The sequence below is a fragment of the Kurthia sp. FSL E2-0154 genome, assembly GCF_038003625.1.
GTDB lineage: Bacteria > Bacillota > Bacilli > Bacillales_A > Planococcaceae > Kurthia > Kurthia gibsonii.
On record NZ_JBBOPO010000001.1, the window covers coordinates 1,557,122 to 1,672,464 of the forward strand.

The window sequence follows — 115,343 nt, forward strand, 5'->3', positions numbered from 1 at the left end:
TTATGCGTAGCTGATATGACTTGAAGTGGATAAACCTTTCCATCTGCATCATAATATTTTTGTGCATTTTCACGGTAAGCTTGTTCCACTGCACGACGCTCCATTTTTCGTTCAAAGCGTGTCTCAGGTTCAATTGTTGGAATTGCAGATAATAAACGATTCGTGTAGACATGTTTTGAATGTTTATAAATATCTTCTTTCGTTCCCTGTTCAACAAAACGTCCTTTATACATGATAGAGATATGATCACACATATGGCGAACAACACCTAAATCATGCGAGATGAATAGATAACTTAGTCCATATTCAGTTTGAATATCTTTCATAAAGTTCAGAACCTGTGCTTGTACTGATAAGTCAAGCGCTGATACAGGTTCATCGGCAATAATCATCTTTGGCTTACACGCTACTGCACGCGCAATTCCTAGACGCTGTTTTTGACCACCTGAGAATTCATGTGGATATTTTAATAAAGCTTCTTCTGACATCCCAACGATTTCAAGCAGTTCAATCATATGGCGCTTCTCTTCTGTTGGTGATAGATTCATAAAGTTACGAATTGGTTCTGCTAACACATCTTGTACGCGTTTTCTCGGATTCATCGCTGACGTTGAATCTTGAAAAATCATTTGGATATCACGTGTGAATGCACTATTACGTGTACGACGTTTATTGGTTACATCTTCACCTTCGTAGATCACTTGACCTGATGTAATTTTTTCGAGTCCGATAATTGCTTTTCCTGTTGTCGACTTCCCTGAACCTGATTCTCCGACTAAACCATATGTTTTGCCTTTTTCAAATTCCATCGATACACCATCTACTGCATAGACATGGTCTACTACTGTATTAAAGAAGCCGCCTCGAATTGGATAATGTACATGTAAATCTTTAATTTGTATGAAGCTCATGATTTAGTCCTCCTTCCTCATGTTCAAAATGGAAGTCTTTCCAGCACGTACAACGCACAAAATGTTCTGGACTGATTTCGTGTAGTGATGGATTGTCTTCATGTTTAGAAGGATCAATCCAAGGAATACGTGGTGCAAAACGACAACCTGTTCTTGGCATTTTCGTTAATGTTGGAACCATTCCATGGATAATTTCTAATCGATCTTGGTCGTGATCCACTTGTGGAATTGAATTTAATAATGAACGTGTATATGGGTGCTTTGGATGGCTGAACAGCTCTTCAACAGATGCGAGTTCAATAATTTGTCCAGCATACATAACTGCTACACGATCAGCCACTTCAGCTACTACACCTAAATCATGTGTAATCAAAATAATTCCCGAATTCGTTTCTTCTTGTAAGTCATTTAATAAGTCTAAAATCTGTGCTTGAATCGTTACATCTAAAGCAGTTGTTGGTTCATCCGCAATCATAATTTTCGGTTTGCATGCAATCGCAATCGCAATGACAACACGCTGTCTCATCCCACCTGACAATTGATGTGGATATTGTCTTGCAACACGTTCTGGATGGCTAATTCCTACTTGATCTAATAATTCTAAAACACGTTTTTGACGTTCTTGTTCACTTAATTTTGTATGGTATTTTAATGTTTCGGTAATCTGATCGCCAATACGCATGAGTGGATTAAGGGCTGCAAGTGGGTCTTGGAAAATGAAGCCAATGTCATTTCCTCGAATTTTATTCAATTGGTCTTCTTTTAATGTCGCTAAGTTTTGATCGTTGTATAAAATCTGACCATCTACTTTTGTATTGTTTGCCACATGTAAACCAACAATAGAAGTGGCTAACGTACTTTTACCACAACCTGACTCCCCTACAATTGCTAACACTTCATTCTCACGTAGTGTTAAATTGATATCTTCAATTGCTGCGTAATACTGATCTTTGATTCGGAAACTTGTATGTAAGTTTTCAATTTTAAGTAATTCTTTTGATGTATTCAAAATATTTCCCCTTTCCAATCTAGCTCGAATATTCCAACTATTCAAAGCGTATGATTTTTATACATTAGATGTATAAATTTCGAATACCGAAACAATTAGACTTTTAAAATAAAATCCCTTATGCAATTCATGCATAAATTCCGATTATCGGAATTTTCTTAAAGGGAAATATATTTTATTTGTCTTAATATAACACAATTTTTAATTTTTTGTCTATTCTTTGTAAAAAGTTTTTAAAATATTCTTAAAAACAAGAAAATTGAGTTTACTTTTATGTAAATCTATTTCCTATATTTTGCATTATAGCATAGCAATAACATATAACATATACTTTTTTTCAAAAAAAGAAGAAGAAAGAGGATGGGACATAAGTGTAAAAACACCATCCTACATGAGCATAAGAAAAACTGGAATCGCGCTATTGTGCGGTTCCAGTTTTTCGTTGTGAACTCTAAAAAAGGAAAATGAGATGTTCTGTCCCATCCTCTTAACGAGCATTTTAAATTATCGAACTTCTACATTCGCTTGTTCTTTTAATGCTGCCATTACTTGATCATGCACTGCTACGACTTCTTCATCCGTTAACGTTTTCTCTGGATTGAAGTACGTTAATGTAAATGCAAGTGACTTTTTGCCTTCTGGCATGTTTGCACCTTCATATAAATCGAATACATGTACTGATTTTAATAATGTACCACCAGCCTCACGAATAATCGCTTCAATCGTTCCTGCCTCTAATGTACGATCTACAACTAATGCAATATCACGTGAGATGGATGGGAAGCGTGGAATTGGTTGACAAACTAAAGGTTCCACTTCTGCTCCAGCTAATTGTTTAAAGTTTAGCTCTGCTACATATGTCTCTTTTAAGCCAAGTGTTTTTTGTTCTTTCGGGTGTAATTGTCCGAAGAAACCTACTACTTCACCATCTAATACGATTGATGCAGTACGACCTGGGTGCATACCTTCTTGTTTTGAAGCTACGTACTGAATACGCGCAGATAGACCTAGTTTTTCAAGTAATCCTTCGATTACACCTTTTAACACGAAGAAGTCTACTTGCTTATGTTCGCCTTGCCATGCGTGGTCAAGCCATTTACCTGTCATAACGATTGATAGATGTTCTTCTTCATTTGGTAAGCCATCTTCGCCTTTACCTAGGAATACAGAACCAATTTCGTATAATGCGACTAATGGAATTTGACGTGATACATTATGCACTGCTGCCTCGATTAAATGTGGTAATAAACTTTGGCGTAATGTACTATGTGCCTCACTCATTGGCATCATAAGACGTGTTGTTTCTTCTGTTTGTAGTGCGTATTTTTGCGCTAATTCATCTGATGTTAATGAGTATGTTAACGCTTGGAATAAGCCACTGCCTTCTAAATAATGACGTGTTACACGACGTTTTTCTTGGTATGGTGTTAAACCACCTACTGATGTTTCTGCTACAGGAATTGTTTTTGGAATCTCGTCGTAACCATACATACGCGCGATTTCTTCTACGATATCTTCTTCAATTTTAATATCTTGACGGCGTGTTGGTGCATCTACGATTAATAAACCGTTCGCTGTTTCTACATCAAAACGTAGACGTTTTAAAATCGATACCATCTCATTTAATGAGATTTTCATACCTAAACGTGAATTGATGAAGTCAGGTGACACAGCTACGCGAGCTGGAGTTTTATCTAACTCATCTACAAGTACTGTTCCTTCTAATACTGTTCCACCAGCGATTTCAGCCATTAACTGCGCTGCACGTTCTGCTGCTGGTAATACACGGTTCGGGTCAATCCCTTTTTCAAAGCGCGCACTCGCATCACTGCGTAAGCCTAAATCTTTTGATGTGTAACGAACAGATAGCCCTTCAAAGTAAGCTGATTCAATTACAACTGTTGTTGTTTTATCTGTTACTTCTGAATCGAATCCACCCATAACACCTGCTACTGCCACTGGCTCTTCACCATTTGTAATTACAAGGTTCGAAGCTTTTAATGTACGGTCTTTTCCGTCTAGTGTTTTAATGCTTTCGCCTTCTGTAGCTAAACGAACGACGATTTCACCTGTTTTTAGTGCATCGTAATCGAATGCATGAAGCGGTTGACCATATTCCATTAAAATATAGTTCGTAATATCAACTACGTTATTTAATGGACGAACGCCTACAGCCATTAATGCTTGCTGTAACCATAATGGTGATTCCGCAACTTTTACATTCTCCACAACTTTCGCTGCATATAGTGGATTTTGTTCTAATGCTTCTACACGCACGTTTAATACGTCTGCTGCTTTTTTCGTTGTTGCTTCATACTTGATTTCAGGTAAGTGAATTTCACGATCTAAAATTGCCGCTACTTCATAAGCTACACCTAACATACTCATGGCATCTGAACGGTTTGGTGTAAGACCTAATTCTAATACCACATCATCTAAACCTAATACTTCAACTGCATCTGAACCTACTGGCGTATCTGATGGTAATACGTAAATACCTTCAGCATATGCTTTTGGTACAACTTTACCTTCGATACCTAGTTCTTGAAGTGAACAAATCATACCGTTTGATACTTGTCCACGTAATTTAGCTTTTTTAATTTTCCCACCTGGCAAGTGCGCGCCTGGACGTGCAACGATGACTTTTTGTCCTACCGCTACATTCGGTGCACCACAAACGATTTGTGAATATTCTTCTTCACCAAAATCAACTTGGCAAATATTTAATTTATCTGCTTCTGGGTGTTTTTCTTTTTCTTTTACTTCTCCAACCATTAGCTTTTTAAGTCCAGCTGATAAGTCGATGATGCCATCTACTTCAATCCCTGCTCGTGTAATTTTTTCTGCTAATTCTGCTGGTTCGAAACCTGAAATGTCAACATATTTTGCTAACCATTTTAATGATACATACATGCGTTATTCCTCCTAATCTTCTGCTCTTTGGAATTGTTCTAAGAAACGAACGTCATTCGTATAGAAATCACGAATATCTTCTACACCGTAACGTAACATCGCAATACGCTCTTGTCCCATACCAAATGCAAAGCCTGTTACTTTTTTAGGATCATATCCTGCCATTTCAAGTACGTTCGGGTGAACCATACCTGCACCTAGAATTTCAATCCAACCTGTGTTTTTACATACATTACATCCTGAACCGCCACATTTGAAGCATGAGATATCCATCTCAACTGATGGCTCTGTGAATGGGAAATAGCTTGGACGTAAACGAATTTCACGTTCGTCACCAAACATCTTCTTCGCGAATACATCTAATGTCCCTTTTAGATCACTCATACGAATGTTCTCACCGATGACTAAACCTTCAATTTGATTGAATTGGTGTGAATGTGTTGCATCATCGTTATCGCGACGGAATACTTTACCTGGGCAAATAATACGAATCGAAGAACCTTTTTTCTCTTCCATCGTACGCGCTTGTACAGGTGATGTATGTGTACGCATTAAGATTTCTTCTGAAATATAGAATGTATCTTGCATATCACGCGCTGGGTGACCTTTTGGTAAGTTTAATGCTTCAAAGTTGTAGTAATCTTTTTCTACTTCTGGACCTTCTACTACTTCATAGCCCATACCGATGAATAAGTTTTCGATTTCTTCTGTTACACGTGTTAATGGGTGTGCATTTCCTACTTTAATTGTGCGACCTGGTAATGTTACATCAATTGTTTCTTGAGCTAATTGTGCTTCCACTGCTTTTTCTTCTAATTCAACCATACGTGCTTCTAATACTTCTTGTACTTCGCCACGTACTTCATTCACAAGAGCACCCATTTTTGGACGTTCTTCAGCAGGAAGTTTACCCATGCCTTTTAATAAATCTGTAATTGGACCTTTTTTACCTAAATAAGCAACACGTACATCATTTAATTCTTTTGTATTTGTTGCTGCTTGAATACGATCCAATGCTTCTTGTTTTAACTGTGTTAATTGTGCAGCCATTTCCATCGTAAAATTCCTCCTTTTATTGGATGATCAACCTGTTGTAAGCATAAAAAAATCGCCCCTTAAAAAAGGGACGAGGATTATATCGCGTTACCACCCTAGTTATTGCATACGTTCATGCAATCACTTCGTTGAATTAACGGCTCATTTGCCGGCGTACCTTTACAGCTAATGCTGGTCCCGGACGCTGCTAACGGGGTGAACTTCTTCTATTATAGAGGCAAATCTCCACTTTCAGTCTATGGTGGACACTCCCTAATTGCTTATAATAGCGTACTTTTCCCGATCATCGCATTTGAATTATGTGTTCACACTCAACTATTATAAACGCTTTAATGCCATACTTCAAGTGTTACTCGGCAGTTGCAAAGTGATATAGAACAATTCCAGTCGCCACTGCTACATTTAATGACTCAGCGCCACCCATAATCGGAATGATGACATTCTTCGTCGTTTTTGTTAGTAATTCTTTTGAAATACCACTACCTTCATTACCCATAATGACTGCAAATGAAGGTGTCTTTGGTACTTGGTTATATACCACAGATGTCGCATCAAGTGCTGTTCCATAAATCGGAATATCACGTTCTTGTAATTGTTCTACCCAATCTACTAGCTCACCGCGCAATACAGGTAAATGGAAAATAGAACCCTGTGTTGATCGAATTGTTTTCGGATTGAATGGGTCTGCACTACCTTTTCCTAAAATAACAGCATCCATCCCCGCTGCATCTGCTGTTCGAATCATCGTACCGACATTACCGGGGTCTTGTACAGCATCAATCAGTAAAAACTTCTTCCATGAAGACTTTACTTCAAAATCAGGTTGTTTGCAGTGTGCAAAAATGCCTTGTGTGCGCTCTGTCTCTGCCAATTCTGCTGCAATTGCCGCTGTTACTTCTACCATATAAATGTTATCAACATTCCATGTAGCAGGAATTTCAACACCTTCTCGTACAATTAAGTTTAAAACATCTGTACCTTGAAGTGCTTCTTCTACTAAATGGAAACCTTCTACTAAAAACTCACCAGATTGGTCACGTTCTTTGCGTGTTGTTGCTAATTTTTTCCAATATTTCACTAATGAATTTGATAATGATTCAATTCTTTTCATTCATAAACCGCCTTTTTACATCGTTAATACTATTTTGCCAAACTGTGTACTCTCTTGCAACTGCTGAAATGCTTGTGTCGCATGTTCGATGGCATATGTTTGTTCAACGATTGGGCGAATGTGATGTGCTTCCATGAAAGAAAGACATGCACGAAATTCTTCTCGACTCCCCATTGTCGTCCCATGTAATGTGTACTGACCGTAGAAAAAGTCACGTAAATTAATCGTTGTTTCATCTGCTGTTGTTGCGCCGAATGTTACTAGTGTACCACCCTTTTTTAAAACAGCCAATGAACGATTAAAAGTTGCTGCACCAACGCTATCAATGACAAGGTCGACTGTCTCATGCTGAAGTGCCGCGTTCCAGTCCTCTGCTGTATCAATTACGAGATCTACACCGAGTTGCTTCGCTTTTTCACGCTTCTCTTCTGAACGTGAACTCGTAATAACTCGCGCGCCTATATTCTTTGCAAATTGAATCATAAATGTCGCAACACCGCTACTTCCACCTGGAATAAATACCGTCTGCCCTTTTTGTAATTGTCCTTTTGTAAAGAGTGCGCGATAACCTGTTAATGGAGCAATCCCCATCGTCGCTGCTTCTTCCGTTGATAAGTAGTCCGGTTTTCGTTCAATTTGTTCTGCTGAAATGGCGATTTTTTCTGCAAATGTCCCTTGATCTGGTAAACTTAAAATTTCGAAGTCCTCAGGTGGAGCAGGTGTATTATCGAACCAACGAAGAGAAGGATTTATAATAACTTCATCGCCGACTTGCCAATTCTCGATATCTGCTGATACCTGTTCAATAATACCTGTTGCATCTGAACCTAAAATTAAAGGTGCCGCATCTTTCGCTAAACGATTCGGTGTATAAAGGTCCCGACGATTAACACTCGCCGCTTGAATACGAACGAGTACTTCTCCATCTTTTAGTATAGGTTCTGGTCTTTCTCCTACATGAATTTCGTTTTTTTCTGCATAAACCGCTTTCATTGACATTCTTCCCTTCATTTTTAGTTTATTTATTCATTATATCATTTTTTATATTGCTATTTTAAGAAAATTATATATACTTGAAATTATCAGAATTTTTGAAAAGGTGTGGATATGATGAAAGTTTTAGAATCAATTAGTTCATTTACAGGAAAGTACTTTGCTTTTCTTGTACTCGGAGTTGCTGTCATCTCATTCTTCTTCCCGACAGCATTCCTAGCATTCGGAGGATATATTACCATCATGTTAGGGATTGTCATGTTCGGAATGGGGTTAACATTAAGTGCAAAAGATTTTAAATTAGTTTTAACAAAGCCGCTACCCGTATTGATTGGGATTGTTGCACAGTTTACAGTGATGCCACTAACAGCTCTTGGTATTGCGTACTTACTACAATTGCCACCTGAATTAGCGGCAGGACTTGTATTACTTGGATCCGTACCAGGTGGAACTGCTTCAAACGTAATGGTTTATTTAGCAAAAGGAAATGTTCCTTTATCAATTACAATGACATCTGTATCAACATTATTAGCACCATTCTTTACACCGGTGATTTTATACTTCTTAGCTGGACAGTGGATGCCTGTTAATATGTCTTCGATGTTTATGTCGATTGTACAAGTTATTTTAGTACCGGTTGCACTTGGTATCATCGTTCGTAAATTAGCACCAAACTTAATCGACCGTAGTGTATCGGTTGTACCACTCATCTCAGTTGCTGCCATCATCTTAATCGTTGGCGCAGTAGTTGCAGGGAATCAAGAGAAAATCGCAACAGCTGGCTTAATTATTTTCTTAGCCGTATTCTTACACAATACAGCTGGTTTAGTTTTAGGTTATTATGCAGGAAAGGTATGCGGACTTTCATTATCAGACCAACGTGCCATCTCCATCGAGGTCGGTATGCAAAACTCTGGTTTAGGTGTAGCACTTGCTACAGCACACTTAGGACCACTTGCTGCTATTCCAAGTGCATTCGGTGCTGTATGGCATAATATTTCAGGTCCAATTATTGCAAGTTACTGGGCACGTCGTCCGATTCCAAATGAATCAAAGCAACAAGTTTCAATTGAAAAGAAACATGCATAACAAAACATTTTACTTTCCTTTTTCAAAGTTAGAAACAAAAAAACTGGAACCGCGCCACAGCGCGATTCCAGTTTTTCTTATACTTAAATCAAATCTATTTTTTTATACTTTTCTTTTTGTTCTCGTTTTATCCAAGTATGGATACAAGTACTGCTTTTTGTGCATGTAGACGATTCTCTGCTTGTTGGAAAATATATGAGTTTTCACCGTCAATAACAGCTGTCGCAACTTCTTCTTCACGATGTGCTGGTAAGCAGTGTAAAAACATATAATCTGATTTCGCGTGCGTTACTAATTCAGAAGAAATTTGGAATCCTTCAAAATCTTGTAGGCGTTTTGCTGATTCTTCTTCTTGGCCCATTGAAGTCCACACATCTGTGTAAATTACATCTGCATCTGTTGCCGCTTCAATTGGATTATTCGTAAATGATACCGTACTTCCATTTTGCGCTGCGATTGTTGCTGCTTTTAACATGACTTGTTCTGATGGTTCATATCCTTTTGGTGCTGCTACAACGACATCCATTCCTACATGTGCTGCTGCTACCACAAGTGAATGTGCCACATTATTTCCGTCACCAATATACGCTAGTTTCAATCCTTTGAAGTGCCCTTTTACTTCTTTAATTGTTTCAAGATCAGCTAGCGCTTGGCAAGGGTGTGAGATATCTGTTAAACCATTAATTACAGGAATTGATGCATGTTCTGCTAATTCTTTTACCATTGCATGTGAATTTGCACGAATCATAATACCATCTACATATCCTGATAATACATGTGCTGTATCATAAACCGACTCACCACGACCAATTTGTAAATCGCGTGCATTCATATACATACCTTTTCCGCCTAATTGGTGCATACCTACTTCAAACGAAATACGTGTACGTGTTGAATTTTTTTCAAAAATCATCGCAAGTGTTTTACCTTCTAATAGTTTTGGACACTTACCTTCTTTTGTAATCGTCTTAAGTTGAATCGCTAAGTCGATTAATTGTTGTACTTCTTCACTTGAATAGTTCACTAATGATAATAGATCTTTCCCTTTTAAGCTTGTGACAATTTGTAATTGTACCTCTTCTAATAATTTCACACTGCATCGCTCCTGTACGTTTAATTGTTAATTCTCATTATATGTATGTATATTTATTCTGTCAAATGAATTTTTATGTTTTATCTGACTAGTTTATCATTTCTAGTAAGATAAGATAAAAAAGAGTTCGAAGCATCATATTCGCTTCGAACTCTTGTATGTTTATTCAAATGTAATACGTTGTACTGTTTCAGCATCTAGCTTTTTAATCACTTCAATCACTAATTTCACTGTATTTTCAAAGTCATCGCGATGTAAAATACCTGCATGTGAATGAATATAACGTGTCGCAATACCAATCGAGATTGCTGGTACACCGTTTGCTGTAATATGAATAGAACCTGCGTCCGTACCGCCACCTGGAATTGCTTCATACTGATATGGAATTCCTGCTTCTTCTGCTGTATCAACGACTAAGTCACGTAACCCCTTATGACCGACCATTGATGCATCATAGACAATGATTTGTGGACCTTCACCCATTTTAGAAGCTGCTTCTGAAGGTGAGATTCCTGGTGTATCTCCTGCAATACCGACATCTACTGCGAAACCAATAGCTGGATTGATTTGATGCGTAGCTGTTTTTGAACCACGTAAACCCACTTCTTCTTGTACCACACCACAACCGTAAACAACGTTTGGATGTTGTTCGTCTTTTAAGCCTTTTAATACTTCAATCGCAATCGCACAACCAATACGGTTATCCCAAGCTTTTGCTAGTAAGAATTTTTCATTTTTCATCACTGTAAAATCGAAGTACGGTGCAATCATATCACCAGGTCGAATACCCCACTCCATTACTTCTTCTTTCGAAGTTGCACCAACATCGATAAACATCTGTTTAATGTCAACCGGCTTATTGCGCTGTTCAGCTGGTAAGATGTGCGGTGGTTTTGAACCGATGACACCTGTGACTGTCTCACCTGAACGTGTGACGATTTGAACGCGCTGTGCCAACATTACTTGGCTCCACCAACCGCCAACTGTTTGGAATTTAATAAAGCCACGGTCATCAATTTGTGTTACCATGAAGCCAACTTCATCTAAGTGCCCAGCTACCATAATTTTCGGACCATCTTCTTGGCCTACTTTTTTAGCAATTAATGAACCAAGACCATCTGTTTCGATTGTGTCTGCATACGGTTCAATGTACTGCTTCATGACATCGCGCGCTTCCTTTTCATTACCTGCAATCGCACGTGCATCTGTTAAATCTTTTAGCATGGTTAATGTTTGATCTAATTTCATCTTGAGAAATCCCCCTTGTTGAAGAATACTTCCATTATACAACAGTTTTTAATATCCTGTACGTTGTCGCTCGTAATTTTTTTCGTTTTTCGAAATATATGCATCGATAATTTGCTGTGCATCGAATTGTAATGTGCGTGCAATTGCACCATAGCACTTCCAAATCTCTTCATAATTTTCACGTTTAGGCTCATTTCCAAACACGATAATCGCTTGTTGTGCCTGTAAGAATAATTCTGTTAGAGAAGCATCACGTGCATCTGTTGGCCATTCTTTTAAATCATTAAAACCTTTCATAATGCCAAGTGACAATAGAAAATGAACTGAGTCTACGAATTCTTCTAAAATAACAGCATCTTCTGAAGGACCTTTTGTACTCCAAAATTTGAAACAGCGTGTTTCATTCGCAAGTTCTCCTAATTCCACTAATAGCGCTAATGTTTTTTCACGAAAGACATCAAAATCAATCCCCTGTGTCTTTTCAATGAATGCGTCTAATTCTTTTTGCATTGTAAATAGTTGTTGTAAATTCACGTTCATCATCCTTTCATATGTATAGTACCGAAGTTGTAAATAGCTGACAATAAAAAATACCCATCCATTAGAGCGAAGATTGCAAATCCAATAACAAAGTGAAGCTTTCTTATTTTATGTCGCCAAATCATCATACCTAAAAATGTGCCGAGTCCACCACCAACAATTGTCAAAATCCATAGTGTACGCTCTCTAATACGCCACTTGTGACGAATGGCTCTACTTTTATCAATGCCCATCACAATAAAACCAATCACTGATAATACGATAATCCAAATAGCCATATATACCTCATTTCTATTCGCTTGATTAGTATAACAAAAAAAGAAGAAGGAATCGCTTCGTTTGCGTCCCTCTTCTTACTTATTTTTATTTTTTTACAACATAGGCTTTATTCGCACTAATGTATTGTCCTGTGCCAATTTTTAAACGTGGTGTTCCTGCAGCGCTCCATGTAACTGCTGTCACTTGAAGTTTTTTACCTTTTGCAATCGTACGTGTCTTATTAGCGAATGACACAGATGTATAAACACCTACATTTGTTTTTGTTTGAATCGTTTTTGGATTTACATAATAATAATCTGAAATATTATTTACAACAGAGCGTGTATAAGCTTTGTTTGCACTCACATAGTAACCAGTTGATGTTTTTAATCGTGGTGTTCCGCCTTCTGTATAGTCAATGTCTTTAATCGTGAATACGCTATTTGTGCTGTAATTTTTTAATTTTGTCGATGTACTAAATGTCGTACTTTTGTATAAACCTTGTGTCACACGTAACAACGTTTTTTTCGGCACTTTTGTGATATATTCATCAATATCTGAACGTGTTTTCACAACATAGGTACGGTTTGCTGTAATATAGTTACCGTTTTTTAGTTTTAAACGTGGTGCTCCAGATGCACTCTTTTCAACAGCTACAATATCTAATAGTATATTTTTAGGGTGACGTTTTACTTTCGCACTTTCTTTAAAAGTACGTGAATTATATTCATACGCTACTGTTTTTGTTGCAATTTTTTTAGGGTTACTTGTATAGTAACGTGGATTTGAGACAGGTTTTGATATTGATTGCGTGAAGTAACTTAGGCTTACACCGTTTAAACGGTTTAAATCAACATATGTACCAATCCCATCTACTTTCCCTTGGTCTGTAAATTGCCATAATGCATGTGGATATGCTGGTTTAGTTGAACCATAACGTGGAATCCAGACAAAATCTGCTTTTGATGTATCAAGATTTAATTTACCATATAGATGGTTCGCTATGTATAAGCCGATTTTTTTATCTGTATATTTACGTAATTCCGCAACGAATGAATTGACGATTGCACGCATGCTCTCACCAGATTCACTTGTGAATTCTTCTACGTCAATCACATAAAAATTTGCATCTTTACTTGCACGGTTATAAAAATCACGCGCTTCTACTTTTGCATCTGCTGTGTCAGTTGCTAAATGATACGCATATACGCCAAATGGCACATTATATTTTTTAGCACTTGCCTCATAACTTTTATGCCAACGGTCTTCTAATACACTTCCATATTGTGTACGAATAATCGCTAAATCAATAACTTTTGAAGCCTTTGCCCAGTCAATATTCCCTTGGTGATGCGAGATATCGACAATAACGGGGTCTGTGTATGATTTTGTGCTTAGTGTACGACTTTTAGCGTTCACCGGGTTTGTATCTGTGACATATGGTGTGCCTTCCCATTCGATTTTACGATCAGGATTTGCTGGTGCTAACGTCCTATCTTGTTCTACTGCAGAAGCCGAATTACTTTGCCATGCAACTACTACAAATAATGCAAACAAAAGTGATAGAAACCATTTCAATTGTTTTTTCATTTTCCACTCTCCTTTTCAAATTTTTGAGGATTTTATAGCCTGAATTGACTATCCAAATCATAACAAATTTCTCTCTTTACTTATGACACTTTTACGCGTCATTTTAATTTCATATATTAAAATAATATTACATTTTATTTCATCTTGTAATATCCATATTCTTTTTCTTTTGTCTAGTTATCTTTTTGAAATAAATGCGTATTTTATATACGATTTTCTTCATTTTTTAGTATGAATCAAAAAAAGAAGCTAGGTCCTAAAACCTAACTTCTTCTCTATTATTATTGTTCATACCACGGGATTTGTTTAAATAATGTCTTTTTAGTTGAGACATATTTACCATCTGTTAATTTAAAACGTGGGTAGCCTAACTTATTATAAACCACATCTTGAATATCGAGTACTGTACCGACTGGAATCATCTCTGGATCTTTTTGTTGATCACCGAAAAGTAATGTATCGTATTTATAAATTACTTTTTGTGTACGTAACTTTAAAGATGAATCATATTCTAAGAAGTAGTTTTGAATGGTCGCTGGCACTTCGACTACATCATTTTTATCTGCTGAGATAAATCTGCCATTAATAATTGCAAAACGATTTTCGCCTGAACCATTATAAACTACACGACTTACGTTAAAAATCGTATTCGCTGGAACAAACTCAGGTGATGTATTACTTGTTGATGAACGATATGAATATAAATTACGAATTGTCATGACTTGTTTTACATTATCATTTGTTATATAGAAATTCGACGTAGCAGAAGTTTTTAAGACTAAACTTTTACTAGCACTAATATATGAACCATCTGCTAGTTGAAGGCGTGGGATACCTGTTGAAGATTTCACTACCTTTTTAACTTTTAAACGTGTTCCTTCTTTGTAGCTTTTCTTTTTATTTTTTTTATCAAAGCTTGTTTTCTTATAAACATTTACAGGTTTCTTTAAAAGAACATATTTAGGATTCGTTACATAATATTTTTTAACGAGTTCTGAGTTTGAAATTGTTGTTACTTTATTTGTAAAGTATTCTAACTTTGTTCCACCTGCTAAACGATTTAAATCAACATTTCCATTGATTCCTGGAACGCGTCCGCTATCAGTATATTGCCAAAGTTGATGTTTATAAATAGGACCTGAATAACCATAACGTGGAATCCAGACAAAATTAAATTTACTTGCATCTAATTTGAATGATGAATACTTGTGGTGCGCTACATATAAACCAATCTTTTTATTCGTTAATTTACGCATTTCCTTCATATATTCATTAATAATAGTACGCATAGAGTACCCTTTTTTATTCGTCTGTACTTCTACATCTAAAACATAAAATTCTGTATCTTTACTCGCACGATTATAGAATGAGCGCGCTTCTGCACGTGCTTCTGCTGGTGTACCAGCTCTTACAAAAGAATAAACACCAAATGGCACATTATATTTTTTAGCATTCGATTCATATGTACGATGCATATAATCTTCTAATTCTCCATCTTGTGTACGAATAATCACTAAATCAAGCGCTTTTGATGCTTTTGACCAATCAATATTACCTTGCCATTTTGAAATATCTGCAATAACAGGATCATTTGCAGATCGTTTTACAAGTTTTGCATTGGCTGGGTATTCCCATTTCACAACACTCTCAGGTTTTGCAGTATTTTTATGTGCCTTGGCTTCACTATTTTGCGAGAATCCAAAGAGACTAAATACAACAAGTAACAGAGCTAAACCATAAACTTTTTTCATCTTTCCCTTCCTTTCACGTTCTCTCTATTCTTTCTTCTTTTATTATATCGTATAAGAAGAAAGAATTATTATTACAAACAAATAACATTTTATTTTTTATTATTTTTTTATTCATAAAACCTCATTTTAATATTATTACGTTAAATAATATTAAAAATCACTATTTATATACCTAAAAAAACAAAAGAAAGTTCAATAAAAATAAGTATTAAGAATTAGTGAGAATAATAGAAGAAAAAGTAAAACCCCGTCCTTACGTGTATTAAAAATAGTTTGGATAAAACATTCACTTCGCTTTTTTAGCGTTCACAACACAAAACTGGAACCGCGCCACAGCGTAATTCCAGTTTTTCTTATGGTCATATGAGGTATTATTTTTACACGTATGTTCTAGCTTGTGTTATTTAATTTTTCAAACCCGATACAACTTCATGTTAAATCGAATTAAATATTCATTGCTGGTCCAAAGAATTCGTAATGAATTTGGTCACGACTCATGCCCAGTTCAGTTAGAGAAGCAATCACTTCGTGCATGAATCCTACAGGTCCACATAAATATACTTCACCTGTTAAATCAACTTGCTCAGCTAACATTTCTTTCGTAATTTTTCCTGCTACATCTGAAGCGTGTTGTACATATGTCACATTTTCAGGAATGGCAATATGGCATAACTCTTTTTCAAATGCATGCTCATTTAAGTGGGATGCACTATGAATCAATTTCACTGCGGCTTTATTTTCGCTTGCTGCTTTTTCAAACATACTAATTAATGGTGTAATTCCCACACCACCTGCGATGAATGTCACGGGTTTTTCTGTTGCTTCATAAACAAAGGAACCAGCTGGTACACTAATTGATAACGTATCGCCAACTTGTACATGGTCATGTAGATAGTTCGATGCTTTACCAATTGGTGTATTTTTTTGATCGCGTTTAACAGAGATACGGTAACTTTCACCATCATATGATTTTGATAAGCTGTATTGACGATTTAGAATATATTCTTCGTTTGGATTTTTTACTTGTACCGTAATATATTGTCCAGGTAAATATTCTGGTAATGCTGAACCATCTGCTGGTTGTAAATAGAATGATGTAATAAGTGCATTCTCAGCTACACGCTTCACAACTTTAAAGTCTTTAAATCCACGGAACCCACCTTGTTTATTTTCAGCTTCTTGATAAAGCGCTTCTTCTTCTTGGATAAAGACATCTGCGATTACACCATATGCTTCTCCCCAAGCTTGAATAATTTCATCTGTTGCTGCATCACCTAATACTTCTTTAATTGCACGTAGTAAAAATTCTCCTACAATTGGATAATGCTCTGGTAATACACCTAAACTACGGTGTTTTTGTGCGATTTGTTTTACAACTGGAATAATCGCTGGTAAGTTTTCAATGTGTACAGCTGCTGCATAAACTGTATTTGCTAAAGCTGTTTGTTGACGACCTTTTTCTTGGTTCGTGTGATTAAAAATGTTTAATAAAGCTGGATTTGCTTCAAATAAATTTTTATAAAAAGTTTTTGTAATTTCTACTCCGTGTACTTCTAATACAGGTGCAGTTGATTTTACGACGTCCATTGTGTGTTGAGATAACATGTGAATCATCCTCTCTTTTTTTTACACCTTTAGAATAATCCTATTTTCCATTTAAAGCAATATACAAAATACATCTTTAACAAAAAAGACATATTTAAAATACATCTTTAAAATTTATAAATTGTTTTCTTTACATGCTATAATAAAAGGAGTTGGAGGTGAATTCTGTTGAGGTTGACACTATATACAGATTATTCTCTGCGCGTTTTGCTTTATCTTGGCGCAAAAAAGCCAGATGAATTATCGACAATTAAAGACATTTCCGATGCTTATGGTGTGTCTAAAAATCATTTAATGAAGGTGACACATGAATTAGGAAAAATGGGATACATCGAGACAATCCGTGGTCGTGGTGGTGGTATTCGTCTCGCTATGCAACCTGAAGAAATTAATATCGGGAAGCTCGTCCGACAAACAGAAGAAGATTTTTATTTAGTTGATTGCTTTAATCCTGAATCTGTTGGTTGCGTTATTTCACCCGTTTGTAATTTAAAAGGCGCGTTAAATAAAGCACTACATGCATATATTGCTGTACTTGATGAATACCATCTAAGTGATTTTTTAACATCAAAAGAAAAATTAGCTGCTTTACTATTTGATTCTTAATATACAGCATCCTTTCCTTTTGAGGATTAAATATTTATATGTACAAAAAGAAGTGATAGGAATAAATTCCGTCACTTCTTTTTTTGTTGCATATAAAAAAGAGCCGCGTCCGAAGACTCGACTCTTTCATCATACCTGAATGTATGAATTATTTTGCGATTGCTTTTTTAGCAGCGTCTGCTAATTGAGCGAATGCAGCTGCATCGTTTACAGCTAAGTCAGCTAACATTTTGCGGTTTACTTCGATTTCAGCAAGTTTTAAACCGTGCATTAAACGGCTGTAAGAAAGACCGTTGATGCGAGCAGCTGCATTGATACGAGTGATCCATAATTTACGGAAATCACGTTTCTTTTGACGACGGTCACGGTATGCATATTGACCAGACTTCATTACTGCTTGGTTCGCTACTTTATAAAGTGTGTGTTTTGAACCGAAATAACCTTTTGCTAATTTTAAAACCTTTTTACGACGCTTGCGCGTTACTGTACCGCCTTTTACGCGTGGCATAGTTCATTACCTCCTGTATTTATCACTCTGATAAATAGTATATGTGTGTTTTCTTATTATTTCATGTAAGCTAATAAAGATTTGATGCGTTTGTAATCACCAGATGATACTAATGATTGTTTACGTAAGTGACGTTTAGCTTTTGTAGATTTGTTAGCAAATAAGTGAGAGCCGTATGCACGGTCACGTTTTAATTTACCAGTACCAGTTCTTTTGAAGCGTTTTGCAGCGCCACGGTGTGTTTTCATTTTTGGCATTTGGATTTCCTCCTATTACTCATAACTTTAATAATTATTGTTTCTCGTTCTTAGGTGCTAAGATCAAGAACATGCTGCGGCCTTCCATTTTCGCACGTTGTTCAACAGTTGCTACTTCTTTACAAGCCTCCGCAAAGCGATCTAATACGCGTTGACCAATCTCTTTGTGCGTAATAGCACGACCTTTAAAGCGAATAGATGCCTTTACTTTATCTCCTTTTTCAAGGAATTTGATTCCGTTGCGTAACTTTGTTTGGAAGTCATGCTCGTCAATCGATGGTGAAAGTCGTACTTCTTTAAGTGCAATAATCTTTTGATTTTTGCGAACTTCACGATCTTTCTTTTGTTGTTCGAATTTGAATTTACCGTAATCCATAATACGAGCAACTGGTGGCTTGGCTTGCGGAGCCACAAGGACAAGATCCAAATTTGCACGTTCTGCAAGTTGCAGTGCATCGTTTCGAGTTTTAACACCTAATTGATCGCCATTGTGATCGATTACGCGTAATTCGCGAGCACGAATACCTTCGTTTACATACATGTCTTTGCTAATAACAATCCACCTCCAAGTAGTATTAAAATACTGTGTTTGGGCAAGGAGCCCTGTTCGGTACAGATATTTCGATGTCCATAAAAAAAGACGGACATTAGTCGAAATGTCCGCCCGCGTATATGTTGACATGCGAAATATGCATGTTCGATTCATCAATTAACCTGTCAATACCTTATAAAAGGATCGATTCTCAGGTGAGAAGCGGGCAGCCTCTACTTCAACCACAAACTCTGTATTTGTTTACCTCAATTATAATATCACCTTTTTTTAGGTAAGTCAAACATTATTCTGCTATAAACCATGCTATTTTTTTCTTTCCATTCAAACGATTTAAATCGACATAACCTTCAATTCCCTTTATGCGTCCTCGTTCTGTGTACTGATGTAAGTCACACGGGAACTTCGGCTTTAAAATCGTTTTGCCATCTAGATGATAGCGTGGAATCCATATGAAGTCTGCTTTCGTTAGATCTAAACAAAAAGTATGGTATAGATGATGCGCAATGTAGATACCTACTTTTTTCGCACCTAAATTCCTTAGTGTACGAATAAAAGCATTCGTCCCTGCGCGCATATCAGACATCGACTCCACTTCAACATCGACCACATAAAATAAAGGCTGTCCCGCTCGATTTGCACGTTCGTAAAAGTCTTGCGCTTCTTTTTCAGCGTCTCTAACAGATGTAAAACGCGCAAATGCATACACACCATAGGGAATAGCAAATTGACTACAACCTTTCGCATGTTGTTCATATAAAACATCTTTTACATACGAACCATCCTGTACACGTAAAATGGCTAAATCACATACTTTCGAAAGCTCCTCATAGTTCACACGATTTTGCCATTTTGAAAAATCAACGATATACCCCATCTTCTTCATCTCCTTTTATATTTTATATAGAAGAAAAAAGATTGCGCGAGACAAAAAATGAGAAGCCGCTAGACAATACGACTTCTCATTTGAATACTTATTATTTTACTGTAATCTCTTTTGTAATTGCATCCACAAACTCGTCTAAAGAAACTGTTTCTGAATCTTTTGAGCCGTAACGACGAACATTTACTGCATTTGATTCAACTTCTTTATCCCCTAATACAAGCATGTACGGAATTTTTTGCATTTGTGCTTCACGGATCTTGTAACCTAATTTTTCATCACGGTAATCCATTTCTACACGTGCACCTGCAGCGATTAAACGTTCTTCAACTTGTTTTGCATAGTCAAAGTGCGCATCGTTTGATACAGGAATAATTTGAACTTGAACAGGTGCTAACCAAGTCGGGAATGCGCCTTTGTATTCTTCAATTAAGAAGGCTACAAAGCGTTCCATTGTTGATACAACACCGCGGTGAATAACGACTGGACGGTGTTGTTTACCATCTTCACCTACATAGTTTAAGTCGAAGCGTTCTGGTAATAAGAAGTCTAATTGTACTGTTGACAATGTTTCTTGTTTACCAATCGCTGTTTTTACTTGAACGTCTAGTTTTGGACCGTAGAATGCGGCTTCGCCTTCTGCTTCATAGTAATCTAATCCTAGATCGTCCATCGCTTCTTTTAACATACTTTGTGCTTTTTCCCACATTTCATCGTCATCGAAGTATTTCTCTGTATCTGCTGGATCACGATATGATAAACGGAATTCATAGTCTTCTAAGTTGAAGTCTTTATAAACCGCTTGGATTAACTCTACTACTTTTTTGAATTCATCTTTAATTTGATCTGGACGAACAAATAAATGCGCATCATTTAAAGTCATACCACGTACACGTTGTAATCCTGATACTGCTCCTGACATTTCATAACGATGCATTGTACCAAGTTCTGCGATACGAAGTGGTAGGTCACGGTATGAACGCATTGCTGATTTGTACACCATCATGTGGTGAGGACAGTTCATTGGACGAAGTACGAATGTTTCGTGATCTACTTCCATTGGTGGGAACATATCTTCTTGGTAATGATCCCAGTGTCCTGAAGTTTCATATAATGATTTTGAACCTAAAACAGGTGTATATACGTGTTTGTAGCCTAATGCTAACTCTTTATCTACAATATAACGTTCAATTGTGCGACGTACTGTTGCACCGTTCGGTAACCATAATGGTAAACCTTGACCTACTAATTGGCTTGAAGTAAAGATGTCTAATTCCTTACCAATTTTACGGTGGTCACGTTCTTTTGCTTCTTCTAACATTTGAAGATGATGTTTTAAATCTTCTTTTGTGAAGAATGCAGTTCCGTAAATACGTTGTAGCATTTTGTTATCTGAATTCCCTCTCCAATATGCACCTGCAATTGATAGAAGTTTGAATTCTTTAATTTTATTTGTTGATGGTACGTGTACACCGCGGCAAAGGTCGAAGAATTCGCCTTGTTCGTAGATTGACACTTGCTCATCTGCTGGAATTGCTTCAAGTAATTCTAATTTGTATTCGTCCTCAATTTCTTCAAAACGACGTTGTGCTTCTGCACGAGATACATCATGGCGTACAACTTCTAAGTTTTCAGCGATGATTTTTTTCATCTCTTTTTCGATTTTCGGGAAATCTTCAGAAGTGATTGGTTCTTTTGAATCGATATCATAGTAGAAACCACCTTCGATTACAGGACCAATACCTAATTTTACATCTGGGAATAGACGTTTTACTGCTTGTGCTAATAAATGGGCAGTTGAGTGACGTAACACTTCTAATGCTTCATCATCTGAAGGTGTAATAATTGCGATTGTGCCATCTTCATTTAAAGGTGTTTTTGTATCAACTAACTCCCCATTGAATTTACCAACGATTGCTTTTTTACGTAATCCTGGGCTAATTGCCGCTGCTACTGCATCTGTTGTAATTCCTTTTTCGTACTCTTTTACAGACCCATCTGGGAATGTTAATTGAATCATTTCTGACATATCCATTCTCTCCTTTTTATTATTTCGAAAGCTACGGGCCACAAACGGGAGATTTTTTGCATACAAAAAAGCATCCTCCCTAAAGGGACGATGCTTGCGCTCGTGGTTCCACCCTTCTTCCTTCCATGCAGAAAAAACTGCAAAGACGAAGCTCTCGATCGGCTAACGGGCCGCTACCGTCGACAATTACTATTCGTTCACTGTCGCTGCTCCAAGGTGGTAAATCATTAGCCGTCACTAGAATACTCGCACCATTGTATTCCTCTCTGAAAGTCGCACTAATCATTGTTGTCCTTATCTGTGCATTTACATATTAATGTAACCTATTATAAAACTTCAGAATCGAACTCGCAACTATTTTTTAGAATTCAAGCACTTCTATGTTAAATCGCGTAAATTTAAGCCTTCCACTTGAATTGGTTCTGTAATTGCTTTGATTCGTTCCATAATTCGCTTCGCTTTAATCGGGTCCTGTCCACCACGTGCAGTCTGAGTAAAGAATACTTCAAGACCACTATAATCAAGATTCGATGTAATAAATGTCGGCAATTGTTCTGCCATACGATAATGCAGAATAGACCCTAAAATTTCATCTCGCGTCCATTCTGATAACTGTTCAGCGCCTAAATCATCAAGCATTAACACAGGTGCTTTTTTCACAAAATCAAACTTTTCTTCTAATTGTGGTGTCCCAATTGCATTTTTTAATTCACGTAAAAATTCAGGTACATAGACAACGACAGATTGAATTTGCAAAGCTGCTAATTCATTCGCAATCGCTCCAATTAAGAAGGACTTCCCGACACCAAAATCACCATATAAATAAAATCCTTTACGTGGTAATTCTCCCGTCTGCTTCACTTGGTCAACAAAGTTTTGCGCTGCCTGCAATAAATTTTCACGATCTTCACTATAGACGCGTACATCTGATAATGTCGCTCGTAACACATCTTTTGGCATGTGCATACTCGCAATCATCTTCTCCGTATGACGGCGTTCATCTTCAATACGTTTTTGCTGACAAGGTGTATATTCTAAATCAATTAAACCACGTGTTAGCGATAATTTTGGTGTAAAGCCATTGATTGTATTCACACACTGCTGTACAGAAGGACACTTTGAACAATCTTGTTGTTGATTTTTAAATTCATACAACTTGCCTAATCCACGTTCTAAAACAGAGCGTGTAATCGCACCTTCATTCTCTTTGAAAAACTTTTGAATGACGGGGTCTTTTAAAAGTTCTTCTTGAATCGACTGTAGACGTTCTTGAAATTTGGCATCCATTTGTTTTTGTAATTCATTTTGAATCGGTTTCAACGTACAACACCTCCTCAGGATTTCTTCTTCATACGATATTGACGTTCTAACTCTTCAAGTGATGCCTGACTTTTTGGCTTCTCTGATGAATTAATCCATGCTGGTAATTCTTTTTTCTCAGGATTCCCGTAAGTCGTACGGCTATATTTTTGAGCGCGTGACTTTCGATAATTTTGTCCATATTGAATGGCTGTTTCAATCGTTTGAACCGACTGTTTACGCCACCCTGAAGCAATCGCCTCTAAGAATGGTAAATTCAAATTCCCTTCACTTGAAAAATGAGCATAATGAATTAACGTATTTAATAAAGGTCGTTCCCATTCATACATCGAAGCAAACTGCGTCACTGCTTTTAATTCATGTGCAAAAGGCTCTTTGCCATCTGCCAACATTTGAAGAAGAACAGGTGGTTCAATTTTTTTCATTAAACTTTTGAAGGTCTCTTCGATATTTTTTAGTTTAGCAGCACTTGCTTTACCTGGTTCAAATTGATAAAGAACGTAAGCTGCCGCCTGAAGCAATTCAAACTCCGCATGCATATCTTCGATTGTAGTCGCCTTTTTCACTGTTGGATTTTTTTGATCCATGAATTGACGTGCCTCATTCATCGCTTGCGTAGCGGTTTCAATTCCTTTTTTACGCCAATCTGCTGCAATCGCTTGAATATACTTTTTACTAATATGACCTGGATTATTCAACGAGATATAATGAATTAATACATTCACAACAGGTGGTGTAATATCATATTGTGTAATTAAACTTTCGTACATTTCAAGTTCATGATCAAATACTTGCTTCCCGTCATTCACAGCAATTAAAACATCAATTGGTCGTGCTTGTTCAAAATATTGTACTAACTCATCTTGTTTACTATTCCATTCTTTTGCCTGCTCATGTGCTTGTTCAGGTGGCAGCATTTTCGAAATAGCTGGTGGTGTTTTGGAAATCGTCAATTTATAATATTCACTCGCTGATTTACGTACCGCATCTGTCGTTAATTCATCATCACTATTCGCCATCATAAGCACATGTTTCATATCAATTGCAGATAAACCATACATAAATGCAACTTTTGCAATCGTTTCTTTAATCTCAGCTGTGATCAAACGATGTGGAATCATATTTTCAGATAATCCAGACATCAGTAATGGAAAATCAAAAGATTGATAGTAAAATGGGATTTTCGATGGTTTTTCAGCTATGTCATGCACCATCATATTTTTTGGCATATGTTGTTGAATCGGTTGATAGACATCCGTAAATTGACGTGAAATTTCCGTCATTCCTTCGATTGCTACACGTTTCGGTGTAAAGCGCTGCAATAAGCGACGGTATGCATTCTCACCAATTTTACTGAATAAAAACATCGATAGAAGTGGGTCTTCAAAGAAACGTCTTGCTTCTAAAGGTGGTAAAATTTCATACGAAAAATAATGTAAATCATCTGTTTCTTTTTTATACGTACGTAATAATCCAATCGCTTCAAGCGCAATACGTGCGTTGAAAATAGCCCCAATTGACATATCAAGTCCATTCATCAAATGGTAGTGTGTATAGTCTCTACCTTCTTCATCTTCCCCTTCAGCCCACAACAAAAAATACAGACTAATTGGTTCAGGTCCAATTAAAGGCTGATAAAGTAGCGTAATTAACTTTCTTTCATAACTTGAAAGAGGAAATGGAATGTGAATTGTAAATCGGTCTACGGAATGTAGTTCATTATTTAGTTTCAATTCAAACTCCTCCTCTTTTATTTAATCTTCTTTTGAGTCCGATTCACTTTCTTGTCGCTCAATTAACTCACGTAACTCATGAATAAATACATTAATATCTTTGAACTGACGGTAAACTGATGCAAAACGCACGTAAGATACTTCGTCAATTTTTGCTAAGCGATCCATTACTTTTTCACCGACATCTTCGGATTTAACTTCCGCAATACCAGCACTTCGTAAATCTTGTTCAATCGCAAAGACAACATCTTCAAGCTCACTTAATGCAACTGGTCTTTTTTCACAGGCACGAATAAGCCCGCGCAACACTTTTTCACGACTAAATTCTTCACGCGAGCCGTCTTTTTTCACAACAACTAGCGGCATCTCTTCTACTTTTTCAAATGTGGTGTAGCGAAACCCACATGATTCGCATTCGCGGCGACGACGAATGGCTTTATTATCATCGACAGGTCGGCTATCAATCACTTTTGTTCCATTGTACTGACAACTTGGGCATCTCATAATTTTTCTCTCCTGAATTAAATACTATTTAGTTTATCTATTATAACAAAAAAACGTGTGATGTACCGAACAATCCCTATATTTTTTAAGGGAAATACTACTGAATACAGAACAATAAAAAACTGTAAGCAAAACGACTTGCACCGTTCTACTTACAGTTTAAATTATTACAATTAAATTATGCTTGTACTGCTGCTAATTCACGCGCTACTTTTTGTGTTAAATCTACTACGCGAGTTGAGTAACCCCACTCGTTATCGTACCAAGCAAGTACTTTTACTTTGCGTGTACCCATAACCATAGTTGTTAAGCCGTCAACTGTTGCTGAAGCTGGGTTTGTATTGAAATCTACAGATACTAAAGGTTCTGTTGTGAAATCTAATACACCCTTTAAAGATGTTTGAGAAGCTTCGATGAATGCAGCATTCACTTCTTCAACTGTTACATCTTTGTTTAAGTCTACTACTAAATCTACAAGTGATACATTTGGTGTTGGAACACGTAGAGCCATACCATGTAATTTACCTTGTAATTCAGGTAGTACAAGTGCTAATGCTTTTGCAGCACCTGTTGAAGTTGGAATAATTGATTCCGCACAAGCACGTGCACGACGTAAATCTTTGTGTGGGTTATCAATATTTTTTTGGTCATTTGTATAAGCATGAACTGTTGTCATAAGACCGTTATCAATACCGAACTTATCATTTAAAACTTTTGCTACAGGAGCAAGGCAGTTAGTTGTACATGAAGCGTTTGAAATAACATCATGTTTTGATAAATCTAATTTGTCATCATTTACACCCATAACGACTGTAATATCTTCATTTTTACCAGGTGCAGTTAAAATAACTTTTTTCGCACCAGCTTCTAGATGTAAAGCAGCTTTATCGCGTGCGTTAAATTTACCTGTTGCTTCGATTACAATATCCACACCTAGTTCTTTCCAAGGTAATTTTAATGGATCGCGCTCTGATACAAGTTGTACACGTTTACCGTTTACAATTAATGCACCTTCAACCGCTTCAACAGTACCTTCGAAACGTCCGTGGTTTGTATCGTATTTTACTAAATGAGCTAATGTCTCCGATGGGTAACTCGCATTGATGGCAACGATGTTTAAATCATCTTGAAGTATCGCCTGACGGAACACCATACGTCCGATACGGCCAAATCCGTTAATAGCAATAGAAACTGTCATGAAATATATCCTCCTGTTTTAAAAGAAATTCTTTTAAATGTGTTATTTGAGAATTAGTATAACACATTTATCTGGAAGTAGAACATATTTACACACAAAAACAAAAGTTTTTATTTTCTGACAACTTTTTTCTATCACTTTTTTGATATTCTTTTATGTTTTATACTAACCCCCATTCTTTTAAAATATAGTTCAACTGTTGTTCCGTTTTGTCTAATGTACCCTCATTATAAATAACTGCATCTGCGCCTTCTTCTTTCACAGAAAGAGGTAGCTGCGAGCTAATTCGCGCTCGCGCTTCATCCTCACTTAATTGGTTTCGTTCCATCAAACGCTCCAACTGTTTTTCTTCCGATAATGACACAACTAAAATCTTTTCAACAAAGTGTTGTAACTTACTTTCAAACAATAATGGAATGTCCATAATAACGACTTCAGCCCCGTTATTAAGCCATTCATCGCGCTGTCTCAACATCTCTTTTCGAATCGCGGGATGAATAATTCCGTTTAAAATAGCTCGCTTTGATGGGTCATGAAAAATGAGATCACCCAATTTTTTGCGATCCAATGAACCATCTTCTAATAAGATTTCTCCCCCAAAAGCAGCTACGATTTCTGTAAGCGCTGGCTCCCCTGGTTCTACAACAAGACGTGCTACTTGATCTGCATCGACAATCGGAAAACGATATTTTTCGAGCATTTTTGCTACTGTACTTTTCCCACTTGCGATACTTCCTGTTAATCCAATAATCATTTCGACACCCCCTATTTTTGACAATTTGGACAGTAATACGAATTCCGTCCTGCTATGATTTTTTGTTCTGAATTAGTATGACACATTGGGCAAATATTCATCCCGTACATTTGTAAACGGCCCTGCATACCTCCAGCCTCACCATTAATATTTCGATAATCCGAGATTGACGACCCACCATATGCGATACTTTCGCTCAAAACTGCAACAATCTCGTCAAATAGCTGTTCTTTCTCCGCCCTACTTAATCGGGATGCAATTCGTCCCGGGTTAATTTTCGTTCGGAATAAAGCTTCCGTTGCATAGATATTGCCACAACCACATAACACATGTGAATCCATAATGACCGCTTTAATTTCTTTTTTACTGTACTTGGGTAACGCACAATATGTTAAAAAATGGTCTTTCGCAATAGAATCAAATGGTTCCGGTGCTAACGCCATTAATGGCGGATGGTCTTCAATCTTTTGTAAGAAGCGCATCTCACCAAAGCGGCGGATATCTGAATAGATCAGTTTCTTTCCGTTATCAAGTGTAAAGGTCACATGGACATGTTTACGGAACTTTTCTTCTAGAATTTCCGATACATCATGTACATCAAAAAAAGCACCGCTCATACCCAAATGATTCACTAACTTATATGTGGCACCTGCATACTCTAACGTAAAATAAATATATTTTGAGCGACGTGTAACATCTTGGATCGTCATTCCTGTCACAGCTTCTACAAACTCATCCGGCTGCAACCCTTTTATAATACTTTGCTTACCTGCTTCATGGCTTGTATAAATCGTTGGCGAAATTGTCACACATTCAATCGTTCTACCTGTTACAGCAGGTTGTAGTGAACGTACGACGCCTTCTACTTCTGGTAATTCCGGCATATCATTTCACTTCCTATTTCGCATCGTACCATGTATAACCAGCAGAATAATCTGCACGTAGTGGCACATCTAACTTCACGGTATTTGCCATCACTTCTGGTACGAGCTTTTCTAAAATTGCAATTTCTTCTTCTGGTGCTTCAAAAATCAATTCATCATGTACTTGTAATAACATTTTTGCCTGTAATTGATGCTCTTTTAAAGCAGCATCCATATCAATCATCGCTTTTTTAATAATATCTGCTGCGCTACCTTGAATTGGTGTATTCATCGCTGTACGCTCAGCAAAACTACGTAAATTGAAGTTACTTGATTTTAAATCAGGTAAGTAACGTCTACGGTTTAATAGTGTTGTAACATAACCCTTTTCTTTCGCCACCTTTACCATATTATCCATATATGTTTTAACACCTGGGAAACTAGCAAAGTAGCGTTCAATAAATTCTGCTGCTTCTTTTCTTGAGATATCTAAGTTTTGAGATAAACCGTAGTCACTGATTCCATAGACAATCCCAAAGTTAACTGCTTTCGCCGCACGTCGCATAGACGAAGTAACTTTATCTTCTGCTACATGGAATACGTTCATTGCTGTATTCGTATGGATATCTAATCCGTTTAAGAAAGCTTGCATCAAGTTCTCATCTTGTGACATATGCGCGAGTACACGTAACTCAATTTGTGAATAGTCGGCTGCGAATAGTTGCCACCCTTCCGTTTCAGGCACAAAGGCTTTACGAATTTTACGCCCTTCTTCTAAACGAATCGGGATGTTTTGTAAGTTGGGATCAGTTGAACTTAGACGGCCTGTTGCAGTTAAAGCTTGTTGATAGCGTGTATGAATCTTATGGTCATCTTCATGAATTTCTTTCATTAACCCTTCAATATAAGTCGATTGTAACTTCCCTAATTGACGGTATTGTAAGATGTGTTCGATAATTTCATGTTCAGGTGCTAGCTTTTCTAAAACATCTGCTGCAGTTGAATAACCTGTTTTCGTCTTTTTAATAACTGGTAATTGAAGTTTTTCAAATAGTACAACACCTAATTGTTTAGGTGAATTAATATTGAATTTTGTTCCTGCAAGCGTATAAATTGTCGCCTCAATTGCCTGTAGTTTTTCTGTTAATTCTTCACCCATGTCAGCTAATGTCTCTTTATTAACGCGAATACCACATGTCTCCATCTTCCCTAGAATATGTGCAAGTGGTAGTTCAATATCTGTATATAAATCATATTGTTCATTCTCTTTTAGCTTCGAAAGCAATGGTTCGCGCGTCGTATAAACGGCTAACGCTTGGCGACATACATGTTCTGCTAATACTTCTTCTGATGGTACTGCTCGTTTTGCACCTTTACCATAAATTGATTCTTCTGTTTGCACATTTGTATAGTTGTATGCACGTGAAACAGAAGCAATATCTTCAGAGGCAAAAGCTGGATCATCAATGTATGCCGCTAATAATAAATCGAATTCAACGCCTTTTAATTCAATTTGATCACGCGCAAATGCAACTTGATGTTTTTTCAAATCAAATACATATTTTTTCTTTGTTTCATCTTGTAAATAAGCTTTTACTTCTTCAGATTGAAGTACATCTTCATATGCCATATAGTAAGCTGTTGTGTCCGTTACAAACGCAAGTCCAAGTGCTTTCGATGTATGATAATGCGCATTCTCCATCTCTAAATGAATCGCCATACCATCTACAAGCTGTTCAGCAGTTAAATTCGAAACAATTTGATGTTCGAGTAAAGCTGTTTCCTGTGCTTCCGATTCATATTCGCTTTTTTCAAGTAATGTTTTAAAATCAAGCTCTTGCCATAAAGCGAATAGGGCTTCTACATCTGGACCTTCCCAGCCAAGTTCATCTACTGTCACTTCAATTGGTGCATTCACTTCAATCGTCGCAAGTTGTTTGCTCATTTTTGCTTGTTCTTCATTTGCAACCAATTTCTCTTGTAACTTTGCACCCTTCACCTCTGTGACATGCGCATAAATATCTTCTACTGTTGGATATTCTTTCAACAGTTTAATCGCTGTCTTTTCACCTACACCTGGCACACCCGGAATATTATCAGATGAATCGCCCATAAGACCTTTCATATCAGTAATCTGTTCAGGTGTTAAGCCATACTTTTCTAAAATATGCGCTGGCGTATAGTGTTCGATATCCGTCATACCTTTACGCGTTATGTAGACGGTTGTTTTGTCTGTTGCTAGCTGCGTTAAATCTTTATCGCCTGAGATAATAACCACTTGCATATCTGCCTGTTCTGCTTGTTTCGCAAGTGTGCCAATGATATCGTCTGCTTCATACATTTCTAATTCATATTGCTTCATATTATAAGCCGCTACGAGTTTTCGCACATAAGGGAATTGTTCTGATAATTCTGGTGGTGTTTTTTGACGTCCACCTTTATATTCTGTGTACGTATTATGACGGAACGTTGTTTTCCCTGCATCAAATGCTACAAGCATATGCGTTGGTTGTTCTTCTGCTAGAATTTTTTGTAACATCGTTGTAAATCCATACACTGCATTCGTATGAATTCCCTGGTGGTTTGTTAATGGGGGTAAAGCAAAAAATGCACGATATGCTAAACTATTCCCGTCTAGCAACAGTAATTTTTTTTGTGTCATTCCCTCACACTCCTGTTCGTATTTTCTTCTTCTCTATTCTATCATGCTATGCAGTCAAAATAAAAAAAACGAAAGGAACTCACCTTTAGGGAAGGTTGAGTTTCTTTCGTATACAAGGGGTCTTTCTTTTTGGATTCATGTTATGAAGGGGGTTTCATATGTTTAGTATAGCAAGTTGTTATGAAGTTTCTATTAGCCTTTTGTAAATTCCATGTAAATTATGATGCTAACGGGATATAAATACGCATCGTCGTTCCCACACCTTCTTCACTTTTTACAATAATTCGACCATTATGTGCTTCAACTAAATGTTTTACGATTGCAAGCCCTAAACCCGTTCCACCTGAATTACGACTTCTCGCACGATCTACACGGTAGAATCGTTCAAAAATACGCGGAATTTCTGCTTGTTTAATACCGATTCCTTGATCGGCGATTTCGACTACGCCATATTCACCATGTGTTAGTACTTTCAAGTCAATTCGTTTGTCAGGTTTCGAATAGGAAACTGCATTCGCAAGTAAATTTACAACAATTTGTGTGAGACGATTCGCATCTCCAAGTACACGAACCTCCCCTTCTTCTTCTAAATGTACATCCATATTCTTCTCTTCAATTTGAATATGCGCCATTTCCATCGCACTTTTTACAATCGCATTGAAAGAAGTCGGTGCTACATCAACTTTGAATCCTTCTTTTTCAATTTTCGACAGCTCTAATAAGTCCTGGACAAGCATTTGCAGTCGATTACTTTCTTTATACATAATCTCTAAAAAAGATAATAATGTTTCTTCATCTTTGTAAGCGCCATCTAGAAGTGTTTCTGAGAAGCCTTTAATCGATGTAATCGGTGTTCTTAGCTCATGTGACACATTCGCAACGAAGTCTTTTCGCACTTGTTCTAAGTTCTTCAGTTCTGTAATATCGTGCATGACAATTACAACACCAAGCCAATGACCATGCGCTCCAATAACTGGCGCACCATACACTTCCATATGTTTAATTTGTTGATGAACAGTTATTTCAATTTGCCTACGATATGGTGTTTCCGTCATAAAAACATGATCGACAAACTCTTCTAAATTTTCATCAACACCAAGTTCTCGAAAAACATGTTTTTTTACGTCTTCATGATTTTTATTAAATAGTTTTAAAAAACCATCATTCACAACCGAGATTTCACCTTCTCGCCCAATCATAATCAAGGCACTTCCCATATTATTAATAAGGGTTTTGAGACGCTCTTGTTCAATCTCACGAATCATTGTCATATCTTGTAAATTACGCGCTAAAACATTAATCGACTTGCTAAGTGCTGTTGTGGCTACATCAGAAGATTCATATGCACGTGCACGATAATTCCCTTGCGCTAATTCTAAAGCGGTTTGCGTTACATGCTCAACAGATAACGATAGCTTCTTTAAAAGTCGATTCGTTGTGAACATGAGTAAGACGAACGCGATAAATAGAACAATAATGAGAATGAGCCAAAAATGCCAACGTGTTGTAATTAAATCATTTGATAAGAAACTATCTGGAAGTTGCTTCACTAGCTCTTGTTGCTGTTTATCCGTAATCGGAATTTTTTCAGAAGTAAAATAGTCACTTAAATGTTGCTGTGCTTCTTGTAAATTAGAACGCACTGTATTTTCCATATAAACAGGAAAAAGCTGGCCTAATACAAAGCCAAGACCAGCTAAAATTGCGGCATACAAGCACGCAAATGCAATTAATAGGCGTACTTTTAATGTATTCATGACCCTTTAGGCTCCTCAAACTTATAACCTAAACCACGAATCGTTTTAATATATTTCGGTTTACGACTATTTTCTTCGATTTGATCGCGTAAATGGCTAATATGCACGTCTACAATACGTGTATCCCCTGCAAAATCATAATGCCAAACGGCACTTAATAATTGATCTCTCGTTAACACACGGTTTTTATTCTCTAATAGATAAACTAGTAGTTCGAATTCTTTCGGTGTGAATTCAAGCTCTTTATTGTCTAATGATGCTTCAAAACGTTCAGGATATACGCTAAGCGGGCCAATATGATACATTTTTTCAGAATCAGAAAGTTTTTCTTTTTCATCATTTGTTTGTGCAGATTCTACTACTTTTGAACGTCGTAAAACTGCCTTCACACGTGCAATCACTTCACGCGGACTGAATGGCTTCGTCATATAATCGTCTGCACCGAGTTCTAAACCTAATACTTTATCAAATTCATCATCTTTTGCTGTTAACATAATGATTGGTGTATCAATTTTTTGAATGCGTAACTCTTTACACACTTCCATACCATCTCTCTTTGGTAGCATGAGGTCTAGTAAGATCAAGTTTGGGCGATGTTCGATTGCTTTTTGAAGCCCTTCTTCACCGTCATTCGCAATCATTACCTCATACCCTGCTTGCTTAAGATTGTACTGTAATAAAGTCGCAATCGATAGTTCATCTTCTACTACTAAGATTGTGTTTGTCATGTTTATGCCTCCGCTAATGTATTGAAACCCCCATTTCAAACATTCGTGCATATCATATAATCTTACAATTTAGGTGGTATAACGTGTACAGCACCAGATACAACAATCTGTTCTTCGTTATTTTTTCCTTCTACTTGTAAATGTAATTCATTCATTTCTGCATTCTTTGCTACTACTTTTAACGATAGATGTAACGTTTCGTAGTGATGCAATGGTTTAGGATAAAGTAGTGAAATAGCTGATATATACGAACCAGGTCCAGGCATGTATTTGGAAATCGCAGATGTTACAATACCCGATAACATAATAACTGGTACAACAGGCTTTTCATATGTAGTAAGTGCTGCATATTCCTGCTGGATATATAGCGGGTTCTGATCATTCGTTAATCCTAAATATAACAATAAATCTTTACTCTCAATATTTTCTGTGATTTGCAGAGATGTGCCAACATCGATTTGATCGAATGTTTTACCCACTTTATAATCTTTGCTTAGTAACACAGAATTCCCCCTTTGTAATCTACCATATATTTATAGTATCAAGAATTGTATGAAAAATCGAGTTGTATTCGTAAAAGAAACAGGACTTTTATAATTTTCAAAATAAAAGAGGAACGCCGCTTCCGCAACATCCCTCTTTTTATATTTATTACACTAGCGCTTTCATTACATCACGAACAGCTTCTGCTGAATAATCGAGCGCTGTTTTTTCTTCTTCCGTTAGTTCAAGTTCATAAATTTTCTCAATTCCATTACTACCAAGTAATGTTGGAACACCTAAATATAAATCTTCGTAACCATACTCACCTTCTAAATAAGCAATAGATGGTAAAATACGACGTTGGTCTTTGATAATCGCTTCTGCCATTTCAACCATAGCAGCGGCTGGTGCATAATAAGCTGACCCATCACCTAATAAATTCACAATCTCTGCTCCACCTGTACGTGTACGGTTGACGATTTCTGTCAGACGTTCTTTTGGAATTAATGTTTCAAGCGGAATCCCCCCAGCAAAAGAGTAACGCGTTAAAGGAACCATTGTATCTCCATGACCTCCTAATACGAAGCCAGATACATCTTTAACAGATACATTTAATTCTTCTGCTACAAATGCGCGGAAACGGGCTGTATCAAGTACACCCGATTGACCAATTACGCGATTTTTCGGGAAACCTGTTTCTTTAAAAATCGTATATGTCATCGCATCAACAGGATTTGTTAAAACAATAATGACAGCATTTGGTGCATGTTTTACAATTTCTTTCGCAACAGATTTCATAACACCTTGATTAATTTGAACTAAATCATCGCGACTCATTCCTGGCTTACGTGCCACACCTGCAGTAATTAAGACCACATCTGAACCTTCAATACGCGCGTAATCTGACGTCCCTGTTACACGTGCATCAAAATTCTGAACCGGTGATGCCTCGTACATATCAAGTGCCTTCCCTTTAGTTGGGTTTTCTACTTTCGGAAGATCGACAATCACAACATCTGCTAATTCTTTTTGTGCAATTAAAAATGCAGCCGTTGCTCCTGTATAACCACTACCAATAACAGCAATCTTTTTACGTTTTAAAGACATGTGTAAAACACTCCTCATACTTTTCTTATTTTCGTTGGGTGACGAATACCTTTATTATACTTCATTCCCTCTTTTTATACCCTTCAAAAACGGAAAACAATCACTAATCCTTTTAGATATGTCACGATTTTGTAAATTACATAAAAAAAGACCCGTTAGAATCAAATGATCCCAACGGGTTATAAAAGCCTTTAAAGATTAAAGGTTTTTGATTAGTTCATCAGCGAACTCTGAACATTTCACTTCTGTAGCACCGTCCATTAGACGAGCGAAGTCGTAAGTTACAACTTTAGAAGAGATTGTTTTTTCTACTGAGTTAGTAATTAAGTCAGCAGCTTCTTGCCATCCTAAGTGTTCAAGCATTAATACGCCTGAAAGTAATACTGAAGATGGGTTTACTTTATCTTGACCAGCATATTTCGGAGCAGTACCGTGAGTAGCTTCGAAGATCGCGTGACCAGTTACATAGTTAATGTTAGCTCCTGGAGCGATACCGATACCACCAACTTGTGCAGCAAGTGCATCTGAAATGTAGTCACCGTTTAAGTTCATTGTTGCAACAACGTCGAACTCATTTGGACGAGTAAGGATTTGTTGTAAGAAGATATCAGCGATTGAATCTTTTACAATGATTTTGCCAGCAGCTTCTGCTTCAGCTTGCGCTTTATCAGCAGCTTCTTTACCTTCAGCTTCTACGATTGCATCGTATTGAGCCCAAGTAAATACTTGATCGCCGAATTCGTTAGCAGCTAAATCGTAACCCCATTGTTTGAATCCACCTTCAGTGAATTTCATGATGTTACCTTTGTGAACTAATGTTACAGAAGGTTTTTTGTGTTCGATTGCATAGTTGATTGCAGCACGAACTAAACGTTCTGTACCTTCTTTAGAAACTGGTTTAATACCTAAACCTGAAGTTTCTGGGAAACGAATTTTGTTAACGCCTAATTCATTTTGTAAGAAGTTTAATAGTTTCTTTTGCTCATCTGAACCAGCTTTGTACTCGATACCAGCATAGATATCTTCTGTGTTTTCACGGAAGATTACCATGTCAACATCTTCTGGTTTTTTAACAGGTGAAGGAACACCGTCAAAGTGACGAACAGGACGTAAGCATACATATAAGTCAAGAGTTTGACGTAATGCTACGTTTAATGAACGGATACCGCCACCGATTGGTGTAGTAAGTGGACCTTTGATTGCGATTAAGTATTCGTTAATTTTGTCTAAAGTTTCTTGTGGTAACCATTCGCCTGTTTGGTTGAATGCTTTTTCACCAGCTAAAACTTCTAACCATTCGATTTTCTTTTCACCATTGTAAGCTTTGTTTACTGCAGCGTCGATAACGCGTGAAGCAGCGTGCCAGATATCAGGACCGATACCGTCACCGATGATGAATGGGATTGTTGGATTGTTTGGTACGTTTAAAACACCATTTTCTACTACGATTTTTTCAGACATGAATTGCGCCTCCTACTATATTCATAATCATAGGGCTAGTGCTATAACAGCCCCGCCCTATGACTTTTATATTATAACATAACAATCAAGAAGTCAGTATTATCTTTCTTCAATTGCTACGTATGTTTGCATTCCTGGTCCAACATACTCGGCACGTGGACGGATTAAACGGTTGTTAGCATATTGTTCTAAGATATGAGCTACCCAACCAGAAGTACGAGATACTGCAAATACTGGTGTGAATAGGTCATGTTCGATACCTAAAGAGTCGTAAACTGACGCTGAGAAGAAGTCAACGTTAGCTGGAAGACCTTTTTGAGTTACAATCATGTCATGGATTTTAACTGACATATCATATAGTTCTGGTTTACCAGTTAATTTTGTTAATTTTTCAGACATTGCACGTAAGTGTGGTGCACGTGGGTCACCTTTACGGTATACGCGGTGTCCGAAGCCCATGATTTTTTCTTTGTTATCTAATTTAGTTTGAATATATGTTTCAACGTTATCAACTGAACCGATTTCGCTTAACATTTTCATAACTTGCTCATTTGCACCACCGTGTAATGGACCTTTAAGAGCGCCGATTGCAGCAGTAACACCAGAGTAAACATCAGATAATGTAGCAACACATACACGTGCAGTGAATGTAGATGCATTTAATTCGTGGTCAGCGTGTAAGATTAAAGCTTTATCGAACGCTTCGATTTCGATTGGAGCTGGCTCTTCACCTTTTAGCATGTATAAGAAGTTTGCAGCGTAACCAAGTTCTGGTTTTGGATCAATTGGTTCTTGACCGTTACGAACACGTGCAAAAGTTGTAACAACTGTAGCAATTTTCGCTTGTAGACGAATTGCTTTGCGGTAATTCGCTTCTGGTTCCATAACATCTGCTTCATCATCAAAAGTACCTAACATTGATACAGCTGTACGAAGAGCTGCCATTGGATGTACTGTTTTTAGAGGCATAGATTTGAATAATTCAACGATTGCTGAAGGAATTTCCATGTTATCAGCTAATTGTTGTTTTAGTTCAGCTAACTCGTCAGCTTTTGGAAGACGTGTATGCCATAATAAGAAAACTACCTCTTCAAATGTTGCATTGTTTGTTAAGTCATCGATGTTGTAACCTACATAAGTTAATGTGTCATCGATAATCGAACTAATCTTCGTTTCTGCAGCTACGATACCTTCTAAACCTTTAGTTGATGCCATAATATATCTCTCCTTTTTACATTTCTCTTTGTAACCATTCCCTAAAACAGGAAAGGCTACCCCAAAAATATCATATGAACCTATAAGTAAATCGCTTACATAAAACATTATAATCAATTTTGACGGCTTTGTGAATGAAAAGACATCATTTTATGCAAACACCACTTTTTATAGTATTTTACATACATTAAACAGAAAAATGATGAATTTCAAAGCAGCTAAAAAGGTTTATTTTATTCTAAATTTTACTATTTTTTACTATTTTATTCTAAATACTCGGCAAAAATCGCGTTTTTATGTAAATAAAAGGGAATTTAAAACTTATAGCTAAAATCAAGTTGCTACTTTACATCAAAAAAACTGCCGCATAAATATCGTCTTTTTCAATTAAAAACGGAAATTAGAGGTCATATTACCCTACTAATTTCCGCTTTTTTACTCTTTATGCATCATGCGTGTATACTACTACGTTACTTGTTTGATATTTTTTCTTTAGCCAGCGAATCATCAGAGGTCTTAATGCATGACGAACTGGTTTTAAAATCAATAAGATGCCCAGTAAATCTGATAAGAACCCTGGCAAGATTAATAAAACACCTGCAACTAAAACGAAAATTCCATCAATAAGCGCAAAACCGGGTGGTTGCCCTTGTCGCATACTTTGTTGAAAAGATTGTTTTGCTTTTAGACCTTCTTTTTTGAGTAAATAAATACCCAAAGCACCCGTTAACAAGATACAAGCAATTGTCCACCATGCACCAATTAACTTACCTGATAGTAAAACGAATGCAATCTCGACAATCGGTACAAGTAATAGTATAAATAAAAATTTACGCATTATTTTTCCTCCTTCAATTGAAGGGCGACGCTATTTTAAAGAATGCTTGAATAGCCGTGATAAATCACACCTGAAGTGGCATCCATTGAAATTTCTTGATCTGATTTAATTAACTTTGTTGCGTCCTTCACTCCTACAATAACAGGAATACCAAGTGATAGTCCAACAACAGCCGCATGAGAAGTTAATCCACCTTCTTCGGTAATCAGTCCTGCACAATTTTCCACTGCTGGCATCATGTCACGATCTGAACCAATTGTGACAATAATACGTCCCGTCGTATCGACTGCATTTGCTTCTTCTGCATCTTTTACAACAATTGCTTGGCCATTCGCAACTGATTTACCGATTCCTTGACCTTTTGTTAAAATATCGCCAATTACATGTACTTTCATTAAGTTTGTTGTACCTGCTTGACCAACTGGTACACCTGCTGTAATGACAACTACATCGCCATACGAGACAAAATGATGTTTTAAACTTTCTTGAACTGCTAATTCTAAAATACCATCTGTATTACGTACTTTTTGTGCAACGATTGGCATAACACCCCAAACAAGAGCCAATTTACGCGCTGTAATCTCAGAAGAAGTTACTGCTACAACTGCTACACCTGGACGATATTTCGCAATTGTTTTCGCTGTATAACCACTCTCTGTTGGTGCTAAAATCGCAGATACCTGCAAATTAATTGACGTATATGCTACAGATTGTGCGATTGAATCGGTCATACTAATACCTTGTTCTTTACTTTGCGCGCGTACAATTGCTTTATGATCCAACGTATTTTCGATACGCTCTGCAATTTTCGCCATTGTTGTAACAGATTCTACAGGGTATAGACCTGCTGCTGTTTCACCTGAAAGCATAATTGCATCTGTACCATCTAAGATCGCGTTTGCTACATCAGATGCTTCAGCACGTGTTGGACGTGGGTTACGTTGCATCGAGTCTAGCATTTGTGTTGCTGTAATAACAGGTTTACCTAGTTTATTACATTTTTTAATTAAACTTTTTTGAACTACTGGTACTTCTTCAGCTGGGATTTCTACACCTAAGTCTCCACGCGCAACCATTAAACCATCTGAAACTTTTAAAATCTCGTCGATGTTATCTACGCCTTCTTGATTTTCAATCTTTGGAATGATTTGAATATGGCCAGCATCATTCGACTCAAGTAACGTACGAATTTCTAAAACATCTTTTGGACGACGAACGAATGAAGCTGCAATAAAATCAACTTTTTGTTCAATTCCGAATAAAATATCGCTTGCATCTTTCTCCGTAATACCTGGTAACTGTACAGATACGCCTGGTACGTTTACGCCTTTTTTATTTTTAAGTGTTCCTGCATTTTCAACGATTGTATGAATTAACCCTTTTTCTGAATCAATCGATGTTACACGTAATTCGATTAATCCATCGTCTAATAAAATAATCGAGCCTTCTGATACATCCTCAATTAATTTGTCATATGTGATTGAAAAGACTTCTTGGTTACCAAGTACTTCTGTCATTGAAATCGCAATTTTTTGACCTGTAACTAAATCAATTGCATCATTTTCCATTTGGTGTGTACGAATTTCAGGACCTTTTGTATCCAGTAAAATCGCGACGATCTTATTCATTTCTTCTGCTGCTTCGCGAATTGTTTTGATTCGTTCCGCATGTTCTTCATGACTACCATGTGAAAAGTTTAAACGCGCAACATTCATACCTGATGCAATTAATTTTTTTAATGTTTCTTTTGATTCACTTGCTGGACCAATTGTACAAACAATTTTAGTTTTTCTCATTACACGACCACTCCAATTTTATTAAATCGATAGTTCTTTCGATAACTTGTACATCTCGTTATCAAATTCAGGACTTTCTTCAAACACTTCATCAAAATCATGTGCGATAATTTCGTGATTACGCATACCAACAGCTTTTCCGCCGTTATTTTGTAATAGTAACTCCACTGCTTTTGCACCCATCTGAGAAGCTAATACACGATCTCTAGCTGTTGGGGAACCGCCTCGTTGGATATGTCCAAGTACAGATACACGTGTTTCAATTCCCATTTCAAGCAATTTCACCTGTAAATCTTGTCCTGACATCACACCTTCTGCCACAATAATAATACTATGTTTTTTACCGCGATCTCGACCACGTTTCAGACGTTCCGCCATATCTTTTAAATCATGCGGCTCTTCTGGTATTAAGATTGTTTCTGCTCCACCCGCTAATCCTGCCCAAAGCGCTAAATCACCTGCATCTCGTCCCATCACTTCAATAATAAAAGAACGATCATGGGATGTGGCAGTATCACGAATTTTATCAATGGCTTCAATGACCGTGTTAAGCGCTGTATCAAAACCAATCGTATAGTCTGTTCCTGCAATATCATTATCAATTGTTCCTGGAACACCGACACATGGAATCCCTCGCTTTGTTAATGCCTTCGCACCACGATAAGAACCATCACCGCCAATGACAACTAAGCCATCAATTTCATGTGCACGTAATTGTTCAATGGCTTTTAATTGTCCCGCTTCTTCTTTGAATTCAAGACAACGTGCTGAATAAAGCATTGTTCCGCCACGTTGGATAATATCACCAACATCACCACGTTCTAACGGCTTTATATTTCCATCAATTAAGCCTTGATATCCATGAAAAATACCAGCAACTTCTAAACCATGATAAATCGCTTTACGTACGACTGCTCGAATTGCGGCATTCATACCAGGTGAATCGCCACCACTCGTTAAGACTCCGATTTTTTTCATGTCTTCCCCTCCTGCAAGTTTTTACACTTTACACAATAGCATAATGAATACAGATTAAGCAGCTATGTGTTGAAAGAATGAGGCTGTTACGATGAATATACTCTATTCTTCGAAACAGCCCTCCTCTTTATTTATACCCTATCATAACTGCTAAATCTTACTTTGGAAATATATTTTACAAATTTTTATTGTTCGAACGAGCCAATCACACGGAATTTATCATAGCGTTGGTTCACTAATTGTTCTTTCGAGAAGTCCTTAAAGTCTTGTAGCCCTTGACGAATTGATGCTGCGACAAATTCTGCCTGCTCCTCTGGGTTTTTATGTGCCCCACCTAAAACTTCAGGAATAATTTCATCGATTACAGCCATTTCTTTTAAGTTAGGAGCTGTAATTCGCATTGCTTCTGCCGCATCTTTTGCAAGTGAAGCATCCTTCCATAAAATCGATGCCGCACCTTCTGGTGAAATAACTGAGAATGTTGAGTTTTCAAGCATGTAAATGCGATTAGCTACACTAATACCAAGCGCACCACCACTACCGCCTTCTCCAATTACAACAGATAAAACAGGAACGGTTAAACCAGCCATCTCAACCAAGTTACGTGCAATTGCTTCACTTTGTCCACGTTCTTCAGCTGCTTTGCCAGGGTAAGCTCCCTTCGTATCAACAAAACAAATAATTGGTCGGTTGAATTTTTCTGCCTGTTTCATTAAGCGAAGCGCTTTACGGTAACCTTCTGGATGCGGCATACCAAAATTACGACGAATGTTTTCTTTTGTTGCCTTACCTCTTTGGTGTCCTATGACAGTTACAGCTTGTCCATCAATACTTGCAATTCCACCGATTAAAGCTTCATCATCTCCGTAGTTTCGATCACCATGAAGTTCGATAAAATCATCAAAGATGGCGTGAATGTAATCTAAGCTTGTTGGACGCATAGTGTGACGTGCAATTTGAACACGATCCCAAGGTTCTAAGTTTGAATAAATCTCTTTTTGAAGTGTTTCAAACTTCGTTTCAAGATGCTTAATTTCTTCTGTAAAATCAATGTCAGCGCTCTCCGTTACTGATTTTAACTCAGCAATTTTAGCTTGTAGTTCAATTAATGGTTTTTCAAATGGTAATGTTTGTTCCATGATTAGTTGTCTCCCTTCGTGTGTAAACGAACAATCGTACTTAATGTATCTTTCATCTCATGTCGAGGGACAATTTTATCTAATTGACCATGCTTTAATAAAAACTCTGCTGTTTGGAAATCATCCGGCAATTTTTCACGTACAGTCTGTTCAATAACACGACGACCTGCAAAGCCGATTAACGCTTGTGGTTCAGCTAAATTGATATCACCAACAGATGCAAAACTCGCTGATACGCCACCTGTCGTTGGGTGTGTCATAACCGATACATATAACTGACCTTCACGACTATGTTTTTCAAGTGCTACAGATGTTTTCGCCATTTGCATTAGCGATAATGCACCTTCTTGCATGCGTGCGCCACCACTTGCAGTAAAGATAATAAATGGTACTTTTAATTCCGTTGCTTTTTCAATCGCACGTGTAATTTTTTCACCGACTACTGACCCCATTGATCCCATACGGAAGAACGAATCCATAACTGCTAACACAATCGTTTGACCATCAATTTGGCCGATACCTGTTAACACTGCTTCATTCAAACCAGTCTTCGCTTGGTCTACTTGTACTTTTTCAACGTATCCTGGGAAGCCAAGTGGATTCGTTGTTTTTAAATTATCATCAATTGATTGGAATGTACCTTCGTCAATCACTAGATTCATTCGTTGTTGTGAATTGATTTTGTTATGATAATTACATTTTGGACAAACATATAAGTTCTTCTGTAATTCTTTTGTAACCATTACATGCTTACATTCTGAACATTGATGCATAACACCTGCTTTAATATCATGTTGAACCTGTGCTTTTTTTACTTTATTCGGTTTTGTTTTTGAAAATATATTTTTTATACTCATTCCATATTCTCCCCTTCAGTTAACAAATCAATCCATACCTCATAGGCCTGAACCGCCTGAGCAGGATTCCCTGCAATTAATTCACTTATAAACGTCACTAATATTTCTCGTTCCGCTGGAGTCGATTGTCCTCGATACGGTGATTTACCGAATTGATTTAAAATCATCCAAATTTTAAATACTAATCGATTATGTGATGATACCATCAATTCTCGAACTAAAATTTCTCGTTCAATTTGACCTTCAATAATTAACATATGTAGTAAACTTTCCCACACAGGTAATTTACAAAGCTTTTCGTCTGTTGCAACTTCAACAATCGCATCGCGCTCTAAAATTTGTTGTGTGTGATGAACATTTACTAAATCTTTTTCTTCTTGTAAAACAAATGTAGATAATACTTCTACTAATTTATGATTTCTAAAATCGGATAGGAACGTGCCACCACCATGTTTGGTTTCAATTAAGCCTAGCAGCTCCATACTTCGTAAAGCCTCACGTACAGAAGATCGCCCAACACCTAGTCTTTCTGCCAATACACGTTCTGAAGGCAGTTTATCACCTGGTCCAATTTCTTCAATTCGAATAATTTCTCGAAGTTCTTTCACTATTTGAATAAATCTTTTTGGCGCAGACTTCTCTACATTCATCGCTTCAACTCCCCATCTTCACAAAAGTGGTCTGACCACTTTTTATAGCATACAAAAGTTTTTTTAGTTAGTAAAGTAAAATCATGTAATTCTAGACTTTTTACTCATTCATTTTTTGAATCATTTTCCATTAAATTTGATTACTTCTTTTAGTTAAAAAGAAAAAGCAAATGGCTATGCTTTGTTATAAAACACAGCCACTTACTTCTTATAATGACTTCACATCTTGTATTTTTTGGGCAATTAACTGTACTTGTTGCTGCCGCGACTCTACTTTTCCCTCAATATATAAAATAGAATCTTCCTCTAATAAGGACTTGATTTGTTCAAATACCTTTGGAAAAACTGTAACGGATAGTGTTGCTGTTTCATCCTCTACTGTTAAGAAAGCCATTTGCTCACCGTTTTTCGTACGAATTACTTTTATGTTTTGAATCGCTGCTATGACTTGAATCGCTGCACCTATTTTAATAGAAGAAACTCGATGTATTGGAACTACTGGTTGCCCCATTTTCGCTTTCAACTGCTCAACTGGATGCTTCGAAATATAGAAGCCAAGAACTTCTTTTTCACCTTGTAATTTTTCTTTTTCAATCATAGGTTCTGCTTCAGCATGCTTCGGTACACCGTAAATTCGTGTGTCATACAACACAGTCGTTTCTTCATCAGGTGCATACAATTTAGCGAGATTTTCAGCACGACTAACAGTAGCTAGAAGTGTTTGACGATCTTGTTCAAAATCGTCTAAAGCACCTGCTTTGATTAAAGCTTCAATTGTTTTTTCTTTAAAATGTTGTGCTGATATACTTAATGCCATATCAAAAATGCTTTTCCAATCTTTTTTCACTTGTTGCATTTGCTGTAACTTTTTCAAAAAAGTTTGAGGCACGCCACGAATTGCTCCTAATGCTAATCGGATACTGCCGCTTTCAACACGGTAACTCTTTCCGCTCTTTTGAATCGAGGGGCGTAGTAATGGAATTTCTTTTGCACGTACTTCTTGCAAAATTTTCAACTGCCTTTCTCGATCCCCCATAACACTTGTTAAGAGAGCCGCATAGAAATACGGTGCAAAATTGGCCTTTAAATAAGCCATTTGATACGTAATTAAACTATAGGCAACAGCATGACTTTTCGGAAAACCATAATTCGCAAAACGAACAATTAAATCATATACATCATTTGCTACATTTTCAGCGTACCCATTCTGTAGAGCACCCCTTACAAAATGTTGACGTTCTTGATCTAATATACTTTTTTCTTTTTTACTAACTGCTCGTCTTAATACATCTGCCTCACCTAATGTAAAACCTGCAAAAACAGAAGCGATTCGCATAATCTGCTCTTGATAGACAATAACACCGTACGTTTCATTGAGAATCGGCGCAAGTATCGGATGTGGTAAAACGACCTGTTCTTGCCCATGCTTCCTTCTACTGTAAACAGGAATAAAATCCATTGGACCTGGACGATACAACGCATTTACTGCTACTAAATCTAAAAAGCGAGTTGGATATACTTCTTTTAAAGCTTGTCGCATACCCGCCGACTCCAATTGGAATACCCCTGTTGTATCACCTTGTTGTAGTAATTGATATGTTCTCACATCATCTAAAGGAATTTTTTCAAAATCTAGCACACGTCGTTCATCTGCATAAATAAGATATCGAATATGGTCGAGTATGGATAGATTACGCAATAGCGATAGGTAGGTTTCTTCATCAGCATTACCTGTTATGATTACTCCCTTTCCCCCGCTTCACACCGTACGTGATAGTTTCCCATCATACGGCGTTCCATCGTTTCCTTTTTGAATACTAATTAGTTGATATTACTACCTATTTGTTTTTCCAAGTTTTAACCTCTAACCACTCTCTGACAGTAGCTTCTTCAAGTTTATAATTGTTCGCCTTGATTCTTAGGTTGTTTAAGTTGGTTAATACTCTTTTAATGGTATTTTTTGATTCCTTTATCATGTGAATGTATTTCTTGATGGTTTCTTCATTTGTTGCATGTATTAGTTTGTGAATATCTTTATGAACAATTCTTAGATTATCGTATTTATCATCTCCACCACTTTCTCGTGGAATAACATGATGACAATGTAAATTTTCTAATTCAAGTTCAATTTTTGTAACTTCGCATTTCATATTTGTCATAGACGCACGTGAAATTCGGTTGTCATTATATTCAAAGGTTTCATTGATATTAAATCTTTTAGCCATTTCAATTGCTAATACATGTGTTTTCGATTTTAGTGCTTTGTTTGAGTATTCTCGCCCCTGCACTGTGTAATCACAAATGGTTTGTTTGAAATTCATTGTTGATTTGTGCTTCACATAATGAATCGGATAAATATATTTACCAAACATCAGCCAAGTTTTATTTTTTGAATTACCGTAAAACTTTTTGTATATTGAGTCAGTCATATTAATGTTTGGAACTTCTTGCTTACCATATTTATGAAAAGAGTTGTACATATATCTTAGTAGCTTCCAACCTATTTTCTTAAAATCAAGGCTAACATATGTTGCAATGTTATAGTATTCGTGAATACCTAATGTCATGCTGTTTAATTCTGCAACATATTTTATATCTTGTGTTTTCTTTATCTTTTTAATTTTATCCCTATAGACTTGCAAGATTTTGTTAAATCTTTTATCCGCTATTCTAGATTGTGCAACATAACCATGTTTACTTTTTGGTCTTGGTATAACTTTGACCTTGATACCTAGAAAATCTGAATAGCTTTTTCTAAGATTCACTATTTTAGATTTTTCTTTACTGATTTTAAGTTTAAGTCTTTTACCGAGCCATTCTTCAACTGCTATAAATATTTTCTTTGCAACAGTATAACTTCTGCAAACAATTTTAAAATCATCTGCATATCTAACTAAGAAAAATTCTTTTAGTTTTGATTTTTTCATTGCATTGTATTTATTTAGTTGAGTATATTCGTGATGTGTCGGATGCGTTTCCCATTGTGAGCTAATCCACCAATCTAATTCGTTTAAAACAATATTAGAAAGTAATGGTGATAATATTCCTCCTTGTGGTGTACCTTTATTCGGAATACCTTCGCCTTGTATGGGTGCTTTAAGCATTAATTTAATGATTTTAAGTAATTTAAAATCTTTAATGCCCAACGCTATCATCTGTTTAATAAGTTTGTTATGGCTGACATTATCGAAAAATCCTTTAATGTCTATGTCTACAACATAATGTAGACCTGATTGGTTGACTAAACTATTCAATCTTGCAATGGCATGTTTTGTACTTCTATTTGGTCTGAATCCATAACTATGTGGATGGAACTTTGCTTCACATATTGGTTCAAGAACCTGTTTAATACATTGTTGCACTAATCTATCAATCATAGATGGAATGCCTAACGGTCTGTTATCACCATTTTCTTTAGGTATGAATACTCGTCTAATTGTATCTGGTTTGAAATTCTTTAGTTTTGATTTAACGAGTGAAATATATTCATCTAAAGATTCTTTCTTAAAATCTTGAATGGTTATACCGTCAGTTCCAGCGGTTTTACTGCCTGTATTAGATTTGATAATTCTAAAAGCTAATCTAATATTGTTTTCACTTGCAATAATGTCCATTAGGTTTTTAAATTCAACTTGGTTTGATGAATCATGATATAATCCATCAAAAATTTCTTGCATTTGGTAGTATTGATTGTATCTGTAAATATTCATTTCGCTGGGCAACCTCCTTATATAAATCTAGAGGTGGTTGTTTCCCTGTCATACTCGAAAAGCGAAATAGTTTATCAATTAATTAATATCTCATGAAACGACTAGAGCCTATCCCTCCACCACTTATTATCATGGTTTCATTGGTACTGTGACTCCACTCTCACTAGCACTAAATAACTTATAGATGTAATATCTTTTCGTTATACTTGCCCCTCATATAAGGTTTAAATAGCAATCACTAGCTTTCTACGTTCCGTAATTCCTAGTATAGATAAGACTTAGGTTTCTTCTTTGACCCTGCTTGCATTATACTCTCCTTGTTGAGTATCAGGAATTTTGCTTTGGCCATGACTACTTTTCCCTATCAAGCATACCGCATCGGTACTACATAACCATCTCAGGCTATATAACTTCCTCAAGAGCCTTACATTCGAAGATTCGTCAGTGGTGTTGAACCACATTCTAACCATATCCTATCACCGCCCGCCTACTCTGTACTTCGGTTCATTTCCCTTAGTATTCGACGACTTCACCCAGCTTCATACACTATGTTTTATATGAAACATAATGCATGTGGGATATTAGCGTGGTGTTTCGAGCAAACATGACTGCTCTCATTCCAACCATCAGAACTACAGTTTTCTAATAAGTTATCCCCGATTACCATTTCTGATAATCTTTCAAACTAACGTATCGCACAGCCTAAAAAGTCCATTTTCAATAAGCCGACTGTTTCAACTTCTTTCATCGGCCATTGCGTCATATAGATGTCGTCGCTACCTCTTTCAATCGGGACAACTTCTGGTAAAGAGATTGGTGATAAAATAACACCAGCTGCATGAGTCGAGGCATTACGTGGTAAGCCTTCTAAACGCTTCGCAATTTGTAGCCACTTCGATTTATGCTCATCTGTACCAATCCATTGTTCAAACGCTGCCTCGGCATCTCGTAACATTGTTCCTGACTTTGAAGGTATGAGCGCAGAAATTTGAGCCATTTCCTCTGTTGTAAAACCTAGAACACGTGCGACATCACGTGCTACTGCTTTTGCTGATAATGTACCAAATGTAATGATTTGTGCTGTATGCGAGGCTCCGTACTTTTTTGCTACATACTCAATCACTTCTTGTCTTTTAGCATCTGCAAAATCGACATCAATATCAGGTAATGTAATACGTGCCGGATTTAAAAACCGCTCAAAGAGAAGATCATATTGTATAGGGTCGACATTCGTAATACGTAAACAATAAGCAACGAGTGAACTCGCAGACGAACCACGACCTGGCCCTGTTAAAATACGTTTTGAACGCGCAAAAGCGATATAGTCTGCTACGATTAAGAAGTAATCTGCATAACCCATATCATTGATGACACGCAGTTCATATTGCAAACGTTCTTCGTATAGTTGTTGCCCTGCAAAACCACGCTCTTGCAAACCTTTTTGACACTGTTCAGCAAGTAAATTCTCTGCCGTTTTTCCTGCTTCTAATGGTTGAAATTTCGGCATATAATACTGTTCATACGTTAATTCAACTTTACACTGATTTAATACTTCTGCTGTTGTAGTTAACCATTCAGGCACATCTTGAAACCACTCTTGTAATTGCATCATTGTTGGTAAATAGTGTGCACGTTCGATTGAATTAAGCGGCTCTCTGTCCTCTACACGCACACCTTGCTGAATCGCTTTCGCTACTGTATAGGCTTCCACGTCTTCTTCGTTTAAAAAATGGACGCGCTGGGTTGCCATCACTTTTAGTTTTTCAGATTGTGCAACATCACGCCACAGCGATTCTTGTTCGTGGATGATTCCATTCGCTCGCTCAATCCCTAAATAGAAATATTCTAATTGTTCATGTAACTGTTGAACCATTTGTATGACTTCATCACAATGATGTGTCATTGCAACAGGTAACATGACAATTAGCCCCTTTTGATAACCAAGTAACCATTTTAACGGTAAATCTTCTTGCTCTCTTAACGAGATTGCAGAAGAAATTTTGATTAGATGTTGGTAACCTTGTTGATTCGTTGCATATAAAACAAGTGGTATCGTGAGATTTTCTTGGCACACAAGATCTACTGTCAGTCCTAAGACTGGTTGTATATGTGCTTTTTTCATAACTTGATTGAAATGAAGTAAGCCATATAACTTACGGTCTGTAATGGCAACTGTTGCATGCTCATACGATTGTAAAGCAGCTGATAATTCTTCGATTTTCACAATACTATCCAGCATACTTGCAGACGTTATGATTTGCGGGAAATGAGCATCCATTCATTTCTTCTCCTTTCTATTGCGCACAAACCTCGTCTAATTGTGCGATTAAATCATCTGCCTCTGACCAATCATAAATTGTAGCCCCCGAAGCAAATGGGTGACCGCCGCCTCTAAATTGTTTAGCAATCGTATTAATAATTAAACCTTTCGAACGTAAACGAACACGAATTTGATCTGGCTCTTCAACAAAAATAGCCCATGCACGAATTCCTTTTACATTTCCTAAAGAACTGACAAGCGCACTTGTTTCGAGCGCTGTGACTCCATATTCTTCTAGTAATTCTTTTGGCAACTTAATATAAGCTGCACCATTTTCGTTCATATGGAAATTTTGATAAATGTAACCTTGTAATTGTAGCAATTCTCTACTCAATTCATACATACCATCAAATAGCGTAGAGCGATCAAAGTCATGCTTTACTAATTTACTTGCTGTTTTAAATGTTTTTTCTGTTGCACTTGGGAATTTAAAACGTCCTGTATCGCCTACAATTCCAGCAAATAAATAACGTGCTGCCTGTGCAGGAAGCCCCCAAGCACGATGTTCTTCCCCATATTCATATAGCTCATAAATCAATTCTGAACAAGAACTCGCAGATGTGTCTACCCATGTAATGTCACCATAAGCATCATCATTTGGATGATGGTCTATTTTAATTAATATCTCACCCCTTGTATAACGTTGATCATCAATACGTTCTTGGTTCGCTGTATCTGTGACAATCACTAGAGCGCCATTATATGCTTCATCTTCCGCATGTACGGGTTCACCTAAATATGTAAGTGACGGATCATGTGTACCAGGTGTGTATACTGTTTTTTCGGGATAATTTGATTGAATGAGTGTAGCTAGCCCCATTTGCGAACCATAGGCATCTTCATCTGGACGTACATGACGATGAATGATAATCGTTTGATACTTTTCAATACATTCAATAATTTGTTGTTTCATCTAAATCGCTCCCTTAAATTAAATTAACGAAAATACTGCTTTCTATTTTAACAGTTTTTGTATAGCGTGTATTTATTTCTGAGTTATTTTATCTGAAATCGTGAATAAAAAAAGTATTGGGCAATAAAATCACCCAATACTTCTTTATCGTTCTAATACTTGGAATGTCACAAGTGCTTTACATACTAATATTTCATCACTATAAACTTCAAAATCAATTTTCGCAAATTTACGACTCATGTCTAAAATTTTCGGTAACACTTGAATGGTTTTTTCCATTTGCACAGGCTTCATGAAATAGATGGTCATATTTTCAACCACACTGTCGCCTCGCTTTGTTTTTTTCAAAGCGGCTGCTCCTGCTTCTACTAATAATGTTGTGAAAGCTCCATATGAAATCGCACCAAACTGATTCGTCATTTGCGGTGTTACCGTAAATTCAACGGTTGAATCGTCTTCGTCTTTTTCAAGCTTCATCTCATTTTTCACAAGGTCATCAATCGTTTCGCCATGCTGTGGTTGACGCTGAGCCATTTGCATCGCCTTTAATACATCCTGACGACTTACAACGCCCTGTAACACACCGTGTTCATCTGTAACAGGTAATAAATCGATTCCTTCCCAAATCATACGGTGTCCAGCTGTTGCTACACTCGTCTTCATTGTGACTGTAATTGGATTACGTGTCATCAAACGATCAATCGAGTCTGATTCTTGCTTACCAATTACGTCTTTTGATGTCACAATACCAACTGTTTTCTTCTGTTTATCAACAACTGGATAGCCACCATGCGTTGTACGAGAATTTAATTCATTAAAGTCACGTACTGTGTCAGTTGATTTTAAATATGAAGTGTCTTCAATTGGTATAACAATATCTTCAATTAATAGAATCTCTTTTTTAATTAACTGATCATAAATAGCGCGATTAATCATCGTTGCAACTGTAAAGGTATCGTAACTTGAAGAAATAATAGGTAAATCAAGTTCATCCGCTAAGCGACGCGCTTCTTCATCCGCATCGAAACCACCTGTAATTAATACAGCAGCTCCTGCTTTTAAAGCATTCAAATGCGTATTCGAACGGTTACCAACAATTAATAAACTGCCTGCATCCGTATAACGCATCATGTCATCTAACTTCATTGCACCAATAACAAATTTTGTCAATGTTTTATGCAATCCACTTTTACCACCTAGTACTTGTCCATCCACAATGTTAACAATTTCAGCAAAAGTTAAACGTTCAATATTCTCTTTTTTCTTCTTCTCAATACGAATCGTCCCTACACGCTCAATCGTACTGACTAAGCGACGTGTCTCTGCTTCTTTAATCGCGCGATAAGCTGTTCCTTCACTTACTGCCATATCTTTTGCAATTTGACGTACAGAGATTTTATCACCTACAGGTAAAGTCTCGATGTATTGAATTATCTTTTCATGTTTAGTAGCCAAAGAATCACCTATTTTCCAACTTCATTCTACCCCTAGTGTACCATATTTCCTGTTTTGTCGTGCTGCTTTTTAAAACAAAAGTACAGTATATTTGCTACAAATTTAGCGTTTTCAGTGGATTTCTCATAAAACTAGCGTTCGATTACATCTCCTGCGGACATAATTAATACTTCTGTTCCCTCAACTAATTTTGCAAAATGGGTTGGGTCTTGCTCAATTACAGGAAATGTATTGTAATGAATCGGTACAGCTAATTTTGGTTTTAAAAACGCTACTGCCGTTGCAGCATCTCTTGGTCCCATTGTAAAGTTGTCACCAATTGGTACAAACGCAACGTCAATCGGATGTCGTTCACCAATTAATTTCATATCACTAAACAGCGCTGTATCACCTGCGTGATAGATTGTTTTGCCCTCTGCTATAAATAAGATACCACCTGGCATTCCTGTATAAATAATTTGTTTGTCCTTTGTTACATAGGAAGACCCATGGAATGCCTGTGTATATTTAACTGTTCCAAAATCAAATGTATAAGCGCCACCAATATGCATATTATGAACGCGTACACCTTGCCAAGATAGGTAATCTGCTAATTCATTTGGAGCAACTACAAGTGCATCGTGTTTTTTTGCCAATTCAACTGTATCACCAACATGATCATTGTGACCATGTGTTAGTAAGATTACATCTGGTGATTCTGATTCCACTTTTAAATCCGTTTGACTATTTCCATTAATGAATGGGTCAATTAAAATGACCTTGTCATTCGTTTTGATTTTTACAACTGAATGTCCATGAAATGATATTTGCATTGAAAAATCCTCCTTAAAATATGGATTACATTACACACAAATGCTGTTTTTTGATACACTTGTAAAGTGGTACACTTGTTTTAGATTAACGTGACTTCATGTGAAATGTACGTATCTCATTTGTAACATATTCTGTTACAAAATGAAAACCTAAGATAACTAGTACATACATTTTTTCTTACGTTTGTTCTATACCCAAGTCAGACGAAATTCAATTATAGAGATTTGAGAGGAGACGACATTATGTCATCTAAAATCGAAAAAATTCAACATCATTTACAAGCAGCAAATATTGATGCTGCATTCATCACAACTCCTGAAAATATTTTTTATCTATCGGGATTTTTAAGTGATCCACATGAGCGCTTACTAGGTATTCTTATTTTTAAAGATGCTGCACCATTTATGATTTGTCCAAAAATGGAGGTTACTGATGCGAAAGCAGCTGGCTGGACATACGATGTAGTTGGTCATGATGACCAAGAAGATGCTTTTGAAGTACTTGCAAATAAAGCAACTCAATCTGTTAGTGCCATTCAAACATTAGCAATTGAAAAATCTCATTTAACAGTAGAACGTTTAGATACTTTACAACGCTTCTACCCAAACAGCTCAGTTGTTGGAATTGATCAAGTATTAACAGATTTACGTATTGTAAAATCGGCTGATGAAGTGGAAAAAATTCGTGAAGCAGCAAAACTTGCTGACTATGCGATTCAAGTAGGTTGCGATGAATTAGCTGAAGGTAAAACAGAACTTGAAGTACTATCGGCAATCGAAGCTGCAATCCTTCAAAAAGGTTACTATATGTCATTCGATACAATGGTATTAACAGGATTAAATGCTGCTTCTCCACATGGCACGCCAGGTAACACAAAAATTAAAAAAGGTGACCTAGTACTGTTTGATTTAGGTGTTGTTTATGAAGGTTACTGTTCTGATATTACACGTACAGTTGCATTTGGTGAACCAAATGCAGAGCAAAAAGCAGTATATGATGCTGTACTAAGCGCGAATAAAGCCGCAATTGATTTAGTTAAACCAGGTGTTCGTACAATGGACTTAGACCGTGCAGCGCGTCAAAAAATTGAAGATGCTGGTTTTGGTGAATATTTCACACACCGTCTAGGACATGGTCTTGGAATTGGTTTACACGAAATTCCTTCTATCCACGGTTCAAATGAATTGCCTTTGGTGGAAGGTATGGTTTTCACGATTGAACCAGGTGTTTATAAAGGTGACACAGCTGGCGTACGTATCGAAGATGATGTTATTGTGACAAAAGATGGTGTTGAAATTCTAACGTCATTCCCTAAAGAGTTACACATTGTTGAACCAAAATAAGTGTTAAAAAACAAAAGAGAAATTCCGCTGCCAATCGGCTTTGGAATTTCTCTTTTTTTATACAATGGATTGACTTATATCAATCTCTATTTATACGTTATCTACTCACAAACAAACTGACCCCTGATTCCCTTTGTATGAATCATTTTTGATTATGCTTTTGCTTGTAATAACGCGTCAGCTGGAACGTATTCGTAACCAAGCGCTTCTGCAACTGCATCGAACGTTACATGACCATCTAATACGTTTAAACCTTTACGTAATGCTTCATTATCTAAGCATGCTTTTACATAACCTTTATTCGCAATTTGTACTGCGTAAGGTACTGTGTTATTTGTTAAAGCCATTGTTGCTGTACGTGGTACTGCACCTGGCATATTTGCTACTGCATAGTGAACCACACCATGCTTCACATATGTTGGCTCGTCATGTGTTGTAATGCGATCTGAAGTTTCGAAAATACCACCTTGATCGATTGCGATATCAACAACAACTGAACCTGGTGACATCGATTTAATCATCTCTTCTGTTACTAATTTTGGCGCTTTAGCACCTGGAATTAATACAGCACCGATTACTAAATCAGATTGTTTTACAGACTCTGCAATGTTATATGGGTTTGAAATAAGTGTATGAACATCTGTACCGAATTGATCATCTAATTCACGTAAACGTTCTGGGCTTAAGTCGATAATTGTTACATCAGCACCCATACCTACAGCGATTTTCGCAGCATTTGCGCCAGCCATACCACCGCCGATTACTGTTACTTTACCGCGTGACACCCCTGGTACGCCGCCTAGTAAAATACCTTTACCGCCTTCTTGTTTTTCTAAATACTGTGCACCGATTTGTGTTGCCATACGACCTGCAACTTCACTCATTGGTGTTAATAATGGTAGTGAACGGTTTGGTAATTGTACTGTTTCATAAGCAATCGCTGTCACTTTTTTATCGATTAATGCTTTTGTTAAAGCTGGTTCTGGTGCTAAGTGTAAATAAGTGAATAAGATTAAGCCTTCTGTAAAGAAGCTGTACTCTGATTCGATTGGTTCTTTAACTTTCATGACCATATCAACATTCCAAGCACCTGCTTGGTCTACCATTACTGCCCCTGCTTCAATATATTCTTCATCTGTAAATCCTGAACCAATACCAGCGCCCTTTTCTACGACAACATCGTGACCTGATACCTTAAAGTTCACAACGCCTGCTGGTGTAATTGCTACACGATTTTCATTGTTTTTGATTTCCTTTGGAATACCAATTTTCATGACCCATCCTCCTAAAGATAAAAGTATATATGAAGTTAAACTTATCTCTTCAAACAAATCTATCTTAACAGATTTTTACGACTTTTTGCAAAATAATTTTCAAGTTTTTTTCTTTTTTCCAAATAATTGCGTTTACAAAAGGATTATAAACTCTTTTTTTATGTAAAAATAACAAAATATGCTATTTAATTATATTAATTTTTTTGATTTTTCTAATTAATTTTTTGATGAAAAATTCACAATTTGTTCCAATTCCATTTAAAAAAGAGGGATTTGTGAATTGATATAGAATGTTATAATATGCTTATAAAAGCAAAGAGGAGGAATTTTATTATGGCAACTTATAACAACATTATTGTAGCAGTAGATGGTTCTGCAGAAGCAGAATACGCATTCAACAAAGCAGTAGAGGTAGCACAACGTAACGATGCGGTTTTACACTTAGTAAACATCATCGATACACGTTCTTTCGCAGCAATCGAAGCGTATGATCGCTCAATCGCTGAACGCGCTCAAAGCTTTGCTGAAGAAAAGTTAAAAGAATATAAAACAATTGCTGAACAACATGGCGTAAAAGAAGTGAAAACATTAATCGAATACGGTTCACCAAAAACAATGATTACAAAAGACGTTGCTGAAAAAACAGTAGCTGATTTAATCGTATGTGGTGCGACTGGTCTAAATGCTGTAGAGCGCTTCCTAATCGGTAGTGTATCTGAAAGCATCGTACGCTCTGCAAAATGTGACGTATTAGTTGTACGTACACCAGCAGCTGAATAATCACCAATTAAAAAAGAGAAATCGCGATTCAATGCGATTTCTCTTTTTTAATTACTTTTCTTGTTCTTGCTCTTTAGTGAGCTTTTCACACAGGTAACCAACAATATGACCTCTTGGTGTTTTTTCTTCTAAGTCACCATTCTCAACTAATTCATCGAGTGATTGCCAAATGGTTGCCCATAATTCTGTGTTTTCATATTGTTTATATTGTGGATTCAATTTATTTCTTCTCTTCTTTCTTCCAATTTTGTACGCGTGCGAAGAAAGTTTCGAGTGCTTGAATATTGTCTAGTCTTGGAACTTTCGCGAGTAGCACATCTTTAACTGCTTGTTCGCCTTCTTTTTTCTTCTGTAAAATGAATAGGCTTTTTCCCATCTCTTTTTGTTTAAAAAGATTTTCAGGTAACTGGACAACCGCTTGAATCCACGCATGTTTTTGCACATAACTATAAAGTAAAGGTGCCTGTTCTGATTCAAATAAGTTATTCGGTACTAAGAAGAATAAGTAGCCACCATCTTTCGTATGGTTCATTGATTGCTCAATTAATAAATGGTGTGCATACGTCATACCATCTTCCTTATGAATTTCAAAGTTCTCTGCATATTCTGTATCTGGATAATATCCAACAGGTAGATCGCAAATTACTCCATCAACAGGATCGATTAAAAGGTGTTGTAACGCATCTTGACGATATAAAGCAACCGGTTGCTCTTGTAAATCAGCTGAAACTGCAGCGAGTTGAATTAATAGTTCATCAATCTCTACACCAATTCCTTCAATTTTACCGTCTAAATGATTCATCACAGTCATCATTAGGTTCCCTGTTCCAATGGTTGGATCAAGTAATGTAACCTTCTCTTGCTCTTTTAATTGCTTTTCAAAGAACTGCTCGACAAAATAACCTACTAAAAAACCAAGAGAATCGGGTGTCATTTGATGATTTGGCTGTACATTTTTACGCATGCCTTTTAATAAAGCGAGTTGAATTGCCTTTCTCACTTGTTCTTTTGATACTTCTTTTAGAATAGATGATTCAGGTTCTTCCACTAATTGCGTTAGAGTAGATAGAAGACCGTCTAAATACGTAACATCAAATTCTTTGCTTACTTTTTTAGATTGCTCATCTAAATAAGTGAAAATATTTTCTATTTTTTCCATTTGATACTCCTAAACACGAAAGGGACTATCCTTTACAGGACAGGCCCTAACGTTCATGTTTTTAATTAAAGTGCTTTTAGAGCTTCTAAAGCACGATCGTAATCTGGGTGGTTTGTGCCTTCTGGAACATATTCTGTGTAAGTGACTTCACCAGCTTCATTAATTACGAAGATTGAACGAGCTAATAAGCGAAGTTCTTTCATTAATACGCCATAAGCTTCACCAAATGATGCATCGCGGTGATCTGATAATGTAATAACATTTTCAATACCGTTTGCGCCACACCAACGTTTTTGTGCGAATGGTAAGTCCATTGAAATCGTCAGTACCACAACATCATCACCGAATGATGCCGCTTCTTCATTGAAACGACGTGTTTGTGCATCACAAACGCCTGTGTCTAAAGAAGGTACAACTGAAATTAACACTTTTTTACCAGCGAAATCTTTCCATGTTTTTTCACCTAAACCGTTATCTACAACTTTAAAATCAGGTGCTTTTGAACCTACAGTTACTTCTTCGCCTACTAGTGTTACTGGATTATTAATAAATGTTACATTTGCCATTCTCAAAACGCCTCCTCAAAATTTCTACTTCCAATTCTACTAAAATTACACTTTACTACGCAACTATGAAGCCTTCATTCTTTATACTTCGACTGTTTGCGATACTACTTGTTCTTTTTTACTATATGCTCTTTCATGGATAACATGTGTATCTGCAATGAAATCATGGACAGCTTTATGCTTTGGTGTGAATGGAATGATTAAATATAAAATTTTCACTGTCATCGAAATAAAGCGCCCTACACCTTCACGAAAGAGCACAGTAGACCATGAAAGAGGTTCACCATCATCTCGTACGACTTTTAAACCAAAAATCATCTTACCTAATGTCTGACTTAAAAATTTTGTCATCAAGATGAAGTAAATATAAAACATCACGCCTGATAAAACAGCTGAAATCGAGATATATAAAATCAATTCATTTTCCCAAATCGACTTGGGAATAATGTTTTGTAACAGCAGACCGACTAGGACAGTGTTTACTAATAATACATCCATTAAAAAAGCGAAAAAGCGAACCCAAAATCCCGCTGATTTATGTTCAAAAATAGCGGATTCTTGCATTTCGATTTGCGTTGCAAATTGTGTCATGCGAAACCCTCCTATTCTTCACCATACATATACATGAGACGTGGGCCATTTTGTGCATTTGATAAAATGTGTTGAACCATTTGTGCATCAACTGAGCCACCACCTAATAACGACTGCACTTTTGTTGCAAATAAGCTTGTGATGGAATCGCTTGTACTGTATTCATATACTTTTGAACCTGTTAAACCTTTTTCTTTCTTCATTGCAGCAATCGCATCCTCTGTATAACCGAATTCATCTGCTAATCCTACTTTTACAGCTTGTGAACCATTATATACGCGACCATCTGCTAATTTTTTAACTTTTTCCATCGGCATATTACGACCATCTGCTACAACTTTTAAGAAACGTTGGTATGAGTCATCAACCATTGATTGTAAGATTTTACGGTCGCCTTCTGTCATCTCACGAGAGCCACTCATAATATCTTTATACGGACCTGTTTTAATCGTTTCGAATTTCACACCATATTTATCAGCTAATTTACTGTAATTGATTGACTGCATGATAACGCCGATTGAACCTGTTAATGTCTCTTCATCGATAAAGATTTTATCTGTTGGTGCTGAGATATAGTAACCACCTGAAGCGGCCATTGATCCCATTGATGTATAGATTGGAATATTACGCGTCTTTTGAATATCTTTGATTTTCTCGTAAATCTGTTTTGATTCGACAACGCCACCACCTGGTGAATTCACATATAATACAACACCTTTTACAGTTGTATCTTTTTTCACATCATCTAACTGTTTTAAAAACTGTTTATGATTATATCCCTTTGACCCTGTAAACGCTGAAGCTTCACCTGTATCTTGAATTGCTCCATCTACTTTTAAAACTGCAATTTGTGATGTTTCTTTTCCTTCTTGTACTGTTGTACGTTCAAGTGAAGATTCTTCACCCATTACTTGCACCATAGCATCAGAAAATTTTACTTTACTAAAATTAATCAAGCCACTAATTACCGTAGAACCAACCAGTAAAAAGGCTGCTATTCCAAGTGCAATCCATCTTTTTGCATTCATAAACTCATCTCCTCTGATTGTTTATACGCATTATTATTCCAAATGTTTCATTTTCAGGCTAAATTTTTTGATTTTTTCGCCTCTACAATTGTAGCATACGAGAAAACAATAATGGCAAGCCAGATACAGCCAAATGCAATGAAATCATGAAGCCCAAATTTTTCATGGTAAATAAATGTACCAATTAACAATGTCATAGTTGGCGCAATATATTGGAAGAATCCAACTAAGTAAAGTGGAATATTTTGTGCACCTACTGCAAATAAGATTAGTGGAATTGCTGTTATGACACCTGTACCAATTAATAGGAATGTTGTTACCCAGTCTAAGTGGAACATTGCCGATTCACCTTTAGCAATTAAGTAAATGTAATATCCAAGTGCAAGTGGTAAGATGAACAACGTTTCAATTACTAAACCGCGTGTGGCATCTAATTTGATTTGTTTCTTTAATAACCCATAAATACCAAATGAAAAAGCAAGTCCAAGTGCGACAAATGGGAACTTTCCATTTGAAATAACGAGAACTGCTACACCGGCAAATGCAATGATGCACGCTAAAACTTGCGCCTTTGATAAACGCTCTTTCAAGAAAATAACACCTAGTAATACAGAAACTAATGGATTAATATAATAACCCATACTTGTCTCTACAATATGGTTATGATTCACTGCCCAAATAAATATGTACCAGTTTGCTGATATTAAATAGGAAGCTGCAACTAATGACCAAAATGATTTTTGATGTTGCCAAAGCGTTTGAACATCTTGCAATAAATCTTTTCCTTGTCGAATGGCGACAACAAAGATGAGCGTTAAAATAAATGACCAGACAATGCGACTCGTAATAATTTCGTTACTACTCACCATGTCTAGTTGTTTCCAATAAATTGGTACAAGTCCCCACATAATATACGCAAACGTTGCGGACAAAATACCTTTTTTTGTCGAATCCATTCTCGTTTCATCTCTTTTCTTCTTTCTAATGTTTCTATAGTATAGTAATATTTGTTTGCATATGTAAATAATTTTTTCTTCGCCTCGCGAAATTTTCAAATAGGAATAAGCCCGCATACATCTACTACTGCATACGGGCTTATTTGTTCTATTTCATTACACTGTTTTTTTCATTTCACGTTCGCGTAATTCCACACGGCGAATTTTACCTGATGCTGTTTTTGGTAATTCATCAACGAATTCAATTGCACGTGGATATTTATAAGGAGCTGTTGCTTCTTTTGCAAAGCTTTGCAGCTCTTTAATAAATCCTTCTTCGTTCGCGCGTTCTTTGTTTTGTAAGATGATATACGCTTTAACAATCGCTCCACGAATTTCATCTGGACTTCCAACTACTGCACACTCTTGTACATCAGGGTGCTTCACAAGTGCATCCTCTACTTCGAATGGTCCAATTGTATAGCCTGAACTGATGATAATATCATCGCTGCGACCTTCAAACCAGAAGTAACCGTCTTCGTCTACTTTGGCTTGGTCACCTGTAATGTAGTAATCACCTCGGAATTGCCCTTGTGTACGCTCAGGATCGCGATAATATTCTTTGAATAGTGCAGGTGTTGTTTTATGAATGGCGATATCTCCTACTGTATTTGGCGCACATGGTTCACCGTTCTCGTCAACCACAACTACCATGTTTCCTGGTGTTGGTTTACCCATCGAACCTAATTTTGCTTCCATGCCTTTCATTGTACCGATTAGTAATGTATTTTCAGTTTGACCATAACCATCACGTACTTGTAAATCAAATATCTGTTGAAATTTATTAATCACTTCTACATTTAGTGGTTCACCTGCAGAAACTGCACTGTGTAAGCTGCTTAAATCAAAGTCAGCTAAATTTTCAACTTTCGCCATGACACGATACTCCGTCGGGGTACAGCATAGAACATTAATTTTATGTTCTTGAATAAGTGACAGATAGGTTTGAGCATCAAAACGACCGTTATAAACAAAGCCTGTTGCACCGCTACCTAATACAGATAGGAGTGGACTCCAAATCCATTTTTGCCACCCTGGACTTGCTGTTGCCCAAACTAAATCACCTTTTTGAATTCCTAACCAGTGAGAAGCTGCTGTACGTAAATGCGCGTAAGCCCATGCATGTGTGTGAACAGCTGCTTTTGGATTACCCGTCGTGCCACTTGTATAAGATAGGAACGCTGTATCCGTACTTTGCGTATCGCACATTTCAAATGATGTAGAAGCTCCCTTCACTTCTTCTAGCAACGGAACCCAAGGTGTATGTGCATGACCAATTACAAATTGTTTGACACCTTCTAAATTACGTACTTGATCGAATTGATCAATGTATGGCTCGTACGACACAATTGCTTTTGCTGAACTGTGTTCAATACGGTATTCAATATCTTTTGTACGTAGCATTTCAGAACTTGGAATCACAACAATTCCGGATTTAATCGCCGCAATATACGTAACATATGCTTCAATTAAACGCGGAACCATGACAATCATAACGTCTCCTTTTTTTAGTCCATGTGATTGAAACACATTGGCCATTTGATTCGCTTGTTGAATGAGAGCATCGTATGTGATTTCTTTGTGTTGTCCTTCTACGTCTTCATATTTGACCGCTATGGCACCTTCACCTGTTGCGAACTGTTCAAACTCTGATACCAAGTTATAATGTTCTGGTGCTAATAAATCCTCTCTGTTCATAACGAACTCCCCCTAAATTTAAGATTTCTGCTTAATTATTATAACTAAGCACTCCCAATCGCACAACCTATTACTATAACTTATTATTATTACTAGGTCTTAATATTAAAAGAAAAACTTTTTTAATTACCTAATAATTCCCAAAATTATAACATATTAAAAAAGTAAAATACTATTATAAACTATAGAGAAAAGTGTGTTTTTCAACAAAATTATTCAAAAAAACGAGCATTAAACACTCAAATTAGTTATTTTATGTAACTTTAGATTCTTGAATTCTGATGTATTCATTAATAAATAAACGATTGAAAATAATTTATTTACTTAACTAATTTTTTTCAGTACAAAAAAACCCGCATAAAAAATTATACGGATTTTTCGCTTTTTATTTAAAGTAAATCGTCAAACGCATCTACTTCTTTTTTACGTGGGAAGTCATGAATTTCGCGATTTTGTATCGCGCGTTCAATCATTTCATCGAAATCTGTAAAGCTTTCATAATAATTCATTTTGTCAATCTTGGGTTTAGTTTTTGGACTTGCTGGTGTAAATACCGTACAGCAATCCTCATATGGACGAATCGATGTTTCATACGTACCAATTTTTTGTGCGACATCAATAATTTCAAGCTTATCGTATGTGATTAGCGGACGTAAAATAGGCGTTGTTGTTACATCATTAATAGCTGCTAAACTCTCTAATGTTTGACTCGCTACCTGTCCTAAATTCTCCCCTGTCACTAACACTTTTGCGTCAATTTCTTTACGAACTAAATCAGAAATTTTCATCATCATACGGCGCGTTGAAGTCATCGTTACATTCTCCGGTACATTTTGTTGAATCGTTTGCTGAATTTCTGTAAATGGAATAATGTGTAGACGAACTTTACCACCAAATTGACTGATTTGTTGACAAAGATCTTTTACTTTTTCAAGTGATTGGTCACTTGTGAACGGCGGACTAAAGAAATGAATCGCTTCAATTCGCACACCACGCTTCATAATGAAGTATGCTGCTACGGGACTATCAATCCCACCTGATAATAATAAAAGTGCTTTACCATTTGAACCAACTGGTAAACCTGTAGCACCTGGTATTTTCTCTACCATCATATATGTGCCATTTTCACGTACTTCCACAACTAATTCAATTTCCGGATTTTTCATTTGAACCGTCATGCCCGGCAGTGTAGTTAACACGTGCCCAGCTAAATCACGATTTAATTCATATGTGTCTAATTCAAATTTTTTATAAGCACGACGTACATTCACTTTGAATGTTTTACCTTTGTAATCGATTCCTTCAACAATCTTTACAGCGAGTGCTTTCATTTCTTGTAAATCGGTTTTACATTCTGCCACTGGACTAAATGATTGTATGCCGAAAACACGTGGTAAACGTTCTAATAAAATTGCCATCTCATGTTCATGACTACTTCTTAAATACATACGATCATGTTCTGAACGAATACGTAAATCTGTTACATCTTGAAAAACAAAACGTAGATTTTCACGTAGACGACTAATGAATTGTTTACGGTTCTTTCCTTTTGTTGAAATTTCACCGTAACGAATTAAAATTTCATGCCATTTCATATTTTTTGACCTCTCCCTTAACTTGCTGAATCACGCGTTCTATAATGTCTTTTACTTGCTGAATTTCCTCATCTGTATTAAACATCCCAAAGCTAATACGCACAACACCACGTGCATATTCATGTGGCACATTCATCGCAGATACAACATGACTAACCTTTGTATCTTTTGAATGACAAGCACTTGAAGTAGAAATAATGACATTATGCGCTTGCATCGCATTAATCATCACTTCACCTTTGATACCTGAAACTGCATAACTAACAATATGAGGTGCACCCTGATTCGTTGATAGTACACGAATTGCTTTAAATTGCTGTAAAAATTCATGTAGCTCATTGCGCCACATGCTATATTTCCTCGCATTCACTTGTTGCTGTTCAGCAGATAAACGAATCGCTTTTGATAATGCCACATACTGAGGAACAGCTACTGTACCGCTGCGCAACCCCATCTCTTGACCACCACCATGAATGAGTGGTTCAAGTGTCATTTGTTTGCGAAAAACTGCTACACCTGTTCCTTTTAGCGCATGTAGTTTATGACCGGAAATTGTAATTGCATCTGGCCCTGCTTCACTTGCAAAACGGATTGGTAACTTACCAAAACTTTGCACCGCATCCACATGGAAAAAAGCACGACTTTCTCGATGAACAATTTGTGCAATTTGTTCAATCGGTTGAATCGCACCCACTTCATTATTCACATGCATGACACTTACAAGTACCGTATCTTTTTGCAATTTTCGCTGTAAATCTTCTAAGTCGATAATACCTGTTGTTGTGACGTCCACATAATCAACTGTAAATCCTTCTTGTTCTAAAGCACGTACACTTTCTAATACCGACGCATGCTCAATCGCTGAAACTAAAATATGCTTTCCTCGATGTGTATTTGCTCGCGCAATGCCTTTTATAATAAAATTATTCGATTCTGAGCCACCTGAAGTAAATACAACTTGTTCAGCTGTTGTGCCAAAAACATCGGCTACTTGTTGGCGAGAACGACTTAATAATTTATTTGTTTCGACACCCATTTCATGCAATGAAGCTGGATTTGCGTAAAAACGTTCATTCGCTTGAATAAACGTACGCATAATTTGTTCATCTGGCTTCGTCGTTGCACTGTTGTCTAAATAAATCATATTGACCCTTCCTTCTATCGTACATATTCAATTATTATATCAAAAAGAATAACAGATGTCTTACACCTTTGCTTACAATGTAAAAGAGGTTAGAGCAAACATTCGCTCCAACCCCCAATTAAGTGCATATTAAACACGTGTTACTGTTTGTTTCGCTAAACCTTCGATTCGCTCTAAAGCACCTGGTTCTGCTGCTTCTACTGCTGTCGCAACCACTTCTAACGCTTTTGTGTAACGTAAATTAGTAAAAGCAAGCTCTGCTTCTGTTAATTTTTCATCCATACCAGGTTTTGAAGTACGGTAACGATTACCATATTGAATCAATAATTCAATTAACTGAACATTACTTAACATTTCTTCAATTACACCTTCTGCTTCAGTAATTAATTCATTTGATTTTTTTAAGTTTGCGGCAATCACGCCTACATTAATCGGTACTTCTAATAATTCTTGCTTTACAACGTCTAATTGTTGATCAGCTTCTTTAAAGCGAGCGATAATCTCATCTGGAATACCTGGCATATTCGCTTTTTGAATTCTACGCTCTAGTAAACGAAGGCGCTGTTCAAACGATTCTAGCTGTTCACGTCCTTCATTTTCATGAACACGTAAGTCTACTAATTTTTTAGAAAATTCTTCAATCTCTTTTTTCTTAATTTCAATAAGCTTATCTAAATCTTCTAATTCTTCTTTTAGAATAGAGTAAGCAGATTGTTCTTCTTTTACTTCCACACATAATAAATCGTAACGCTGCTTATACGTATTTAAAGCTGAACGGCATTGACGAGGCATTGCAAGTTCCTGTGTTGTTAAATGATAACTTTTTTGAACAACTTCTGCTTCATACTGCATTTCATCTACAGCTAAAAGTAAATCTTCTAAACGTGTGCCTAACTTTGTAAAATTAGAATCTACAAATTGTTTTGCATGGACTTCATTTTCAAGCGCTTCATAATAGGCATCAATATCTTTTTTCATTTGTTCTACTTGTTCAATTGCATTTTCAGTTTCTAACTGCACCAACTGCTCTTTTAATATAGGTAATTGCGCTTCAATTGCATCCAATTTTTCTGGCAACTCTAAGTGTAAGAGGAAGAATGATTGCTGTTCCATCGAACGATAACCATTACGTAAGTCAGATAAATCATTTGGTATCTTATGTTGCACATCTGTCAACAACGTTGGAATCTCCGTAATTAAGCGTAGAATTTCTTTACCTTCATGATCTAACTCTTTCACAATTTCTTTCGCTTCTAAATAGTTACCTTCTGCTGTTAGTCGCTCATAAGCTTCAAATTTTTCTGGGAATACAGCTAAACGGCTTTCAAGTAGATTACCCGCTTCCCCAAATGAATACTGGTGTGCGAGTAAGGTCTTGCGTGATGTACGGTAATCTAATTTTAAATTTTCGATTTCCACACGACTTTTCTTTTCGCTTTCAATTAAATCATTTAGTTCTGTTAGAATATTTTCGAGCTCACCATCACAAGCATCAATACGCTGTTCCACCTCTTCTTCAATTTGTGTAGCTTTTTTAAATTGGAACTTATCTACGGTTTCTTCTGCTTGGATTAGTTGTTGTTCAATTTGAACTAAGTCATCATCCATCATGTCAGTCCATTTATTGCGCCATCTCTCAAACATTTCTTCTGCCTGACCACTCATATTTAACTTTTTCACTTTCGATAATTCCTCTAAAACTGGTTTGTTTTGAAGGTCTAACCTTTTTTGATCCAATCTACTAATCTCAGTATGATGTTTTTTGCGGTACACAAAAAGTACGACCACAAAAATCAATAGTACGATGACAATTGGAATGATATAATTGTACATCATATGCCCCCTATCTCTTCTATCAGGTTTTCTGCCTACTTATATTATTTTAATATTACCATGTTTCATTTCTTTTTGTTCACCATTTGTATGCGATTTTGTGTTTTTTTCAATTTTTTGTACTTTTTTTAAGCCATTAGGAGGTTTTCCCATGAAAAGAAACGGACATATTCATACACCTTTCTGCCCACATGGCACGAAAGATTCTTTCGAGCAATATATTGAACAGGCAATTCAAGCAGGTTTTGAAGATATTACTTTTACAGAACATGCTCCTTTACCAACAAATTTTGTAGATCCAACACCTTTGCAAGATAGTGGTATGCAACCAAAAGATGTAGCTACGTATATTAAAATATTGCAAAACTTACAAGCTCAATATGCGAACAACATAAAAATCCGCATTGGTTTTGAAGTTGATTACATAATTGGTTATGAGAAAGAAACGAAACAGTGGTTACATACATATGGAACCATAATAGACGACGCTATTTTATCTGTTCACTTTTTAAAAATTGATAACGACTATGTTTGTATTGATTATTCAGATGATGTTTTTATGGATACGGTCAAAAAGGTCGGTTCAGTTGAACGATTATATCAACTGTATTATGATACAATTCAGCAGTCGATTATAGCCGATTTAGGGACTTTTAAACCAAAGAGAATTGGACATCCAACACTCATCCATAAATTTCAACATGCTCATCAAGAAACGATTGACGATCACGAACAGATTGAACATGTTTTACAATCCATCAAACATCATAACTATGAGCTTGACGTAAATAGTGCGGGATATGCTAAGAAATTTTGTTTAGAATCTTACCCACCTATTCGTTATATCGAACACGCAAAACAATTACAAATTCCTCTCGTTTTTGGTTCGGATGCTCATCAAGCAAAAGACTTTGACCAGTTCTTTGAGGAATTACAACCGTATTTATAGAAAAGGAAGTGGCTTTATATGTTTACACCACAAAATATTGAAGGTTCATCAAAAGAAAAATATGTTATGTTATCAAAACAACTAGCAGCATTAACAGAAGGCGAAACAGATCACATCGCTATTTTAAGTAATGCATCAGCTTTATTAAACCAAGCGCTTGATACAATTAACTGGTGCGGTTTTTATTTATATAAAAATGACGAGTTATTATTAGGTCCATTCCAAGGCTTACCAGCTTGTGTACACATCGCTCTTGGTCGTGGTGTTTGCGGTACAGCTGCAAGCGAATTAAAAACATACCGTGTAGAAGACGTGCATGCTTTTCCAGGACACATCGCTTGTGATGCTGCATCCAATTCTGAAATTGTCGTACCAATTGTAATCAACGGGGAACTATACGGCGTACTTGACATTGATAGCCCAATCAAAAATCGCTTCTCAGAAGAAGACCAAGAAGGTATTGAGCTATTTGTCGAAACACTTCAAAAATTTTTAGTATAAACAAACACAAAAAGAGAAATCCCTTTAAAAAATAATGGGACTTCTCTTTTTTCAATTCCTTTTCTCTATTAAAGAATCTCTTTAATTTCCATCTTTTTTGTATACACTTGGGCTTGATTTTTACCATTACCCTTTGCAAAATATAACGCTGCATCCGCTTCTTTAAATAAACTTTGGTATGTTACATGCTTTCGATGGTGATTCCAATAAGAAATCCCTGCCGATACCGTTACTTTCGGTACAGTTTCTTTCAAAATTCGTTGTGAAATGCGTGCCACAATTTGTTGACTATTCATCAACTGATTATTCGGTAGATAAACAGCTAGTTCTTCCCCGCCCCAACGCGCTCCAATTCCACACTCCCCTACTTCTTCTTGAATAATTTTTGCTACATGCTCTAAAACACGATCTCCTTGATGATGACCGAATTTATCATTTACTTGTTTGAAGTCATCAATGTCAAATAATACAAAAACACCTTGTCTATCGATGTGCATCGACTCCTCAACAAAGCTATCTAGATAATGGCGCGCAAAAAGTTTGGTTAAATTATCGCGATTTACCATCTCCTGTAGCTGTTCACGTAAAATAACATTTGAAATTGCCAATGAAGAGTGACGAATAATCGATTGGATTAATTTATAACTATCAAAGGAGAAGTAATAAGCCTCTTCATGTACTAATAACACAAAGCCATGCACTTTCTCTCGAATAATGATAGGTACAGCCATCAATGATGCGTATGGTATTTCTAAATCAATTAATTCTTGAAAATCTGCAACAAACAGTGGCTCATTCGTTCTTGAAAAGTGCTTACCAATGTACTCCAAATAAACAGCTGATTCATTTGAATAAAAATAAGGTGTTGTTCCCGTCTCTATCTCTAATCGTTGGTTCATAAAAACAAATGCCAATTCAGAAGGCTTAAATGCTTTTGAAATTTGTTTCGACAAATATTCAAGCATTTCTTTTTGTGATAAGTTCATATTCAAATCATGAAATGACTCATTAATAAACTGTAAATCGTTGACAAGTCGATGCGATTGCTCATATAACTTTGCATTTTCTAACGCTTTACCTGAGGTATCGCCTAAAAAACTTAGTTTTCGTTCATCATATTCTGTGAAGTGGTATTTCCCATGCTTTTCAATACGGATTACACCGTATGTTCCTTGATGACCCTTGATTGGGGCACATAAAGATGTTAGTCCATGTTCTTCAAAATTTTCATGCACCAAATGACCCGATACAAACGATTCCGTTGTCGCAGGTCTTTCATTAATATAGTCATATACCGATACATTTTTAGGAAGTTGATGTTCTTGATCATTCGATAAAATCAATTGATATTCATATTGAGAAAACTTACTTTCTAATTCTTGTAAAAGCGCATCTATAATATGCTCAACATTCATTGTGGAGTGGAATAATTCTGTCATTTTTAACAATTCTTTATTCAAACGATTTTCTGCACGACTTTGATATTGTTGCTTAATTGTACGTGCAAACTCATAAAATGACTTCATTAATTCCGCAAAGTAATCACTTTGTTTTACTTCTTCCCATTTAGGTGAAGAAGTAAAAAACAATACTCCTTCTACATCGCCTTTTTGTCGAATGATTAAAGCATCATTCACTTCTGGATGATGGATTTGTACGCTTGATACAAGATGATGAATTGAATTATTTTGTATATGTGTGAGAATACAATCTAAAGCGATATGATGAGATTGAAAATCTTGTTGATGATGTCTTAGCTTTCGTAGTTGTTTTTCTTCTATAAAATAGTATTCTACATTTTTTAATTGGAATTGTTGATACAATAATTCATTTAAATAACTATAATATGAGAAGGTATTAAATCCATCGCGATGAATTTCAATCCATAAGTCCAATATATGCCCTTTAATTGCATCCATAATATGTTGATCTCGCAAATGTAATCACCTATTTTCGTTTAATAGACACAAGATTCTTAACTGTATTATACACAAATAGGTTCTTTTATACTACTTCTATTTAACCAAGTTCAAAAAAAACAATTTTCTTTAATTAATTTGTCCGTTATTTCCCTCATTTTCTTGACATACCAATCTATACGATATACAATAAAATTTGTGTAAAATAAACGCAGCGGTTGTATGGTATTGTCGTTTATTCTGTTCCTCTAGTTCTGCTAGACGGAGTAGGAGTAATTCTTAGGCTGCATGAACGAAACTACTTGAATATAGAATAACTGCTTTGCTAAATACAGCTGATTTTTGTTTTATGCCAAATAAAAATCATAGGAGGGACTTTAAATGTCTCGTTATACAGGTCCATCTTGGAAACTATCTCGTCGTTTAGGCATTTCTTTAAGCGGTACTGGTAAAGAAATCGAAAAGCGTCCATACGCTCCAGGTCAACACGGTCCAACTCAACGTAAAAAATTATCTGAGTATGGTCTACAATTACAAGAAAAACAAAAACTTCGTCATATGTACGGTATGACTGAACGTCAATTCCACAACTTATTCGTTAAAGCTGGTAAAATGAATGGTGTACATGGTGAAAACTTCATGATCCTTCTTGAAACTCGCTTAGACAACCTAGTTTACCGTCTTGGCTTAGCTCGCACTCGTCGCGGCGCTCGTCAATTAGTAAACCACGGTCACGTAACAGTTGATGGTAAACGCGTTGATATCCCATCATACAGCGTAAAACCAGGTCAAGTTATTTCTCTTCGTGAAAAATCTCTTAACCTTACTGCTGTAAACGAAGCAATCGAAGCTAACGCATTCGTTCCAGAATACTTAACTTTCGATGCTGACAACAAAGTTGGTACTTTCACTCGCCTACCAGAGCGCTCTGAATTATCAGCTGAAATCAACGAAGCTTACATCGTAGAGTTCTACTCTCGTTAATCTTTTTGATTCAAAAAACCTTGAAAACGTTGTTTTCAAGGTTTTTTTGTTGTTTAAACATATAATTTATAACAAAAATACACTTGTTTTCTTTCGCCGATAAACATATTTTCTCTTTCCATACCTCACCTTTCACTTAAAGAGATTAAATCTTACTAAAAAGGGCAAATAAACAAAGAACAGTCTAAATTCTATTTCAGGAGGGTTTACTATGCGTAAATCATTAGTTGTTTTACCATTAGTTACACTTTTTTTATTAAGCGCTTGCGGTAATGCAACAGAAGAAAAAAACGGCTAAAAAGCAGAGAGTTCATCAACAAATGATACATCGAAAAATGGTACAAAATATGAAGTAGAAAATATGGTGAAAATTGATCGTGTTGATTTTACCATTACATTTGCAAAATTATCGGATGGTGAAAAAATATAAAGCCTAAAGGCAAGGCTCTTACACTAGATATAACTGCAAACAAAAAAGCACTACTTGCTTCTACAGAATTTACACTTTATAAAAACGGTAAGAAACAAGAAAGTTACTTCGGTGAAATAAATCATCTAGATGGTGATTTGGATAAAAAGAAAACGATTAAAGGTGTATTACAATGTGATGTTGAAGGCGCTGGAGAATACGGACTTGTTTATAAACCTGCTTTTGCAAGCGACAAAAAAGAATATAAGTGGCATATTGAAGTAAAATAATTCTACTCAATTGAAAGGAAGATAATTTATGGGACGCTACTACTCAATTAACTTTGGATTAGGCAATGCTTTTGAAGGTTTGTTTGAAGATATTGGAGAAGCTAAGTCATACGCAGAGGAAAATGTGGAACTAAATCGCCAACATATTAAAATCCATGATGATGAAGGGAAACTTCTTAGCACATCGCATTGGAATGGTGTTGCTCCTACTGCTGACGAAGATGTACTTGTTGATTTCGGCAAACATGGTTACTACAGTAATTGGATGGATGTATAAATATAAAACAGGTTAAAAAAACTGGAACCGTACGACAGCGCGATTCCAGTTTTTCTTATGCTCATGTGGGATCATATTTTGTATACTTATGTTTCAATCTGCTTAAATTCTATAGTTGTGTAAGACCTAAAAAGATTCCTACACAAGCAAATATAATAGCAGAAATGACAACCACTGATAAAATCATCGTAAAGAACGCTTTCCATTTGGAGAATTGATGTACTTCCGATAACATAACAATCCCTACAATGAACGTATAGATAGAACAAATAACCGCTAAAATACCCACGATAATTGCTAACGTAATTGATCCAGCTGTCTGATCTAAATCCGTATTATAAAAATTAGCCGGATATGCAATTAAATAAATAATTACAAATGGAAAAAGTAAAAAGTGAGGAAATGTTAGGAACATTGAACCTTTATATAAAGCTACAAAACTACCTGTTCCCTTTAGAATTTTACCCACTAACCAATAAAAGAATGCTGTAAAAATACTACCTACAATTAAAGCAAAAATGGCACCTACTGCTCCAGCAAATATAATGATGAAAGAGTTTGGTAAGTCACCTGAACTTGTCACCATATTCTTTTGATCCATTGTCCCAAATAAACTTGTTGCCCATGCACCTAAGAAAGCAAGAAAGAATATACCCCAAAAACTGCGTTCCATCAATACGCTTTTCACTGTATCAACTGGATGAAACCAGAGATGTGTAAAGGGATTTACTTTTTTATGCATGCTCATCCTCCTAATTAATAAAACATGAATTTTTTGATATTATTAGAATTTACCCTGATTTCTTTTAGGACAAACAGCCTCCATTTATTGTTACTTTGCAAAAAAGAAGAACCACAACATTGTGTGATTCTTCCAGATTGAGTATTGATTATTCTACTTCTCCGCCCCACATCATCATACCGCCATTCATATTCGTTACATCGTAACCTTGTTGCTCTAAAAATTGTGTTGCTTGACCTGAGCGTCCACCTGAGCGACATACCATAATATATGGTGTATTTTTATCTAATTCATGCATTCTAAATTCTAATAAACCTAAAGGGATATGAGTAATGCCAGGAATTTTTCCTGCTTCTACTTCTTCTACTTCGCGTACATCGATTAAATGTAGTTGTTCACCTGCTGCTAACTTTTCTTGTACTTCTGTTGTTGTAATAGTTTTCATTCTATATGCTCCTCTTTTATACTTATGGGGGTATTAAAAATAGTAAAAAGAAGTACGAAACGACTTCTTTTTAGCGACTTTTCACAAGAAGATTCACAGCTTCTTGAATAAGCTCTTCATGTGTTTTATCGTCTGTATTCCCTTCGCCTTGGATACAGTGTACTAAATTCGTACTAACGACTAAGCCAATTGTACGATCGATTGCTGAACGAGCAGCAGATAATTGTGTAATGACTTGTTTACAGTCTTTACCTTCATCCATCATGCGTAAAATCCCTTGAATCTGTCCATCGATGCGTTTCAGTCTGTTTCGAACTTGTTGATCATATTCCACTATTTTTACCGTTGCCAAAAACCTATAAAAATCTATAAGCAATGTTTATTTCCTGTTTCTTTGTATCTGCTTTTGCCGAAGCTACTCACATTTGGTATGATACTCCACAGGCGTTAATTCGGGTACAACGAACCCTACACATTAGTAGTGTCTTGTAAGTGACTAAGCTACTAATTCTCCATATTTAGCTAAATTTAACGCAGCATTCATATCTCTGTCTATCTCTAATCCACAGTCACACTTGTAAACTCTATCAGATAATTTTAAATCTGATTTAATTTGTCCACAGCACGAACATGTTTTAGAAGATGGGAAGAAACGTCCAACTTGTATAAATTCAATTCCGTATTTTTCACATTTGTATTTCAATTGACGGAGAAATTCATACATCTTTTGTTTGGCTACTGCTTTAGCTAAATGACGGTTTTTCATCATTCCAACTACATTCAAATCTTCCATCACAACTTTACAAGGTTTGGTTTTCACTATTGTATTTGTTGCTTGATGAATGTGGTTGTTTCTAATGTTAGCTAACCGTCTGTGTAGATTTCGTATTTGCTTTTCGATTTTTATAATGTTACATGTTTTGACAAATCGGTCTCCCTCCTTATTCATCTCATATTTTCGGGAAACGCTTCGCTGTAACCTACGTAAACGTTTCTCAATATTTCTCACTTCTTTTGTTTTGTTAATGTTTTTGAACACCATTTCGTTCGAGCAAATTGCTAATTCTTTAACTCCTAAATCTACTCCAATTACTTCATTCGTTAATTCTTGTTTTACTTGTTCTTGCTCTACTCCAACAGAGATATACCAATACTTTCCGTCAAAAGATACTCTAGGATTAGTATATTTCACCCCCATTGGGACTTGTTCAGAAGTTGCAACCCATCCTACTTTCTCAATTAACACCGTGTTCTTTTTTACTTTAAGTTTCACATTGTCATTATAGAAAGAAGATTTAGATTTCTTCTTAGACTTGAATCTTGGACGTTTCGCCAAACCTTTAAAGAATCTCTTATACGCATTACAAGCATCTTTAACAGCTTGCTTAGCTACATTATTTGATACTTCACTCAACCATTGGAAGTCCTCTTGTTTTTTAATTTGTGTGATTTCTTTTCTCAAAACATTGTCAGATAAGAATTTCAACCCTCGTTGATAATTTTCTTGTTGTCTAGCTAATGTCCAATTGTATACCCATCTTGCCACACCAGTAGATTTCCATAGTTGAATTTCTTGTTCTTTAGTTGGTTTAATTCGTATCTTCTTTGCTAGTATCATTCTCTTTCAACTCCTTAATTAATTTCTTAACCTTATTCGCCCGTCTCCCTTGTAATTTGCAACTAAATACAGTAACAATTTGAATTAAATCTTCGACCAACTCTTGATTATCTGTCATTGGAGTATTGTCGATAACCTCAATCTTTGTTCCGTATTTAGCAAATAAATTTTCCAAGAGTTCAAATCCGAATCGTAATAACCTATCTTTGTATAAAACTACAACCCTATCTACTTTGTAATTTAGGACTAAATCAATAACATCATTTAACCCTTTTTTGTTGTAGTTTATACCACTACCTATATCTTTCACAATCTTAAATGGATTACCTTGAGACAGTAAGTATGATTCCATGTTTTCCACTTGCCTCTGCAAATCATCCTTTTGCTTATGAGAAGATACTCGACAGTAGCCGATAGTTATTCTCGATTCTGATTCAGGAGAATGTAAACCAAGAAAATATTCAAGTTGTTGTTGAGAGTAATAACGGTGTCCAGAAGGTGCAGTATATTGAGGATTTAATTTATTTGTCTTATCCCAATTTCTTAAAGTCTGAACTGTTACTCCGATTTCTTTTGCGAATTGACCAATACTGTATTTTTTCATACATTTCATTCTCCTTTGAATTAGTGGATAATTCTATTACACCATGAAATGTATGAAAAATAAATAGTTTTTTATAGATATTTATAGATTTATTATAACTGTTTAATTACCTCCCATCATTTATTTATATCGCTATGATATACCCCGCAAGGTATTTAGTCAAGCATTTCAAATTCAGAAGTTCATCATACACTATGTTATAATTTTTGAAAAGAAATGTGAAGGAGGATTTTCATGCGGATTATCTCAATTTGTCCAAGTAATACAGAAATCGTTGCTTTACTCGGCTTGACTGATTCACTCATTGCTGTTGATGATTTTTCAGATTGGCCACAGGTTGTACACACATTACCAAAATTAGGACCTGATTTATCCATTGATTTAGATGCATTAGAAGCCTTAAAACCTGACATCGTTCTATCTTCTCTCAGTGTTCCTGGTATGGAAAAGAATGTTGAAGGTTTAAAAGAACGCGGGATTCCTCAACTCATTTTAAATGCAAATTCACTTGATGAGATCATTGAAGAAGTCCGTCTGGTTGGGAAAGCTTGCGGTGTTGCAGTTCGTGCGGAAGAATTTGCAACAGCTTATGAAGCAAAAAGACATGAACTACATACCATTTCTCAATCAATCAATGAACATCCTTCACTTTATTGGGAATGGTGGCCCAATCCCATTTTCACACCTGGAAAAGTGAATTGGTTAACAGAAATCAGTCAACTCGCCGGTGGCCGCAATGCTTTTGAAGATGTTGAATTAGCTAGTGTTATGACTGATTTTGATGATGTAAAAAATCGAAATCCAGATTATATTTTTTTATCATGGGTAGGTGTAGCTTATGAACGTATCAATCCAAAAGTCGTATTAAGGCGTGATGGATGGCAAGAGATGAATGCTGTAAAAAATGAATGCATTTTTAAAATGGAAGAATGGCTTTACTGTCGCCCATCTCCTCGTCTTTTAATTGGTGCGATTCAACTTGCCAAACGAATTCATCCTGACGCATATGCACATGTAGAAACCCCGTCTTTTTTAACAACATAATAGGAAGAAACTCATTTTCCATTCATAAAAAGAGAAGGAATCGACTAGTTGCGATTCCTTCTTTTTTGCATTCAAATGCGATTTATTATGAAAACTTCACCATGAAGTATTTTTTCTTACCACGACGAATGATTGTGAAGGCATCCTCTAAACGGTCTTTTGCATCAACTGTGTAGTCAAGGTCTTGTACTTTCTCACCGTTTACGGAGATTGCACCATTTGTTACATCTTCACGCGCTTGACGTTTTGAAGGTGAGATTTTAGCTTCTACTAACAATTCAACAATATTTGTATCTGCTTTCGTTACTTCTACAGATGGAACACCTGAGAATGCTACTTTCATCTCATCTGCTGATAAAGCTTTTAAGTCACCTGAGAATAGCGCAGCTGTAATTTTTAATGCTTGCTCTAAACCTTCTTCACCATGAATCATTTTTGTCATTTCAGCAGCTAATGTTTTTTGAGCTTCACGTAAATGTGCTTCTGTTTCTACTTTTTCAGCTAAAGCTTCAATTTCAGCACGTGTTAAGAAAGTAAAGATTTTTAAGTATTTCACAACATCCGCATCTGCTGTGTTTAGCCAGAATTGGTAGAATTCATATGGAGATGTTTTTTCACCATCTAACCAAATCGCGCCACCAGCTGTTTTACCAAATTTCGTACCATCTGCTTTTGTCACAAGTGGAATTGTAAAACCAAATGCTTTTGCTTCTTCATCATGTGTTTTACGAATTACTTCTAGACCTGTTGTAATATTACCCCATTGATCAGAGCCACCCACTTGAATACGTACATTGTGGTGATCGTATAAATGATTAAAGTCCATACCTTGAATTAGTGTGTATGTGAATTCAGTGAATGATAGACCTGATTCTAAGCGAGAAGAAATCGTATCCTTACCTAGCATGTAATTAATATTAATTAATTTACCATAGTCACGTAAAAATTCGATTGTTGTCATATTGCCGAACCAATCGTAGTTATTCACTAATTTTGCGCCATTCGCTTCATCTTTGAAGTCGAAAATACGACCTAGTTGTCCTTTGATGCAGTCTACATTATGTTGAATTTGTTCTTCTGTTAATAAATTACGCTCTGAAGAACGACCTGATGGGTCACCAATCATTCCTGTTGCACCACCTACTAGTAATACAGGTTGGTGACCAGCTTGTTGGAAACGACGTAATGTTAGCATTGGAACGATGTGACCGATATGCATCGAATCTGCTGTTGGATCTACACCTACGTATAACGATACTTTTTCTTCGTCTAGTAATTTCGCCATGCCTTCTTCATCTGTTTGCTGGTACAACAAACCACGCCATGTTAAATCTTCAATTAATGCATTTGTCATTGTTATTCCTCCTAATAATAAAAAAATCGTCCCTGCCATCATATTGATGCAGGGACGTTAGGGACGAATAACGCGGTACCACCCGGCTTGGAGAAATGCTTGTCATCTCTCCCGCTCTATCGCTTTAACGCAGCGGCTACGTCGTTACTCCAAATGTGTAATTCAAAACAAAATTATGGTTAGCTTGCACCGACCGCTAACTCTCTGAACAGGGAATTTTGTTTCTACTGCGCATTTTTCTCCGTACGAAATATATACCTGTTACTTTACTTTAGTTCATTTTTTTTGTCAATGTTTAAATTGTTCACACATAAGTGAGTCATTTTCATGTAATATTAAGTATGTATGCAAAAATTTTAACCGTCTATTATTTGGAATATATTTGCTATAAGTAGGGTAAAATATTGTATACTATTTTTACGTAAGAGATGCTAAAGTTAATAACGGTTCATACATATGTCCATTGCATCGATTCATTTATAATTAAAAAAAAGAAAAATCGATTGTATTATACAGTCTAGTGACCAGTTAAAAAATGTATAGTTGCAATACCTTTTTTAACCTGATTTAAACTGAAGGAGGAAGGTCATTTTTAAAGTAGCAATACTCTCAAAAGAGTTTTAAAAATGATCATTCGAGTGATATCCATGAAAAAGCTATTAGAGAGTTGGGATCAACATATACAAGCATTTTCCGACAAGGCATTTATGAAATATTTCCGTATTTCATCCAGCGTAATTTGGAATTTATTCTTATTATTCTTAACGCTTATGCTTGTCGGAATTGTCTTTTTAGGTTCTATTGGTGCAGGTTATTTTGCATCACTAGTAAAAGACGAAAAGCTCTCATCAAAACAAGAAATGCGTGAGACCATTTTTAACTATGATGAGACCAGTCAGTTATACTTCGCTAATAATCAATATTTAGGGAAGATGCGAACTGATTTAGAAAGAACAGAAACAACTTTAAAACAAGTATCACCTAAAGTAATTGATGCTGTACTTGCGACAGAAGATGAATACTTCTATGAACATAACGGCATTGTACCAAAGGCTGTATTCCGTGGTTTATTACAAGATGTATCGAATTCGTCTATGCAAACAGGTGGTTCGACACTGACACAACAATTAATTAAAAACCAAGTCTTAACAAATGAAGTATCTTATGAACGTAAAGCAAAAGAATTACTGCTTGCCATGCGTTTAGAGCACTTCATGACAAAAGATGAGATTTTAGAAGCATATTTGAATATTATCCCGTATGGTCGTAATTCGACTGGCCGTAATATTGCAGGTGTTGAAACAGCTTCAAAAGGAATTTTCAATAAGAGCGCTTCAGACTTGAGTTTACCACAAGCTGCTTATATTGCGGGGATCCCACAATCTCCATTTGCTTATACACCTTATACGCAAACTGGACAATTAAAAGATAAAAAGATGTTACAACTTGGCGTAAATCGTATGAAAACAGTACTTTATCGTATGCATGAAACAGGTTATATTTCAGATGCAGAATATAAAAAAGCACTTAAATATAACATCGTGAAAGATTTTCGCGCACGCGAAAAACAAGCAACAGAAAAATATCCATACGTAACATATGAAATTGAAGATCAAGCAAAAGGTATTATGGCAAAAATTCTGGCGAAAAAAGACGGTATTGAAGCAAAACGTATTGATAAAGAATCCAAATTACGTGAAAAATACACAATTTTAGCTGACCGAGAATTACGTTCAAAAGGCTATAAAATTTATTCGACAATTGACAAAAAATTATATGATGCGATGGATACAGCGAAGGACTCATTCCCTTATTACGGAGCTACCTATACGAAGAATGTAACAGACTCTGAAACAGGTGAAACGAAACCTGTAGCGGATCCTGTTCAAGTAGGTGGCGTAGTTATCGAAAATGAGACAGGTCGTTTACTAAGCTTCATCGGTGGTCGAGACTTCAAACTCGAAGAACTCAATCATGCAACACAAGCAAAACGTTCAAACGGTTCAACAATGAAACCTTTACTTGTTTACGCACCTGCAATTGAATATGGTCGTATTGGTGCTGGTAGCCCTGTAGCCGATGTGAAATTTAATTATGGTGGCTGGCAACCTTCTAACTTTGATGTGAATGAAGAACGTGGTATTGTTTCTGCACGTGACGCTTTAAAAGACTCATTAAACTTACCTGCGATTCGTTTATACGCTCAAATTATGGCGAATAAACCTGCAAACTTCTTAGAAAAAATGGGCTTCTCAAATCTAGATGCAGATGATTATACAAACTACTCAACATCGATTGGTGCTTTAAAATACGGCGTAACAGTAGAAGAAAATACCAATGCATTTGCGACATTCGCAAACGGTGGAGATTTCGTAGATGCGTATGTGGTTGAAAAAATTGTAGACCGTAATGGTAAAACGATTTACAAGCACAAGTCGAAAAAGAAACGCGTATTCTCTGAAGAAACATCGTATATCATTACAGATATGCTAAGAGATGTATTCAATGGCGGTACAGGTTCAAAAGCAAAAGGCAGCCTAAACTTTAGTGGTGATTTTGCTGGTAAAACAGGTACATCTCAAGAATATAAAGATGTATGGTTAGTCGGCTACAACCCGAAAATCACATTAGGTGTATGGATGGGTTATGACCAACCAAAAACATTAAATCAATATAACGGCGCTTATTTCGATCCAAGTACACGTGTCAACTTATTCTGGGCGCGTGTTATGAACTCGATTTATAGTACAGATCCAAAACTTGCAACAGCTGGTGGTAGCTCATTTACACGCCCTCCAAATGTTGTGAATCGTTCATTCTGTGCAGATACTGGTGGTTATTCTGGATGTGGTAACATGACATCTGATTTATTCAATGGTTCATTGTCTGTTCCTCCAGTAACTATCTCTTCTTTATTATCACCATTCGGTGGTACGCTACCAGCAAAGAAAGGTATAAATAACACGACGACAGATAAAAAGAATGAAGCATCTAGCAATAATTCGAATTCATCAAGTTCGAATAACACTCAAACAAATAAACCAGCTACTGGTAGTTCAAATAATTCAACAGGTTCTGGCAACACATCAAAACCAGAATCAAACAATAAGCCACCAGCTACCAACAATGGTAGTAGTGGCAATAGTTCGAATAAACCAAGTACAGGTACAGAAGAAAAACCAAGTACAGGCGGTGGAAATTCAGGTAGCGGTTCTAACCAATCTACTGAAAAACCAAAGCCAGATGATTCAAAAGAAGATAAAGAATAGTAAAAGAGAAGTGGGGTCTACCTACTTCTCTTTTTCATTTCTTAAAAAATAAAAAAACCGCGCCATCGCGATTTTTTTATTATTACACATATAATTTTTTAATCATCTTCCATTGTAGACAAATCACCTGTCGGTAAATTTAATTCCCATGCTTTTAATACACGACGCATGATTTTACCACTTCTTGTTTTTGGTAACTTCTCTTTAAACTCAATTTCACGTGGCGCTGCATGTGCCGCCAAACCCTTCTTTACAAAATCCTTAATATTCGCCTCAAGCTCTGGTGTTGGTGTAACACCTTCACGTAATGCAATAAAAGCTTTAATAATTTCCCCTCTTACTGGATCCGGCTTTCCAATAACACCGGCCTCCACAATATCAGGATGTTCTAATAATTTACTCTCTACTTCAAACGGTCCGACACGCTCTCCGGCTGTCATAATCACATCATCAATTCTCCCTTGGAACCAGAAGTAACCTTCATCATCCATATAAGCGGAATCTCCTGAAACATACCATTCGTCTTTTAAAAAGTACGAATCATAGCGTTCTGGATTATTCCAAATTTGGCGCATCATTGATGGCCACCCCTTTTTAATCGCTAAGTTCCCCATTGTGAACGGTGGTACTTCTATTCCTTGATCATTTACAATTGTCGCTTCAATACCCGGTAATGGTTTTCCCATAGAACCTGGCTTAATATCCATTGAAGGATAATTACAAATCATCTGCGCTCCTGTCTCCGTCATCCACCATGTATCATGAATACGATGATGTAACACTTCTTTTCCCCATTTAATAACTTCTGGGTTTAATGGCTCCCCTACAGATAATACATGACGTACATGACTTAAATCATACTGTTCAACCACATGATTACCTGCCCCCATTAACATTCGAAATGCTGTAGGCGCACTATACCATATCGTTACTTTATACTTTTCTAATGCACCGTACCAAGCTTCCGGTGAAAATCGTCCCCCAACGATGACCATCGAAATACCATGTAACCATGGTGCAAAAATGCCATAAGCTGTTCCCGTTACCCAACCTGGGTCAGCTGTACACCAATAAATATCATCATCCTTTAAATCTAAAACCCATTTAGCGCTTTGATATTGTTGAATCATTGCATTGTGTACATGTAAAACCCCTTTTGGTTTACCAGTTGAACCAGACGTATAATGTAGAACAGCCCCATCTTCTAGCGTTACCCACTCTACTGAGAATTGATCCGAAGCTTGCTCCATTAATCGATTAAAATCAAAAATTTGTTCTGTTTCTTCGATTTCTTCTCCTACTACAAAAATCTTTTTCAAATGTGGTAGTCGATCAACTGGAACACGCGGTAACAACTCTGGTGTCGTTACTAAAACCGAAGCTTCACTATCATATAGACGATCATACACTGCTACTTCCATAAAAGCTTCAAATAAAGGTCCAACGATAACACCTTTTTTAATCGCCCCAAGTAAAGCAATATAAAGCTCTGGTGTGCGTGGCATGAAAATAAATAAGCGATCCCCTTTTTTCAAATCTGTATAATTTGAAAATACATTTGCTGCTCGATTAGATAACTTTTTCATTTCCCCAAATGAATAGGCTTCTTTTCGATGTGCATCTTCATAATATAAAGCAATACGATTTTCTTTTTCTGAATCAGCATGGCGGTCGATTGCTTCATGCGCCAAATTGACAAGACTTGTTGTGCTCCATGAAAAAACTTCATTCACTTTCTCCCAATTGAATGTGGCTTTTTCTTTGTCATAATCTACAAGATTAAAATCACCCTTCGTTGCTACTAGTGGTTCAATTCTCATATTTTAACCCCCTTGTTCGATTAACACTATTTTATTATATAACAAATAAAACTGTATTATAATAGAATATATAAAATTGACTGAATAATTCGAAAAAATAAGGATTTTTCGAATTTAAATAGCAAATTTCAGTTAAAATTATACTTTTAGAACGAATATCCTTTTTTGTACACATTTCCTCACTAATCTATCATTTCTTCTCATTTACGTTATTTTTTTCTTTTCACATGATGTATAATAAAAAACAAACGTATCGAAAAGGAGCGGTGGACATTGGAACATATTCGTACATTTTATTCTGAAATCATCGATACCTCGCGTGGCCCAGTCATAGTAGAAGGCCCTGTATTACCTGAAAATTTAGAAAAAATGACATTTCATGAAGATTTAGCTGCATTTCGTCCAGCACCACAACAATTTAAAGCTATTTTGGGCATCTCAAAGCTACCCGAAGGTCGTATCATTGTGTGCAGACAAGATCAGCTAGTCGTCGGTTATACAACATTCGTCTATCCAGACCCACTTGAACGATGGGCTGAAGGCAATATGGAAAATTTAATTGAGCTAGGTGCAATCGAAGTGATTAATGACTTCAGAGGTAATGGTTTAGGAAAAGCAATGCTACGTGTTTCAATGTTAGATGATGCGATGGAAGACTATATTATCATTACAACTGAATATTATTGGCATTGGGATTTAAAGAGAACGGGGTTAAATGTATGGGATTATCGCAAAGTTATGGAGAAAATGATGAATGAAGGCGGACTAGAATATTATGCAACAGACGATCCTGAAATTTCTGCTCATCCTGCAAACTGTCTTATGGCACGTATTGGTAGTCGAGTAGACCGTGCAAGTATTGAAAAATTTGATCGTTTACGTTTTTCAAATCGTTTGATGTATTAAGTAAAGGAGGGAATCATCATGATTGTTGAAAGAATTATGACAAAAGATGTTTTTACGCTTACACCTGAGCATACCTTACAAGATGCTAACCAATTAATGCGCGAAAAAAAGATTCGGCATTTACCAATTGTTAATACACAGAAACAACTTGTTGGCTTAGTTGCACAACGCGATATTAAAAATACAATTACGCATTTATTGAATCAAGATGAAGAAAAAAAAATTCTTCAAACACCTATTTCAGAAATTATGACTAGACACCCTTTAGTTGGACATCCACTCGATTTTGTCGAAGAAGTTGCCCTTCTATTTTATGAACACAAAATTGGTTGTTTACCGATTATTAGTCATAAAAAGTTAGTTGGAATCTTAACAGATAGTGATTTACTTTATAATTACATTGAATTGACAGGTGCGACAAAACCAAGTTCACGAATTGATATACGAATTAAAGATGAGGCAGGGATTTTACATGAAATTACTGGCGTGATTGCACAATATAATGCAAATATTTTAAGTATCTTACTACACCCAGATATTTCTCCTAATCATCAGGTAATCTCGATTCGTGTAAAAAGCATGAATCCTGTTCCAATCATTCGTGCATTACGTAAGGAAGGATTTGATGTGTTATGGCCAAATACACTAGGAATGGACCTTTAGAACAAGATGCAGTCTTTATTTATTCACCAGAGCAACTTGATTATAAATTTTCAGAAACACATCCTTTTAATCAAAAACGTCTTCAATTAACAATGGATTTACTAAAGCAGATTAATGCACTTCAACCCGAACAAATTAAAAAAGCGCGTGTTGCTACGGATGAAGAATTATTGCTCGGTCATGATGCTGCTTATATTGATATTGTCAAAAAAGCAGGTCATGGTGAATTGCGTAATGGTGAGGGTGAAGTTTACGGTATTGGTACAGAAGATACACCTATTTTTAAAAATATGCATGAAGCAAGTGCCATGTTTGTAGGTGGTACGCTTACAGCTTGTGATTATGTGATGCAAGGCAAAACAAATCATGCACTCAACCTTGGTGGTGGATTACATCATGGTTTTCATGGAAAAGCTTCGGGTTTTTGTATTTATAATGATAGTACGGTTGCCATCAAATATATGCAAAAAAAATATGATGCGCGCATACTTTACATAGATACAGATGCACACCACGGAGATGGTGTACAATGGAGCTTTTATGACGATCCGAATGTATGTACATTATCCATTCATGAGACAGGACGTTACCTATTTCCTGGAACGGGTGCGGTAACAGAACGTGGAAATGGCGAAGGATATGGTACTTCCTTTAATATTCCGCTCGATGCTTTTACAGAAGATGGCTCTTTTTTAGAAGTCTATGAAACAGCCATTCGAGAAGTCATTGCACACTTTAAACCGGATGTTATTTTAACTCAAAATGGTGCAGATGCCCATTATTTCGATCCACTTACACATCTTTACAGTACAATTAAAACATATGAATCCATACCAAAAATCGCCCATGAACTAGCTCATGAATTTTGTGAAGGTCGTTGGATTGCTGTTGGTGGCGGTGGTTATGATATCTGGCGAGTTGTTCCGCGTGCATGGTCAATGGTATGGCTTGCGATGACGAATCAACAAGTTCCAACAGGCGCTATTCCACAAGAATGGTTAGACAATTGGCAAAAAGAAGCACCTGTTACACTCATACCTACATGGGAAGATCCTGAAGATTTATATGAATCAATCCCACGTAAAGAAGAAATTACAGAGAAAAACCAACAAACACTTGAAAAAGCATTATACATGATTCGCCAAAATTAAAAAGACAGGAATCACGAGTATTTGTGATTCCTGTCTTTTATATTTTATGCTTTTGTAGAATTTCTTTCTTCCATACGGTGTGGCAGAACAACTTGTAATTGTTCTGTCTGTTCTTTGTTCATAATTTTTGTAAGTAAACGCATCGATACAGCACCGATATCATACAGTGGTAAGACCATACTTGTGAGTTGTGGACGTACCATACGTGCTAATTTTGAGTTTTCAAAACTAATCACTTCAATATCATCTGGTACAGACTTACCAGCATCTTGTGCTGCATGAATAATGCCAATCGCTAACTCATCACTACCTGTAAAATAAGCTGTTGGTGGGTCTGCTACTTCATTTGCATGCACAAAGTCTTCCATCCCACTATCATAAGAATCTTCTGCTGCTAATACAAGATTTTCATCCAGTGCAATCCCTGCTTCTTCTAATGCTTTTTGATAGCCTACAAACTTATGCTCTTTATTAATTGTTGATGTGAATGGTCCCGATACGAAGGCAATACGCTTATGACCGTTATTAATTAATTTTTTCACTGCTTCATATGCTGCCTGTACATAATCGATATTCACAGCTGGAATCTGCTTAGAATCTTCAACAGAACCGGCTAAAACGATTGGTGATGGTGAATGACTCATTTTGTCTAGAATGGCTTCTGATACATTTTCACTCATCATCACAATCCCATCTACTTGCTTTCCGTACATTGTATCCAATAATTCAATTTCTTTTGCTTCGTTTTGATCAGAATTGGATAAGATAATATTATAACGATACATCGTTGCAATATCCTCAATTCCGCGTGCTAACTCTGCATAGAATACATTTGAAATATCAGGAATAATAACGCCCACTGTTGTCGTTTTCTTACTTGCTAAGCCACGTGCAACGGCATTTGGACGATATTCTAAACGATCAATTACTTCTAATACTTTTTTTCTAGTTGTAGGTTTTACATTGGGATTCCCATTGACTACCCTAGATACCGTTGCCATCGAAACATTTGCTTCACGTGCAACATCATAAATTGTTACGGTCACCGATGACCCTCCTTTTTCGAACTACTTCTAATCATAATATATTGTGTCAACGATTTTCAACAGCTAGTCAAGCAAAAAAGTGACGATTCAAAGGATTTCGAATCGCCACTTACAAATTATGCTTTAATATCGTGTGTTTTCATGAATGTTTGCAATGTATCATAGAATGCATCGAATGTTTCAAAGTCCATTTGTTGTTGCGAATCTGATAGCGCTACTGCTGGATCTGGGTGTACTTCGGCCATCACACCGTCTGCACCAATTGCAATTGCTGCTTTCGCACATGGTAATAATAAATCACGACGACCTGTAGAATGTGTAACATCTACAAATACAGGTAAATGTGTTTCTTGTTTTAAAATTGGGACAGCTGAAATATCTAATGTATTACGTGTTGCTTTTTCGTAAGTACGAATACCACGTTCACATAAAATAATTTGCTCATTCCCTTTTGACATAATGTATTCTGCTGCATGGATGAACTCATCAATTGTTGCTGCTAAACCGCGTTTTAATAAAACTGGCTTATTCGTTTGTCCTGCTGCTTTTAATAATTCAAAGTTTTGCATATTACGTGCACCAATTTGAATAACATCTACATAGTCTAATGCTTCTTCTAAATGTGTTGGCGTAACAATTTCAGATACAATACCTAGACCGTATTTTTGACCAACTTCTTTTAGAATTTTTAACCCCTCTAATCCAAGTCCTTGGAAATCGTATGGTGATGTTCTTGGTTTGTATGCACCACCGCGCATTAATTTCAAACCTTTTTTCGCAATTTCTGCACCGACTGCATCCACTTGTTCGTAAGATTCTACTGCACATGGACCGAATACAAATGATGGCGCTCCTGTACCAATGGGTTCTCCATTCACATTAACGATTGTATCTTCTTTTTTACGTTTACGAGATACAAGTAATTCTTTTTTCGTATTCGTTTGCTGTAAATCTAATGCTTGTTTGAAAATTTCTTTAAATATATGACTAACCGCACCTTCTGTTAGCGGTCCTTGATTATTTTCTTTAATTAAATCGAGCATGTGACGTTCACGTAAAGGATCAAATCGGTTAACACCTTGCTTTTCCTTTGCTTTACCAATCTCTTCAACTAGCTCTGCACGCTTGTTAATCAAGTTTAAAATCTCTAAGTTGATTTCGTCTACTTGATTTCTTAAGTTCTCTAAAATTTCATGACTCATAACCGTTCTCCTCTCTCCTTACGTATCTAGTACTTCCAGCCCACTGAAATGTATGATACATTTTATGATATACATGTATTATAAGCAATCCATTCTTAAAAGTCACGAACTTTTTCTTTAACGCTTCAACGCGAAAAAGTAAAAAGGTTTTATTTCGCAAAATTTCGCAATAATCGAGCAAAGGATGTGTAAACAAAAATGACAGAAAAATTATTCGCACTAGACATCGGAACGCGTTCGGTTGTCGGTATTATATTAGAGCAGATTGATGAAGGTTATCATGTTGTCGATTTGATTTCTAAAGAGCATAAAGAGCGCGCAATGGTTGATGGACAAATACATAATGTTGTCTATGTTGCAAATGTCATTTCACAAGTGAAAGCAGAATTAGAAGAAAGGCATGGTCCTCTTACGAAAGTATCTGTCGCTGCTGCAGGTCGTTCTTTAAAAACAGAACAAGCAAGCTCTAAGCTATCCATTCAACATCGTCCTGCACTAACAGAAACGGATATAGACCGACTTGAATTAGCTGCTGTACAAGAAGCACAAGCAAAATTGCTAGAACATAAGGAAGATTTAAAAGGGAGCCATTATTATTGTGTTGGCTACTCTGTTCTTTATTATCGTTTAGATGGCGAGGAAATCGGTAGCTTAATCGATCAACAAGGTACAGAAGCTTCCATCGAAGTCATCGCCACATTTTTACCACGTGTAGTGGTTGAATCACTGATTGCTGCTTTAAAACGTGCAAATTTAGAGATGGATGGATTAACTTTAGAGCCGATTGCAGCAATTAATGCACTCATTCCCCCTTCGATGCGACGTTTAAATGTTGCACTCGTTGATATAGGTGCTGGAACGTCCGATATTGCCATTACAGATCAAAGTACAGTTATAGCTTACGGAATGGTTCCAACAGCTGGAGATGAGATTACAGAGGCTTTAAGTGATCATTACTTATTAGACTTCCCTGTTGCTGAAACTGTAAAAAGAGAACTATCTGTTTCAGAACATGTTACGATTACAGATATTTTAGGTTTTGAACAACAAATCCATTCAACTGAAGTAATTTCACATATTCAGGGAGCCATTCAACATCTCTCGACGAATATTGCCCAGGAAATAAAACGTCTCAACTCTGGTCAGTCACCAAAAGCTGTTTTATTAATTGGTGGCGGTAGTTTAACACCAAATATTACAAAAGAAATTAGTCTAGCGCTTGATTTACCTGACCAACGTGTAGCGGTACGTGATTTAAATGCCATTCAAAATTTAACACGAGAAAACCATATTCCAGTTACTCCAGAGTTAGTGACACCAATCGGTATTGCGATTGCTGCACAAAATACACCGATTAAATACATGTCACTTACTGTCAACGAGCAAGTTGTGCGTCTTTTTGAATTAAAAGAAATGACTGTAACAGACGCGCTACTTGCTGCAAATATTGTTGCTTCCAAACTATACGGTAAACCAGGTCTTGCGATGTCGGTTCAATTAAATGGACAGACAATCCATATACCTGGCAATCTAGGAAGCCCAACACGTATTTTAATTAACGGAGAAGAAGCATCTATGAAGGCAACAATTGAAAATGGTGACTTTATTGAATTGATTGAAGGACAAGATGGTAAACCTGCAACTGCAACAATTGCTGATTTATTAGATGAAGCATCTAATAAAGTTATTAAGGTTAATGATCAAACCTATACCATTTCTTCTACAATTCTTGTGAATGGCGTTCCGGCAAATAAGGAAACTGCTTTACAAGAAGGCGATGTCATTTTTGTTTCAACAGATACAACGGTAGAAGAAGCATTACAACAGTTTGGTTTTGAACATAGCGCTCATTACAATGAACCAACTTATTATTACTTAAATGACCAAAAACTTAACATGACTGCTTTTCAAGCTCAACTAACTGTAAATGGTTTAACTGTACAAGGACACCATATTTTACAAGATGGTGACCATATCCTATTACAAGAAGCAATCAAACCTACAGTAGAAGATTTTACAAAGCAATTAAATATGACTTTACTCGATCAATGCCAACTTACATTCCAACAGGAAGAAATTGTCTTACAAAGACCGCTATATAATATCTATGTGAATGGACAAGAATGTTCACTCGATACGATCTTATCAATTGGAGATCGTATTCAATTCGTTCAAATCGAATATAGTCAATGGACGTTCCAAGACGTTTTTAAATATACGAATTGGTCGTTACCACGTGATTTCAAAGGAACGTTTGAACTACTTAGAAATGGTGAAAAAGCTCAATTTGATGCACCTGTTTTTGGTGGAGATACGCTTACTCTACAATTAATTCCCACAACACTCGTTTAAATTTGAAGAAGAATTCATAAAAAAGTGATCGAGGCAACACGTTTCATTCTACTTTTTTTAGCATTCGTAAAGAAAAATCGGAACCGCATAACGCGATTCCGATTTTTCTTATAATTAGATCTAGTCGTATTTCATACGTATATCCAATCTACTTTTAAATTAGTGTTGATCTTTTTCTGTTTTTTCATATTCATGAATTGTATTCTCAACAGTTTCCATGAATTCCATTTGATCTTCACCATCTGCAAATGCAGTTCCATCGTCTAAAGGTGGTGTAACATTGTTACCTTTTAATGATTTTACTTTATTTACAACAGGCGCTGCTTGTTCCTGTACTTTTTTTACGACAGGTGCAGCTTGCTCTTGCACTTTTTTCGTTAATTCTGAGGATTTTTGTTTTGCTTGTGAAGTGATGTCAGAGCTTTTCACTTTCACGTCATTACGTAAATCTTTACCAGATTTTGGTGCTAAAAATAATGCTGCTGCTGCTCCAATTACACCACCGACGAATGCGCCAATCACAAAATCTTTACTACTTGTACACGATGAGTTATCTTCATAAAGTGCATCTTGTTTTGATACGTATGTTTCGGGTAAATAAAGCGACTGTCCTGTATTTTCTAATTGTTCACGGACTTCACTATAGTTTAATTTTGATCCTGACATGCAAGTTCCTCCTCTATCTAATTAACAACTTTATTTTTCTTCATTTTGTTACGTAGACTTAAAATGGTTGTACCCCATTGTACCACATTCGCAATTTGATCGCGATTTTGGTCAACACTTGTATTAATTGTAGATGTAACATTTTGTACAGTATGGTTTAAACCAGATACAGAATCACCAAAACCTTTTACTGCACCAACTAATGAGTTCAGTTGTTCTGACTTATGTTGAATATCTGCTGCAAGTGCATTTGTTGTATGAAGTAATACTTCTGTCTCCTTTGTGATGCCTTGCACCTGACCTTCAATACCTTCCATTGTTTTTGCAACACTAGTTAATGTTCTTTTCACAGAACTTAGTGTTACAGCTAAGCTGATACATAGCACTAATACGGCGATCGCAAAAATAAGTGCTGCGATGTAGAGAATGCTAATCATGTTTTTCCCCTCCTACATGGTAATACTACTCAAATTTCCACAATTTTACGTTACCTAAACATTGTGTGATATCTATATTCTACTATTTTTCTCTAAATCCTTCCAACAATATCATTATCGTAAGCAAATATTCTTTTAAAAAATTTAATACAAAAGAAAAGGAGAGGCTGGAATAACTCCATACCTCTCCTAATTTACACCAATACTTCTTCGAATGCTTTTTGGAATTTACCAATGTCGCCTGCACCCATAAATAAAAATACAGCTTCTTCATGTGCTTTTAAATCTTCAATGTTTTCTGTACGTAATACGTGGCTTCCTGGAATTAATGCTGCTAAGTCCTCAATCGTTAATTCTCCCGCATTTTCACGTGCAGAACCGAAAATATCACATAAGTAAACACAATCTGCTCCACTTAAACTTTCAGCAAAGTTCTCTAAAAACGCTTTGGTACGTGAGAATGTGTGCGGTTGGAATACTGCTACCACTTCACGATTTGGATATTTTTGACGTGCTGACTGAATCGTTGCACGAATTTCTGTTGGATGATGTGCATAATCATCAATTAATATTTGCTCGCCTTTGATTGTTTCAGAAAAACGACGCTTTACACCATGATATGTGTTTAATTGCTCTTGAATCATTGTAGCTGGAATACCTTCATACTCACATAGAGAGATAACAGCTAATGTATTTAAAACATTGTGATCTCCGAATAATGGAATATGAAATTGACTATAAAACTCATTACGAACGAATACATCAAATGTCGTACCTGTCGTATCTTTTTCAAGATTGCGTGCTTCAAAGTCATTTTCAGAGCCAAAGCCATAATAAACAACTGGAACATTTGCTTGAATACGTTGTAAGTTTTCATCGTCACCACATGCAATGATGGCTTTTTTTACTTGTAGTGCCATCTCTTGGAATGCATTAAATACATCGTCAATACTTGTATAATAATCTGGATGGTCAAAATCAATATTTAACATAACCGCATAATCTGGGTGGTATGCTAAGAAATGACGACGATATTCACACGCTTCCATTACGAAGTTTTTTGCATCTACTGCTCCTCGTCCTGTACCATCACCAATTAAATAAGATGTCGGTTCATTACCTGCTAGTACATGTGCCATCAAACCTGTTGTAGATGTTTTACCATGTGCGCCTGTAATTGCTACAGATGTATATTTTTCAAGATAATTCCCTAAAAATTCATGGTAACGAATGACCTCGACACCTAATTCTTTTGCACGCACAAGTTCTACGTGATCATCTGGAAAAGCATTTCCTGCAATGACGGTCATACCTTCTTCAATGTTATTCGCATCGAAAGGTAACACACGAATACCACGTTCATGTAGTGGCTCCTCAGTGAAGAAATGTTTTTCTATATCAGATCCTTGTACCTTCTCACCAGAATCAAATAAAATTTGTGCTAATGAACTCATACCAGAACCTTTAATTCCAGTAAAATGATATAATGTCATGTTGAAACCTCCTGAGAGTCTGTTTTTCACTCTCTTTTTTTCATCGTTCTTAATTGTTATTTAGAGTAATAGATTCATTGATTTTTCAAAACATCTAATATTATAGCACGAAACGAATCATTTCAAAAACTTCCGTTCATTTTACTTCCATATACCTATATTTCGCGAAACTTTTCAACATATAAGAGTGATTTTCGTATTACTGTTGGAAGATTGAATCGACTTGGTCTGGTGTTAAAAATACTTCACGTGGTTTCGTTCCTTTTGCTTCTGACACAAAACCGTGAGCATCCATCATTTCTACTAATCGTGCTGCTCGATTATAACCAATGCGATATTTACGTTGTAAAGATGAGATGGATACACTACCTTCTTCTGCAACTGAACGGCAGACTTCCTCAAATAGTTCATCTTGCTCTTCTGCCTGTTCTACTTTTTGAACAAGCTCCTCTGGTGCGAAAGCATAATTTGGTTTACCTAATGAACGAATATATGCTGTAATTTGTTCAATTTCCTCATCTGTTACAAACGTTCCTTGTAAACGAACCGTATCTGATTTACCATACCCTAAATACAATAAATCACCGCGTCCTAAAAGACGTTCTGCCCCTTGTGAGTCAATAATTGTACGTGAATCAATTTGAGATGATACAGAGAATGCTATACGTGTTGGGATATTCGATTTAATTAATCCTGTAATGACATCAACAGATGGTCTTTGTGTAGCAAGTACTAAATGAATTCCGCATGCACGTGCTTTTTGTGCAATACGACAAATCGATTCTTCTACTTCTGCTGGAGCCATCATCATTAAGTCTGCTAACTCATCAATTACTATAACAAGATACGGCATTTTTAATGAGAATCTTCTTTGTTCTTCAATGATTTCATTATAGCGTGTAATATGACGAACCTTCATATGATGGAATAATTGATAACGACGTTCCATTTCATCTACTGCCCATTTTAATGCGGCTGTCGCTGCTTTTACATCTGTAATTACAGGACTTACTAAATGCGGTAGTTCATCGTATACAGCTAACTCAACAATTTTTGGATCAATTAACATCAACTTGACATCTTGCGGACTCGCCTTCATTAACAAGCTAATTAAAATGGAATTAATACAGACGGACTTACCTGAACCCGTTGCTCCAGCAATTAATCCATGTGGCATTTCACTTAAATCAAATGTTACAGGTTGACCTGTAATATCGAGTCCTAAAGCTACTTCTAAATCTTTGTTAGAATCTCTAAAACTGTTATTACCCACAATTTCTGATAGTCTAACTGGTCTTGCTTTTGCATTCGGTATTTCAATACCAATTGAACGTTTCCCTGGAATTGGTGCTTCAATTCGAATATCACGTGCAGCAAGTGCTAACTTTAGATTATCCGAAAGATTTTTAATTTTACTTATTTTCACGCCATGACCAACTGTAATTTCAAATTGTGTAACAGTTGGACCTTGTACGATATTTTCAATTTCTGCTGGAACATTAAATTCTGACAATACCTCAACTAATAACTGCCCCTGTTCTTCCATCCATTCTACATCAGCTTGTTGGAATTCTGGTTCACGTAACAGCTGCAATGTTTCATCGTAAACTTGCCATTCGATCTTTTCTTGTACTTCTTCAGCTACTACTGCTTCAATTGTACTTGGTAATGGTATCTCTTCTAAAGCTTTGGTGGGTGAATCCTCATCTTCTACTTTTACTGACTCTTCTGTAGTTCGCTTTACTGACGGTACAGCGTAACGATTTGTAGGTGCTTTGGAATCTTTCCAGCTTGGTAGAATGATTTCCTTCGCCTGTGCTTGTTGTAACTTTTCTTTATCTGATTTCAACATAACCACATTAATCGGTGTCTTACTTCTTTCTCTTACTGGGGGTTCTATTGGCGTCTGAGCTGTTACTTGTTCTGATACGAGTTCTTCTACTTCTTCTCGCTCTGGCACTTGCTCTTGTACGAGTTCTTCTACTTCTTCTCGCTCTGGCACTTGCTCTTGTACGAGTTCTTCTACTTCAGCTGTTGCTAACTCGATCGTTTCTTTCTCTTGAACTAGCAATGCTACTTCTGCTTCTTCCACTACTTGTTCAGAAGGTGAGATTATCTCAGCAACTTCATTTGTTGTAGTGACTTTTGCGACTTCATCTTTTTGAACCGTTTTAGGTTGCTCATGCACTACTGGTTCCAATTTTGGCAATGTCACTAATATTTCATCCTGTTTTTTTATCGTTAAAGATGTTGGTTTTTGTTCTGTAGGCTTTGGCGTAGTTGGAACAGATACACGACTCGCTTCTAATCTTTCTTCTCTACGCACACGATTTTGCACTAATTGATCTGCCAAAGTACCACGATTTTTCTTACGCTCTGCTTGTAATCGCTCCTGTACCTTTCGCTCATACGGCGTAAGTGTCGATGGCTTTTTAAATCCAAACACTGGTGATGGTACATCACTTGGTACAAACCGTTTTTTCGGTTGTACCGCTGGCTCGATTGGCACTGGTGTTTTATTTAATTGTGGTTTCATTGCTGGTTCGTCTTTTATCTCCACTTTTGTAGTAGGCGTACTTGATTTTTTAAACGGATTATAATGTTCACGTGACATACCATGTGCAACGTGTTGCGAATTACCTGGCGCTGTAAAAGGTGAGTAATGCTCTTTTGAACTTACTGGCGTTGTACCTCTATTTAAACGTAATGGCTTAGACTCAACTGCAGGTTGTTTGGTTAATTGATTCACTTCATTTGAATGAGTAGAAGAATCCGTAACAACATCGTCTATTAATGGGAATCGAAAATTACCTTTAGATATTTTTGGCTGTTCTTCTCGCTGTTGTTCTTCATAGACTTCATCAGAAAAATCTTCTTCTGCTTCTTCATATGTATTTCGACCATACATCTCTTGTCCATCTTCATCTGTTACTTTATTAAAAAGGTTTTTAAACCATTTCATATCCAATCAACTCATTTCCAAATAATTGACTTTATTTTATCAGTTATAAAGCAGATGGTGCAACGCTGACACGGAATTTAAACATCTTTTTTCCCAATAAAGTAATCTTTTTTGTAATTTTCATCTTTTTTCGGAAGAAAATCGCATGTTCAGACAAAAATTTTTATATACAAAAAGAGATTACACATGTGCATAATCCCTCTTTTTTCACTTTATGCTTTAAAAGCAGTACCTACTTGTGCGCTGTCTTCTAAAACTAAAATTCCTTTTACTTGTGGGGCATTTGGAATTGCTAATTCACGAGCCGAACAAAGCATACCAAACGAATCAACACCACGTAGTGCAGATTCTTTAATTACCATACCTGTTGGCATCACTGCACCGACTTTTGCGACAACAACTTTTTGGTTTTGTGCAACATTTGGTGCGCCGCATACGATTTGAAGTGGTTCTGCTTCCCCTACATCTACTTTTGTAATGTGTAATTTATCAGCGTTTGGATGTTTTTCAATTTCAAGAATATGACCAACAACGAATTTTGGTGAAAAATCAACATGTAAATCAATTTGTACATCTGCTTCTGTTAGTGCTTTTTCCAGTGATTGTACAAACTCTTTTGTAATATCGACATTCCCTACAACACCGTCTAAATCCATTTTTTCACTCGCATTAAATAAGTTGAAGCCCTTCACTTCTGAAGTAGCCTCTTCTGTTAAAACTGCGACGTCACCGCGACGTTCCACAATTGTTTTTACAGCTGGCTCTGTTGATAGTTCTACTAGTAACACGTCACCGACATGTTCTTTATTATATGATGCGATCATTGCTTATTCTTTCTCCTTTTCCACACTGTTTTTCGCCATAATGAATATTGGCTCTAATTTTTGGTTTTCGTAAATGAATGATAATGATGTGATGGGCACAGCACCTACTGAGAAGAAGTGCATCGTCATCTGTGCTAAAACATCATATCCTTCTTTATTTCGTATGTCTCCAATAATGAGTACATCTTGATGTGGTACAGAAACAGTCATATCACCTTCAACTTTATTCGCCATCTCTTGTAGGAAAGCTTCGTTTAAAATACGGCTTGCATCATATCCATCATTATGATTCAAGAAGTAAAATACATTGCCAGCGACTTCATCTTGTTTGACATCCGTTTTTAAAGAACGTACTTGAAAACGCGCCATTTCTTTTACTTGTGTCTCTGTTAAATTTAATTGACCGAGCATACTCTCATCAATTAGACGATACGTATTTCCTAAATCAAGCGCAAAAAAAATCGTCGTTTCAGCCGTATGCTTTTCTGTAATGAAAGGAATGCCGTCTTTTGTTTTTTTCGGGAATGAACCAGAGCGAATGGCTGGATAAATCGTAATATTTTGCCCAAATCCCTCTGCCTGTTCACGTAACATCGCTTCGAAAGTTTGTTCAATAATATATACGACCTCGTCAATCGCAGCTTCTTGACGTTGTTCGTACTTATTCAGTACATCGCCAAGCATTAAGTCCATACCTTTTTGTAACGCTCGATGTTCAATGCGTAGTTTATTCGTCTTCCCATCTAATTCCCACGCATACGTATCTTCACCTAAACGTTCTTTCAACGCTTGAATTAATTCAGGTGCTTTCATGTCATCACTCCATTATTGTGCAAGAAGAAATTCTTCAATTTCTTGTTGTGTTTTACGATCTTTTGATACAAAGCGACCTGTTTCTTGACCATCTTTGTAAGCGATAAAACTTGGAATACCGAAAATATCAAGTTCGATACATAAATCGATAAACTGATCACGATCTACTAATACAAATTCAAAATCGTTAAATTTTGTTTCCAAAGCTGGCATAAAGGGCTCAATAAAACGACAGTCTGGACACCAGTCTGCTGAAAATACAAAGACCGTTTTGCCTTGTGCTTTGATTGTTTCAAATTGCTCTACACTTTGTAATGTTTTCATTTTTCTAACCTCCGTATCAAATATAGGACTTCCTCATTCTAACTGTACCATCTATTCCTTTGCAACTCTACTGTTTCGACCAATAACGATACTGTCCTACTAACATTTCCACAATTGGTTCAAACATCTGTGCACGATCAATTAATCCATCTGTAAATACACCAATCGCACCTGCGTGTTGTCTCGTATCTTGTTCTTTTGTGTAACAGTCCATAATGGGTCCAAGCTCTTCGCCTGCGATTAATGCTTGAACGATTTCAAGTGGAAGCGGAATTTGCGCACCTGCTGCTGTATAAGTACGTTCCTTTGTTGCAAGAGCTGCCCAATTACATAAGTAGAGTTCTTTACCAATCCACTTCACACCGCCTTCTAACCCAAAGGCAAGGTCTGCTCTTGATGTCTGTAACGTCTGCTTTGCTCGATTAATCGCACCAAGACGCGTTTCTTCATCTGAAAAAGGTTGGGCGCTTACACCTGAGTCTACATCATAACCAGTGATACTTAAAATTTCGATGAGTGTACGATTGACTACTGTTTCCACTGCTTTTAATTTTGCTTTATTTTTTGTTCCTACTGCAATCTTCACATTCATCACTCCTACATCTTTCATGTAACTTGAAGAAATGAAAGAAGAAATCGCAACCGTTCACGACTTCTTCTTTCAAAATTATTTAACCATTTTGTTGGATTGTTTCCCATGTTGTGCGGTCTGCATTACGTACAAGTGTCACGATTAATTCTTTTGCTGCATCAATATCGTCTGTATGAATAATTGAAGCGTGTGTATGAATATAACGTGAACAAATACCAATAACAGAAGACGGTACACCATTATTTGAGATATGAACATTCCCTGCATCTGTACCACCTGGTGATACAAAATATTGATATGGAATATTGTTTGATTCTGCTGTATCTAAAATATATTCACGCATGCCTTTATGTGTCACCATCGTACGATCAAAAATACGTAATAATGCCCCTTTACCTAACTGACCAAATTGATTACGGTCACCTGTTACATCATTTGCTGGACTTGCATCAAGCGCAAAGAATAAATCTGGTTTAATCATATTAGCAGAAACTTTTGCACCGCGAAGCCCTACTTCTTCCATTACATTCGCGCCTGAATATAATGTATTTGGTAATTTTTCATCTTTTACTTCTTTTAGAAGTTCAATTGCTAAACCACAGCCATAGCGATTATCCCACGCTTTTGCCATGATTTTTTTTGGATTTGCCATTTGAACAAATTGACTTGTTGGAATAATCGATTGACCTGGTTTAATACCCATCGACATTGCATCATCTTTATCATCTGCACCGACATCAATTAACATATTTTTAATTTCTGTCGGTTTTTTTGCCATCTCAGGTGTTAACAAATGTGGTGGTACCGAACTAATAACACCCGGAATCACACCTTGGTCGCCGTAAATATCAACGCGCTGTGCAAGCATCACTTGATTTGACCAACCACCTAATGGTTGGAAACGAATCATACCGTTATCTGTAATTTGTGTTACCATGAACGCTACTTCATCCATATGTCCTGCTACTAAAATACGTGGCCCGTTCTCGTCACCCTTTTTTAATCCGAAAATCCCACCTAATTGATCTTGTACAATCTCATCAGCATACTTTGATAATTCCTCACGCATAAAAGCTCGAACTGCATGTTCATTACCAGGTGCACCTGGTAACTCTGTTAATGTTTTAAATAATTGTAATGTGTCTTGATTCAATGAAATAGCCCCCTTAATTACATAAGCAATACCCTTATTTTAATATTAATATTTCCAAAAAACCACTGATAGTTTCGAAAACCGTAATATTCGATACTGTTTTTAATACCATAATTCCCCTTATTTATGTTACACTAACAAAGAATAGAACTAATAAGGGGGGTATTCAAATTATGAAAGCACGTGACTTTATAATTGGTGTTATTACAGGTGTAGCAGCTGCTTATGTCGTAAAAGAAGCGACGAAACGAGTGAATCCAAATCGCAATCCGAATGCCATTTTGGAAGAAATCAAGCAAGAGTTTAAAAAACAAGGACCAATCGATGGTTCGTGGATTTTCATGCAACCCGAAACATTCTATAAAGAAGATATTCCAATCTCTGTTTATAAGGGTGGAATTTCACGCATCGAAAATGGTGAAAGCGTAAACTTTGAATTTGCTGCTGATAGTAAGAGTGGCGTCATCGTTGACTTAGTACGCGTCGCATAATTTTTTATATGTAGCTGTTAGTCAACCTAACATTTTTACAAGGACACTCATGACTTCATGAGCGTCTTTTTTTATAACTAAAAAGAGAATGCGTAATTGCATTCTCACTTTAAAATTATTGAACTGGATTTTTCTCTGTTACAACAAGCTCGTCAATGACTTCCTTACCTGTTGGGTCCCATTTAATCAGACGCTTATGTGCATCATGGTAGAAGCTCACGAAGTAACCGTTCTCAAGAATTTCTGATACAAGCTCATCTTTTGCAAAAACAGATGTCATTGGATAATCATCATATGCCAGTACCCACAGTGGATTTTGATGTGCATGTGTTGGCATTAAATCAGCCATATGAATAATTGTCTCGCCATTTTGTGATAAACGAATAATTGCATGACCGTCACTATGTCCGCCTGTATGCACCATTTGAATACCTTCAGCGACATCTAATGTATCTTCGTACGTCTGTACTTGATGAACGATTGGCTCCCAGTTCTCTTTCCAATATGTGTTTTGTGACCGAATATTCGGATTACGCATCTCATCCCATTCTACTTGTGTTGTGTAGATTGTCGCATTTGGAAAAACTGGAACAAGTTTTTCACCTTCATATTTTGTTAAACCACATGCATGGTCAAAATGAAGATGTGTCATTAATACATAATCGATATCCGCAGGTGTTAAATTTAGTTTTGCTAAGTCTTCTTCAATATGTGATTGATCTGTTACACCGTAATTGCGTAGTTGTTTTTCTGTGAATTTGCCATTACCTACACCTGAATCAATTAAATAATTTTTACCATCATATTGGATTAAAATTGGATGTGTTGGTAATTCAATTTGATTTTTGTCATTCGCAGGGTATTTTCTAGACCATAATGGTTTTGGCACTACCCCAAACATCGCCCCACCATCTAAAAATGTAACACCACCATTTAGCCACGTTAATGTCATATCATGAAATTTGTAAGAATCCATCTATTTATCCCCCTTGTTACGATTCGACTTCACTTCTATATTTTACCATAAAAAGCTCGAAAAAGTAATTATTTTCTTTTTTAAGTCGTGAAACCATCATTTTTCTTCGGGGAACGATAGCGTAAAAAGGCTTTTGCTTGAATGATAGACTTCTCAATACAGCGCTCAATTGCACAATCCTCTTGTATCTCTTTTACGAGTAGTTTCACTAACTTCGCCTGATTTTCTAGAATAACCTGTAATTCTGGTGTCATCTGAGAAAGTTCAATATTTTCTACTAAATAATATGTTTTAGTGCATAAATTTCTCATCAACATCTCATCATAGGCATGTTTCTCCATAATTTTACGTTTCCAAGCGTGTACATAATCTGTTAAAAAGCACGCCACAACAAAACGTTCTTTTCTTGTAAAGCGATCTAAAATCATTAAATACATTTCGGTTTTTTCAATTTCTTGAATACAAAAAATATTCACCGTATGAGAAAAAGTTTTAATATGATCGATGATGAGACATTCTTCTTGACTAATTAATAGTAACCAATGATTAAAAACTGCTGCCCATGTATCCACTTCTGAATGAGTCAGATTAAATGCCGGTTGTAATTCGTGATAGTCTTGTGAATACTGTTGGAATTCTTCGACCAATATAGGATCAATCATGAATAGACTATGCTCTACTGATAGTTCCCTATACATCACTAACGCCTCCAGTTCGATAACAATCGCCTAAAAAAAAATAGATAACGTATTTATCACGTTACCTATTTTCTGTGTATTTAATCTTTTTTTGTGATAAATTGTGCTTCCACACGATAAATCGGTTGACCTTTTGCAGAGAATTTTTCTTCATACTCTGTCATAATATTATCTGCTGGGTTATCCGCATGTAAATCAAGTGACACAAGTTTTAACTTCATGCCATAGTCTGTCATACTAATTAATGAATATTCAAATAAACCACGATTATCCGTTTTAAAATGAATTTCACCATTATCTACTAATACCGCTTCGTATAATTTTAAGAAACCTTCATGTGTTAAACGACGTTTTGCATGACGAGATTTTGGCCATGGATCTGAGAAATTCAGGTATAAACGATCTACATCATTTTTTGAAAAATACTTTTCTAAATCTGCACCATTTACACGCAGTAAACGTAAATTCGATGGTGAACCTGCATCTAATGCTTTCTCACAAGCTTTCATCATAACGCTATCAAATAATTCGATACCAATATAATTCACCTCTGGATTAGCAAGCGCCATTCCTGTAACGAATTGTCCTTTACCTGTTCCTACTTCGATGTGTAGCGGATGGTCATTGCCAAATAATTCATTCCAGCGTCCACGATAATTTTCTGGGTTTTGTACAACTATTTCCGGATGCGCATCTAAAAATTGTGGCGCATTTGGATTATTTCTAAGTCTCAAGCGTGTTTCCTCATTTCTTTTTTACTTATCATCTGTTCATTTTAAAGAAACTATTCATTTAGTCAAGTGTGTTCACCGCTAATTGCCATTCATGCGGCATAATTTCGTAGTGGATTGTTTCACCGTACACAGTTTTGTCAATAAATTCACCATCAACATGTCCATATACTTCACCGTGAATTGTCACGTCAAAAGAAGTTGCTTGCATCTGCTGTACCGCTTTAAACCGTGTATGTTTTCCAAAAAAGACTGTCCCAAAAATCAATAATAATTTCCACTTCGCAATATTATATACAATTGTTAGTTCAAGTAAATGATCATCTGTCTTAGATTGAGGTGAAATTTTCATTCCTCCACCAAAATAAGGTTGATTACTTACTACGACAAAATAACATGATGTGTAAGTTTTTTCATTGTTTATTGTAAGATCAAATGGTGTAAAACGGATTAGTTCTTGAAAAACAATCCAAGCATAAGCTACTTTACCAAGAGAGAACCGATTCAATAGCTTTTTCAACTTAGATTGATTCGTACGATATGTGACAAGCGCATCAAAGCCAAATCCACCATTATTAATAAAAAGAGACTGTTTCATTCCTTTTATGAGTTTTCCTAAATCCATCGGAACGACTTCATGGCGCAAAAGAAATTGTTCAATCTGCTGTGCATTTTTAAACGTTGGATAAGCTCGACTAAAATCATTACCTGAACCGCCTTTTACCATACCGACAATTGCATGAGAATGGGCATGTGTACCTTCAACTACTTCATGCATCGTCCCATCCCCACCAATTGCAATAAATAATATTTTCCGCTTATCTACCACATACTTTTCAACAATCTCCGCTGCATGTCCTGTGTAAGCAGTTCTCTCTAGCGTAACAGGAACCGTTAATTCTTTCATAATTTTTTCGCATTGTTTTTTAGCACGACCATGCCCTGCTTGTTCATTCACAATAATGACAACTTCCATAGCTATTCCCCATCTGTAAACCATTCTGCACGCATAAATGACGTTGTTTGCATATGGTCTAGTAATAATTGTGCTGCTCTAAATTGCGTGTGTTTCATCGGTGAGCGATGATTTTTTAATTGCTCAAACCACTGGTCATAATGTCTTCGATCAATAAACTGCACTCCATACGAAGAACCTGGATAATCAATATATCCTCGTCTTGATAAAACAACTTTTTTAATACCTAGATGTAAATCATGGCGTTCAAAAAAGGGCTTTAAAAGACTTTCCATTCGATTCAAACCAATTAACGGATTGACAATATTTTTTGTTCGTTCACCAATTCGTTTCACCCAAAAGCGATCTGTGTTAATACCAGAGAATGTCGCACGTTCTTCCGCATCAATCACTTGAATACAGTAACAATCTGTTGGTGTCAAAATCAAAATACCCAGTTCTACAGGTGCTTTTTTCACAAGCAGAATTGGTTCATATAATACAAAAAAAGTATCTGGTAACTGTTGTAATAATTCTTTTAAAAATCCATCTCTTTGATAGCGCGAATCAATATTGGATTTTTCACGCATCGTCGTACTCGCCCAGTTTAGTTGAAAACCAAACAACTGGTCCAAATACATGCGACGTAAATCTTGAATGGTCTGCGGACGGTACAATAGGTTCGGCTCAAAAGCAAAGCCAATATCTTTTTCCTCTTCTTGTTTTGGTTTTTCAAAAATTTCCTCTTCATGATCATCATATTCAAAATCTTGTTTTCGTTTTTTAAACGGATTTAATTTTTTGAAAAATTTTTTAGGTGCCGATTCATCATCTTCCCAAAGAATTTCTTCCTCTTCTTCCCATGTCTCTTCAAAAAGTGGTTTCGTTTCCCACTCTTTTTTCATGCGTTCCCACTTCGCCTGTTTCATTCGAATATACTGTGTTGGATAACGCGTCGCATCAACTTGATATCTCGAGATATAGTCTTGTAATTTAATAAGTTGTGCCATGTTGTTCTCTCCTTAACATTCATCCATTCATTTCTAAAAAAGAGATTGTCCTGCTATTTATTTCGGACAACCTCTCATATATTTACATCATAACTGCTGTTTTTACTTTTAATTCAAATGCTTGCTGTAGACGTCTCGTCCATTCACCTGGTAAACCACCTGCAATGGGGCGACAATCTACTTCAATAATGGGTGTCACTTCAGAAGTAGTCGATGTAAGTAATAATTCATCCATTTCTAGAGCTTGTTCACAAGTCATCGCTTCTTCTACAACAGGTAGACCGATTTCTTCGCAGCATTGAATTAATACATGACGCGTAATGCCATTCAAAATATAATTATTGACCGGATGTGTATAAAGTACCCCATCTTTAATACCAAAAATATTCGAAGAAGAACCTTCTGTAATGACACCATTACGATGTAAAATCGCTTCATAGCAACCTTGCTCATGTGCTTTTTGCTTTGACAATACAGCGCCGAGTAAATTAAGTGATTTAATATCGCAACGTAACCAACGAATGTCCTCATCAAAAATTGCTCTAACACCACGTTGTAAATTTTGTAGAGGTCTATCACCTTGTTGCGTATATGCGACAAATGTTGGAGCTACATCACTCGGGAAAAAATGTGTACGACTTGCTACACCACGTGTAATTTGCATATACACATGCCCTTCTTCTAACTCATTTTCTTCAACTAAGTCATATAACATTTTGTGTAGTAAATCTTTTGTATAAGGAATAACGATTTGTAATTTTTCAGCGCATGTATAAAAACGGTCGATATGTTCTTTAATTGTGAACAACGAGCCATTATAAACTTTAATCACTTCATAAATTCCGTCACCAAACTGAAAACCGCGATCTTCTATGTGAATCTGTGCATCTTCAGCTTGTATCATTTGATTATTTAATAAAATTGTACGCAAAACTTTCCACTTCCTCATTTCTGTCTTCTTAGTTATTATGACAAATAATTTGATTTTGTGAAAGATACGATTCGAATCATCTCTAAATGCTGTATAAAAAATAAGTAACCAACACAAAACCGAACATGTTATGGATGCCAGTTGTTCATATATGTTCGGTTCTTGTATGTGTCAATTCTATTGTTTTATAATCGTTACCTTTTTCGGATTTGTATAAACTAAATATTGATCAGAAATTCGAATAAAATATTCATCTAAATCTTTTCCTATATTTGTTTCTAACGCGCGAATCGCTTCTTCATCAAGTCGATCATAGATAATTTCATACTCCTCTGCGTTCACATTATTACGCCAAGGAAGAAATTGCATTGCTCTTCCGACATTTTCAAATGTATTATGTTCATAACGTGGCGCATAAGAACCACTCGACAGAATACCTCTTTTTCCAGATTGTCCTACTGCAATATTTTTAAAATAATTTTGTGAAATAATTGGTCCATCCCAATTCATCGCACGAATTACATCATTACGAATGTCCATAAATATATTATTTTGGATGACAATGCCTTTATGAGGTTTTGATTCATAATGTACTCCTTTGATTATGCCTTCTCCTGAATATTTGTGCGTGCCAATTGCACGGTCAATATTTTTAAAAGTAGAGTCTTGAATTGTCACCCGGTTTACAGGGGTACGGTCAAAACTACTCCATTCAGAATTAAATCCTTTCGTTGCTCGGTCAGGTGTATCAATGTTAATTGCTTCTTTCACCATATTTTCAGAAGGAGTAGAGTCTTCAAATGTACACGCATCAATTAATACATCTTGAGAAGCATCTAATTCAATAAAATGCCCAGAATTCATATTACGAAAATCGATATTTTTAAATACCACATTATTTGTATGTGCCATAATTACACCAAAACTAAAATATTTATGCTGCAAATCAATTGTTGCACGTCCTTGTGAATAAATCTTAATATTTTGAGAACCATCATACTCTCGGACACTAGCTTTTTTATTTGCTTTAGATGGTGGAACTAATTGGAATATCGAATTAGATAGCGGCATTGTTGTTGCATCTGTTTCTAATGCTTTTTTTAAAATAACACCATCTTCTAATTCTACTGTCACATTCGATGGTATAAATAATGTATTCGTAAGCATATACGTACCCTTCTCAATATAAACTGTTCCTCCGTTTTGCTTTTCTAATTGTTCAAAAATCGAACGTAAAACATAATAATCCTTTGTCATTGATGTGTAAGAAGGTCTTAATTCATACGTACGATTTAATGGCTTTGTATCATGATTCACATGATAAACGTCTTTTTGAAATTCTGCTTCATCCATAATTTCTGCTTTATTTCCCGTTTGATTATAGCTACCTGAAGGTAAAATGATGATATTTTGCTTTACTTGTCTTGCTTTGTTTGTTAATAAATCACGTTTATTATCTAGTGTAAATGTATTTTTTGCAGCTGAAAGACCTAACTGTAAACTTTCAGATAATGTGCGGAATGCAACCATTTGATTTGAACGAATAAACATATTTTTTCGAATAACAGGTGTTTGAACTGCACGCAACTCAATTGTTGCGTTTGCCTTCCCCATAGTATCGTCAAACTGATTATGGTCAATAATTGGATTGGTCCAACCAACTAAGTATAGTGAAGTATTATTCATACGTTTTAATTGATTACTTTCAATTATTATTCCTGTTTGATGTGCTTTTTTGTTGTAAGTACTCGTTCTTACAGCCATGTATTGTGAATCGAATTGATTGTTTGATATGGTTACATACTGATTTGTTACTTGATCATGCTTAATCCATGCATAGTTCAAAACAGCCGCATGCTTCATTGCAGATTCTAATCGAATAGCAGGTGTTGTCGTTTGTTTTGTAGCATATAAAAAATGATTATTTTCAATATTTTGCTTCGTTGAACCTATTATATGAATGAATGTGCCTTTATGATTATTTCTAAATTGAATACCTGTTATACGCACATTATTTGTATGAGCACTCACAATCCCCTGTGCTTTTTCAATTTTCCCTAAATCTATTGTTGCACTACCATACCCTTTAATTGTAATATTTTTACTTCCTGCATACCCATTCACCTGTTTACCTTTTTTAACGGTTTGAGAAGGCACAAGAAGGAATAGTGATTTACTTGCTTTAAAATTCGCTTTACCTGTTTGGTTATATTTTTGGACTTTCGTTCCATCTTTTAATTCAAGTGTTGTATTTGAAGGAATATATAAGTTATTTGAAATTTTATATGTTCCTTTTTTTAAAATAAGTTTACCTCCACCTTCTTTTTCAATACGTTCTAAATAACCTTTTAGTAGATAATAATGTTTAGTGTGCTGATTACTATTTTTAGTTTTAATAAGCGGTTTACTATTCGGTGTCACTTGATATGTTTTTGCTTGTGCAACTTCTCCACTTACAAGCACAACAAATGATAGAGTGAACACACAAAGAAAGATAGCGCGCCAATTGATGCGAATTGTCATCTGTCCTCTCCTTTATCATATTCATATATGCTCATTTCCTTATGTAAAAATACATGAAACATTTTACGAGAAAATCGAATTAAAGATAGATTAATAGTTTAAAGCTTTCATTATAACCCGTAAATATTGTCTCTACAACTTAAACTCTTATGGACTCTTTATCACTATTATATTTTACTTGTATTAAAATTATTGCAAACTATATTTATTTACAATGCTTTTCCACTATCCACACTATAATTGTTCGTTACAACATTAATTTTTACCTAAATTATACAATAAAATAACTTTTCTATCGTTAAAAATAGTATATTTACACCTATAAAACGTACATTAATTGAATGTAAACATATAATCGTACGCCTTTTACTGTAAAGCTATTGTAAAAAAAGCTTTTTCTATACTTTTTTATGGAAAAATAGTGCATAATCCGTTATAATATGATTGTCAGATAATACTGACGAAAAAACCGAAAAGGGAGATGTCTAAGGCAAAATAAATTTCGCCTACAGATCGCAATTTCTATCGTCCGCTAGTCTTGAGAATATAAGATGAAGGAGTGGTTCACCAATGAAACCAACAACTGATCGGATGCTTAACCGTATTAAAGATGTGTATAAATACATCCATGATAATGGAACTGTAACAACACAGGATTTAGTCGACGAATTCGGCATCACTCCTCGCACCATTCAAAGAGATTTGAATGTGTTAGCCTTTAATGACTTAGTTGAAAGTCCATCTAGAGGTAAATGGACAACGACGCGTAAAAAAGTGAAAATGACATCTTAGAAAGGTTACAATGAGTTTTATCTCACACTGACTCGTTGTATTGAGAAGCCAACAAGCCCTAAGAATAACATGCTGAGGCCAACTTCTCATATTACTCAAATCAACTATAATGAACTTGTAAAAAAAGAATGACCCTGCTGCGTCGCGAGGTCATTCTTTTTGTTTTAATTTTTCTACTTCTTCTGCTGTTAACTCTCGATATTCCCCTAACGCTAATTCATTATCTAATTCGAGCGGTCCCATCGACAAGCGCTTTAAGTATGTCACTGTTTTACCAACTGACTCGAACATACGCTTTACTTGATGAAACTTACCTTCTGAAATCTCGAGCTCAATTTCAGATTGTTCCCCAGCTTTTAAAATTTTTAGTTTTCCTGGTTTTGTATGATACCCATCTTCTAATGTCACGCCTTGTGAGAAAGCTTCAATATCAGCTTCGACTACTTCACCCTCAATTTGAGCATAATACACCTTTGGCACATGTTTTTTCGGAGACAAAAGATTATGTGATAATTGACCATCATTTGTAATGAGTAAAAAACCTTCTGTATCCTTATCTAAACGCCCAACAGGAAATGGTTTAAAATGTTGATGGAATGGATTTAATAAATCAATGACTGTTTGATCATACATATCTTCAGTTGCTGAAATAACGCCTGGTGGCTTGTTCATCATCAAGTAAATAAACTCTTGATAATGAACGCGCTCACCATAGACCATCACTTCTTGTTTTTCTGGATCGACATGTTTTGCTACATCTTTCGTAACAACACCATCTACTTTTACCGCTTGGCTTTTTAATAGTGCTTTCACTTCTTTACGAGAGCCAAAACCCATATTCGATAATAATTTATCTAAGCGCATATTTCCTCCTACATACCTAGTTTGCGTGCGATTTTCGTCACGCGACTACCTAATAATTTTTGTGCTAAACCGATACGCAGTGATAGATATCCATACACAGCTATACCTACAGAACCACAGACAATAATATAAATCATTGCTGTAAAGCGTGTTTCTACTTCAGGTAAAATGAATGATAACCCTTCGCGAGTTAGCCATACAATCAACGTCATAACCGCTGTTAAAATAACAATTAAAATAGAACGTCGAATGACCACTTGTGGTTTGTAATCTAATACTTTACTTAAAACAATTAAATTGATACCAATCGATACCATATAACCAATGGTTGTTGCTAAAATCGCACCATCTGCTTCTAACCATTGAATCAGTGGGATATTTATGGATAACTTCACTAAAATCCCTGTCAATAAACTTAAAATAATCCACTTTTGATAGTCAATTCCTTGTAACAATGCAGCCGTTACTTGGAAGAATGCGAATAAGATTGCTACTGGTGCATAATGAGCTAATACGCTCGCTCCCATTGCATCTGGTTCATATAACATCGTGTACACATCATACGATAAAATCGAAATACCTATGACTGCTGGAAGTGTAATAAATAATAGAATTTGATATGTCTTATCCACAGCATCAATCAATTCACCACGCTGTTTTTGCGTATAATAACGTGTAATTGTCGGTACGAGTGCCACTGAAAATCCCGTTGCTAACATAACAGGGATGATGACAATCTTATGTGTAGTAAAGTTCAACATGCCGAGAATATTATCTGAAATTTTCGCTAAACCAATACTCGACATCGCTTGGTTAAACGTGAACATATCAACTAATTGGAATAATGGGTTTGCAACCCCTACAAAAATGTAAGGAATCGAATACGTAATAACTTCTTTATAAATCTTTTTGTAGCTGAGTTCTCCGGACGGGATACTTTCAGCTAACTTCAAATCAAATTCCGGCTTCAATTTACGCCAGTAATAATATAAACATAATAAACCACCAATAGCTCCAATAAACGCTGAGAATACAGCGAATGATACTGCTGTTTGTGCCTGACCAGCAAACACATTCATTACTAAGAATGAGCCGACTAACAGCACAACAATTCGTACAATTTGTTCGACTAATTGTGATACTGCTGTTGGTGACATATGGTTATAACCTTGGAAGAATCCACGTAGCAAACTCATAAATGGTACTGCGATTAACGCAAAACTCACCCAACGAATCACACTTGCAATTTGTGGTACTGTGAAAATTTGATCATCGTCTTTAATAACCAATTCTGCAATCGGTGTTGCTAGGGCATACAATGCAATAAACGATAAAATACCAGTTCCAAGCATAATCATTAAACCCGACTTGACAAGTTTCCTACCCGACTCATAATCACCCATACTGTTATATTTAGCGACGAATTTCGAAACAGCTACAGGTGCTCCTGAAATCGCAATCGACAACATAATTGAATAAGGAATATATGCATAAGAATATAGTGTAACATTCTCTTGACCGATAATCGCGTAGAACGGGAATATGTATACAAGACCTAATACTTTTGATAAAAACATACCAATCGTAAGAATGGCAGTTCCCTTCATTAATGATGACATAAAATCCTTCCATTCTGTCCAAATCTAATAAAACCTAAACTATAGTTTACAACTCGATATACAATTACTCAAATAGTTTCTTCATTTCATGTATAATAAAATTAAAAAAGAAAGTGAGCTAGAAAAATGTATGATGTAATTGTAATTGGTGGCGGACCATCTGGACTAATGGCCGCAATCGCTGCTGGGTCTAAAGGTAAAAAAGTATTGTTGCTTGAAAAAGGTAAAAAGCTAGGACAGAAATTAGCAATTTCTGGAGGTGGTCGATGTAATGTGACAAACCGTCTACCTGTTGAGGAGATTGTTAAACATATTCCTGGTAACGGCCGCTTTCTTTATAGTCCTTTTACGGTATTTAATAACGAAGATATTATCGCATTCTTTGAAAATCTAGGTGTTGCTTTAAAAGAAGAAGATCACGGGCGCATGTTCCCTGTATCAAATCGCGCACTAGATGTTGTAGATGCGCTGTTACGCGAACTTGATCGTCTTCACGTTGAAGTACGCAAATTAACAAAAGTAAGTAAGTTACTCATGAACGATGAAAAAGTGATTGGCGTTCGTTTAGAAGATGGTACCGAAATCAAATCACAAGCAGTTATCGTAGCAGTTGGTGGTAAAGCTGTACCTCAAACTGGTTCAACAGGTGACGGTTATCCATGGGCTGAAAAAGCTGGACACACTATAACAGACCTCTATCCAACAGAAGTTCCCTTACTATCAAATGATGACTTTATCCAATCAAAAGAACTTCAAGGTTTAGCACTTCGCGATGCCGCTGTATCCGTTCTGAAAAAAAATGGTAAACCGATTGTAACACATACAATGGATATGCTTTTTACACATTTCGGTTTAAGTGGGCCGGCCATTCTTCGTTGTAGCCAATATGTTGTAAAAGAAATGAAAAAAAATGGACAGAAACCTGTTACGATGCGTATTGCATCATTACCAGAACATAATGCCGAATCCGCTTTTCAAACGCTCTTTAAATTAGCAAAAGACGAGCCAAAAAAAGCGCTAAAAAATGTCTGGAAAGGCATTGTTCCAGAGCGCTGGTTACTTTTTTTAATGCAACGTGCAAATATCGATGAAGCATTAACGGGAGCGGATTTATCTGCTGAGCAAACGCGCACGCTCGCACAATCACTTGTCGCATTCGACATGACTGTCTACGGTACACAACCAATTGAAAAAGCTTTTGTAACAGGTGGTGGTGTATCTACGAAAGAAATCGAACCAAAAACAATGGCTTCTAAGAAAAAACACGGTCTATTTTTCTGTGGCGAAATTTTAGACATACATGGTTACACAGGTGGTTATAATATTACTGCAGCTCTAGTCACAGGACATATTGCAGGTGATAGCGCAGCTTCTCTCTCATACCCTATCTAACGTTTTTTAAGTACGAGTCGTTTCCATACGATTCGTATTTTTTATGTCAAAATCTATTTCTGTCACAAATTTGTACGTTATATAGTATGAACATATTGTTTTTAATTCTTTTTAAGTACATAAATTCTATATTATGGTATTCTATAGGAATAAGTAAACAACTAAGAATTGGAGTGCATTGCATGAAAAAGTTATTTGCGAATTTATCACATTCGCCTCCAGCATCGATTTATATTCAACGTGAATTTGCCAAACAAAATATTAAAAGATTATTTCTTGTTTCGATATTTTCGTTATTTATGCTTTCCACTATTTTTTTTATTAACTTATATGCACACACAGATACTACATATAATTTTAAAGACTATAAAGGATATGTTATTTGTTACATTCTTATTATAGCACTTAATATTTTTACATTAATTTATGCTTTTAAACATCGAAGAAAACAGGCAATCTCGTTTGAACAAACTAAAAAGATCAATGCTATTATCTTTTTATACGTTTGGATTACCCTTTTGAGCAGTTGCTATATTTCAAATTATGACCAACAATTACATGGACAAATTGTGATTTACTTAGTCTATGATTTCTTATGTTCATGCGTTGTAATTATACCTCTCAGAAAAACGATGATTCCGATTTTATTTTGCACAATTTTACTTAGTATAGCTATTATTTTCAACTCAAACTTTATTACATCAGGACAATTTAATTTAATCTTATTACTATTAATTACTGTTTTAACGCTCTCTTTAAATTACTTAAATTATCATATTATGAAACAACACTTAGAGCAAAATCAACGTCTTGTTGAAGAAAAACAAGTATCAAAAATGTTAACAAAAGAACTTAGAGCTGCTGCTTATACAGATGAATTAACTAATTTATCAAATCGTCGCGGCTATTTACATCATTTAGATTATTTACAAACACAACTTCCTTGTAAAATGACCGTGCTCATGATTGATATTGATTGTTTTAAAAAATATAATGATTACTATGGACATGCGTATGGAGATATCGTACTTGCAAAAGTCGCTTCTACACTACATGATTTATGTACAGGTCCGAATCGATTTGCTTCACGTTGGGGTGGAGAAGAATTTTTAGTACTACTTCAAAATCATACAAAGAATGAAGTACATCGATTTTACAAGCAATTTTTAAACCGGATTAATTCATACCACATCCAACATGTAGCTTCTGAAACTGCCGATTATTTAACTTTTAGTATTGGTGGGAATTCACAGACTATTATACATGTAGATGATATGAATACTTGCATATTACATGCTGACGAAGCACAATATATGGTAAAACATTCAACAAAAAATGACTTTGTTTTAATGGAAAACGGGAAGATTATTTCTATGTCAGACTCTATTGCGCAATATCAATAAACGGAACTTTTTATGTTTATAAACGTTTTAATTGTAATCGCGTAAAATAAAAGGAGATCAACATGCGAAAAGCTTCACAATTACTCATTGGAATTATTATTGCTCTTAGTCTTTTTATTTTTTGTGTCGTGTTATTAGTTAAAACACTTATATTTAATAACGAAGCACAACCTAAACCAGTAGAATCAAAGAAAGTCGGTTACACAGAAAAAGAATTTATTAAAAAAATTGCACCAACTGCTCAAAAAATTGCAGACCGCTATGGTTTATACGCTTCTGTTATGATTGCACAAGCAACACTCGAAAGTAACTCCGGAAACAGTGAACTTGCTAGTGCACCCAATTATAATCTTTTTGGAATTAAAGGAACTTATAAAGGTAAAAGTGTTCTACTACCTACTCAAGAAGATGATGGTAAAGGGAATTTACGTACCATTGATGCTGCATTTCGAAAGTACAACTCTTACGAAGAGAGCATGAAAGATTATGCAACACTTTTAAAGAACGGCACTTCATGGAACAAGAAGTTTTATAAAAAAACATTCAAGTCTTCCGCTTCTACCTATCAAGAAGCAACAGAAGCATTAACAGGTAGTTATGCTACCGACACAAAGTATAATAAAAAATTAAATGCGATGATTCAGCAGTATAACTTACAAAAATATGATGAATCGAAGAACTAACTTTTATAAGCACAAAAGGAAGAAGAACCTCGCTCTATGCGGTGGTTCATCTTCCTTTTTATTTATGTATATACGCAAGCTAACTTAAAAATGTCTTTGAATAGCTATCAATTTGATTGAAAATCATGAATTCCGCCATTGTTTTAATCTGTTCAATTATCTTTTGATCGTCTGTCAAAGCTAATTCAAAGTCTTCTGCGTTCTTT

The 115,343-nt window shown here is 36.2% G+C and carries 103 protein-coding genes and 2 other annotated features (2 of these 105 running past the window's edge); of the genes, 20 read left to right on the top strand and 83 right to left on the bottom strand.

Annotated features, from left to right (window positions below; all coding sequences use genetic code 11):
* The 6 genes from MHB75_RS07670 to MHB75_RS07695 form a co-directional block, all read right to left on the bottom strand.
* On the bottom strand, positions 1 to 911 hold the 5' portion of the coding sequence (locus MHB75_RS07670; RefSeq protein ID WP_068452032.1) for an ATP-binding cassette domain-containing protein. 37 nt of this gene lie to the left of the window's left edge; 911 of the gene's 948 nt are visible here — the first part of the coding sequence; the start codon lies at positions 909 to 911; its stop codon lies beyond the left edge, outside the window.
* A complete protein-coding gene (locus tag MHB75_RS07675; protein WP_340996888.1) occupies positions 892 to 1,920 on the bottom strand; it encodes an ABC transporter ATP-binding protein in 1,029 nt (342 codons plus the stop codon). Before MHB75_RS07675 ends, MHB75_RS07670 begins: the two co-directional genes overlap by 20 nt.
* A 504-nt stretch (positions 1,921 to 2,424) precedes the next feature.
* Positions 2,425 to 4,833: a phenylalanine--tRNA ligase subunit beta gene (gene pheT, locus MHB75_RS07680; RefSeq protein ID WP_141274691.1), complete on the bottom strand. Its 2,409-nt coding sequence runs from the start codon at positions 4,831 to 4,833 to the stop codon at positions 2,425 to 2,427.
* A gap of 12 nt (positions 4,834 to 4,845) precedes the next feature.
* Positions 4,846 to 5,883, bottom strand: coding sequence for a phenylalanine--tRNA ligase subunit alpha (pheS, locus tag MHB75_RS07685; protein WP_068457291.1), 1,038 nt, complete (start codon positions 5,881 to 5,883; stop codon positions 4,846 to 4,848).
* A 355-nt stretch (positions 5,884 to 6,238) separates the two neighbouring features.
* Positions 6,239 to 7,000 carry a TrmH family RNA methyltransferase gene (locus MHB75_RS07690; RefSeq protein WP_340996891.1) on the bottom strand — a complete coding sequence of 254 codons (762 nt, stop codon included), beginning with the start codon at positions 6,998 to 7,000 and terminating at the stop codon, positions 6,239 to 6,241.
* Between the two features lie 15 nt (positions 7,001 to 7,015).
* Positions 7,016 to 7,993: a zinc-binding dehydrogenase gene (locus tag MHB75_RS07695; protein ID WP_340996892.1), complete on the bottom strand. Its 978-nt coding sequence runs from the start codon at positions 7,991 to 7,993 to the stop codon at positions 7,016 to 7,018.
* A 117-nt stretch (positions 7,994 to 8,110) separates the two neighbouring features.
* On the opposite strand from MHB75_RS07695, the gene MHB75_RS07700 reads away from it, so the two are divergent.
* Entirely contained in the window at positions 8,111 to 9,082 is a 972-nt protein-coding gene (locus MHB75_RS07700) for a bile acid:sodium symporter family protein (RefSeq protein ID WP_340998596.1), read from the top strand.
* 127 nt (positions 9,083 to 9,209) lie between these two features.
* Here the strand turns inward: MHB75_RS07700 and argF are convergent, their stop codons facing one another.
* The 7 genes from argF to hmpA form a co-directional block, all read right to left on the bottom strand.
* Entirely contained in the window at positions 9,210 to 10,175 is a 966-nt protein-coding gene (gene argF, locus MHB75_RS07705; protein ID WP_141274687.1) for an ornithine carbamoyltransferase, read from the bottom strand.
* A gap of 162 nt (positions 10,176 to 10,337) precedes the next feature.
* Complete coding sequence (locus MHB75_RS07710) at positions 10,338 to 11,423, bottom strand: M42 family metallopeptidase (RefSeq protein WP_325922307.1); 1,086 nt, start codon at positions 11,421 to 11,423, stop codon at positions 10,338 to 10,340.
* Positions 11,424 to 11,471: 48 nt separating this feature from the next.
* Complete coding sequence (locus MHB75_RS07715) at positions 11,472 to 11,957, bottom strand: dUTP diphosphatase (protein WP_141274685.1); 486 nt, start codon at positions 11,955 to 11,957, stop codon at positions 11,472 to 11,474.
* Between the two features lie 5 nt (positions 11,958 to 11,962).
* The gene (locus MHB75_RS07720) at positions 11,963 to 12,241 is read right to left on the bottom strand and encodes a DUF1294 domain-containing protein (RefSeq protein WP_340996898.1); all 279 of its coding nucleotides are present in this window, start codon (positions 12,239 to 12,241) and stop codon (positions 11,963 to 11,965) included.
* 85 nt (positions 12,242 to 12,326) lie between these two features.
* The gene (locus MHB75_RS07725) at positions 12,327 to 13,811 is read right to left on the bottom strand and encodes a DUF5776 domain-containing protein (protein ID WP_340996900.1); all 1,485 of its coding nucleotides are present in this window, start codon (positions 13,809 to 13,811) and stop codon (positions 12,327 to 12,329) included.
* A 281-nt stretch (positions 13,812 to 14,092) separates the two neighbouring features.
* The gene (locus MHB75_RS07730) at positions 14,093 to 15,562 is read right to left on the bottom strand and encodes a DUF5776 domain-containing protein (RefSeq protein WP_340996901.1); all 1,470 of its coding nucleotides are present in this window, start codon (positions 15,560 to 15,562) and stop codon (positions 14,093 to 14,095) included.
* Between the two features lie 444 nt (positions 15,563 to 16,006).
* Positions 16,007 to 17,167 carry an NO-inducible flavohemoprotein gene (gene hmpA, locus MHB75_RS07735; RefSeq protein WP_141274681.1) on the bottom strand — a complete coding sequence of 387 codons (1,161 nt, stop codon included), beginning with the start codon at positions 17,165 to 17,167 and terminating at the stop codon, positions 16,007 to 16,009.
* 168 nt (positions 17,168 to 17,335) lie between these two features.
* Here hmpA and MHB75_RS07740 point away from each other — a divergent pair, with 168 nt between their 5' ends.
* Entirely contained in the window at positions 17,336 to 17,773 is a 438-nt protein-coding gene (locus tag MHB75_RS07740) for an RrF2 family transcriptional regulator (RefSeq protein ID WP_068451998.1), read from the top strand.
* Between the two features lie 148 nt (positions 17,774 to 17,921).
* Here MHB75_RS07740 and rplT read toward each other — a convergent pair whose 3' ends face one another.
* The 30 genes from rplT to MHB75_RS07890 form a co-directional block, all read right to left on the bottom strand.
* Positions 17,922 to 18,281 (bottom strand): 50S ribosomal protein L20, encoded by a 360-nt coding sequence (gene rplT / locus MHB75_RS07745; RefSeq protein ID WP_068451995.1) that lies wholly within the window; start codon positions 18,279 to 18,281, stop codon positions 17,922 to 17,924.
* Between the two features lie 56 nt (positions 18,282 to 18,337).
* Entirely contained in the window at positions 18,338 to 18,538 is a 201-nt protein-coding gene (gene rpmI / locus MHB75_RS07750) for a 50S ribosomal protein L35 (RefSeq protein WP_068451992.1), read from the bottom strand.
* A gap of 34 nt (positions 18,539 to 18,572) precedes the next feature.
* Positions 18,573 to 19,079, bottom strand: a complete 507-nt coding sequence (gene infC / locus MHB75_RS07755; protein ID WP_068451989.1) for a translation initiation factor IF-3 — start codon at positions 19,077 to 19,079, stop codon at positions 18,573 to 18,575.
* 295 nt (positions 19,080 to 19,374) lie between these two features.
* The gene (locus MHB75_RS07760) at positions 19,375 to 19,974 is read right to left on the bottom strand and encodes a glycoside hydrolase family 25 protein (protein WP_340996909.1); all 600 of its coding nucleotides are present in this window, start codon (positions 19,972 to 19,974) and stop codon (positions 19,375 to 19,377) included.
* Positions 19,975 to 20,065: 91 nt separating this feature from the next.
* Entirely contained in the window at positions 20,066 to 22,000 is a 1,935-nt protein-coding gene (thrS, locus tag MHB75_RS07765) for a threonine--tRNA ligase (protein WP_141274807.1), read from the bottom strand.
* An 80-nt stretch (positions 22,001 to 22,080) separates the two neighbouring features.
* Positions 22,081 to 22,310 (bottom strand) — a binding site (T-box leader).
* A 68-nt stretch (positions 22,311 to 22,378) separates the two neighbouring features.
* Entirely contained in the window at positions 22,379 to 23,320 is a 942-nt protein-coding gene (dnaI, locus tag MHB75_RS07770; protein WP_141274806.1) for a primosomal protein DnaI, read from the bottom strand.
* Positions 23,321 to 23,334: 14 nt separating this feature from the next.
* A complete protein-coding gene (locus MHB75_RS07775) occupies positions 23,335 to 25,053 on the bottom strand; it encodes a DnaD domain protein (protein WP_068451978.1) in 1,719 nt (572 codons plus the stop codon).
* A gap of 21 nt (positions 25,054 to 25,074) precedes the next feature.
* Positions 25,075 to 25,557: a transcriptional regulator NrdR gene (nrdR, locus tag MHB75_RS07780; protein ID WP_068451972.1), complete on the bottom strand. Its 483-nt coding sequence runs from the start codon at positions 25,555 to 25,557 to the stop codon at positions 25,075 to 25,077.
* A gap of 178 nt (positions 25,558 to 25,735) precedes the next feature.
* Positions 25,736 to 26,755 (bottom strand): glyceraldehyde-3-phosphate dehydrogenase, encoded by a 1,020-nt coding sequence (locus tag MHB75_RS07785; RefSeq protein WP_068451971.1) that lies wholly within the window; start codon positions 26,753 to 26,755, stop codon positions 25,736 to 25,738.
* 160 nt (positions 26,756 to 26,915) lie between these two features.
* Complete coding sequence (gene coaE, locus MHB75_RS07790) at positions 26,916 to 27,509, bottom strand: dephospho-CoA kinase (RefSeq protein ID WP_141274805.1); 594 nt, start codon at positions 27,507 to 27,509, stop codon at positions 26,916 to 26,918.
* Between the two features lie 11 nt (positions 27,510 to 27,520).
* On the bottom strand, positions 27,521 to 28,393 hold the full coding sequence (mutM, locus tag MHB75_RS07795; RefSeq protein WP_340996916.1) for a bifunctional DNA-formamidopyrimidine glycosylase/DNA-(apurinic or apyrimidinic site) lyase: 873 nt from the start codon (positions 28,391 to 28,393) through the stop codon (positions 27,521 to 27,523).
* A gap of 13 nt (positions 28,394 to 28,406) precedes the next feature.
* Positions 28,407 to 31,034 (bottom strand): DNA polymerase I, encoded by a 2,628-nt coding sequence (gene polA / locus MHB75_RS07800; RefSeq protein WP_340996917.1) that lies wholly within the window; start codon positions 31,032 to 31,034, stop codon positions 28,407 to 28,409.
* A gap of 218 nt (positions 31,035 to 31,252) precedes the next feature.
* Complete coding sequence (pnpS, locus tag MHB75_RS07805) at positions 31,253 to 32,791, bottom strand: two-component system histidine kinase PnpS (protein WP_141274802.1); 1,539 nt, start codon at positions 32,789 to 32,791, stop codon at positions 31,253 to 31,255.
* Positions 32,788 to 33,519: a response regulator transcription factor gene (locus tag MHB75_RS07810; protein ID WP_340996920.1), complete on the bottom strand. Its 732-nt coding sequence runs from the start codon at positions 33,517 to 33,519 to the stop codon at positions 32,788 to 32,790. Before MHB75_RS07810 ends, pnpS begins: the two co-directional genes overlap by 4 nt.
* A gap of 62 nt (positions 33,520 to 33,581) precedes the next feature.
* Positions 33,582 to 34,022, bottom strand: coding sequence for a MaoC/PaaZ C-terminal domain-containing protein (locus MHB75_RS07815; protein WP_340996921.1), 441 nt, complete (start codon positions 34,020 to 34,022; stop codon positions 33,582 to 33,584).
* A gap of 148 nt (positions 34,023 to 34,170) precedes the next feature.
* Positions 34,171 to 35,109 carry a malate dehydrogenase gene (gene mdh / locus MHB75_RS07820; RefSeq protein WP_087680401.1) on the bottom strand — a complete coding sequence of 313 codons (939 nt, stop codon included), beginning with the start codon at positions 35,107 to 35,109 and terminating at the stop codon, positions 34,171 to 34,173.
* Between the two features lie 198 nt (positions 35,110 to 35,307).
* On the bottom strand, positions 35,308 to 36,570 hold the full coding sequence (icd, locus tag MHB75_RS07825; RefSeq protein WP_068451948.1) for an NADP-dependent isocitrate dehydrogenase: 1,263 nt from the start codon (positions 36,568 to 36,570) through the stop codon (positions 35,308 to 35,310).
* A gap of 99 nt (positions 36,571 to 36,669) precedes the next feature.
* Complete coding sequence (gene citZ, locus MHB75_RS07830) at positions 36,670 to 37,785, bottom strand: citrate synthase (protein WP_340996926.1); 1,116 nt, start codon at positions 37,783 to 37,785, stop codon at positions 36,670 to 36,672.
* Between the two features lie 442 nt (positions 37,786 to 38,227).
* A complete protein-coding gene (locus MHB75_RS07835) occupies positions 38,228 to 38,623 on the bottom strand; it encodes an FxsA family protein (protein ID WP_141273737.1) in 396 nt (131 codons plus the stop codon).
* Between the two features lie 35 nt (positions 38,624 to 38,658).
* Entirely contained in the window at positions 38,659 to 40,419 is a 1,761-nt protein-coding gene (gene pyk / locus MHB75_RS07840; RefSeq protein ID WP_340996928.1) for a pyruvate kinase, read from the bottom strand.
* Positions 40,420 to 40,440: 21 nt separating this feature from the next.
* The gene (pfkA, locus tag MHB75_RS07845; RefSeq protein ID WP_141273739.1) at positions 40,441 to 41,397 is read right to left on the bottom strand and encodes a 6-phosphofructokinase; all 957 of its coding nucleotides are present in this window, start codon (positions 41,395 to 41,397) and stop codon (positions 40,441 to 40,443) included.
* Positions 41,398 to 41,582: 185 nt separating this feature from the next.
* Entirely contained in the window at positions 41,583 to 42,536 is a 954-nt protein-coding gene (accA, locus tag MHB75_RS07850) for an acetyl-CoA carboxylase carboxyl transferase subunit alpha (protein WP_340996933.1), read from the bottom strand.
* A 2-nt stretch (positions 42,537 to 42,538) separates the two neighbouring features.
* Positions 42,539 to 43,393 carry an acetyl-CoA carboxylase, carboxyltransferase subunit beta gene (gene accD, locus MHB75_RS07855; RefSeq protein ID WP_141273741.1) on the bottom strand — a complete coding sequence of 285 codons (855 nt, stop codon included), beginning with the start codon at positions 43,391 to 43,393 and terminating at the stop codon, positions 42,539 to 42,541.
* Positions 43,390 to 44,043 (bottom strand): FadR/GntR family transcriptional regulator, encoded by a 654-nt coding sequence (locus tag MHB75_RS07860; protein WP_340996937.1) that lies wholly within the window; start codon positions 44,041 to 44,043, stop codon positions 43,390 to 43,392. The genes accD and MHB75_RS07860 overlap by 4 nt, the downstream gene beginning before the upstream one ends.
* A 208-nt stretch (positions 44,044 to 44,251) precedes the next feature.
* The gene (gene dnaE, locus MHB75_RS07865; RefSeq protein ID WP_340996939.1) at positions 44,252 to 45,742 is read right to left on the bottom strand and encodes a DNA polymerase III subunit alpha; all 1,491 of its coding nucleotides are present in this window, start codon (positions 45,740 to 45,742) and stop codon (positions 44,252 to 44,254) included.
* A gap of 139 nt (positions 45,743 to 45,881) precedes the next feature.
* A complete protein-coding gene (gene ltrA, locus MHB75_RS07870) occupies positions 45,882 to 47,753 on the bottom strand; it encodes a group II intron reverse transcriptase/maturase (RefSeq protein ID WP_340996941.1) in 1,872 nt (623 codons plus the stop codon).
* A gap of 685 nt (positions 47,754 to 48,438) precedes the next feature.
* Positions 48,439 to 50,031: a DNA polymerase III subunit alpha gene (gene dnaE / locus MHB75_RS07875; RefSeq protein ID WP_340996944.1), complete on the bottom strand. Its 1,593-nt coding sequence runs from the start codon at positions 50,029 to 50,031 to the stop codon at positions 48,439 to 48,441.
* Between the two features lie 16 nt (positions 50,032 to 50,047).
* Positions 50,048 to 50,986 carry a DHH family phosphoesterase gene (locus tag MHB75_RS07880; protein ID WP_340996947.1) on the bottom strand — a complete coding sequence of 313 codons (939 nt, stop codon included), beginning with the start codon at positions 50,984 to 50,986 and terminating at the stop codon, positions 50,048 to 50,050.
* A 144-nt stretch (positions 50,987 to 51,130) separates the two neighbouring features.
* A complete protein-coding gene (locus tag MHB75_RS07885; RefSeq protein WP_141273745.1) occupies positions 51,131 to 52,441 on the bottom strand; it encodes a DRTGG domain-containing protein in 1,311 nt (436 codons plus the stop codon).
* A 131-nt stretch (positions 52,442 to 52,572) separates the two neighbouring features.
* On the bottom strand, positions 52,573 to 53,253 hold the full coding sequence (locus tag MHB75_RS07890; protein ID WP_141273746.1) for a metal-dependent hydrolase: 681 nt from the start codon (positions 53,251 to 53,253) through the stop codon (positions 52,573 to 52,575).
* A gap of 243 nt (positions 53,254 to 53,496) precedes the next feature.
* On the opposite strand from MHB75_RS07890, the gene MHB75_RS07895 reads away from it, so the two are divergent.
* Entirely contained in the window at positions 53,497 to 54,597 is a 1,101-nt protein-coding gene (locus MHB75_RS07895; protein WP_340996951.1) for a M24 family metallopeptidase, read from the top strand.
* A 152-nt stretch (positions 54,598 to 54,749) separates the two neighbouring features.
* On the opposite strand, the gene ald is transcribed toward MHB75_RS07895, so the two are convergent.
* On the bottom strand, positions 54,750 to 55,871 hold the full coding sequence (ald, locus tag MHB75_RS07900) for an alanine dehydrogenase (protein ID WP_068451906.1): 1,122 nt from the start codon (positions 55,869 to 55,871) through the stop codon (positions 54,750 to 54,752).
* Between the two features lie 333 nt (positions 55,872 to 56,204).
* Between ald and MHB75_RS07905 the strand changes: the two genes are divergently transcribed.
* Complete coding sequence (locus tag MHB75_RS07905; RefSeq protein ID WP_325922285.1) at positions 56,205 to 56,651, top strand: universal stress protein; 447 nt, start codon at positions 56,205 to 56,207, stop codon at positions 56,649 to 56,651.
* Positions 56,652 to 56,702: 51 nt separating this feature from the next.
* Here the strand turns inward: MHB75_RS07905 and MHB75_RS07910 are convergent, their stop codons facing one another.
* From MHB75_RS07910 to MHB75_RS07955, 10 genes are all read right to left on the bottom strand, one after another.
* A complete protein-coding gene (locus tag MHB75_RS07910; protein ID WP_165442694.1) occupies positions 56,703 to 56,870 on the bottom strand; it encodes a hypothetical protein in 168 nt (55 codons plus the stop codon).
* A 1-nt stretch (position 56,871) separates the two neighbouring features.
* Positions 56,872 to 57,810: a class I SAM-dependent methyltransferase gene (locus tag MHB75_RS07915; protein ID WP_068451902.1), complete on the bottom strand. Its 939-nt coding sequence runs from the start codon at positions 57,808 to 57,810 to the stop codon at positions 56,872 to 56,874.
* A gap of 65 nt (positions 57,811 to 57,875) precedes the next feature.
* A complete protein-coding gene (tpx, locus tag MHB75_RS07920; RefSeq protein ID WP_068451900.1) occupies positions 57,876 to 58,376 on the bottom strand; it encodes a thiol peroxidase in 501 nt (166 codons plus the stop codon).
* Positions 58,377 to 58,457: 81 nt separating this feature from the next.
* Positions 58,458 to 58,967, bottom strand: coding sequence for an RDD family protein (locus tag MHB75_RS07925; protein ID WP_340996963.1), 510 nt, complete (start codon positions 58,965 to 58,967; stop codon positions 58,458 to 58,460).
* Between the two features lie 11 nt (positions 58,968 to 58,978).
* The gene (sppA, locus tag MHB75_RS07930; protein WP_340996965.1) at positions 58,979 to 59,995 is read right to left on the bottom strand and encodes a signal peptide peptidase SppA; all 1,017 of its coding nucleotides are present in this window, start codon (positions 59,993 to 59,995) and stop codon (positions 58,979 to 58,981) included.
* A gap of 53 nt (positions 59,996 to 60,048) precedes the next feature.
* Complete coding sequence (gene rarD / locus MHB75_RS07935) at positions 60,049 to 60,951, bottom strand: EamA family transporter RarD (RefSeq protein ID WP_340996968.1); 903 nt, start codon at positions 60,949 to 60,951, stop codon at positions 60,049 to 60,051.
* Positions 60,952 to 61,107: 156 nt separating this feature from the next.
* Positions 61,108 to 62,688: an acyl-CoA synthetase MbcS gene (mbcS, locus tag MHB75_RS07940; RefSeq protein ID WP_340996969.1), complete on the bottom strand. Its 1,581-nt coding sequence runs from the start codon at positions 62,686 to 62,688 to the stop codon at positions 61,108 to 61,110.
* Positions 62,689 to 63,077: 389 nt separating this feature from the next.
* Complete coding sequence (gene thiI / locus MHB75_RS07945; RefSeq protein ID WP_340996970.1) at positions 63,078 to 64,283, bottom strand: tRNA uracil 4-sulfurtransferase ThiI; 1,206 nt, start codon at positions 64,281 to 64,283, stop codon at positions 63,078 to 63,080.
* The gene (locus MHB75_RS07950; protein WP_340996972.1) at positions 64,270 to 65,427 is read right to left on the bottom strand and encodes a cysteine desulfurase family protein; all 1,158 of its coding nucleotides are present in this window, start codon (positions 65,425 to 65,427) and stop codon (positions 64,270 to 64,272) included. The genes thiI and MHB75_RS07950 overlap by 14 nt, the downstream gene beginning before the upstream one ends.
* Before the next feature lie 129 nt (positions 65,428 to 65,556).
* Entirely contained in the window at positions 65,557 to 67,260 is a 1,704-nt protein-coding gene (locus MHB75_RS07955; protein WP_340996974.1) for a septation ring formation regulator EzrA, read from the bottom strand.
* A 151-nt stretch (positions 67,261 to 67,411) separates the two neighbouring features.
* Between MHB75_RS07955 and hisJ the strand changes: the two genes are divergently transcribed.
* A complete protein-coding gene (gene hisJ / locus MHB75_RS07960) occupies positions 67,412 to 68,209 on the top strand; it encodes a histidinol-phosphatase HisJ (protein ID WP_340996975.1) in 798 nt (265 codons plus the stop codon).
* Between the two features lie 18 nt (positions 68,210 to 68,227).
* Positions 68,228 to 68,710 (top strand): GAF domain-containing protein, encoded by a 483-nt coding sequence (locus tag MHB75_RS07965; protein ID WP_141273758.1) that lies wholly within the window; start codon positions 68,228 to 68,230, stop codon positions 68,708 to 68,710.
* Between the two features lie 68 nt (positions 68,711 to 68,778).
* Here the strand turns inward: MHB75_RS07965 and MHB75_RS07970 are convergent, their stop codons facing one another.
* Positions 68,779 to 70,647, bottom strand: coding sequence for a sensor domain-containing diguanylate cyclase (locus tag MHB75_RS07970; protein WP_340996979.1), 1,869 nt, complete (start codon positions 70,645 to 70,647; stop codon positions 68,779 to 68,781).
* Positions 70,648 to 71,010: 363 nt separating this feature from the next.
* On the opposite strand from MHB75_RS07970, the gene rpsD reads away from it, so the two are divergent.
* The 3 genes from rpsD to MHB75_RS07985 all read left to right on the top strand — a co-directional run bounded on the left by rpsD (position 71,011) and on the right by MHB75_RS07985 (position 72,589).
* Positions 71,011 to 71,613 carry a 30S ribosomal protein S4 gene (gene rpsD / locus MHB75_RS07975; RefSeq protein WP_068451873.1) on the top strand — a complete coding sequence of 201 codons (603 nt, stop codon included), beginning with the start codon at positions 71,011 to 71,013 and terminating at the stop codon, positions 71,611 to 71,613.
* A 567-nt stretch (positions 71,614 to 72,180) separates the two neighbouring features.
* Positions 72,181 to 72,312 carry a hypothetical protein gene (locus MHB75_RS07980; RefSeq protein WP_340996982.1) on the top strand — a complete coding sequence of 44 codons (132 nt, stop codon included), beginning with the start codon at positions 72,181 to 72,183 and terminating at the stop codon, positions 72,310 to 72,312.
* A 28-nt stretch (positions 72,313 to 72,340) separates the two neighbouring features.
* Positions 72,341 to 72,589 (top strand): hypothetical protein, encoded by a 249-nt coding sequence (locus MHB75_RS07985; RefSeq protein WP_087680409.1) that lies wholly within the window; start codon positions 72,341 to 72,343, stop codon positions 72,587 to 72,589.
* A 109-nt stretch (positions 72,590 to 72,698) separates the two neighbouring features.
* Here MHB75_RS07985 and MHB75_RS07990 read toward each other — a convergent pair whose 3' ends face one another.
* From MHB75_RS07990 to MHB75_RS08010, 5 genes are all read right to left on the bottom strand, one after another.
* On the bottom strand, positions 72,699 to 73,331 hold the full coding sequence (locus MHB75_RS07990; RefSeq protein ID WP_340996984.1) for a YIP1 family protein: 633 nt from the start codon (positions 73,329 to 73,331) through the stop codon (positions 72,699 to 72,701).
* Positions 73,332 to 73,479: 148 nt separating this feature from the next.
* A complete protein-coding gene (locus MHB75_RS07995) occupies positions 73,480 to 73,776 on the bottom strand; it encodes a rhodanese-like domain-containing protein (RefSeq protein ID WP_141273761.1) in 297 nt (98 codons plus the stop codon).
* Between the two features lie 70 nt (positions 73,777 to 73,846).
* Entirely contained in the window at positions 73,847 to 74,110 is a 264-nt protein-coding gene (locus MHB75_RS08000; RefSeq protein ID WP_068451854.1) for a metal-sensitive transcriptional regulator, read from the bottom strand.
* A 162-nt stretch (positions 74,111 to 74,272) separates the two neighbouring features.
* A complete protein-coding gene (locus tag MHB75_RS08005; RefSeq protein WP_340996986.1) occupies positions 74,273 to 75,394 on the bottom strand; it encodes an RNA-guided endonuclease InsQ/TnpB family protein in 1,122 nt (373 codons plus the stop codon).
* Positions 75,366 to 75,998: an IS607 family transposase gene (locus tag MHB75_RS08010; protein WP_340995165.1), complete on the bottom strand. Its 633-nt coding sequence runs from the start codon at positions 75,996 to 75,998 to the stop codon at positions 75,366 to 75,368. The genes MHB75_RS08005 and MHB75_RS08010 overlap by 29 nt, the downstream gene beginning before the upstream one ends.
* 234 nt (positions 75,999 to 76,232) lie before the next feature.
* Between MHB75_RS08010 and MHB75_RS08015 the strand changes: the two genes are divergently transcribed.
* Positions 76,233 to 77,042 (top strand): cobalamin-binding protein, encoded by an 810-nt coding sequence (locus MHB75_RS08015; protein WP_340996987.1) that lies wholly within the window; start codon positions 76,233 to 76,235, stop codon positions 77,040 to 77,042.
* 85 nt (positions 77,043 to 77,127) lie between these two features.
* Here MHB75_RS08015 and tyrS read toward each other — a convergent pair whose 3' ends face one another.
* A complete protein-coding gene (gene tyrS, locus MHB75_RS08020) occupies positions 77,128 to 78,396 on the bottom strand; it encodes a tyrosine--tRNA ligase (RefSeq protein ID WP_285215286.1) in 1,269 nt (422 codons plus the stop codon).
* 47 nt (positions 78,397 to 78,443) lie between these two features.
* Positions 78,444 to 78,647, bottom strand: a binding site (T-box leader).
* A 396-nt stretch (positions 78,648 to 79,043) separates the two neighbouring features.
* On the opposite strand from tyrS, the gene MHB75_RS08025 reads away from it, so the two are divergent.
* Positions 79,044 to 81,665: a transglycosylase domain-containing protein gene (locus MHB75_RS08025; protein WP_340996989.1), complete on the top strand. Its 2,622-nt coding sequence runs from the start codon at positions 79,044 to 79,046 to the stop codon at positions 81,663 to 81,665.
* A 98-nt stretch (positions 81,666 to 81,763) separates the two neighbouring features.
* On the opposite strand, the gene acsA is transcribed toward MHB75_RS08025, so the two are convergent.
* Positions 81,764 to 83,485: an acetate--CoA ligase gene (gene acsA / locus MHB75_RS08030; RefSeq protein ID WP_340996990.1), complete on the bottom strand. Its 1,722-nt coding sequence runs from the start codon at positions 83,483 to 83,485 to the stop codon at positions 81,764 to 81,766.
* Between the two features lie 273 nt (positions 83,486 to 83,758).
* Here acsA and MHB75_RS08035 point away from each other — a divergent pair, with 273 nt between their 5' ends.
* The 3 genes from MHB75_RS08035 to MHB75_RS08045 are packed head-to-tail and all read left to right on the top strand — an operon-like array spanning position 83,759 to position 86,205.
* The gene (locus tag MHB75_RS08035) at positions 83,759 to 84,391 is read left to right on the top strand and encodes a GNAT family N-acetyltransferase (RefSeq protein WP_141273765.1); all 633 of its coding nucleotides are present in this window, start codon (positions 83,759 to 83,761) and stop codon (positions 84,389 to 84,391) included.
* 18 nt (positions 84,392 to 84,409) lie between these two features.
* The gene (locus MHB75_RS08040; protein WP_340996992.1) at positions 84,410 to 85,054 is read left to right on the top strand and encodes a CBS and ACT domain-containing protein; all 645 of its coding nucleotides are present in this window, start codon (positions 84,410 to 84,412) and stop codon (positions 85,052 to 85,054) included.
* On the top strand, positions 85,024 to 86,205 hold the full coding sequence (locus MHB75_RS08045; protein ID WP_340996994.1) for an acetoin utilization protein AcuC: 1,182 nt from the start codon (positions 85,024 to 85,026) through the stop codon (positions 86,203 to 86,205). Before MHB75_RS08040 ends, MHB75_RS08045 begins: the two co-directional genes overlap by 31 nt.
* Positions 86,206 to 86,249: 44 nt before the next feature.
* Here MHB75_RS08045 and ccpA read toward each other — a convergent pair whose 3' ends face one another.
* Entirely contained in the window at positions 86,250 to 87,251 is a 1,002-nt protein-coding gene (gene ccpA / locus MHB75_RS08050) for a catabolite control protein A (RefSeq protein WP_340996995.1), read from the bottom strand.
* A 116-nt stretch (positions 87,252 to 87,367) separates the two neighbouring features.
* Positions 87,368 to 88,453 carry a bifunctional 3-deoxy-7-phosphoheptulonate synthase/chorismate mutase gene (locus tag MHB75_RS08055; protein ID WP_141273769.1) on the bottom strand — a complete coding sequence of 362 codons (1,086 nt, stop codon included), beginning with the start codon at positions 88,451 to 88,453 and terminating at the stop codon, positions 87,368 to 87,370.
* A 198-nt stretch (positions 88,454 to 88,651) separates the two neighbouring features.
* Between MHB75_RS08055 and pilM the strand changes: the two genes are divergently transcribed.
* A complete protein-coding gene (pilM, locus tag MHB75_RS08060) occupies positions 88,652 to 90,805 on the top strand; it encodes a pilus assembly protein PilM (protein WP_340996998.1) in 2,154 nt (717 codons plus the stop codon).
* 159 nt (positions 90,806 to 90,964) lie between these two features.
* Here pilM and MHB75_RS08065 read toward each other — a convergent pair whose 3' ends face one another.
* From MHB75_RS08065 to MHB75_RS08105, 9 genes are all read right to left on the bottom strand, one after another.
* Positions 90,965 to 91,471 carry a YtxH domain-containing protein gene (locus MHB75_RS08065; protein ID WP_068451820.1) on the bottom strand — a complete coding sequence of 169 codons (507 nt, stop codon included), beginning with the start codon at positions 91,469 to 91,471 and terminating at the stop codon, positions 90,965 to 90,967.
* Positions 91,472 to 91,488: 17 nt separating this feature from the next.
* Positions 91,489 to 91,908, bottom strand: coding sequence for a DUF948 domain-containing protein (locus MHB75_RS08070; RefSeq protein WP_340996999.1), 420 nt, complete (start codon positions 91,906 to 91,908; stop codon positions 91,489 to 91,491).
* A gap of 194 nt (positions 91,909 to 92,102) precedes the next feature.
* Positions 92,103 to 93,401, bottom strand: a complete 1,299-nt coding sequence (murC, locus tag MHB75_RS08075) for a UDP-N-acetylmuramate--L-alanine ligase (RefSeq protein ID WP_141273773.1) — start codon at positions 93,399 to 93,401, stop codon at positions 92,103 to 92,105.
* 199 nt (positions 93,402 to 93,600) lie between these two features.
* A complete protein-coding gene (locus MHB75_RS08080) occupies positions 93,601 to 96,363 on the bottom strand; it encodes a DNA translocase FtsK (RefSeq protein ID WP_340997000.1) in 2,763 nt (920 codons plus the stop codon).
* Between the two features lie 212 nt (positions 96,364 to 96,575).
* Complete coding sequence (ytpR, locus tag MHB75_RS08085; protein ID WP_340997002.1) at positions 96,576 to 97,187, bottom strand: YtpR family tRNA-binding protein; 612 nt, start codon at positions 97,185 to 97,187, stop codon at positions 96,576 to 96,578.
* A 3-nt stretch (positions 97,188 to 97,190) separates the two neighbouring features.
* Positions 97,191 to 98,000, bottom strand: coding sequence for a DUF1444 family protein (locus tag MHB75_RS08090; RefSeq protein ID WP_340997004.1), 810 nt, complete (start codon positions 97,998 to 98,000; stop codon positions 97,191 to 97,193).
* A 12-nt stretch (positions 98,001 to 98,012) separates the two neighbouring features.
* Positions 98,013 to 98,324: a thioredoxin family protein gene (locus tag MHB75_RS08095; protein WP_141273777.1), complete on the bottom strand. Its 312-nt coding sequence runs from the start codon at positions 98,322 to 98,324 to the stop codon at positions 98,013 to 98,015.
* A 67-nt stretch (positions 98,325 to 98,391) separates the two neighbouring features.
* Positions 98,392 to 98,934: a DUF84 family protein gene (locus MHB75_RS08100; protein WP_340997006.1), complete on the bottom strand. Its 543-nt coding sequence runs from the start codon at positions 98,932 to 98,934 to the stop codon at positions 98,392 to 98,394.
* A 61-nt stretch (positions 98,935 to 98,995) separates the two neighbouring features.
* On the bottom strand, positions 98,996 to 100,069 hold the full coding sequence (locus MHB75_RS08105; RefSeq protein WP_087680417.1) for a M42 family metallopeptidase: 1,074 nt from the start codon (positions 100,067 to 100,069) through the stop codon (positions 98,996 to 98,998).
* Between the two features lie 173 nt (positions 100,070 to 100,242).
* Between MHB75_RS08105 and MHB75_RS08110 the strand changes: the two genes are divergently transcribed.
* Positions 100,243 to 100,560 carry a hypothetical protein gene (locus MHB75_RS08110; protein ID WP_141273779.1) on the top strand — a complete coding sequence of 106 codons (318 nt, stop codon included), beginning with the start codon at positions 100,243 to 100,245 and terminating at the stop codon, positions 100,558 to 100,560.
* 115 nt (positions 100,561 to 100,675) lie between these two features.
* Here MHB75_RS08110 and MHB75_RS08115 read toward each other — a convergent pair whose 3' ends face one another.
* The 7 genes from MHB75_RS08115 to MHB75_RS08145 all read right to left on the bottom strand — a co-directional run bounded on the left by MHB75_RS08115 (position 100,676) and on the right by MHB75_RS08145 (position 108,384).
* Positions 100,676 to 101,536 carry a YtnP family quorum-quenching lactonase gene (locus MHB75_RS08115; RefSeq protein ID WP_340997010.1) on the bottom strand — a complete coding sequence of 287 codons (861 nt, stop codon included), beginning with the start codon at positions 101,534 to 101,536 and terminating at the stop codon, positions 100,676 to 100,678.
* 80 nt (positions 101,537 to 101,616) lie between these two features.
* On the bottom strand, positions 101,617 to 102,234 hold the full coding sequence (locus MHB75_RS08120; protein WP_340997012.1) for a hypothetical protein: 618 nt from the start codon (positions 102,232 to 102,234) through the stop codon (positions 101,617 to 101,619).
* A gap of 80 nt (positions 102,235 to 102,314) precedes the next feature.
* Positions 102,315 to 102,968, bottom strand: coding sequence for a tRNA (guanosine(46)-N7)-methyltransferase TrmB (gene trmB, locus MHB75_RS08125; protein ID WP_340997015.1), 654 nt, complete (start codon positions 102,966 to 102,968; stop codon positions 102,315 to 102,317).
* A 58-nt stretch (positions 102,969 to 103,026) separates the two neighbouring features.
* Entirely contained in the window at positions 103,027 to 103,941 is a 915-nt protein-coding gene (locus MHB75_RS08130) for a diacylglycerol/lipid kinase family protein (RefSeq protein ID WP_340997018.1), read from the bottom strand.
* 2 nt (positions 103,942 to 103,943) lie between these two features.
* Positions 103,944 to 104,930 (bottom strand): NERD domain-containing protein, encoded by a 987-nt coding sequence (locus MHB75_RS08135; protein WP_340997020.1) that lies wholly within the window; start codon positions 104,928 to 104,930, stop codon positions 103,944 to 103,946.
* 82 nt (positions 104,931 to 105,012) lie between these two features.
* On the bottom strand, positions 105,013 to 105,861 hold the full coding sequence (gene dat / locus MHB75_RS08140; RefSeq protein ID WP_340997022.1) for a D-amino-acid transaminase: 849 nt from the start codon (positions 105,859 to 105,861) through the stop codon (positions 105,013 to 105,015).
* A gap of 177 nt (positions 105,862 to 106,038) precedes the next feature.
* Positions 106,039 to 108,384, bottom strand: a complete 2,346-nt coding sequence (locus MHB75_RS08145) for a hypothetical protein (RefSeq protein WP_340997025.1) — start codon at positions 108,382 to 108,384, stop codon at positions 106,039 to 106,041.
* 570 nt (positions 108,385 to 108,954) lie between these two features.
* Between MHB75_RS08145 and MHB75_RS08150 the strand changes: the two genes are divergently transcribed.
* The gene (locus MHB75_RS08150) at positions 108,955 to 109,176 is read left to right on the top strand and encodes a DeoR family transcriptional regulator (protein WP_068451771.1); all 222 of its coding nucleotides are present in this window, start codon (positions 108,955 to 108,957) and stop codon (positions 109,174 to 109,176) included.
* 150 nt (positions 109,177 to 109,326) lie between these two features.
* On the opposite strand, the gene MHB75_RS08155 is transcribed toward MHB75_RS08150, so the two are convergent.
* Both MHB75_RS08155 and MHB75_RS08160 read right to left on the bottom strand, forming a co-directional pair.
* On the bottom strand, positions 109,327 to 110,040 hold the full coding sequence (locus MHB75_RS08155; RefSeq protein WP_340997026.1) for a pseudouridine synthase: 714 nt from the start codon (positions 110,038 to 110,040) through the stop codon (positions 109,327 to 109,329).
* Between the two features lie 8 nt (positions 110,041 to 110,048).
* Positions 110,049 to 111,659 (bottom strand): putative polysaccharide biosynthesis protein, encoded by a 1,611-nt coding sequence (locus MHB75_RS08160; protein ID WP_340997027.1) that lies wholly within the window; start codon positions 111,657 to 111,659, stop codon positions 110,049 to 110,051.
* 126 nt (positions 111,660 to 111,785) lie between these two features.
* Between MHB75_RS08160 and MHB75_RS08165 the strand changes: the two genes are divergently transcribed.
* The 3 genes from MHB75_RS08165 to MHB75_RS08175 all read left to right on the top strand — a co-directional run bounded on the left by MHB75_RS08165 (position 111,786) and on the right by MHB75_RS08175 (position 115,137).
* A complete protein-coding gene (locus MHB75_RS08165; protein ID WP_141273788.1) occupies positions 111,786 to 113,051 on the top strand; it encodes a BaiN/RdsA family NAD(P)/FAD-dependent oxidoreductase in 1,266 nt (421 codons plus the stop codon).
* 182 nt (positions 113,052 to 113,233) lie between these two features.
* The gene (locus MHB75_RS08170) at positions 113,234 to 114,454 is read left to right on the top strand and encodes a GGDEF domain-containing protein (protein WP_340997029.1); all 1,221 of its coding nucleotides are present in this window, start codon (positions 113,234 to 113,236) and stop codon (positions 114,452 to 114,454) included.
* Positions 114,455 to 114,516: 62 nt separating this feature from the next.
* Complete coding sequence (locus MHB75_RS08175) at positions 114,517 to 115,137, top strand: glucosaminidase domain-containing protein (protein WP_340997031.1); 621 nt, start codon at positions 114,517 to 114,519, stop codon at positions 115,135 to 115,137.
* 79 nt (positions 115,138 to 115,216) lie between these two features.
* On the opposite strand, the gene MHB75_RS08180 is transcribed toward MHB75_RS08175, so the two are convergent.
* Positions 115,217 to 115,343: the end of a hypothetical protein gene (locus MHB75_RS08180; RefSeq protein ID WP_340997034.1), read on the bottom strand. The gene runs 161 nt beyond the window's last position; only the last 127 of its 288 coding nucleotides appear in the window; the start codon falls outside the window, past its right edge — the gene reads right to left on this strand; its stop codon occupies positions 115,217 to 115,219.

Excerpts from the sequence above, each read along its gene's own strand:
- rarD (WP_340996968.1), bottom strand. The coding sequence starts at position 60,951 with ATGGATTCGACAAAAAAAGGTATTTTGTCCGCAACGTTTGCGTATATT.
- MHB75_RS08110 (WP_141273779.1), top strand. The coding sequence starts at position 100,243 with ATGAAAGCACGTGACTTTATAATTGGTGTTATTACAGGTGTAGCAGCT.
- MHB75_RS07895 (WP_340996951.1), top strand. The coding sequence starts at position 53,497 with ATGTCATCTAAAATCGAAAAAATTCAACATCATTTACAAGCAGCAAAT.
- MHB75_RS07965 (WP_141273758.1), top strand. The coding sequence starts at position 68,228 with ATGTTTACACCACAAAATATTGAAGGTTCATCAAAAGAAAAATATGTT.
- thrS (WP_141274807.1), bottom strand. The coding sequence starts at position 22,000 with ATGTCAGAAATGATTCAATTAACATTCCCAGATGGGTCTGTAAAAGAG.
- MHB75_RS08135 (WP_340997020.1), bottom strand. The coding sequence starts at position 104,930 with ATGGCACAACTTATTAAATTACAAGACTATATCTCGAGATATCAAGTT.
- MHB75_RS08080 (WP_340997000.1), bottom strand. The coding sequence starts at position 96,363 with ATGAAATGGTTTAAAAACCTTTTTAATAAAGTAACAGATGAAGATGGA.
- MHB75_RS07995 (WP_141273761.1), bottom strand. The coding sequence starts at position 73,776 with ATGAAAACTATTACAACAACAGAAGTACAAGAAAAGTTAGCAGCAGGT.
- mdh (WP_087680401.1), bottom strand. The coding sequence starts at position 35,109 with ATGTCTTTAAAACGTAAAAAGATTGCTGTTATTGGTAGTGGTTATACA.
- MHB75_RS07990 (WP_340996984.1), bottom strand. The coding sequence starts at position 73,331 with ATGCATAAAAAAGTAAATCCCTTTACACATCTCTGGTTTCATCCAGTT.
- MHB75_RS07760 (WP_340996909.1), bottom strand. The coding sequence starts at position 19,974 with ATGAAGAAGATGGGGTATATCGTTGATTTTTCAAAATGGCAAAATCGT.
- MHB75_RS07710 (WP_325922307.1), bottom strand. The coding sequence starts at position 11,423 with ATGAAATTAGATCAAACATTAACCATGCTAAAAGATTTAACAGATGCA.
- thiI (WP_340996970.1), bottom strand. The coding sequence starts at position 64,283 with ATGAAATGGCATGAAATTTTAATTCGTTACGGTGAAATTTCAACAAAA.
- MHB75_RS07905 (WP_325922285.1), top strand. The coding sequence starts at position 56,205 with ATGGCAACTTATAACAACATTATTGTAGCAGTAGATGGTTCTGCAGAA.
- accA (WP_340996933.1), bottom strand. The coding sequence starts at position 42,536 with ATGGAACAAACATTACCATTTGAAAAACCATTAATTGAACTACAAGCT.
- accD (WP_141273741.1), bottom strand. The coding sequence starts at position 43,393 with ATGAGTATAAAAAATATATTTTCAAAAACAAAACCGAATAAAGTAAAA.
- MHB75_RS07950 (WP_340996972.1), bottom strand. The coding sequence starts at position 65,427 with ATGATTTATTTAGACAACAGTGCAACGACGAAGCCAGATGAACAAATT.
- MHB75_RS08175 (WP_340997031.1), top strand. The coding sequence starts at position 114,517 with ATGCGAAAAGCTTCACAATTACTCATTGGAATTATTATTGCTCTTAGT.
- MHB75_RS07955 (WP_340996974.1), bottom strand. The coding sequence starts at position 67,260 with ATGTACAATTATATCATTCCAATTGTCATCGTACTATTGATTTTTGTG.
- tpx (WP_068451900.1), bottom strand. The coding sequence starts at position 58,376 with ATGGCAAATGTAACATTTATTAATAATCCAGTAACACTAGTAGGCGAA.
- pheS (WP_068457291.1), bottom strand. The coding sequence starts at position 5,883 with ATGGCTGCACAATTAACACAGTTAAAACAAGAAGCATTGGATCGTATT.
- MHB75_RS07695 (WP_340996892.1), bottom strand. The coding sequence starts at position 7,993 with ATGAAAGCGGTTTATGCAGAAAAAAACGAAATTCATGTAGGAGAAAGA.
- icd (WP_068451948.1), bottom strand. The coding sequence starts at position 36,570 with ATGTCTGAAAAAATCGTAGTAGAAAATGGTGTTTTAAACGTACCAAAC.
- MHB75_RS07785 (WP_068451971.1), bottom strand. The coding sequence starts at position 26,755 with ATGACAGTTTCTATTGCTATTAACGGATTTGGCCGTATCGGACGTATG.
- MHB75_RS08165 (WP_141273788.1), top strand. The coding sequence starts at position 111,786 with ATGTATGATGTAATTGTAATTGGTGGCGGACCATCTGGACTAATGGCC.
- dnaE (WP_340996944.1), bottom strand. The coding sequence starts at position 50,031 with ATGGATGCTCATTTCCCGCAAATCATAACGTCTGCAAGTATGCTGGAT.
- mutM (WP_340996916.1), bottom strand. The coding sequence starts at position 28,393 with ATGCCGGAATTACCAGAAGTAGAAGGCGTCGTACGTTCACTACAACCT.
- MHB75_RS08015 (WP_340996987.1), top strand. The coding sequence starts at position 76,233 with ATGCGGATTATCTCAATTTGTCCAAGTAATACAGAAATCGTTGCTTTA.
- MHB75_RS08130 (WP_340997018.1), bottom strand. The coding sequence starts at position 103,941 with ATGGAAGTTGTCATTATTGTGAATGAACAAGCAGGGCATGGTCGTGCT.
- MHB75_RS08045 (WP_340996994.1), top strand. The coding sequence starts at position 85,024 with ATGGCCAAATACACTAGGAATGGACCTTTAGAACAAGATGCAGTCTTT.
- MHB75_RS08055 (WP_141273769.1), bottom strand. The coding sequence starts at position 88,453 with ATGAGTCATGAAATTTTAGAGAACTTAAGAAATCAAGTAGACGAAATC.
- MHB75_RS08025 (WP_340996989.1), top strand. The coding sequence starts at position 79,044 with ATGAAAAAGCTATTAGAGAGTTGGGATCAACATATACAAGCATTTTCC.
- MHB75_RS07915 (WP_068451902.1), bottom strand. The coding sequence starts at position 57,810 with ATGGAAAAAATAGAAAATATTTTCACTTATTTAGATGAGCAATCTAAA.
- MHB75_RS07985 (WP_087680409.1), top strand. The coding sequence starts at position 72,341 with ATGGGACGCTACTACTCAATTAACTTTGGATTAGGCAATGCTTTTGAA.
- rpsD (WP_068451873.1), top strand. The coding sequence starts at position 71,011 with ATGTCTCGTTATACAGGTCCATCTTGGAAACTATCTCGTCGTTTAGGC.
- MHB75_RS07720 (WP_340996898.1), bottom strand. The coding sequence starts at position 12,241 with ATGGCTATTTGGATTATCGTATTATCAGTGATTGGTTTTATTGTGATG.
- MHB75_RS08100 (WP_340997006.1), bottom strand. The coding sequence starts at position 98,934 with ATGAAAGATGTAGGAGTGATGAATGTGAAGATTGCAGTAGGAACAAAA.
- MHB75_RS08070 (WP_340996999.1), bottom strand. The coding sequence starts at position 91,908 with ATGATTAGCATTCTCTACATCGCAGCACTTATTTTTGCGATCGCCGTA.
- MHB75_RS08090 (WP_340997004.1), bottom strand. The coding sequence starts at position 98,000 with ATGAAAGCACCTGAATTAATTCAAGCGTTGAAAGAACGTTTAGGTGAA.
- mbcS (WP_340996969.1), bottom strand. The coding sequence starts at position 62,688 with ATGAACAGAGAGGATTTATTAGCACCAGAACATTATAACTTGGTATCA.
- MHB75_RS07860 (WP_340996937.1), bottom strand. The coding sequence starts at position 44,043 with ATGAATGTAGAGAAGTCTGCGCCAAAAAGATTTATTCAAATAGTGAAA.
- murC (WP_141273773.1), bottom strand. The coding sequence starts at position 93,401 with ATGACATTATATCATTTTACTGGAATTAAAGGTTCTGGTATGAGTTCA.
- MHB75_RS07700 (WP_340998596.1), top strand. The coding sequence starts at position 8,111 with ATGAAAGTTTTAGAATCAATTAGTTCATTTACAGGAAAGTACTTTGCT.
- MHB75_RS08115 (WP_340997010.1), bottom strand. The coding sequence starts at position 101,536 with ATGGATTCTTACAAATTTCATGATATGACATTAACGTGGCTAAATGGT.
- rplT (WP_068451995.1), bottom strand. The coding sequence starts at position 18,281 with ATGCCACGCGTAAAAGGCGGTACAGTAACGCGCAAGCGTCGTAAAAAG.
- pheT (WP_141274691.1), bottom strand. The coding sequence starts at position 4,833 with ATGTATGTATCATTAAAATGGTTAGCAAAATATGTTGACATTTCAGGT.
- nrdR (WP_068451972.1), bottom strand. The coding sequence starts at position 25,557 with ATGAGATGCCCAAGTTGTCAGTACAATGGAACAAAAGTGATTGATAGC.
- polA (WP_340996917.1), bottom strand. The coding sequence starts at position 31,034 with ATGACACAAAAAAAATTACTGTTGCTAGACGGGAATAGTTTAGCATAT.
- pilM (WP_340996998.1), top strand. The coding sequence starts at position 88,652 with ATGACAGAAAAATTATTCGCACTAGACATCGGAACGCGTTCGGTTGTC.
- MHB75_RS08150 (WP_068451771.1), top strand. The coding sequence starts at position 108,955 with ATGAAACCAACAACTGATCGGATGCTTAACCGTATTAAAGATGTGTAT.
- MHB75_RS07690 (WP_340996891.1), bottom strand. The coding sequence starts at position 7,000 with ATGAAAAGAATTGAATCATTATCAAATTCATTAGTGAAATATTGGAAA.
- coaE (WP_141274805.1), bottom strand. The coding sequence starts at position 27,509 with ATGATTATTGGATTAACAGGAAGTATCGCAAGTGGGAAAAGTACAGTA.
- pyk (WP_340996928.1), bottom strand. The coding sequence starts at position 40,419 with ATGAGAAAAACTAAAATTGTTTGTACAATTGGTCCAGCAAGTGAATCA.
- MHB75_RS08010 (WP_340995165.1), bottom strand. The coding sequence starts at position 75,998 with ATGAAAAAATACAGTATTGGTCAATTCGCAAAAGAAATCGGAGTAACA.
- MHB75_RS07835 (WP_141273737.1), bottom strand. The coding sequence starts at position 38,623 with ATGCGTAAATTTTTATTTATACTATTACTTGTACCGATTGTCGAGATT.
- ald (WP_068451906.1), bottom strand. The coding sequence starts at position 55,871 with ATGAAAATTGGTATTCCAAAGGAAATCAAAAACAATGAAAATCGTGTA.
- sppA (WP_340996965.1), bottom strand. The coding sequence starts at position 59,995 with ATGAATGCAAAAAGATGGATTGCACTTGGAATAGCAGCCTTTTTACTG.
- MHB75_RS08005 (WP_340996986.1), bottom strand. The coding sequence starts at position 75,394 with ATGATACTAGCAAAGAAGATACGAATTAAACCAACTAAAGAACAAGAA.
- MHB75_RS08170 (WP_340997029.1), top strand. The coding sequence starts at position 113,234 with ATGAAAAAGTTATTTGCGAATTTATCACATTCGCCTCCAGCATCGATT.
- MHB75_RS07725 (WP_340996900.1), bottom strand. The coding sequence starts at position 13,811 with ATGAAAAAACAATTGAAATGGTTTCTATCACTTTTGTTTGCATTATTT.
- rpmI (WP_068451992.1), bottom strand. The coding sequence starts at position 18,538 with ATGCCAAAAATGAAAACACACCGTGGCGCTGCAAAACGCTTCAAAAGA.
- infC (WP_068451989.1), bottom strand. The coding sequence starts at position 19,079 with ATGTATGTAAACGAAGGTATTCGTGCTCGCGAATTACGCGTAATCGAT.
- hisJ (WP_340996975.1), top strand. The coding sequence starts at position 67,412 with ATGAAAAGAAACGGACATATTCATACACCTTTCTGCCCACATGGCACG.
- hmpA (WP_141274681.1), bottom strand. The coding sequence starts at position 17,167 with ATGTTATCTCAACACACAATGGACGTCGTAAAATCAACTGCACCTGTA.
- MHB75_RS08145 (WP_340997025.1), bottom strand. The coding sequence starts at position 108,384 with ATGACAATTCGCATCAATTGGCGCGCTATCTTTCTTTGTGTGTTCACT.
- MHB75_RS08095 (WP_141273777.1), bottom strand. The coding sequence starts at position 98,324 with ATGAAAACATTACAAAGTGTAGAGCAATTTGAAACAATCAAAGCACAA.
- MHB75_RS08040 (WP_340996992.1), top strand. The coding sequence starts at position 84,410 with ATGATTGTTGAAAGAATTATGACAAAAGATGTTTTTACGCTTACACCT.
- MHB75_RS07880 (WP_340996947.1), bottom strand. The coding sequence starts at position 50,986 with ATGAAACAACAAATTATTGAATGTATTGAAAAGTATCAAACGATTATC.
- ltrA (WP_340996941.1), bottom strand. The coding sequence starts at position 47,753 with ATGAATATTTACAGATACAATCAATACTACCAAATGCAAGAAATTTTT.
- MHB75_RS08155 (WP_340997026.1), bottom strand. The coding sequence starts at position 110,040 with ATGCGCTTAGATAAATTATTATCGAATATGGGTTTTGGCTCTCGTAAA.
- tyrS (WP_285215286.1), bottom strand. The coding sequence starts at position 78,396 with ATGACAAATGCATTAATTGAAGATTTAACATGGCGTGGTTTGTTGTAC.
- MHB75_RS07925 (WP_340996963.1), bottom strand. The coding sequence starts at position 58,967 with ATGACACAATTTGCAACGCAAATCGAAATGCAAGAATCCGCTATTTTT.
- MHB75_RS07730 (WP_340996901.1), bottom strand. The coding sequence starts at position 15,562 with ATGAAAAAAGTTTATGGTTTAGCTCTGTTACTTGTTGTATTTAGTCTC.
- citZ (WP_340996926.1), bottom strand. The coding sequence starts at position 37,785 with ATGGCATCAACTAAAGGTTTAGAAGGTATCGTAGCTGCAGAAACGAAG.
- ytpR (WP_340997002.1), bottom strand. The coding sequence starts at position 97,187 with ATGATCGCATCATATAATAAAGAACATGTCGGTGACGTGTTACTAGTA.
- pfkA (WP_141273739.1), bottom strand. The coding sequence starts at position 41,397 with ATGAAAAAAATCGGAGTCTTAACGAGTGGTGGCGATTCACCTGGTATG.
- MHB75_RS08120 (WP_340997012.1), bottom strand. The coding sequence starts at position 102,234 with ATGTATAGGGAACTATCAGTAGAGCATAGTCTATTCATGATTGATCCT.
- MHB75_RS08065 (WP_068451820.1), bottom strand. The coding sequence starts at position 91,471 with ATGTCAGGATCAAAATTAAACTATAGTGAAGTCCGTGAACAATTAGAA.
- MHB75_RS08160 (WP_340997027.1), bottom strand. The coding sequence starts at position 111,659 with ATGTCATCATTAATGAAGGGAACTGCCATTCTTACGATTGGTATGTTT.
- acsA (WP_340996990.1), bottom strand. The coding sequence starts at position 83,485 with ATGAGAATTGAACCACTAGTAGCAACGAAGGGTGATTTTAATCTTGTA.
- pnpS (WP_141274802.1), bottom strand. The coding sequence starts at position 32,791 with ATGAATACATTAAAAGTACGCCTATTAATTGCATTTGCGTGCTTGTAT.
- MHB75_RS07810 (WP_340996920.1), bottom strand. The coding sequence starts at position 33,519 with ATGACAAACACAATCTTAGTAGTAGAAGATGAACTATCGATTGCGACT.
- MHB75_RS07890 (WP_141273746.1), bottom strand. The coding sequence starts at position 53,253 with ATGCAAATATCATTTCATGGACATTCAGTTGTAAAAATCAAAACGAAT.